Raw genomic sequence first — 113,331 nt, forward strand, 5'->3', positions numbered from 1 at the left:
GCCAGGGAGGTTCCGGCGTTCGTGCCGCCCGCCGGGGTCGGCGCGGGCGAGTACCGGATGACGCAGGAGGACGTGGACCGCTCGCAGGAGTTCCGCAAGTGCATCGAGTGCTTCCTGTGCCAGGACACGTGCCATGTCGTGCGTGACCACGAGGAGAACAAGACGGCGTTCGCGGGTCCCCGGTTCCTCATGCGGGTCGCGGAGCTGGACATGCACCCGCTGGACGCGGCCGAGGAGTCCGGCCTGGACCGCAAGCGGACGGCCCAGGACGAACACGGCCTCGGCTACTGCAACATCACCAAGTGCTGTACGGAGGTGTGCCCCGAGGGCATCCACATCACCGACAACGCGCTGATCCCGCTGAAGGAGCGGGCCGTGGACCGCAAGTACGACCCGCTGGTGTGGCTCGGGAACAGGATCCGGCGCAGGAGTTAGTCCTTCTTGGCCCGCAGGTACCCCGAGTGCGCCACGGAACCGAGGAATTCGAGCCTGGTCTCGCCGGCCATGTGCTTGTCGAACGCCTCCTTGATCCCGGGCCACTTGGGGTGCCCGAAGTCGTCGAGGACGACGACGCCGCCCGGCGCGATGATCTCCTCGACCCATTCCAGGTCCTGCGCGACGCCGTTCGCGGAGTGGTCGCCGTCGACGATGATCACGCCGTACTTCCGGTCGGAGACCAGCGCGCGGACCTCGGGGTCCTCGGAGAAGCCCTGCTGGATCCGGGCGGAGGTGCCCGCGTCGCCGGCGAGCGCGAGGTTGGTGCGGACGGCCGCGCCGCGCACCGGGGTGCCCGTCGCGTCGTCGCCCATCGTCGTGCCCGGCTGGAGCTGCGTGCCGGCCAGCGGGTCGACGATCGTGAGCTTCGGGTCGCGTCCGGCGCGCTCCATCATGCGGATCAGGGCGGCGCTGAACATGCCGTACAGCGTGCCGATCTCCAGGATCTCGTCGTTCGGCGGGTCCAGGAGGGGGACGGCCGAGAGCTTGCCGACGATGTTCATCGTGCCGCCCGCGATCCGGCCGACGCCGAGCGCTTCGACGGCGATCAGGAGGCGGAACGCCTGCGCGACGGCGCGTTCGGCGCCCTCGCGGTCCCCGGTGACGGCCGTCAGCTCCCTGACCGCCTTCTCGATGTGCTCCCCGCCGGGCATCCGGGAGACGCCGCGCCCGGTGCCGTCGAAGAACAGCTCCATGGGCCGCTGGCGATCGCGCAGCTGCTTCAGCTCCCGCTGGATGTCGGCCGGGGCCGCCGCCGGGGCCGCGTTCTTCACGGCCTTGCGGACCTGGCGCTCGATGCGCTGGTCGATGAGTTCCGCGGCCGGGCGCAGCGCGCGGCGGACGGCCTTGCTGGTGAGTAGCGATCGCATCAGTGGTGGATCCTCACAGAGTTAGGAGATGTGGACGCTAGGGCGTGCACAGGAGCCGCACAACCAACGGACGGAGCCCCGACGTCAAAGCCGGCATGAACTTCCGGTGAAGATTCCGTCCGACGGTTTCAGGAGGCGTCTCCCAGGAGACGTAGCACCTCCCCCAGATTGTGCTCCGCGATCCCCCTCATGAACTGCGAGTCGGGGAAATCTCCCTGAATGAGTGTCAACGGACCACTGACCAGCCCGAGATGCATGCACAGCCGGTAGAACCGGAGCCGGTCGCGGTCCAGTTCGGGACGCCACAGGCGGTCGTACCAGTCCCCGAAGCGGAGTTCGAGGAAGACGTGCTCCTGCTCCACGTCGAAGTACATCACCCCCTCGATGTCGATCAGCACCGGCTCGCCGTCCGGCGTCAACAGGACGTGGTCCGCGCCGAGTTCACCATGGATGAGCGCGTGCCGCCGCCGTGGCCGCACGGCCGCGTACAGCTCCTCGATCCGCTCGGCCAGGGGCTGCGCGACGGCCGCGAGCCGGGGCTCCAGCAGCGCCCCCTTCGCCAGCTCCCCCAACGCCCCCTCCCTGACGACCTGTTCACACGAATCGCCGTACGACACCTCACCGCCGTCGACGAGAGCGACCTTCCCGTAACGGGGGTTCTCCTGCGCGTGCATCGCCCGCAACGCCTCGGACAGCCGCCCCAACGCCGGGTGCCTCGGATCCCGCCGCAACGCATCCTCCAAGGTGCCCCCCGTGACATCCTCGGCGACCACAGCATCCGCCCCGGCATACAACACCCGCGGACACCGCACCCCGGCCGCCGTGAGCCGGTCGTGCGCGGCGACGAGCAGATCGACCCCGGTCGCGGGCGAGAACGGGCGCCGGCGATCCGGGAGTTGATCCTGCGCCCAGTAGTTCTCGTCCGGCGACCAGACATAGGCGACGGCGGTGGAGTCATCGTCCAGCCGCAGCCGGTAGACCCCCTTCTTGGAGCCACCACGAAGCCGCTCGGCCGCGAGAAGCCGCCGCTGCGGCCCGAAGGCTTGGCGGACAAGGGGAGCGAGGTCGGGGATGCGGAGGTGCTGCCGAGGCGAAGTCACCGCCGGAGTCTTCCGAAGAGACGCCGACGGCCCCAACCTGTTTTTGCTTTTAGGGGCGCGGGGAACTGCGCGAACACCCCCACCGGCCCGCAGCCGCCGAACACCCCCCGCCACCCCCTAGAACAGGCTCAACAACGCCTCCGCAGGATCAACCGGCGTCGAATCCCCATCGGGCAACGCCAGTTCGAACCACACCGTCTTCCCCCTGGGCGTCCGGCGGGAGCCCCACGCGGCGGAGAGGAGCCCGACGAGCTGAAGCCCCCGGCCCCCCTCGTCCGTGTCCCGCGCACGGCGCCGGCGGGGCTGGACGAGCCCGGAGTCCCAGACCTCACAGACGAGGGTCCGATCGAGCAGCAGGCGCAGCCGGATCTCACCCTCGCCGTAGCGCAACGCGTTGGTGACCAGCTCGCTGACCAGCAACTCCGTTGTGTCGACGAGGGGTTCGAGATCCCAGCTGAGCAACTGCCCGCGCGCGTACTCCCGCGCCCGCCCCACACTGCGGGGCTCACGGGGCAGCGTCCAGTCCCCGACGGACTCGGCCGGCAGCCCTTGGACGCGGGCCATGAGGAGGGCGATGTCGTCCTCCCCGTGGTGGGAGCCGAGGGTGTTGAGGACGTGGTCGCAGACGTCCTCCAGCGGCTGGGAGGGATCCGTGAGCGTACCGACGAACGCCTGCAGCCCCTCGTCCAGCGGATGGTCGCGGGACTCGACGAGGCCGTCCGTGTAGAGCGCGAGCAACGCCCCCTCGGGCAGCTCGACTTCAACTTCCTCGAACGGTTCGCCGCCGACGCCGAGCGGCATGCCGGGCGGCACGTCGAGCATGAGCGCGGGCTCGCCGGGTTCGACCAGCACGGGCGGCAGATGGCCCGCGTTGGCGAACGTGCAGCGCCGGGTGACGGAGTCGTACACGGCGTACACGCACGTCGCGAGGTACACCTCGGAGAGGTCCGCCTCGCGGGGCCGGCGCGCCGCGCGGGTCGCCTGCTGGACCCCGCCCGGCGTGCCGAGTCCGCGCGCGATCTCGTCCAACGCGGCGAGCACTTCCGCCGGTTCGAGGTCGAGGAGGGCCAGCGTCCGTACGGCGGTGCGGAGTTCACCCATGGCGACGGCGGCCCGCAGCCCGCGCCCCATGACGTCGCCGACGACCAACGCCGTGCGGTGGCCGGGGAGTTCGATGACGTCGAACCAGTCGCCGCCGACCTCGCTGGGCCGTCCGGTCGCCGCGTTGCCCGGCAGGTAGCGGCAGGCGATGTCGAGCCCGGAGGCGACGGGGTCGCCCGGCGGCAGCAGGGACCGTTGCAGTATCAGCGCGCGTTCCCGCTCGCGCCGGTACAGCCGCGCGTTGTCGATGGAGACGGCGGCGCGCGCGGCCAGTTCGACCGCGAGGTCCCGGTCCCGGTCCCCGAACGGCTCGCTGCCCTTCGTCCGGGAGAACTGCGCGAGGCCGACGACGGTGTCGTGGGCGACCATCGGCACGGCCAGCGTGGACTGCACGAGGCCGCCGTCCGCGCCGGGGATGTGCTGCGGGCGGGCGGTGCGCAGGGCGTCGGCGCGGGCGGAGGTGAACGGGAAGTGGTGGACGGCGCCGACGGGGACGGGGGTACCGCCGGTCGCGGTGAAGGGGACGTCGGAGACGGCCGAGGAGAAGGCGACGCGGCGCAGTTCCGCGCTGCCGTCCGCGAGGCCCGGCGGGGTCTCGTCGCCGGCCAGCAGGCCCTGGTAGAGGTCGACGGTCGCGAGGTCGCAGAAGCCGGGGACGACGACGTCGAGGAGTTCGCGGGCTGTCGTCTCCAGGTCGAGGGAGTTGCCGATGCGGGCGCCGGCTTCGTTGAGCAGGGCCAGGTTGCGGCGGGCCGCGGCGGCCTCGCGGGCCGCGGCGCGGCGGGCGGTGATGTCCGTGCCGAGCCAGGCGATGCCGATCGGGCGTCCGCTGCCGCTGTGCACGCGGTACAGGTTGATCGACCAGTGCCGGCGTTCGTCGGAGCCCGGGACGAACCCCGTGACGTGCATGTCCGTGATGGACTCGCCGGTCTTGAGCACCCGCCTCATGATCGCCGTGACCCGCTCGGCCTCCGACCTGACCAGGTAGTCCGCGACGGTCCTGCCCCGGTGGTCGTCCGGGGTGCCGCCGAACAGTGACGCGAACCGCGCGTTGGCGCGGCGTACGCGCAGCTCCGGGTCGATCAGCAGGAACCCGAACGGGGTTTGGCCGAAAATCGACTGCGACGCGGCGAGGTCGGTCTCGATGCTGCGCAGGGTTCGGACGTCGACGACGATGCAGACGGCGGCCCGGTCGCCGTCCGGGGTCGTCGTCGGCATCACGTACACCTCGGCCAGGCCCCGCTCGCCGTCCGGCGCCTTGAACGGGACGACGCCGGTCCACTCCCGGCCGTCCAGGATCTCCGCCATCTTCCGCTGACCGCGTTCCCGCAGGTCCGGGTCGATGAACGCCTGAATCGGGTCCAGCCCGACCGCCCGCTCCGCCGAGATCCCGAAAATCTGCTCCGCCCGCAGACTCCACTGATCCACCAGCCCATCCGGCCCGATGGAGAACGAGGCCACCCGGATGTAGTCATAGATCGACCCCGGCGGATTGCTCTGCCACACAGCATCGGCCGGGGGGATGTCGGAGAGGGCGGAGGGGGGGACGGCACCGGTGTTACGGGGGCCGACGGGGCGGGGGGAGGTGACGCGGGAAACGTCCGCACCGGGAGAGGCGGAATTGCCGACTGCACGGGGACGGGGCGGCCCGCCGGGGGTGTCGCCGCCGGAGGCGGGGGTGCCGGAGGCGGGGGTGCCGGAGGCGGGGGTGCCGGAGGCGGGGGTGCCGGAGGCACGGGGACGAGGACCGGCGGGGGTGTCGCCGCCGGGGGCGGGGGTGCCGCCAGCAGGAACGTTGCCGCTGGGCTCGTCACCGCCGGGGGCACGGCCACGCGGGGCACCGCCGCTCGGAGTGTCACCACTCGGGGCTCCATCGGTGGACCGGGGCCGGAGGACACCGCCGCCAGAAGTGTCACCGCCAGAAACGCCGCCACGCAGGGCACCGCCGCCCGGGGTGTCACCACTCGGGGCTCCATCCGCGGACCGGGGCCGGAGGACACCGCCGCCAGAGGCGTCACCACCAGGAGCACCGCTGCGCAGAGCACCGCCGCTCAGGGTGTCGCCGCCGGCGGAGGTGTCGTCGGCAGGAACGTTGCCGCTAGAGGTGTTGCCATCGAGGGCACCGCCACGTGGGGCGTATCCGCCGGGGCCTTCGGCGGGCCGGGGCCGGAGAGCGTCGCCACCAGAGGCGTTGCCGCCGGGCGCGCGACCGCGCTGGGCACCACCGCCGCTGCTGGCATCATCGCCGAGGCCGCCACCGACGGGAGCGCCGCCGCGAGCGGCACCGCCACGCGGGCCACCACCGCTCGGAGTTCCATCTGCGGGCCGGGGCCGGAGAGCGTCGCCACCAGAGGCGTCGCCGCCGGGCGCGCGACCGCGCTGGGCACCACCCCCGCTCGGGGCATCGTCACCGAGGCCGCCACCGACAGCAGCGCCGCCGCGAGAGGCACCGCCACGCGGGCCACCACCGCTCGGGGTGCCGCCGCTCGGAGTTCCATCTGCGGGCCGGGGCCGGAGGACACCGCCAGGGGTGTCGTCGCCGGGGGCGCGGCCATGGGAGGTGTGGTCACCCGGGGTGTCGTCGCTCGGGGCACTGCCGCTCGGGATGTCGCTGCGAGGCGCGCCCGGGCGGGAGGTTCCGGTCGGGGCGGGGTCGTCGTGGGCGTGGTCCGGGCGCGTGCCGCGTGCGGGCAGGGGGCCGGCGGTGTTCGGGCGGGCAGCCTCGGGGCGGGCGGCGCCCGCTGATGCGCCAGCGCTCGCCGGTTCGCCAACCCTCGCTGATGCGCCAGCCCTCGCTGAATCGCCAGCGTCCGCTGATTCACCGGCGTCCAGTGGTTCGCCGGTGCCTGCCGTTTTTCCGGCGCCTGCCGATTTCCCGGCGTCCGCGAGATTCCCGGTGGCTGCCGATTTCCCGACGCCTGTCGACTCCCCGGCACCCGCCGATTTCCCGGTGACTGTCGACTCCCCGGCGCCCGTCGGTTTCGCGGCCCCTGTCGACTCCCCGGCACCCGCCGGGTTCCCGGCCTCTGTCGGCTCGCCAGCCCCTGTCGGCTTGCCGGCGCCCGTCGGCTTGCCGGCGCCCGTCGGCTTGCCGGCGCCCGTCGGGTTCCCGGTCCCTGTCGGTTCGTCGGCGTGCGTCGGCCTCGCATCGGCCCCGCCGCCGGAGGCACCGGCGTTTGTCCTCGCGGCGTCCGACGGGTCGTGCGACTCCGTGGCCTTCGCTGGTATCTCGCTCACGCGAACCGTCCCCTCCAGCTCACCGCGCCCGGTACGGGTCACCAGGGGCGGCTGCCCGCAGTATCCAGCACTACGGGGCCGCACGGCACGGTGTTCACGATCACAGCACGGCCCAGGCTCTTTTTGGACCGTTCCGTTCCAACACTTCCACTCTTCTAACCAGCGGACACGCCGTCGAACCACTCGAAGCGGGCCGAGTCGGTGGCCGGAAATCGCCGCGCGCCCTCGATCACGTCGCCGTGCGCCCGTCCGCGCAGGTCACTCGGGTACCGCCAGCTCGAACCAGACGGTCTTGCCGACGGCGTCGGGACGGGTGCCCCAGCGGTTCGCGGCGGCGGCGAGGAGCAGCAGACCCCGGCCGTTCTCGTCGTCCGGGCGGGCCGTGCGTTCGCGGGGCGGGTCGGGGAGGGGGTCGGAGACCTCGACGAGCAGGACGTCACCGAGGACGGCGGGGCGGCTCAGCCGCAGGCCGATGGGGCCGTCCGCGTACCGCAGCGCGTTGGTGACCAGCTCGCTCACCAGCAGCACCGCCACATCGCTCACCCCCTCCAGCCGCCACCCCCGCAACTGCCCGCGCACCACAGCCCGCGCCGCCCGCGCCGCACCCGCCTCCGCGGGGAACGTCCACTCGGCGCAGTCGCCCTCGGTGTCGATCACGCCGATCACTTCCCAGCCCAGCGAGGTACACCCATGTCCGATTTCACAGATTTGATGACCACATACCCGATTTAACACCTCCGCTACCACCCCGAGAGGCGCACAGCAGCCCGACCGGCGCACACCGCACTACCGCGCTCCGGCACACGGGCCCCACGAGCCGCGCGCCGAGCAGCACCGAGCCACACCGAGCCGCGCCACCCCTCACCCCCTCAGCCCCGAACCCCTCCGTCCCGAACCCCCATCAGCTCCACCACCTCCCGCACGGCCGGCACGTCCTGGTCCAGCCAGTCGACGTCCCAGATCTCACCGGACGCGAGCCAGCGGAGGTCGTCGTGGTCCTCAAGGGGCGCGGGCGAGGAAGAGCCCTCGCGCAGGCGCGCGAAGTGGACGTGGAGGACGTACGGGGACCGCAGCGGCCACTCCCCCGGCACCCGGGACAACACCTCCGCGTCGACGCCCAACTCCTCCCGGAGTTCCCGCACCAGCGCGTCCTCGGTACGCTCCCCGGCCTCGACCTTGCCTCCGGGCAGCTCCCAGCACCCCGCCAGCGAGGGCGGCGCGCTGCGCCGGGCCGCGAGCAGCCGCCCGGAGTCGACCAGCGCGGCCCCGACCACCACGATCCGTTCCGTCATGCGCCGGAGAATACGGCAGCCCGGAACCGGCTCAGGACGGGGCTCAGCACCGGCTCAGAATCGACTCAGGACGGGGCTCAGTTCCGCGTCGGATCCCCCTGCTGCCCCGCCCTCTCGACCCAATACACCTGCCGGTGCCCGGTGTTGTCGAGACTGTCCGCGATCTTCTGCGCCTCCGCCTGCGTCGCATACCTCCCCACGCGATAGCGGTTGCCGCTGTCGTCCTGACGTATGACGAGCCAGGGCAGGGAGAAGATGCTGCCGTCGGTCATCGCGCCCCTCCACCTCTAGGGTCTGCCGTGGCGCCCACCCCGCCCGATGAGGAAACCGCACTACGCATATGCCCGAGCCTACGCCCAACCTTCACGCAGCGAACACGGCTTTTCACCAACAGACGGCCAACAAGCCACAACGGCCGGAAACGAGGGGAAACGGCCGAAGGAGGTTGAGGGAGCGTCAGCGCACCGGCAAGTGGTAGGCGACGCGGTAGCGGTCCGCGGGGATGACGACATCCGCCGTCTCGACGGCGCGGCCGGACGCGTAGTACGTGCGCTGGACGACGATCACGACGTGCCCCGGCACACCGCCGAGGGCGAGGAGTTCGTCGGCGAGGCCGGGCCGCGCGCCCACCTCTTCCGCGACGTTGTCGACGATGACGTCGATCGCGCGCATCCGCTCGACGACGCCCATCCCCCCGAGGGGCCCCTCCTCGGGCAGCATGACGGGTGTGCGCCCGGTGAGCGCGAGGGGTTCCCAGGACGTCGAGAGCATCATGGCGCGCCCGGACTCCCGGAAGACGTACCGCGTCCGCATGACCCGCTCACCCGGCTCGATCCCGAGCCGGGCGGCGACGGCGGCGTCCGCCTCGGCCTGTTCGCTGCTGGACTCCCACGTGCCCCGCATGTCCGACTCGGCCTGCTCCTGCCGGAACGGCGTCGCCCCGCCGACGGGGCGGAAGCCGGAGCGGGCGATGCGGCGCGGCACGGGGCGCTCCCGCACGTACGTGCCCGAACCGGAGCGGCCCTCGACCAGGCCCTCGGCCATGAGGACCTTGCGCGCCTCCAGCGCGACCGTGTCCGAGACGCCGTACTCCTCGCGGATGCGCGCCTGGGAGGGGAGGCGGGTGTGCGGTGGCAGCGAGCCGTCGACGATCTTCCTGCGCAGATCCCCCGCGACCCGCAGATACGCCGGCTGCTCACCGAAAGTCACTGGCCGCTCCCATCAGGTTTTACAGACAGCTACAGCCTGGCAACCGTGGGTTCCTCCATGCAAGCAAAGGCCAGAGAATCACTCGATGTGATGACAAAACCGGGGATGGGGCTTCACTCAGGAACTTTCTCCCGGTATAGCCGCGTTCACGCCTCAGCGCTCACACCTCAGACGTCCAGCTCGCCCTGACCGTCGCCCTCGGAGGAGCCCTCGCCCTCCTCGTACGAGGGCGGCGTCGTCGCGAGCCCCAGCGTGCGCCGCGCGTCGACCGTCGCGTCGCCGTCGACGAACTCGTACCCGGTGTTGTAGTCCAGGTAGTACGAGTCGACGTCGTCGGCGCCGGCCGCCTTGCGCCACGCCTCGCGCGCGTCGTGCAGGTCCTTGACGAGGCCGTCGACCGAGGGACGCGCGCCGGCGGACCAGGCGTGGTTCTCCAACGCCGTCGTCTGGCGCGCGAGTTCGTCGCGGACCAGCCCGGCCCACGCCTTGTTGATGTCCAGGTTCTCGTCCGGGTATTCCTCCGGCTCGGCGTACAGGACGTCGTCGACGGCGTTCATCGCCTTCAGGTAGGCGAACTGGTCGGCGTCGAGGACGGTCTCGTCGCGGCGCAGCGAGCCGGTGAGGGTGCCGAAGCCGGTGTGGGCGTAGACGCAGGTGATCTCGCGGTCGCCGTTCTCCCAGGCGGCGCGCAGGGGCAGCAGGGTGTACCAGTCGACGTCGGCGGGCAGGGCCCACGGGTCCATCGAGTAACGCGCCTTGAGGGCATAGCACTTGTCGTTGCCGATGTCCCGCAGCTCCGCCCGGCCCGGGAAGTCCTCGCCGCTCACGGGGACGACGCCGAAGATCTCGGCGTCGTGCGTGCCGAGGCAGTCGGCCTCGTCGACACGGGACACGTCGCTGCCGATCGTGTCGCCGTGGGGCAGGTCGAAGCAGTCGCCCTTGTCGAGGGCGGTGACGGACGTGGTGTCGGCGGCGTCCTTGATCGCCTGCCAGGTCTCGGAACCGGCGTTCGTACCGATCGCGAGGACCCACAGGGCCAGGCCCAGCGACGACAGCACGGTCCCGCCGATCGCCATCGCCCTCCCCCGCTCGCCGCGCCTCTTGATCTGGACCAGCGCGATGATCCCCAGGACCAGGCCGACGGCCGGCAGGAAGCACAGCAGGCCCAGCACCAGCGCCGCGATCGCCACCCCGTTGACCTGCGGAACCGGCCGGTACGGCGGCGCGTACCCCCGCCCCCACACCGGCGGCACCTGCCCCGGAAACACGCCCGGCCCCTGCCCCGGCTCCGGAGCGCGGAACGGGTTGTCCTGAGGCCCCTGGGGCGCGGGCGGGGGTGTCGACACGGGTACCGTGCTCCTGATCGGGTCCGTTTTCATACAGCTGTGCGAGCGCATCGTATGCGCGCGCCCGACGGGGGCGGAAACGGGTATGCGGACGCCGGAGCGCCCCGCGAGCAGGCTCACCGCACGGCGGGCCCGATGACGTCCCGCCAGTCGGCGCAGGGAATCAAGGCGTCGGAATCCGCGAGTCATCGGCATACTGGCGCGATTCAGGACCGCGTACGGCGCCGGGGCCCACGACGTGTCCTCCGCCCGGTGCACCGGAACCCGCCGGGCAAGGTCGACTACACCGCCTCGCGGCCGGAGCGGCGGCACCGCGCGGCGCGAGCCGACGTCAGCGGTCGGCGTCCGGGCCCGGCGAGGCATGGTCTCCCGCCGGGCGATGCGGGGGCCGTCGGCCACGGCGTGGGGCGCTCACCGGCGCCGGTACACCACCCGGCGGGACGTCATCCGGCACCCGAGTCCGGACGCCGTTCGGAGACGGCACCGAGGCGCGGGCGCCCGGCGACTTCCCCGGCGTCGGCTCCCGTCCCCTCGCGGCGGGTTCGGCCGGCTCGGGTGAGGGGGCCACCACCGCATCCGCTCGCGGAGGTGTGCTCTCGCCAACACCCCCCTCCGACGCCCCCACCTGCGGTCGGCAACACAGCCGAAACCCCCGCCGCCCTAAACTTCACAGAACCAGCACCCCGGAAAGGCGCCCATGGCATTTCACTCCCCGCCCGCCCCGAGACCGCTGCGGGGGCTGCCCGACAAGCGGAGGGCGATCATGGGGGCCGCGCGGAAGCTGTTCGGGAGGGACGGGTACACGCGCACGAGCGTGGACGGGATCGCGGGCGAGGCGGGGGTGTCCAAGAGGACGATCTACAACCACTTCGCGAACAAGGAGGAGTTGTTCCAGAGCGTCGTCCTGGAGGGCGCCGAGGACTTCACCCGGACCGTCGCGGCGATCGCCGACCGGCATCTGCGGAAGATCGTCGACATCGAGGACGACCTCGTCGAGTTCGGCGTGGACAGGGCCCGCGCGGCGATGGCCGCGGAGAAGCACTTCTCGCTGGTCCGCACGATCAAGGCGGAGGCGACGAGGATCCCGAGGCCGCTCCTTGAGGCGTGGCGGGAGGTGGGGCCGAGCGCGGCGCAGGGTCTGCTCGCGGGGTATCTGCGGCAGCTGACGGAGAAGGGGTTCCTGCACGTCACGGACGCCGCCAAGGCCGCGAACCACTTCACGCTGCTGACGTTCGCGAACGTGGCGGACAGTTCGTTCAACGGCGCGGTCCCGCTGCCGGACGCGGAGATCGAGGAGATCGTGACGTCCGGTGTGCGGACGTTCCTGCGGCTGTACGGCGCACCCCCGCGCGGCTGACAAGACCCGCCCCCGACGGGTGTGACCCGAGAACACTTACACCGCTCGTTGCAGGCTCGGTGCAAGCGCTTTGTTGACGGTGTTGTCACCACGGCTTCGCACATGGGGCCGGGACAACCACCGACGGCACCAAAGTCGATTGCGGGCCCACCTGGTTGCACGGTGATGGTCAAGAGACGGTTGGGACTGCGACCGACAGTAGCTGTCCCCCCACACACCGCTGAGGAGACCGTCGTGCCTGTGTCCACCTGTGCCGGCTCCGCGCCCGCCGGGGCCGTGACCACACGTCACCAGTACACCAGCCGCCCCCCGGCCCCGGCGGTCGACGCCGTGGCCGCCGACCTGAGCCGGGCGCTGTTCGCCCCGTTCCGAAGGAGAGACCAGCGCCGAAAGGCGGAGATGTACTTCCAGGGCCTGCTCACCACGAGCGGCCGCAAGTCGGTGCGCAACATCGCCGCGCACCTGGGGGACCCGAACGCCGAGCAGGGCCTGCACCACTTCATCTCCTGCTCGACCTGGGACTGGCGCCCGATGCGGGCCGCGCTCGCGGCGTACGCGGAACGGGCGGCGCCCGCGCAGGCGTGGGTGGTGCGGTCGATGCACATACCGAAGGCCGGCGAGCACTCGGTGGGCGTGGACCGCCTGTTCGCCCCGCAACTCGGCCACCTGTTCAGCGGCCAGCAGGCGATCGGCGTGTGGTACGCGTCGGAGCGGCTGAGCGTGCCGGTGCACTGGCGACTGCTCCTCACCGACCCGTGGGTGAGCGACAGCCGCCGCCGCGACCGCGCCGAGGTCCCCGCGAAGGCGTCCGCGGAGAGCCTGGAGCAGTGCACGGCGGAAGCGGTGCTCGAAGTCGTCCAGAACAACGGCGGCGCCGCCCGCAGACCCGTCGTCCTGGACGTCAGGGGCGGGACGACGGCGACGACGCTGACGCGGCTGACGGAGGCCGGGGTGCCGGTGCTGGCGCGGGTGACGGCGGCGACGCGGCTCGCGGTCGCCGACCGGGCCCTGCCTGGGTTCCGGGCCGGCCCGCTGTGCGCGCAGCAGATCCTGGAGGCGACCAAGGGGCTGCGCCGGCCGGTGACGTGGCCGGACCCGGCGCGCGCGGGCGCGGTGCGCTCGGCGCTGGCGTCGGTGGTGCGGGTGACCGTGCCGGACGCGCAGGGGCGCCGGCATCCGATGCTGCTGCTGGGCGAGTGGTCCGACCCCCATCAGCCGCCGTCCGCCGCGTGGCTGACCAACCTGGGCCAGTCCCCGGTGGGCCGGCTCGTCCGGCTGACCCGGCTGCCGCGCCGGGTGGACGCCGACTTCGCCGAGATCGGCGAGGCGTGCGGCCTGCGGGACTTCATGGGCCGCTCCTTCCCGGGCTGGCACCGCCACGTGACGCTCGCCTCGGCGGCCCACACGGCGATGGTCCTGGCCCGCGCGGAACACCTCACGACGGTGCCGCGCCCCTAATTCCCGTACGACCAACTCCCGTACAGAGCCACCCGGTTCACGATCCGAGCCCCCGCCGACAGGGCCCGGTCGACAGACGCCCCGAGCCCGCCGCGCCCCACGCAGCGCGGCCGGCTCGGGGTCAGCCGTGTGTGAGGCCGCACGGGGGCCTCACCCTCGCAGTACGTCCCGCACCCGGTGCAGCCGCAGCGCCAGCTGGATCTCCAGGAGCGGTCCCGGGTTCTGCCAGTCCGGGCCGAGCAGGGCCGTGATGCGTTCGAGGCGGCGGGAGACGGTGTTGGGGTGGACGTGGAGCGCGCCGGCCGCCCCGGTGGGGCTGGACTTGGCCGCGAAGTACGCCTCCAGGGTGACCGCGAACTCCGTGAAGTGCTCCTCGTCGTGACGCAGGATCGGCCCGATCGTCGCGTCGACGAACCCGCGCACGTCACGGTCGTCCGAGAGCAGCACGCCGAGGAAGCCGAGGTCCTGGGGCGCGGCCGTGGCGCCGGGCGCGTCGAGCGCCGTCACCGCGTCGAGGCAGCGCACCGCCTCCTGGAAGACGCGCCGCACCTCCATGACGCCCCGGCCGGGCCCGGCGGCGCCGCAGGAGACCGGGCGGCCGAGCAGCGGAGAGAGTTCGCCGGAGACCGCGCGGGCGGCGGCGGAGGCGTCCGTGCCGGGGAACAGCAGGGCCATGCAGCCGTCGTGCTCGGTCTTGAGGCCGGTCATGCGGTGGACGTAGGAGAGGGACCAGACGGTGGCGCGCCCGTGGTCGCCGCCCTCGGGCCGCATCACGACGACGACGTACGGCTCGTCGAGGTCGATGCCGATCTGCCGGGCGCGCTGGGCGATGCGGCGGGGCGCGCGCAGCGGCGCGGTGAGGAGTTCGTCGAGGAGTTCGTCGCGCAGGGGCGACTCGGTGACGCCCGCGCTGCCCTGGATGAGCAGTTGGACGGCGCAGACCTGCGCGGCGAGCTGGAGGAGGCGTTCGTCGGCGCCGACGAGCCGGGTCTCGGGGGCGAGGACGAGGTGGCCCAGGTTCTCGGCGCCGGCGATGACGGGCGCGACCCAGACGCCGTCGGGGGTGCGGACGGTGGTGCGGCGGGCGTGCGCGTCGAGGATCGCCTCGTCGATGTCGGCCTTGGCGCAGCCGTCGCCGCTGCCCGCCAGCAGCCGTCCGGCGGGGTCGTAGAGCTGGGCGGTGCCGTCGAGGGCGGAGCCGGTCGCGGCGACGATGGTGGCGAGGTTGGCGCCGACGAGCGGGAGGCTCATGATGCGGCCGTAGGCGTCGGTCAGCTCCTGGAGGCGCACCAGGCCCGCGCGCACGCGGTAGTTGTCCTGTTCGAGTTCGGTGGACTGGTGGCGGGCGCGTTCCAGGAGTCGGGCGTTGTCGACGGCGAGCGCGGCGAGGTCGGCGAACTGGATGAGGGCGCCGATCTCGTCGGGCGTGAAGTGGCGCACGGCGCGCTGGGCGCCGTAGAGGATGCCGACGGTGGTGTGCCCGACCCGTAAGGGGACGGCGAGCAGGGCGCGCAGGCCCTCCGCCTGGGTGGCCTCGTCGAGCCCCTTGGAGGTGGCGAAGGTCTGGTCGAGGATGCAGTCGGCGGTCCAGGCGGGCGCCCCGGTGCGCAGGACGCGGGCGCCGACGCTGCCCTCGGAGACGAGGTCGAGTTTGGTGCTGAGGTCGGTGACGGAGCCCTCGGCGGCGTGGCCCTGGACCTCGCCGGTGAGGTCGATGAGGGCGACGAAGGTGATGTCGAGGCTCAGCAGCCGGCGGGCGCGGCGGGCGACCGTGCGCAGCAGCGCGTCGACGTCGGGGGCGTCCATGAGGTCGCGGGCGGTGTCGACGAGGGCGGTGAGGTCGTCCTCCCACTGCCGTCGTCTGCCGGGCCGCTCCGGCAGGGCGCGGGCCAGTTGCACGGCCCGGCTGAGGCGGCCCAGCTCCGCGTCGGGCAGCCCTTCGCGGCGGGCCCGCACCAGCAGTGAGTCGAAACGGCTCGGCGGGCTGTCCTCCGCGAGGAGTTCCAGCACGGCGAGTATGTGACTGTCCGAGTTCGGCGGCTCCATCACCCAACCCATCCCCCGTAGTCCGAACGATCTCCCCGGAAGGTAAAGGCTCGCCGACCCCGGGTCAACGCTCCGCGACAGATGAGCGACCGACTGTCAACCAGGCTCGCGGAAAAGGCCGACACAACAGCCTACTTGATGGGGGTTCAGCCCTACGGAAACCCGATTCAGCCCTGCGGAAAACCGAGGAGGACCGAGGAGAACCGGGGGCGCCCGGGGGCGCCCGGATCAGCGGCGGCTCACAGGGTCTCCAGGTAGCCGAGGACGTTGCGCCGGGTCTCCGCCACGCTGTCGCCGCCGAACTTCTCCCCCACCGCGTCCGCGAGGACCAGCGCGACCATCGCCTCGGCGACGATCCCGGCGGCCGGCACCGCGCACACGTCGGAGCGCTGGTGGTGCGCGCGGGCGGGCTCGCCGGTCGCCAGGTCGACGGTGCGCAGGGCGCGCGGCACGGTCGCGATCGGCTTCATCGCGGCCCGGACGCGCAGGAGTTCACCGGTCGTCAGACCGCCCTCGGTGCCGCCGGCGCGCCCGCTGGTCCGGCGGAGCCCGTCGGCGGTGGGGACGATCTCGTCGTGGGCCATCGAGCCCGGGACGCGGGCCAGTGCGAAGCCGTCGCCGACCTCGACGCCCTTGATCGCCTGGATGCCCATCAGCGCGGCGGCCAGGCGCGCGTCCAGGCGCCGGTCCCAGTGGACGTGCGAGCCGAGGCCGACGGGCACGCCGTAGGCCAGGACCTCGACGACGCCGCCGAGGGTGTCGCCGTCCTTGTGGGCCTGGTCGATCTCGGCGACCATCGCCTTCGACGCGTCGGCGTCCAGGCAGCGCACCGGGTCCGCATCCAGCCTCCCGACGTCCGCCGGGGTCGGGTACACCCCGTACGGGGCCTGGGCGGCGGCGAGTCGGACGACGTGGCTGACGATCTGGACGCCGCACGTCTCGCGCAGGTAGGAGCGGGCGACGGCGCCGAGCGCGACGCGGGCGGCGGTCTCGCGGGCGGAGGCGCGCTCCAGCACCGGGCGGGCCTCGGCGAAGCCGTACTTCTGCATGCCGGCGAGGTCGGCGTGGCCGGGGCGGGGGCGGGTCAGCGGGGCGTTGCGCTTGAGGGCGCCGAGGTCGGCCGGGTCCACGGGGTCGGCGGCCATCACCTTCTCCCACTTCGGCCACTCCGTGTTGCCGACCATCACCGAGACCGGCGAGCCGATCGTCAGGCCGTGCCGGACGCCGCCGAGGAACGTCACCTCGTCGCGCTCGAACGTCATCCGGGCGCCCCGGCCGTACCCGAGACGCCGGCGGGCGAGGTGGCCCGCGACGTCGTCGGTGGTGATCGGCACACCGGCGGGCAGGCCCTCCAGCGTGGCGACGAGAGCGGGGCCGTGGGACTCGCCCGCGGTGAGCCAGCGCAGCCTGGTCAACTCGTGCTCCTTGGAAGGTCGGTGGACGTAGTAGGCGGGAGACCGGCGGTCATACGGTCGTCAACTCCAGGGCCGCCAGGGCGGATTCGGTGACCTCGGCAGGGGTGCGCCGGTCGGTGGCGACGATCGCTGTGGCGACCTCCTCGTACAGAGGGCGGCGGGCGGCCGTCAACTCCCGCCAGCGGCCCAGGGGATCAGGGGCGGCGAGCAGGGGGCGACCGCCGGCGAGGTTCAGGCGCCGGGCGGCCTCGGCGGCGCCCATCGTGAGGTACAGGACCCGGTGCCCGGCGAGGAGGGCGCGGGTGCCGGGGTCGAGGACCGCGCCGCCGCCGAGGGCGAGGACGCCGCCGTGTCCGACGAGCGCGCGCACGACCGCCCGCTTCTCGGCCGTCCGGAAGGCGGGCTCGCCCCCGGCCGCGAAGATCTCGGTGATCGCCCGGCCCTCGGCGGTGACGACGTCGTCGTCCGTGTCCCGGAACCCCACGCCGAGGCGGGCGGCCAGCAGGCGGCCGACAGTGGACTTGCCGACGCCCATGGGGCCGACGAGGACCGCCGCCGGGTCGGTGCGGGTCACGAGGCGAGCGCCGGGAGTCCCGCGACGAGGGCGTCGAGGAGGGCGGCGGTGATGCGGGGGCCGTCGACGGTGAGCAGGGACTCGGCGTGGAACTGCATGGACGCGAAGCGGGCGGAGCGCAGGGCGTGCACCTCGCCGGTCCTGGGGTCGCGGCTGACCTCGACCTCGGTGCCGTCGGGGAGCGTGAGGCGGTCGTCGGCGGCGCGGGCGGAGAAGGTGTTGTAGAAGCCGACGCGCTCCGGGGTGCCGAAGAGGTCGATCTCCTTCTGCACACCCTGGTTGGGGACGTCACGCCGGACGACGTCCAACCCGAGCCGCCTGGCGAGGACTTGGTGGCTGAGGCACACCGCGAGGAACGGTCTGCGCTCGCGCAGCAGGCAGCTGACGGCCGCGTCGAGGTGGGCGATCTTCACGTGTCCGGTGTCCTGGGGGTCGCCGGGGCCGGGGCCCATGACGACGAGGTCGAAGTCGTCGAAGACGTACGGCTCGTCGAACCGACGGACCGTCACCTCCAGCTCCAGCGCCTTGAGTTGCTTCTCGATCATCGAGGTGAAGGTGTCCTCGGCGTCGACGACGAGGACGCGCTGCCCGGCGAGGCGGGGGTGCGGCCGGGAGGGCTGCGGGGCCTCCGCGAGCCAGAACTCCGCGACGGACACGTTCCGTTGCTCCAGCGCGGCGCGCACCTGCGGATGCGAGGTGAACCGCGCGGGCCCGCCCGACTCCAGCGCGGCGACCAGCCCGGCCGCCTTCGCGCGGGTCTCGGCGACCTCGGCGAGGGGGTCGGAGTGGCGCACCAGGGTCGCGCCGACGCCGATGCCGACCCGGCCCGCCGCGTCGATCTCCGCCGTCCGGATCAGGATCGCGGAGTCCAGGGTGCGCCCGCCGTGCTCGTCGCGGCCGATGAGGGCGGCGATGCCGCTGTAGTAGCCCCGGCCCCGGGGTTCGTGCCGGGCGATGACCCGGCAGGCGCTCTCCAGGGGGCTGCCGGTGACGGTCGGCGCGAACAGGGTCTCGCGCAGGATCTCGCGCGGGTCGCGGTCGCAGCGGCCCTCGATGAAGTACTCGGTGTGCGCGAGCCGCGCCATCTCCTTGAGGTACGGGCCCACCACCCGGCCGCCGTCGGCGCAGATCCGGGCCATCATCTTCAGTTCCTCGTCGACGACCATGTAGAGCTCGTCGGCCTCCTTGCGGTCGGCGAGGAAGTCGAGGACGCCGGGGAGCGTCGGCCCCGAGTCCGGGTAGCGGTAGGTGCCGCTGATCGGGTTCATGACGGCGGTGCCGTCGTGCAGGCTGACGTGCCGCTCGGGGGTCGCGCCGACGAACGTCCGCTCACCGGTGTGCACGACGAACGTCCAGTAGGCGCCGGTCTCCCGTTCGACGAGGCGCCGGAAGAACGTCAGCGCCGAGTGGACTCCGTAGCCGGTGATCTCGGCCGTGAACGACCGTTTGATGACGAAGTTGGCGCCCTCGCCGGTGCCGATCTCGTCGGCGACGACGCGGCGCACGATCTCGGCGTACTCCTCGTCGCCGACGTCGAAGCCGCCGCCGCGCAGCTCGATCCCGGTGTCCGGGATCCGCGCCAGGGCCTCGGTGAGCGGCAGGGTCTCCTGCTCGGTGACGGTCAGCGCGACCAGGGGGGCGCCGTCGTCGTGACTCTCGAAGCCCCGCTCGCGGACCTGGCGGTAGGGGACGAGGACGAGGACTTCGGCGCCGGGGCCGTCTTGTCCGCCGTCGCCGCACAGGGGTATCTCGCCGAGGGTGTCCGGGAGTTGGACGTCCCCGAGGAGGACGTCCAGCGAGCGCGGGCCGGCCGTCTCCGGGCGGAACAGCAGGGCGAACGGGCCCGCCTCGCCCTCCAGAATGCGGTGCAGCGCGTCCTGCTTCACGCCAGGACCTCCTTCGTCGGCAGCACGACCGCGCACGTGCGGGCCGCGTACTCCAGGGCCATCCGGTGGTCGCGCTCACCGAAGTCCGCGACGGCGTCGGCGACCAGGAACGTCTCGATGTCGTGCGTGTACGACTCCACGCAGGTCGCCAGCACACCGACGTGCGCGTAGATCCCGCACACGACCAGCTGATCCCGGCCGGCGTCCCGCATCCGCTTCAGCAGATCGCTGTTGAAGAACGCGCTGTACCGCCACTTGGTGAGCAGCCAGTCACCGTCCCGGGGCGCGACCGGCTCCACGACTTCCCGATCCGCCGGGTCGACCCTCATCCCCGGCCCCCAGAAGTCCTTGAGCAGACCGCGCTGTTGGGGCGTCATACCGCCGGGCTGAGCGGTGTAGGCGACGGGAACGGCTTTTCCACGGGCCCAGTTGACCAACTCGGCGGCATTGGCGATGAGTTGCCCGCGCAGGGGCTCGGGGATGGGGCGGAGGAAGTACCGCTGGAGGTCGTGCAGGAGCAGCACGGCCCGAGCGGGATCGACGGCCCACGGGGGCACACGGGCGGGGAGGGAGTCGGCGGTGGGGAGGGGGTAAGGCTCGATGGCGGGCAGGCCGGACATACAGAACTCCTTTCAAGTCGCTTGCTCAGAAGGGCACTTCACGCCCCCAACGTCGCCCCACCATCCACCGTCAGGTCATGCAGCGTGATGTGCCCGGCATCGTCCGACAGCAGGAACGCCACCGCCGCCGCCACATCCTCGGGGCGGGCGATCTTCCCCAGCGGGATGCCCAGCTTGAACGCGCTCGGTGAGCCGTCGATCGTGGCCTGCCGCCCGCTCTCGTCCCGCCACATGGAGCTGAGCATCGGCGTGTCCGTGGACCCCGGCGCGACGACGTTGCACCGGATCCCGTACCGCGCGACCTCCACCCCGAGGGATTTGGTGAACTGCGCGGCGGCGGCCTTGGACGCGGCGTACGCGGCCATCTCGCTGCGCGGCGTACGCGCGGCGTTGGACGCGACGGTGACGATCGCGCCGGAGCGCCGGGCGATCATGCGGTCGACGACCGCGCGGGTCACGTGGAACACCCCGGTCGTGTTGACGGCGAACGTGTCGGCCCAGTCCTGCGTCCGATAGCCCCGCACGGGGCCGAGCCGCAGGATGCCGGCCGCGTTGACGAGGTGGTCGAGGGGCCCGAGCCGGTGCTCGGCCTCGTCGACGACCCGGCGCACGGCGTCCTCGTCGGTGATGTCGGCCGGCAGCGGCGCGATGTCGAGGCCCCCGGCGGAGAGCTTGGCGGTGACGTCGAGGAGTTCCCGGGCGTCCCGGTCGACGGCCGCGACGCGCACGCCGGCGGTGGCCAGGGTGCGGACGATCGCGGTGCCGATGCCGCCGGCGGCGCCGGTGACGAGGGCGGTCCTGCCGTCCATGCTTGCGATGCTGCTCATGGGTTTCCTCACTTCGCAGAGGTCCAGGCCGAGGTGACGGCCACGGCCTGGCCGGGGTTGAGGCGCGGATCGCAGTGGGAGGTGTAACGGCCGGTGCGGCAGCCGGAGTTGGCGACGCACTCGACGACGTCGTCCGGCGTGGTCTCCAGGTGGAGCCCGCCCGCGACACCGCCGGCCGCGCGGACGGCGGCCTGGAACTCGGCGATCTCGCGTTCGACGGTCTCGGTGTGCCGGGTCTTGACGCCGGCCGGGGTGGTGACGGTGTTGCCGTGCATGGGGTCGGTCAGCCAGACCACCGGGTGCCCGGCCTCGCGGACGGCGGTGACGAGCGGGGGCAGCGCGGCGGCGACCGTGCCGGCGCCCATGCGGGCGATCAGCGTGAGCCGGCCGGGCTCCCGTTCGGGGTCCAACTTCTCGCACAGGGCGAGGAGTTCGTCCCGTTCCATCTTGGGGCCGACCTTGCAGCCGACGGGGTTGACGACCTCGGCGAGGAGCGCGACGTGGGCGCCGTCGACCTGGCGGGTGCGTTCGCCGATCCACGGCATGTGGGTCGAGGCGAGCAGGAGCCGGCCGTCGCGGTCGCGGCGCAGCATGGGGATCTCGTAGTCGACGAGCAGCGCCTCGTGGCTGGTCCACACGGGCGGCTCGACACGGTTCCTGGGCCCGTGCCAGCCGAGGTGTTCCATGATCTCGGCGGCGGCCATGTAGCCGGTGAGCAGGCGCAACGGGTCGGGCCGGCGGCTGTCCCCGTCGGGCTCCGGGGAGTTGACCATGTGCCCCCGGAACACGGGGAGTTCGACGCCGTCGACGCGTTCGGTGTCGCTGGAGCGGGGTTTGGCGAACTGCCCGGCGATGCGCCCGATGCGGACGACGGGCTGGTGCGCGGTCATCTTGAGGGCGCCGGCGAGTAAGTCGAGGACGGCGGTCTTGCGGGCGACGTGGGCGACCGTGCACTCGGCGGGGTCCTCGGCGCAGTCGCCGGACTGCACGACCAGGGCCTTCCCGGCGGCGACCTGGGCGAGGGCGGCGCGCAGTTCACGGACGTCCTCGGTGGCGACGAGGGCGGGACGCCGGACGAGTTCGTCGCGGACGCGTTCGAGCTGTGCCGGGTCGTCCCACGCGGGCTGCTGCTTCGCGGGTTTCAGCCGTATGTCGAGCAGGGTGTTGTCCACTGGGGTCTCCGTAGAGCTGAGGGGTCACGGCCTGCGGTGCGGTGCGAGCCGTGGCGCGCTCGGAGGAAACCGGCGGCGCGGGGCGCGGCACGGATGCGGGTGACGGCTCGCCAGGATTCTTGGCCTGCGGCTCGACGGCGGCCAATGGACGTTTGCGCAGTCCGTCAAGTGCGCCGGAGTCCATCAGGTCCGGGACTTGACATTCTCGAACCGGCTTACTTGCCGGGAAGATCGCCGTCCGTAGAGTGAGGCGCGGCCGACGGCGCCGCGGGGTGAACGAGGGACGGATCCCCGCCGCGCGGGTCGGCTTCCCGGGCGGCGGCCCGGCCGGAATGCGTGGCGGCCCCCGTCGCCCGGCTCTCTTTTGTATACGGCATTCCGGGCGCTGTATACAGGGCCGAGCCCTTGTTCAGGCCCACACCGGGGCCGGCGTGGGGTGTTCGCGGCGTAGTTGCCAGTACGCGGTGAGGGCGTTCTGGGAGGTGTTGCCGGGGTGGAGCTTTTCGAGCAGGCGCTCGTACAGGGGCTCGCGCAGCCTCAACCGGGCGATGACGGCGACGAGTTCGGTGATGAGCTGGCGGTCGCGGCCGGCCCGCAGCTCGGCCTCGATCCACTGGTCGACGGCGCGCCGGCGCGAGCGTTCGAGGTCGTCGATCCGCAACTGGAGGCGGGGGCCCGCCTGGACGCCGGAGAACGCCTCGCCGGACCACAGGGCGAGGGCCTGCCGCAGCCGGCGCGCCGCGCGCTCCGCGTCGCCGGCCTCCATCGCCCGGTAGCCGGCGCCCGCGTACCGTTCGAAGTCCGAGGTGTCGAGAGTGCCCGTACCCGTCTCCAGCCGGTAGCCGCCGGGGAGTTCGGACAGCAGCTCGTCCCGGCGCCGGCCGCCGCGCAGCGCTTCCGCGAAGAGTTCGCGCAGTTCTCGGACGGCGGTCTGGACGACCAACCTGCCGGTGCCCGGGGCTTCTTGGGGGGCGACCTCCTCCGCGAGCACGTCGGTGGGCACGAGTTGGCCGGGGTACGCGGCGAGCAGGGCCAGCGTCTGCCTCGTCAGCCGGGCGGCCGGCAGGACGGGCATACCGTCCACTTTGACCGAGAAGGTTCCGAGTACCTTGATGTCCACGCTGCCCCCAAGCGATTCGCGACAAGTCTCGGCCGGAGACTAGATCTCGACCGCTCGGAAGAATAATCGTTTTTTTGTTTCCGGGACAGCGTGCCTGGCGTCACCTCGGACCTGACACCTCGTTGGAACGGTACGCTCGTCGGCCCTTAAAATAGTGTGGGTTTTCTTTCGTTCGCTGGTTGTTCTCCTGGTGGTGTGCGTTCAGAGAGGGGCGGCATGAGGAGAGGGGCGGCATGAGGCAGGAGAGGGCCGCTCGGACGCGGCGGACTCTGGTGGACGCGGCGGCCGGGGTCTTCGACCGGCACGGATACGAGGGCACCTCGCTGACCCGCATCGCCCAGGCCGCGGACACCTCGCTCGGCGCGCTCACCTTCCACTTCGCCTCCAAGGAGAGCCTGGCCCGCACGGTCGGGGAACAGGGGCTCGTCACGACCCGGGACGCCGTCGCCGCGCTCCCCGCGCACCCCGGGGCCTCGGTGGAATGGCTCGCGTCCCTCACGCTCGCCCTCACCGGACTCCTCGACCGCGAGCCGGTCGTCCGCGCCGCCGCCCGCCTCACCCGTGAACTCCTCTGGACGCCGCCCAACTGGTACTCCGTCTGGCAGCCGGCCCTCCGCGCCCGCCTCGACACCGCCCGCCCCGACGAACTCCCGCCCGGCGCCGACCCCGCCACGCTCACCGCCCTCGCCTCCCACCTCATCACCGGCTCCGAATCCTGCGCCCGCCACCGCGCCTACCACCCCGACGCCTCCGAACAGGAATGCCCCGGCACCTCCGAGGACGTCCCCCGAATCCTCCGCCTGGTCCTGGACCCCACCCCCCTCCCCGAGACCGCGCACCCCACGGGGTTGGTACCCCGGCAGCCGCGCCGCTGAGCCGGCGAGGCGGGTGGTGGGGGCTGGGTTCGGGCGGGGACGCGGGTGTCTTGAGGCCTTGGTGGCGGCCGGGGGTTCGCGGTCGTGGCGGGGGCACCGGGGGCCTGGGTGGGGGTGGTGGGGTTCACGCTCGTGGGGGGTGTGCGGGAACGCGAGCCCGTCCGTGGCCGTGCCGTCGCCACCCTTGACGACGACCGCCGGGCCCTCAACTCCCTTGGATGCCAGGTCTGGTGACGGCGTGGACGCCGGAACTGACGCGGACGCCGGAGACTGAGGGCGGCGGGGACACGAACACCGGCATCGGCGCGGCCGCCGGGCCAGATTCCAGCGGGGTGCTCCTGCCGACGCCGGGTGCCGGGTCTGATGCCGGCGTTGGCGACTGAGCTGGCGCGAACTCAGTCCGAGTGCAGCGCAGTTACCCACGCCGACACGAACACCGGGCCCGATGCGGGCTCTTGGGTGGGTGCCCGTGCAACCTCCGGAGCTGGTGCCGGGGTTGAGGCCGGCACGGGCACCAGGGCTGACGCGGATGCCGGCGCGAGTGTGTGAGTTGGTGCGGGCGCCTGGGGTGGTGTGGGCGTTGGTTCAGGTGTCGGCGGGCGTGGTCAGGGCCGTTCCGGTGCCGGTCCCGGTGCGGAGGCTTGCGTCGGCTTGGTCGTCAGCCTCGGCGTCGGTAGCACGCCGGTCCCCGGTACCGGCCCAGTCCCCGGGGCCGAGCCGATCCCCGTCCCCGTCCCCGTCCCCGTCCCCGTCCCCGTCCCCGTCCCCGTCCCCGTCCCCGTCCCCGTCCCCGTCCCCGTCCCCGTCCCCGTCCCCGTCCCCGTCCCCGGTGATGATCCCTGTTCGGATATCGGCGTCTGTCCTGATACCGACCCCGGTCCCGGGCTCGCGGTCCCGCCGGTCCCCCCGTTGCCCCCGGTCCCCCCGTTCGTTTCGAAGTTCACCCGGGCCGCGGCGTCCGGTTGGGCCACGCCGGGGAGGAGGCAGCGCCAGATCGCGGTTACTCGGTCGGGGAGGTCTTGGTAGTCGGATTCGATGCGGGAGTGGATCTGGGCGCCGGTGCAGGCGTTGACGAGGACGCGGGCGAGTTCGGAGGGGTCGACGTCGGGGCGGAGTTCGTGGCGGAGGCGGGCCGCGTGGAGGTGTTGGAGGAGGACGTCGGCCCACTGACGGTGGGAGCTCTGTTCGGGGACGACGAAGTTCTCCTGGTCCATGACGAGGCGCGCGCCCGCTCGGAGGAGCGGGTCGGAGAGCATGCGGCGGGCCCAGGAGAGGGTGAGGTCGACGGCGTGCTGCAACCCCTCGGAGGACTGGGCCGCCCCCACGAACTGCGGCTGGGAGACGACGATCTCGCGCGCCAGATGCTCCTTGTCCCGGAAGTGGAAGTACACGGCCCCCAGCGTCAGCCCGGCCCGCTCGGCGATCGCCTTGACCGTGGCCCGCTCGAACCCGACCTGCCCGAACATCTCCGCCGCCGCACGTATCAGCGCGGAGCGCGTCAGCTCGGCCCGCCGCTGCTTCAGCGTCCGTGTCGTCATCACGCCCTCCACGGGCTCAGCCAGAGATCCGACGGTCACTCAAAACCCGGGCCAAAAAGAATCTTCTTCTTTTATCTCCGCCCCGCGGGTGATCGTATCCCCGAACAGTCTCGGCCAACATCCGTTCACAGAAGCCGAGTTGCCTCTGTGAGGACGGGCCACGCGATCACGGCTGCTCCTCGGGCGGGAGGGCCACAGCCCGGTGCCACCCACGCCGGAAGTGGACCAGCGCCGGCGCGTCGGAGAGGGCGACGGCTTCGATCCGCCCCGTGAGGATGCTGTGATCCCCACCGGGCAGCACCTGCCGACTGACGCACGCGAACCGGGCCGCCGCCCCGGGCAGACCGGGCAGCCCCCGCTCCAACGGAACGAGGGACGCCTCGGCCGCAGCCCTGTCCCGCCCCGCGAACTCCCGTGCCACAGCAGCCTGTTCATCACCGAGGACGTTGACGAGGAACCGGTCCGCCCGCGTGAACACCTCATGCGCACGCGAGGACCTGTCCACACACACCAGCAGCAACGGCGGCTCGGCGGACAGACTGCACACCGCGCTCGCCGTGAACGCCCGCGCCCGCCCCTCCCCGTCCCACGCGGTCACCACCGTCACCGGCGCCGCGAGCCGCGCCATCGCCTCCCGGAACAACTCCGGCGTCACCGGTTCGGCCTCCGGGACGTCGAACAGGGCGCCCCTGACCCGCTCGGCGACGGCGTCCGCGTGACTCTCCATGACGTCCCCTTCGAGTTCGACCTGCGACACCGGGCCGGTGGTCAACTCCGCCCACAGATCCACGTCCCGGACCGACACCGCCACCTCCTCACCGCCCGTCACGACGGTCACGGGACAGGCCAACCGGGGCTCAGACTCACCGGCGTCCCGCTGCGGCGGCCGACTCTCCGCCACGAACAGATGCCGGGGCCCCGGGCCCCCGTCCCGCACCAGCCGCCGCGCCACCTCGTACGCCGGCAGCCCACCGCCCCCGTGCCCGAACAAGGCGTACGCCCCCTCCCCGACCCGCTCCGCGATCCACCCGGCGACGTCACCCACGCTCTCCTCAAAACTCCGCCCCGCCCCCTTCCCCCGCCCGACCACGACAGCGTCGATCTCCAACGGCAGCGCGGCGAGAAGAGGCCGGAAGACCAGAGGGGAGCCGCCGACAGGGGGAAGACAGAACAGGGTGACGGGGGTGAGGTCAGGGTTCGCGGCAAGCTCGGCCGCGGTCGAAGCAGACGCCGGAGCCGGGCCCTCGGCCGACACCGGCAGATCCCCCACCGTCTCCGCCCACTCATCCGCGACAGCCGTCAACACCCGCACCAGCACCTCCACCAACCCCCGAGCCGTCGCCTCGTCATACAGCCCGGTGTCGTACTGGAGCCGCAGGGCAAGCCCCGTACGACTCCTCGTGGCGGTCAGCATCAGTTCGAGGGGGACGCAGGCGCCGGTGTCCTCGACGGCCTCGGTCCGCAGCCCCGGCAGGGTGAGGCCGAGGAGGGGTTCGTCGCCGAAGTCGACGGAGACCGGCGTGAGGGATCGCGGCTCGCCCGGATGCGGGGTGAGCCCGGCGAGGAGGGCGTCGAGGGGCGCGGCGGCGCGCTCACCGGCGTCCAGGAGGGCGTCCCGCGTCGCGCGGACGGCCTCGTCGAGCGGAGTCGCGTCCGTGAGGGAGACCCGCAGCGGCAGCACGGCCGCGAGGGAGCCGACGACGTCCTGCGCCTGCGGCTCGCGCTGCCCGAACGTCGTCGCCAGCAGGAACTCGTCCTGCCCGCACACCCCGCGCAGCACCGCCTGCCAGCCGGTGCACAGCGTCGCGAAGAGGGTGACCCGGTGCCGGCCGCTCCAGGACTGGAGCCGCGCGGTGTCGGCCGCGTCGAGCCGGACGGTGACGGCGGCCCCCGGCCCCCGGAACTGCCCGCCGCGCGGCCGGTCGGTGGGCAGCCGCAGCACCGGCGGCACCTCCCCCAGGTGCTCACGCCACCACGCGACGTCCCCGTCGCGCCCGGCGGTCACCGTGAGCGACAGATTCGTCCCGGCGGGCCCGGAAAACTCCGGCACCCGCCCCTCGCGCACCGCCCGGTACGCCTCCCCCAGATCCCGCGTCACCAGCCGCACCGCGTGCCCGTCGAGCGCGATGCGGTGCGTGCCGAGGACGAGCAGGTGATCGTCGTCCCCGAGCCGGACGACGGTGACGGTGAACAGGGGGCCGTGCGCGAGGTCGTGCGCGTCCTCCCGTACTGCGCGGATGATGTCGGACGGGTCGACCTGGACCGTGTCGGACGGGTCCTGTCCGCGCGCGTCGGTGACGGTCACGCCCACCGGCGCGGGCGGCAGCACGACCTGCCGCAGCGTCTCCCCGTCCGCGTCGCCCTCCTCCGCCCGGAAGACGGTCCGCAGCCCGTCGTGCCGGTGGACGACCGCCTCGACGGCCGTCCGCAACGCCGTCAGGTCCAGCGGGCCTCGGAGGCGGACCGCGCGGGCCTCGTTGTGGGCGGCGGCACCGAGACGCCGGGCGGCGAGCCAGAGGCGGCGTTGGACGGGGGTGGCGGGGGCGGAGTGCTCGGTGTACTGGGCCGGTGCCGCTCGCTGCGGCGCTCGCTGTGTCGTCCGCTGCGGGACGTCCTCGTGGTACCGCCGCCTGAGGACGTCCAACTCCCCCAACACCGCCCGCAGTTGCTCCGGCGTCACCCCGAGGTCCACCAGCGCGGCCAACTCATCGGCACCGGCCTCCGCGAGGGCGTCGATCAGGGCGAGGCCGGTGCCGGGGCAGGCGCTCAGCACGACGACGACCCGTCCGGCGTCCGGATCGAACCCGTACCGCTCGCGCGTCGCACGGTAATGCGCGACGTCCTCGGCGAACCGCTCCACCGACTGGTCCGTCATCTCCGTCACCACGCCCAGGCCGGCGCGGGCCGCCTCCTCGTACCCCGCCCTGTCGTCGCCGACGGCCAGGAACACCGGCGGGTCCGGCTGGACCGGGCGCGGGACGCGACTGACGTCGCCCGCGCGTCTGCCTCCCCGCCACAACGCCCTTATCTGCTCCAGCCGTTCACCGCACGCGCCGTCGACGCCGATGCCGATGCCGATCCGTCCGCCGGAGAGGCTGTCCGCCATCGACCACTCCCCGGCGATGCGGACGGGGTCGTGCGGCGGAAGCACCACGGTGTTGATCCGAACGCGGTGCGTCTCGCGGGCCAACGCCGCCGCGAGGACAAGGGGGTTGGGGAAGAGGCCGCCGGAGGAGTGGAGGTGTCTCTCCGGGAGCCAGAGGCCGTGGAAGCCGTGGGTGTCGGCGTAGCGGGCGGCTTCGACGAGGAGACCGTAACCGGGGTCTTGGTGATGGCCGCCGGAGAAGGAGAGGCTGAAGTCAGGGGCGGGACGGCGACGGTGCGCGGGACGAAGGCCGGGACGCGGGGCGGGCGCTTGGATGTGACGTGGAATCTCGACCTCGTCCTCAGCGTGCTGTCCGGGCACGGCGAGGCGTTCGACAGCGGAGCCGGGCTCGGCCGGACGGTCGTCCGGCGTGCGGTCGTTCATGCCACCACTCCCGTCCGGACGATCTGCCGTTCAAGGCAGGCAAGTTGTTCAAGGATCCGAAGCTGCGCCTCGGAAATGACCCCGATTTCCCGGACCGAGATGCGCACCCCCACCATCCGAAACGAGTCCGCACCCAACTCCACGTACTCCCACTCCGGCATTACCGCGCCCCTATTCGACATAACTCACCCTCACGCCCGTCACCGCCGATACCGATCACCTATATCGACCCTAGGCGCCCGAAATTCCCCCACCAACACCGATTCCACACCACGAAACACGAACCGGCGACGTTCCCCACGCGCGGAAGGCTGGTTCGCGGAGGACCTGGACCGCCTCCCCGAGGCGCCTCGCCACACCGAGTTGATCGACGGAGCGCTCGTCGTCGAGGCCCCCCCCCGAGTCCGCCCACAGGGACCGCACGGTAAAACTCCGCAAATACGCGGAGGCCGGAATTCCGCACCACTGGTGCATCGAAGACGAATCCAGCACCCCAGCCGTCCACGTCTACGAACTCGACAAACCAACCGGCGCCTACGCCCCCGCCGGCATCTTCCGAAACACCCTGACCCGCCCGGTCCCCTTCGAGATCAACCTGAACCTCGACAAACTAATGCCGCCGCGAAGCAGCTGAGAGCGGACACGAAAAGGGCCGGATTCAGGGGAACCCGGCCCTTTTTGGGAAGTGCTCAGACGTTGAAGCGGAATGTCTGAGGGCTGATCCTGACCTGCGGCCGAGCCCCATCCAGGGCTCTGACCTGGGATTTCCCGGTTGGCACGCGTTGGCTCCCGACGGCCGTTTACGGGTGTCCTGCGGACTGGCTGCGGACCGGAGGACACCCTCACTCGGCCGACATGAGCCTCTCGTCCGTCATACCCAGACGTGCCTGTTCCTCCTCGACGATCCGACGTGCCAGCTCGGTGTCCGACACGTCGACCGCGTCCGGGGTGGCTTCGGCCACGGCGCTGCGGCGGGCATAGGCATCGAACAGGCGCGTCTTGGCTTCCAGCATCTTCACCATGCGTTCGTCCACGCCTCCGGTGGCGAGGAGGCGGTGCACACGAACCGGCCTGACCTGGCCCATACGGTGGGCCCGGGCCACCGCCTGATGTTCGATTGTCGGCTTGATCTGGGGTTCGCAGATGACGACGACGGAGGCGGCCTGCATGTTGAGGCCGACGCCCGCTGCCTGGATCTGCCCTAGGAGCACCGCCGGGCCCTGGACATCGGCGAAGTCGTCGACGATCTCCTGGCGACGCTGGGCCGGGACGCCGCCGGTCAGCGGACCGAACACCGGAGTGGTCCTGGCGGTTCCGGCCGCGAGGGCCTCCTTCACCACGCCCAGTACGTCCTTGAAGTTGGAGAAGACCACCGTCTTCTGCCCGTTCTCGCCGGCCTCCCGAACGATCTCCCGGAGCCGGTCCAGTTTGGCCGACTTCTCGGGGCGCATGTACGCGGCCCTGCGCATGGCCATGAAGTTGCCCGCGCGCACGGCTTCGCGGTACGCCTCCTCGTCCGAAGCGCTCAGCTCCTCCCACTCGTCGGTCTGCTGAAGGCTCGGGAGTTCCGTCAGCACGTCCTCCTGGTTGCGCCGCAGGTAGACCGGGGCCACCACCTTGCGGAAGGCGACCGATCCGGCCAGCGCGTCCCGTTCACCGAGGGAGTCCGCGACGTCGCCATCGAGCATCCGGACCAAGTTGCGGAACTCCACCACACGGTTCTCCATCGGGGTTCCGGTCATGAAGAGGCTGCGCTCACAACGCTCCGTCCACAGGGCGACCGACTGAGACCGTTTGGTCTTCGGGTTCTTCACGGAGTGCGCTTCGTCGACGACCAGCAGCCCGACCTCCCCGCCGCCCGGTGCCGGAAAGCCGCGCAGCGCGTCGAACGTGGTCACCCCAACGCCGCCCCGCCCTTTCCAGTCGGCAAACGCGTAGTGCCGGTCGGGACCATGGAGCACCATGACGCGCAGGGCGCTGCGGGCCTCGATCTCCCGTGTCCAGTTCACGAGGACGCTCGCCGGGCAGACGACCATGAAGTGACTCTGCCCCTCGGCTGCCAGGTGCGCGAGGACGGCGATCGCCTGGATGGTCTTCCCGAGGCCCATCTCGTCGCCGAGTATCACCTTGCGCTGCGCAAGCGCGAACCGTGCGCCGAACGACTGGTAACCGCGCAGGGAGACCCGCCGGTGCGTGTCGTCGAGGTGCTGGGTCCGTACCCGCTCCGCAATCTCGTCCGGCAGAAAGCCCTCTGCGGCAGCCGCGTCCGGCAGCCGCCCGGAAATCTCGGCGAGCAGGCTGTAGTACTCGGCGGAGCGGAGTTCGAAGTCCACCCAGGCCGCGACGTCGGACGAGAGCCCCCGGAGCAGGTCCACCGACGCCTGGGCGAGCAGCTCTGGCAGGCCGGCCTGCTCCGCCTCGTCCACCAGCGACCGGACCTCGGCGACCGCCGCCCACGCGCGAGCCTTCTTCTCCCGGCCGGCCAGCAGCATCCGGACCCTTCCGGCGGCGGGCCTAGCGTCGGCCAGCAGCGGACCTAGCCGTTCCGCCAGGACGGTGGCCTTGTCGACCGCACGCCGGGCGTCCGGGCCGGCCTCCACCAGGACATGCAGGGCCATGACGAGCGCGGTGGTGCTCGGTTCCGGCCGGTCCACGTCGATGTGGACGGCCACGGTCTCGTGCACGGCCTCGGAGAGCCGGCGGGCGGCGGCGAGCATCTGGTCGACGGTGCGCTGCCCGACACCGGGAATCTGCCGCAGCCGGTAGGGGCCCGCTTCGAGAACACTGCCCAGGGTGCGCAGTCCGCTCTTCTCGACGCTCCCCAGCCGCAGCCGCCCTTCGGTGACGTCCTGCAGCCGGGCGACGGGAATGGCGTCGAGCTCCCGCTTCACCGCCGCATCATGGATCGGCTTCAGTGCCGCCCGTACCGCCTCCACTGCCCTTCCATGGTCACCGACCACTGCCTGCGCCGCCTCGTACAGTCGCGTTCCCCTCGCGACTGTGTCCCGCTCGCCACGCCCCACGCTTCCCGCCCCTCTCTGGCCCTCCCCGCATCTTTCCACCGCCCACACCGGGCCTCGACGGGCATTCGCAGCTCCCTGCTGATCAACCGAACCTCGGGGCAGCCATTCACACCCTCATACTTACGACCACCGGTAGGATCGGCACCATGAGCGGTAGTAGGAAGTATTCGATCAGCCTGCCCGAGGATCTCGCCGAGGCCGTACGCGCCCATGTCGGGCCCGGCGGTTTCTCCGCCTACGTCGCCGAGGCTCTCGAACAGAGGGTCGCCATGGACAAGCTGCGGGAGATCGTCGCCGACTTCGAGACCGACAACGAAGCTCTCACCCGCGAGGAGGTCGAGGCCGCCCGGGCGCTGCTGCGCCACGACCACCGGCAGGCCGGCGGGGCCGCCGCCTGATGCCCGGCACCCTCCTGCTCGACAGCGAAGGACTCTCGAAGCTCTACAGCAAGGACCGCACCGTGGTGGCCCTGGTCCAGGCGGCGTCGGAGGAGGGCGTCCGAGTCGCCACCAGCGCCATGACCACGCTTGAGGCCGACTACGAGCGCATTCACCCGGCCCGCATCAAGTGGGTCCTCTCCCGCGTCGACGTCCACGACGTCACCAAGGAGATCACCGACCGGGCCGCAGTCCTCCTTCGCACCCATCGCCTTCACGGCCACAAGTACGCCATCGATGCCGTTCTCGCCGCCATCGCCCGCAACACGCCCCAACCAGTCACCGTCCTCACCTCCGACCCCGAGGATCTGACACTCCTGTGCGGCCCTTCCGTGGAGGTCGTCAAGGTCTGAGGCCGCGTCGCTGCCACGCCGCCCGGCCAAACGCTGTCACCGCATCGCGGGATCGGGGACTCACCGCGGACACACAGCTGTGCCCGACCCACCAACAGGAGGGTCGGGCACAGGTATTGACATAGCGTCAGACGTTGAAGCGGAACTCCACCACATCCCCGTCCTGCATGACGTACTCCTTGCCCTCCATCCGCGCCTTGCCCTTGGCGCGCGCCTCCGCGACCGACCCCGTCTCGACGAGGTCGGCGAAGGAGATGACCTCGGCTTTGATGAAGCCCTTCTGGAAGTCGGTGTGGATGACGCCGGCGGCTTCGGGGGCGGTGGCGCCCTGCTTGATGGTCCAGGCGCGGGATTCCTTGGGACCGGCGGTGAGGTAGGTCTGGAGGCCGAGGGTGTTGAAGCCGACGCGGGCGAGGGTCGCGAGGCCGGGCTCCTCCGCGCCCACCGATTCGAGGAGTTCGAGCGCGTCGGCCTCGTCCAGCTCCGCGAGGTCCGCTTCGAGCTTCGCGTTGAGGAAGATCGCCTCGGCGGGGGCGACGAGCGCACGCTGCTCGTCCTTGAACGCGTCGTCGGTCAGCTCGTCCTCGTCGACGTTGAAGACGTAGAGGAACGGCTTGGTGGTGAGGAGGTGCAGGTCGTGGAGGAGTTCGGCCCGCTCGCTGCCCTGGACGACGCCCTCGGAGAACAGCGTGTCCCCGCGCTCCAGGATCTCCTTGGCGGCCTCGACGGCGGCGACCTTCGGCGCGACGTCCTTCTTGATCCGGGACTCCTTCTGGAGGCGCGGCAGGACCTTCTCGATGGTCTGGAGGTCGGCGAGGATCAGCTCGGTGTTGATGGTCTCGATGTCGTCCTTGGGCGACACCTTGCCGTCGACGTGGACGACGTTCTCGTCCTTGAAGGCCCGGATGACCTGGCAGATCGCGTCGGACTCACGGATGTTCGCGAGGAACTTGTTGCCCAGCCCCTCGCCCTCCGAGGCCCCCCGGACGATCCCCGCGATGTCGACGAAGTCGACGGTCGCCGGGAGGATCTTCTGCGAGCCGAAGATCTCCGCGAGCTTGTCGAGACGGGGGTCGGGGACGCCCACGACACCGACGTTCGGCTCGATCGTGGCGAACGGGTAGTTGGCCGCGAGCACGTCGTTCTTGGTCAGGGCGTTGAACAGGGTCGACTTGCCGACATTCGGCAGACCGACGATTCCGATCGTGAGCGACACGTTGCGACTTCCCGTGAGTGGTGAGGGCCAGGGGCCGGTACGCGTACGAACCCCACCGGCCGATCCCTCAGTCTAAGCCGTGCGGGTCCCCGTCCCGCCGTCCCTCTCGAACGCATGCCCAAGCCCGCCCCCACGGCGTGTCCCACGCCCGATTCGGCACATAAGCAGACCTAAGTTGGACGAGTGCACCGACCCGAACCCGGCCGTCCCGGACGAACCTCCCCGGAACCCGCGCGGGCCCGGCCCTCGGGCACCGCGGGCAAAGCAGCGCAGGCGAGAGGCGACGGCGTGAGCGGTGTACGGGACGACTCGGCGGGACGCGCCGGGACACAGGCGAACGCCCCCGACGGCGACGACTTCACCAGGGCGACCTTCGACGCCCTCCGCCTGACCCGCGCCCCGGAGGAACCACCCCGCCGGCAAGCATCGGGCGGCGACGTACGGGACGTACGGGACGTACGGAGCGAAGCCGCCAACGACCAGCCCCCGGCCCGCATGGCCCCCCGCCAGAAAACCCCCCGCAGGCAGCCGCCCCTCCGCACCCCGGACGACCGCCGTAACCCGGACATCCCCCGCACCCTGGACGCTCGCCCCGCCCCGGACGCCCGCCGCGCCCCGGACGCCCGCCGCGCCCCGCGCCCGACCCCCCCGCGGCACGACCCGAACCCCCCGTACGACCGCGAGCCCTCCAGCCGCACCCCCGCCCAAAACCCCGCCAACTCCCCCCACCCCTCCCCGCCTCCCCACCTGAACCGCCCCCGCCGCCCTACTCCCCCCACCGCCACACCCCCGAAAGCACCCCCCACGCACCCCCCACGCCAACGCCGCACCCCACCCCGCCCAACCCCCCCGCGCCCGACCGACCGCTACCCCACCCCCCGCCTCACCGGCCTGGGCTGCGCCCTCCTCAGCACCGCCCTGATGACGACCTTCGGCCTGCTGATCGACCTCGTCCTGGGCGACTCGACCACCGCGTACGCGGTCCTCTACCTGCCCGTCTGCGTGCTGACGGCGTCCTGGACCCGCAAGGGCGACCTGCTCTCCGCCCCGGTCGTCCTCCCGATCGCCTTCGCCATCGGCATCCTGTCCGTCGCGGACGGCGGAGGCGGCGCGGGCGGCACCCTGATGGGGCTGGTGACGGCGCTGGCGACGCAGGCGGGCTGGCTGTACGGCGGGACGCTCGCCGCGCTGCTGGTGGCCGCCGCCCGCCGCTGGTGGCCGGCCTCGCTCAGCCGCGGGCGCGCATAGCCGCTCCCACGATCCCCGCGTTGTTCTGGAGCTGCGCGGGCACGATCTCGGCCTTGATGCCCTGGACGTACGGCAGGAACTTCTGCGCCTTGCGGCTGACCCCGCCGCCGATGATGAACAGCTCCGGCGAGAACAGCATCTCGACGTGCGCGAGGTACTTGGTGACCCGGTGGGCCCAGTGCTCCCAGGAGAGCTCGCCGTCCTCCCTGGCCTTGCTGGAGGCGCGCGTCTCCGCGTCGTGGCCGTGCAGTTCGAGGTGGCCCAGCTCGGTGTTGGGCACGAGCACGCCGTCGCTGAACAGGGCGCTGCCGATGCCGGTGCCGAACGTCAGCAGGATGACCGTCCCCTTGCGCCCGCGCCCGGCGCCGAAGGCGACCTCGGCGACGCCCGCCGCGTCCGCGTCGTTGACGACCGTCACGGGGAGCCCGCCGAGGCGTTCGGTGAACAGCGCACGCGCGTCGGTGTCGATCCAGCTCTTGTCGACGTTGGCCGCCGTGCGCACGGTGGAGCCGCCGGTGACCACGCCCGGGAACGTGAGCCCCACGGGGCCGGTCCAGCCGAAGTGGTCGACGACCTGTTTCACGCCGTCGGCCACCGCGTCGGGTGTCGCCGGGTGCGGTGTGAGCACTTTGTGCCGCTGCGCCGCCAGGTCGCCCATGTCCAGGTCCACCGGGGCGCCCTTGATCCCGGATCCGCCGATGTCCACGCCGAAGATCTGCATGGCCCCACGGTACGACGGCCCACTGACAGTCACCTGCCCGAGGCCGCCCTGAAGCGCCCCGGGGCCGCCTCAGACCCGCCCCGGGCCCGTCAAGACGGGTTCAGGCCGCTTCCGGCCCGCTCCCGCCGCGCTGCGCGACCAGCGTCGCCGCCTCCTCGCGCAGATCCCGCCGCAGCTCCTTCGGCAGCGAGAACGTGATCGACTCCTCGGCGGCCTTGACCAGTTCGACGTCGCCGTACCCGCGCGCGGAGAGCCATTCCAGGACCTCCTCGACCAGGACCTCCGGCACGGACGCGCCGGACGTCACGCCGACCGTCGTCACGCCCTCCAGCCACGCCTCGTCGATCTCGCTCGCGAAGTCCACGAGGTGCGCCGCACGCGCGCCCGCGAGCTTGGCGACCTCGACGAGCCGGACGGAGTTGGAGGAGTTGCGCGAGCCGACGACGACCACCAGCTCGGCCTCGGCGCCCATCTGCTTGACCGCGAGCTGACGGTTCTGCGTGGCGTAGCAGATGTCGTCGCTGGGCGGCGAGATGAGCTGCGGGAACTTCTCCTTGAGCGCGTCGACGGTCTCCATCGTCTCGTCGACGGACAGCGTCGTCTGGGACAGCCAGACGATCTTCGACTCGTCGCGGACGGTGATCTTCTCGACGTCCTTGGGGCCGTCGACGAGCTGGATGTGGTCCGGGGCCTCGCCGGAGGTGCCGATGACCTCCTCGTGGCCCTCGTGCCCGATGAGGAGGATGTCGTAGTCCTCGTTCGCGAACCGGACGGCCTCCTTGTGGACCTTCGTCACCAGGGGGCAGGTCGCGTCGATCGTGGCCAGGCGCCCGCGCGCGGCTTCCTCGTGGACGACGGGGGCGACGCCGTGCGCCGAGAACATCACGATGTTCCCGGGCGGCACCTCCTCCGTCCGCTCGACGAAGATCGCGCCCTTCTTCTCCAGGGTCTGGACGACGTACTTGTTGTGGACGATCTCGTGCCGGACGTAGATCGGGGCCCCGTACTGCTCCAGGGCCTTCTCGACGGCGATCACGGCGCGGTCCACACCCGCGCAGTAGCCCCGGGGGGCGGCGAGCAGGACACGGCGGCGCGGCGAAGCGGTCATGTGTCCCATCGTACGGGTGCGCGCGGGGCCGAAGACGCGCCCGCGCGCGTGGGTGGAGGTCGTGCGTGGAGGTTTCGTGACGGCCGCCTCCGGGACGTCGAGCCGCCTCCGGACCGTCGGTACGGCACCGTCGCGGCGCCCCTCGTTGTCAGTGGCGGCCGATACTCTCGACGGCATGGCTGTGAACACGTCCGCAGAGGCTCCCCTGCCCGTCGGGGAGGTGTCGCGGCTCATCGGGGGCTGGATCGACCGGCTGGGCGCGGTGTGGGTCGAGGGGCAGATCACGCAGTTGTCGCGGCGGCCCGGCGCGGGGGTCGTCTTCCTGACGCTGCGGGACGCCTCGCACGACATCTCCGTGGGTGTCACGTGCTACCGGCAGGTGTTCGACGCCGTCGCCGATGTCGTCGGGGAGGGTGCCCGGGTCGTCGTCCACGCGAAGCCGGAGTGGTACGCGCCCCGGGGCCAGCTGTCGTTGCGGGCCGTGGAGATCCGTCCGGTGGGCGTGGGGGAACTCCTCGTCCGGCTGGAGCGGCTGAAGAAGGCGCTGGCGGGCGAGGGCCTGTTCGCGCCGGAGCGCAAGAAGCGGCTGCCGTTCCTGCCGCAGCTGATCGGGCTGGTGTGCGGGCGCGCGTCGGCGGCGGAGCGGGACGTCCTGGAGAACGCCCGGCACCGGTGGCCGGCCGTCCGGTTCGAGGTGCGCAACGTCGCGGTGCAGGGCGTGCACGCGGTGACGCAGGTCGTGCAGGCCGTCAAGGAGCTGGACGCGATGGACGAGGTGGACGTCATCGTCGTGGCCCGGGGCGGCGGCAGCGTGGAGGACCTGCTCCCGTTCTCGGACGAACAGCTCGTGCGTACGGTCGCGGCCTGCCGCACCCCGGTCGTCTCGGCGATCGGCCACGAGCCGGACAACCCTCTCCTGGACCACGTCGCGGACCTGCGCGCCTCGACGCCGACGGACGCCGCGAAGAAGGTCGTGCCGGACGTCGGTGAGGAGCTGGAGCGCGTGCGGATGCTGCGCGGCCGGGCCCGGCGCTGTGTGGAGGGCTTCGTGGACCGGGAGGAGCGGGGGCTGGCGCACGCGCTCGCGCGGCCGGCGATACAGGATCCGCACCGGATGGTGGACGAGCGCGAGGACCATGTGGCCGCGCTCCTGGAGCGTTCCCGGCGCACGCTGGGCCACCTCCTGGACCGCGCCGACTCGGAGCTGTCCCACACGCACGCGCGCGTGGTGGCCCTCTCCCCCGCCGCGACCCTCCAGCGCGGGTACGCGGTCCTCCAGCGGGCGGACGGCCATGTGGTGCGCGGTCCGGGCGAGGCGACGGCGGGTGAGACCCTGCGCGCGCGGGTCGCGAAGGGCGAGCTGACGGTACGGGTCGAGGAACGGGGAGCACAGGAATGACGGACATGACCGGCACGAAGGACGAGACGCTCGGCTACGAGCAGGCGAGGGACGAGCTGATCGACGTGGTGCGCCGCCTGGAGGCGGGCGGGACGACGCTGGAGGAGTCCCTGGCGCTGTGGGAGCGCGGCGAGGAGCTGGCGAAGGTGTGCCGGCGCTGGCTGGAGGGCGCGCGGGCGCGCCTGGACGCGGCGCTGGCGGAGGAGGACGGGGAGGACGCCGAGTGATCTACCGAGCGATCTGCCGTGTGATCCGCCGGGTGATCTGAGGCACCTCACAGGCGATTGGTTGAACGTTGAACATGTATGGCGTACCGTCGTACCCGTCAACCGGTCCGGCGTCCCGGATCCGGACGTGCACGTAAGGAAAACCACGCATGTCTCTCGTTCTCGACCCCACCGCCCAGGACCTGCTGTTCCGTGAGGCCCACACCGCGAACGCCTTCACGGACGAGCAGGTGACCGACGAGCAGGTCCAGGCGATCTACGACCTGGTCAAGTTCGGCCCGACGGCGTTCAACCAGACGCCGCTGCGCATCACCCTGGTCCGCTCGGCGGAGGCGCGGGAGCGTCTGGTGAAGCACCTGTCCGAGGGCAACCAGGCCAAGACGGCCGCCGCCCCGCTGGTCGCGATCCTCTCCGCGGACAACGAGTTCCACGAGGAACTGCCCGCCCTGTTCCCGGCGTTCCCCCAGGCCAAGGACCTCTTCTTCGCCGAGCGCCCGGCCCGCGAGGGCTCCGCCAAGGTCAACGCCGCCCTCCAGGCCGCCTACTTCATCATCGGCATCCGCGCGGCCGGCCTCGCCGCCGGCCCGATGACCGGCGTCGACTTCGAGGGCGTCCGCAAGGAGTTCCTCGACGACGACCACACCCCCCTGATGGTCGTCAACATCGGCAAGCCCGCCGAGAACGCCTCCTACCCGCGTTCCCCGCGCCTGGCCTACGAGGACGTCGTCACGACGGTCTGAGCGACACCCCCGCCTCACCGGCACGCGGAAGAGCCCCGGAACCGTCCGGGGCTCTTTCGTGTCCGGTCAGCCGAGGCCGGGGCCCCGGACCGGGATCGTCGTGAACGTGGGGGCGGGCGCCGGGTCCTGGAAGAAGTCGTTGCCCTTGTCGTCGACGACGATGAAGGCGGGGAAGTCCTCGACCTCGATCTTCCAGACGGCTTCCATGCCGAGTTCTTCGTACTCGACGACCTCGACCTTCTTGATGCAGTCCTGGGCGAGGCGGGCGGCGGGGCCGCCGATGGAGCCGAGGTAGAAGCCGCCGTGGGTGTCGCAGGCGTCGGTGACCTGCTTGCTGCGGTTGCCCTTGGCGAGCATGACCTTGGAGCCGCCGGCGGCCTGGAACTGTTCGACGTAGGAGTCCATACGCCCGGCCGTGGTGGGGCCGAAGGAGCCGGAGGCGTAGCCCTCGGGGGTCTTCGCGGGGCCCGCGTAGTAGACCGGGTGGTCCTTGAGGTACTGCGGCATCTCCTCGCCCGCGTCGAGCCGTTCCTTGATCTTCGCGTGGGCGATGTCGCGCGCGACGACCAGCGGGCCGGTGAGGGACAGGCGCGTCTTGACCGGGTACTTGGTCAGCTCCGCGAGGATCGTCTCCATCGGCTGGTTCAGGTCGATCCGCACGACGTCCGACGACTCGTCCAGGTGCTCGTCCGTCGTCTCCGGCAGGAACCGCGCCGGGTCGGTCTCCAGTTGCTCCAGGTACACGCCCTCCGCGGTGATCTTCGCGACGGCCTGGCGGTCGGCGGAGCAGGAGACGGCGATGGCGACGGGGCAGGAGGCGCCGTGCCGGGGCAGGCGGATGACGCGGACGTCGTGGCAGAAGTACTTGCCGCCGAACTGGGCGCCGATGCCGATCTTCTGGGTCAGCTCGAAGACCTTCTCCTCCAGCTCCTTGTCCCGGAAGCCGTGCCCGAGCGCGGAGCCCTCGGTGGGGGCCTCGTCGAGGTAGTGCGCGGACGCGTACTTCGCGGTCTTCAGGGCGTACTCGGCGGACGTCCCGCCGACGACGATCGCGAGGTGGTACGGCGGGCAGGCGGCCGTCCCCAGCGAACGGATCTTCTCCTCCAGGAACTTCATCATGGAGGCCTCGTTCAGGACGGCCTTCGTCTCCTGGTAGAGGAACGACTTGTTGGCGGAGCCGCCGCCCTTGGCCATGAAGAGGAACTTGTAGGCGCCGCCGTCGGTCGCGTACAGCTCGATCTGCGCGGGGAGGTTGGAGCCGGTGTTCTTCTCCTCCCACATGGTCAGCGGGGCCATCTGGGAGTAGCGCAGGTTGAGGTTGAGGTAGGCGTCGTAGATGCCGCGGCTCAGCGCCTCCTCGTCGCGCCCGCGCGTGAGGACGTTCTGTCCGCGCTTGCCCATGACGATCGCCGTGCCCGTGTCCTGGCACATCGGCAGCACGCCCGCGGCCGCGATGTTCGCGTTCTTCAGCAGGTCCAGGGCGACGAACTTGTCGTTGGAGGACGCCTCCGGGTCGTCGACGATCCGGCGCAGCTGCGCGAGGTGCGCGGGGCGCAGGTAGTGCTGGATGTCGTGGATCGCCTCTTCGGCGAGCTTGCGCAGGGCCTCCGGCTCGACCTGGAGGAACGTCCGCCCGTCCGGCCCCTCGACGGTGGAGACGCCTTCGGAGGTCACCAGCCGGTAGGGCGTGGTGTCCTCTCCCAGGGGCAGCAGATCGGTGTACGCGAACTCAGGCATCGAGCCCATTCCTCACTTGACGGGTCAGCGGCCGGCCTCCATTGGCAAGCGTTGTCCAGCGTAGAACCTGCCGCTGACAACACCCTGGTGAGGCAAGGCTTAGTTCGATGATATTGAAAATCCCGGAGGGGTATCGCGATCTATCGTGTTTGGGTACGCTGCCGGTGTGGACCTTCAGAAACAGACCGACCTGCGCGCCTCGGACGCCGACCGGGACCGCGTCGCCGACATCCTCAGGGACGCCCTGGCCGAGGGCCGCCTCACGGCCGAGGAGCACGCCGAGCGCGTCGAGGGCGTCCTCGCCGCGAAGACGGTCGGCGAGCTGGAGGTGTTCGTCAAGGACCTCCCCGTCGCCCACACGCCGCGCGCGACGACGGCCCCGCTCCGCCCGGCGGACGCCGCGCTCCCGGCCGACCCGGACGAGAACATCGTCGCCGTCTTCAGCAGCGCGACGCGGCGCGGGCGCTGGCGGGCGGGGCGGCGGATCCACGCGTACGCGATCTTCGGGAGCGTCGAGATCGACCTCAGCGAGGCCCTGTTCGAGTACCAGCAGGTCGTCGTCAAGACGTACGCGATCCTCGGCAGCGTCGAGGTCCGCGTCCCGGAGAACATCTCGCTGCGGGGCACCGGCGGCGGCATCCTGGGCAGCTTCGAGGTCGACACGATGGACTCGGGCGACCCGAACGCGCCCGTGGTGTACCTCGACGGCTGGGCGGTGCTGGGGAGCGTCGAGGGGCGGCCCCGGCGCGGGCGCGTCGTCGCGGACATTCTCGATCGCGTTCAGCGCAAGGTCGACCGGAGTTCGCGCAAGCATCTGGACCGTTGACGCTCGTGAAGGGGCCTGAGAGCCACTGTCGGGAACTCAGTGCATAGGTGCGCGTACAGCGGGTAGGGCTTGCTGCATCGTCTCTCGCAATCGTCTCTCGCTCGCGTAGCCGTCGTCAGGAGTAGACCGTGCTGCAACCGCCGCATTCGTCCCTGGTAGCTGCCGTTCCGGCCCAGCGGGTGCCAGTGCGGGACAGGGATCAAGACGCCCCGTGGCACACCGAGGCGGTGTGCCGTCGCGACGAGGCCGGACTGTTCTTCGCCCCCTCCAAGGAGCCCACCGCGGCCCGCCTCTCCCGCGAGGAGGCCGCCAAACGCGTCTGCGCCCGCTGTCCGGTCATGGTCCAGTGCCGTGAGCACGCCCTGCTCCAGCCGGAGCCGTACGGCGTCTGGGGCGGCCTCACGGCGGCCGAGCGCCGCGTCGTGCTGGCGCGCAGGCGCCGCAGGGAGCTGGAGCTGAAGAAGGCGGCGAGGGCGACGAACACCCGGGTCGCCCAGGCGGGCTGAGGCGACCCCGGCACACAGAGAGGGCGTTCCCGAGGGGGAACGCCCTCTGTCTCGCGAACGCGACCGGGCCGCGGACGCCGCCTGCCCTGCGGACGCGCCGGCTACCCCCGGACGCCGACTGCCCCACGCACGCGCCGGCCACCCCCGGACGCCGACTGCCCCACGCACGCGCCGGCCACCCCCGGACGCCGACTGCCCCACGCACGCGCCGGCCACCCCCGGACGCCGTCTGCCCCGCGGGCGTCGGTTGCCTCGCGGGCGCCAGCCGCCCCGCACGCTGCCCGCAACGGACGCGCGCGTACATCACGCGGCCGCCGGCTGACCGCTGGGCGCCGCCCGCACATCTCGCAGACGCCGGCTGACCGGTGAGCACCGCCCGCGCCGCCCGTACCTCACGCGGACGCGTTGCCCACGCCGCCCGCACACCTCACGGGCGCTGCCCCTCAACCCCGTCCGCCGCCCCGTCCCGCTCTACTTCGCCCGGTCGAAGTCGACCGCGCTGTACGCCCGCAGCTTGCTCAGGCGGTGTTCGGAGTCGATCCGGCGGACGGTGCCCGACTTGGAGCGCATGACGATGGAGTCGGTCGTCGCGGTCTCCGAGCGGTAGCGCACGCCCCGCAGCAGCTCGCCGTCGGTGATGCCGGTCGCGACGAAGAAGACGTTCTCGCCGGTGACCAGGTCCTCGGTGGTCAGCACCCGGTCGAGGTCGTGTCCGGCGTCGATCGCGCGCTGCCGCTCCTCGTCGTCCTTGGGCCACAGCTTGCCCTGGATGACACCCCCGAGGCATTTCACGGCGCACGCCGAGATGATCCCCTCGGGCGTCCCGCCGACCCCGAGCAGCAGGTCGATCCCGGTGCCCTCGCGCAGCGCGAGGATCGACCCGGCGACGTCCCCGTCGGAGATCAGCTTGATGCGCGCGCCCGCCTGCCGGACCTCCTTGATGATCCCGGCGTGCCGGGGCCGGTCGAGGATGACGACGGTGACGTCCTCCGGCGTGCCCCGCTTCGCCTTGGCGACCCGCCGGATGTTGACGTCCACGGGCGCGTTGATGTCGACGAACTCGGCCGCCTCGGGCCCGGTGACGAGCTTGTCCATGTAGAACACGGCGGACGGGTCGAACATCGCCCCCCGCTCGGTCGCGGCCAGCACGGCGATCGCGTTGGGCATGCCCTTCGCGGTGAGCGTCGTCCCGTCGATCGGGTCGACGGCGATGTCGACCTCGGGCCCCGTCCCGTCGCCGACGCGCTCCCCGTTGAACAGCATCGGCGCCTCGTCCTTCTCACCCTCGCCGATGACGACGACGCCGTTCATCGAGACGGTCGACACGAGCGTCCGCATCGCGCGCACGGCCGCGCCGTCGGCGCCGTTCTTGTCGCCGCGCCCGACCCAGCGTCCGGCGGCCATCGCGGCGGCCTCGGTCACCCGGACGAGTTCGAGGGCGAGGTTGCGGTCGGGGGCCTCGGAGGGGACATCGAGTTCGGACGGCAAGTGATGGTGCTCGGACACGGGATGCACCTTTCTGACCGATACGACGACGGCCGGGGCGGGGTTCTGACTCCCGACTTTAACTCCAGTACGAAAAAATGAGCAGGGGACCCCACGGATGAGCGGCCGGGGCACCTGCGACGATAGGGGGCGTGGCAGGTTCGAACGGCAAGCAGAAGTCGGCCCGGGACATGATCCTCTCCCTGGGCCTCATCGTGTTGGCGGCGCTGGTCATCTACGTCTTCGTCCCGCACGACGACAAGGAGCCCGACATCAAGCGCGTCGACTACACGGTCGAACTGGCGACGGCCCGCCGCGCGGCGTCGTACCCGATCTCCGCGCCGGTGGGGCTCCCGGACACCTGGAAGGCGACGTCCGTGCGCTACCGGGGCGACGACTTCGACGCCTGGCACCTCGGCTTCCGCACGCCCGACGGGCAGTACGTCCAGGTCGAGCAGTCCGCCGCGAAGGAGCGCGCCAAGTTCGTGGACGACGCGAGCCAGGGGTCGAGCGCGACGGACGTCACCGACGAGATCGCCGGCGCCAAGTGGACCCGCTGGACCGGCGGCCGCTACAACGCCCTCGTCCTCAACGGCGCCGACGGCTCCACCACGGTCGTCGCCGGCACCGCCTCCTTCGACCGTCTCGCGGAGATGGCGCGGGCGCTGAAGACGGCCTGACCGCGTCCGGGGCCGCGCGGCTCGTCGAACGCCAGTTCACCGGATCGGGTGAACCCGGCCCGTCCGAGGAACAAGTGAGCGATCCCGTTCGCTGTACCGGGCATGAGCGACTACCGCATCGAGCACGATTCCATGGGCGAGGTAAAGGTCCCGGCGCACGCGAAGTGGCGGGCCCAGACGCAGCGCGCGGTCGAGAACTTCCCGGTGTCCGGGCAGCGCATCGAGCGCGCGCACATCGAGGCGCTGGCCCGGATCAAGGGCGCGGCGGCGAAGGTGAACGCCGAGCTGAAGGTGCTGGACGCGGAGATCGCGGAGGCGATCCAGGCGGCGGCGGAGGAGGTCGCGGAGGGCAAGTGGGACGACCACTTCCCGGTGGACGTGTTCCAGACGGGCTCGGGCACATCGTCCAACATGAACGCGAACGAGGTCATCGCGACGCTGGCGAGCGAGCGCCTGGGCCGGGCCGTCCACCCCAACGACCATGTGAACGCGTCCCAGTCGTCGAACGACGTCTTCCCGTCGTCGATCCACATCGCCGCCACCGCCGCCGTCACGCGTGACCTGATCCCGGCCCTGGAACACCTCGCGGCGTCGCTGGCCCGCAAGTCCGAGGAGTTCGCGGACGTCGTGAAGTCGGGGCGCACGCACCTGATGGACGCGACCCCCGTCACGCTGGGACAGGAGTTCGGTGGGTACGCCGCACAGGTGAGGTACGGCGTGGAACGGCTCACCGCCTCGCTCCCCCGGCTCGCCGAACTCCCCCTCGGCGGCACGGCGGTGGGCACCGGCATCAACACCCCGCCCGGCTTCTCGGCGGCGGTGATCGAGGAGGTCGCCCGCGCCACCGGCCTCCCGCTGACGGAGGCCCGCGACCACTTCGAGGCGCAGGGCGCGCGGGACGGCGTCGTCGAGACGAGCGGTCAGTTGCGCACGATCGCGGTGGGCCTCACGAAGATCGCCAACGATCTGCGCTGGATGTCGTCAGGCCCGCGCACGGGTCTCGCGGAGATCTCCCTGCCCGACCTCCAGCCGGGCTCCTCGATCATGCCGGGCAAGGTCAACCCGGTGATCCCGGAGGCGGTGCTGATGGTCGCGGCGCAGGTCACGGGCAATGACGCGACGGTCGCGGCGGCCGGCGCGGCGGGCAACTTCGAGCTGAACGTGATGCTCCCGGTGATCGCGAAGAACGTCCTGGAGTCGATCCGCCTCCTCGCGAACGTCTCCCGGCTGCTCGCCGACCGCACGGTGGACGGCGTCGTCGCGCACCGCGAACGCGCCCGTGAGTACGCCGAGTCGTCGCCGTCGGTGGTGACGCCGCTCAACCAGTACATCGGGTACGAGGAGGCCGCGAAGGTCGCCAAGAAGGCCCTCGCCGAGCGGAAGACGATCCGGCAGGTCGTCGTCGAGGACGGGTACGTGGAGCGGGGCGATCTGACGGTGCAGCAGCTCGACGAGGCGCTGGATGTCCTGCGGATGACACGTCCGTAACCAGCGCCGACGCGACTTTAAGATCGCGAGAACCCTGACGGAAGCCCCAGCGCTCGATGGCCTGGGCACCTAATATCTGGTCATGACAGACGATGGAGCGGTGAGCGGCGTGGACGGTTCGGCGGCGGACGGCTCCCCGGTCGCCCGCTGGGCGCCGGGCAGCCGGATCCTGTGGCGTTACCGGGAGAACGGCGGCTCCGGCATCCACATCGCCCGCCCCGTCACCGTCGTCCGCGACGACGCCGACCTCCTCGCCGTGTGGCTCGCGCCGGGCACGGAGTGCGTGAAGCCGGTCATGGCGGACGGCACGCCGGTCCACCAGGAGCCGCTGGAGACGCGGTACACGAAACCGCGCGCCGTCCAGCGGGGCCACTGGTTCGGGACGGGCGTGCTGAAACTGGCGCGGCCCGGTCTGCCGTGGTCGGTGTGGCTGTTCTGGGAACCGGGCTGGCAGTTCAACAACTGGTACGTCAATCTGGAGGAGCCGCTGGCCCGCTGGGCGGGCGGGGTGGACTCCGAGGATCATTTCCTGGACATCTGCGTGTATCCGGACCGGAGTTGGGACTGGCGTGATGAGGACGAGTTCGCACAGGCACAGCGGGCCGGGCTGATGGACGCCGAGGCGGCCGAGCGGGTGCGCGCGGCGGGGCGGGCGGCGGTGGAGGTGATCCGTGCCTGGGGCCCGCCGTTCCCGGACGGCTGGGAGGCGTGGCGTCCGGATCCGTCCTGGAAAGTCCCGGTCCTGCCGCAGGACTGGGACCGTACCCCTGTGCACGCTTCGCCATGAGACCCTTGATGCGCCCCTGGACGGCAACCGTAGGATCGTCGTCCGCAAGGGCAGTGCGGTAGTAACTCCCGGAGCAGACACCAGGTCTGACCGAACGTCACCGAGGGGCGGCAGGACGTGAGCGAGGGGTACGAGGGCAACACCGGTACGGGCGGCGGCCAGTCGTCCCCCGGGGAGTCGGAAACAGCCTCCGGTCACGCCGGATTCCCGTTCCGGGGACTCGGATTCCGGGTATCGGGTTTTCGGCGGGACCGACTGCGCGTACGGCGCGCAGCCCCGGACGGACGGATTCGACACGCGTGACGGAGCACCCGACCTCCTTCGAACGCCCGCAGGGCGCCGACCCCTCGGACCCCCGCGGGGCGCTCCTGCGTTCCCCGGCGCACACCCCGGGCACCGCGGCCCTGGACACGCCCCCGTTCGACGAGAACACGGGCGGCGAACAGGGCGCCGACAAGGGCAAGGACCCGGAGCACTCGCAGCCGGTGTCCGCCGAGCCGGACGCCCACCGGCCCCGCCCCGCGCCGGAGGGCATCCCCGCACAGCCGGGCGGTGACGTGCCGCAGGAGCGGCGCCGCGGCCAGGGCCTGCCGCCGGGCCAGCCGACGCCGATGCGGCGCGACGGCGACCGGCTCAGGTTCGTCGGCGCGGCGACCCGGCGCATCGCGCGCGGCATCGACCTCGACGAGATCGTGATGGGGCTGTGCCGGGCGACCGTGCCGACGTTCTCCGACGCGATCCTCGTCTACCTGCGCGACCCGCTGCCGGTCGGCGACGAGCGGCCCACCGGGCCGCTGGTGCTGCGGCTGCGCCGCACGGACCGGATCCCCGAGGAGCAGGACTCCGAGGCCGGTTTCATCATCCCGGCGCCGCTGCCCGAGCCGTCCGAGATCTCCGAACTGTCGTCCGCGATCGCCGAGTTGTGCGAGGTGCGGCAGGGCGGGGCGCTCGCTGAGGTGCTGCGCGGGGTGCGCCCGGTCTTCGCGGACGCGCCCGCCGCCCGCGCGGCGCTGCCCGAACTCCTCGGCGAGGAGAGCCAGTTGATCGTACCGGGCGGGCAGCGCGCGATCCTCGCGCCGTTGCGCGGCCGGCGCCGGGTGATCGGGGCGACGGTGTTCATCCGCCGCGCCGACCGCTTCCCCTTCGAGCCGGACGACCTCCTCGTCGCCGCCCAGCTCGCCACGCACAGCGCGCTCGGCATCGACAAGGCCGTCCTGTACGGCCGCGAGGCGTACATCGCCGACGAGTTGCAGCGCACGATGCTGCCCGACCACCTCCCCCGCCCGACCGGTGTCCGCCTCGCCTCCCGCTACCTGCCGGCGGCCGAGACGGCACGGGTCGGCGGCGACTGGTACGACGCGATCCCGCTGCCCGGCAGCCGCGTCGCCCTCGTCGTCGGCGATGTCATGGGCCACTCCATGACCTCCGCCGCGATCATGGGCCAGCTGCGGACGACGGCCCAGACGCTGGCCGGGCTCGACCTCCCGCCCCAGGAGGTCCTGCACCACCTCGACGAGCAGGCCCAGCGGCTCGGCCAGGACCGCATGGCGACCTGCCTCTACGCGGTGTACGACCCGGTCTCGCACCGCATCACCGTCGCCAACGCCGGTCACCCGCCGCCCGTGCTGCTGCACCTCGGCGGGCGGGCCGAGGTCCTGAAGGTGCCGCCGAACGCGCCCATCGGAGTCGGGGGAGTCGACTTCGAGGCCGTCGAGCTGGACGCCCCGGCCGGCGGCACCCTGCTGCTCTACACGGACGGGCTCGTCGAGTCCCGGCTGCGTGACGTGTGGACGGGCATAGAGGCGCTGCGCGAAAAGCTCGCCGCGACCGCGCAGTTGACCGGCCCGGACCACCCGCCGCCGCTGGAGGCGCTGTGCGACGAGGTGCTGGACATGCTCGGTCCGGGCGACCGGGACGACGACATCGCGCTGCTCGCCGCCCGCTTCGACGGGATCGCGCCGAGCGACGTCGCGTACTGGTTCCTGGAGCCCGAGGACGCGGCGCCCGGCCGCGCCCGCCGGCTCGCCCGAAGGGCCCTGGCCCGCTGGGGACTTGAGGAACTGAGCGATTCCGTCGAGCTGTTGGTGAGCGAGGTCGTCACCAACGCCGTGCGCTACGCCTCCCGGCCGGTGACCCTGCGGCTGCTGCGCACGGACGTGCTGCGCTGCGAAGTCGGGGACGACGTACCGCAGTTGCCCCGGCTGCGGCAGGCGCGGGCGACGGACGAGGGCGGGCGGGGCCTGTACCTCGTCAACAAGCTGGCGCGGCGCTGGGGGGCGACCCGGCTCAGCACCGGGAAGGTCGTGTGGTTCGAGCTGAACCGGGGCTGAGGCCCCGCGACCGGCCGCACCAAGGCTGAGAAAAGGCGCCCGGTACTTGTCGGTACCGGGCGCCTCCTCATGTCCGCGCTACTGATCCTCTCTCGGATCGAACGGGTTCCCCCCGGACGTCCCCAGCGTGTCCCCGCCGCTCGGCGTCGGCGTCGGTGAACTGCTGGGCGACGGCGAGTTGCTGGGCGACGAGGACCTGCTCGGGGTCGGCGACGGCGACGGGCTCGGCGAGTTGCTGGGCGACGGCGACGGACTCGGGGAGCTGCTGGGCGTCGGCGTCGGGCTCGGCGAGGGGGTGGCCGTCACCGTCGGCTGCACGGCGGCGCCCTGCGTCGTCTGCAGGTCGAACTTGGAGACCTTGCTGGACACTCCGAAGGTGTAGTCGGCCCAGATCTGCGCCGGGTAACCACCGCCGTTGATACGGCCCTTGCCGGGGATGAGGCCGGTCGCGCCGGTCAGGGTGACCTGGTTGTGGTTCTTCGCGGACTCGCCGAAGAGGCCGACGGACGTCACCAGGTCGGGCGTGTAGGCCGTGAACCAGGCCGACTTGTTGTCGTCCGAGGTGCCCGTCTTGCCCGCGACCTTCTGTCCGTTGCGGTTCGGGTTGTCGCGCACCGACGTCTTGGCCGTACCGTCGTCGACCACGCCGGTGAGGACGGAGGTGACGGTGTCGGCGGCCTCGCGGGAGATGACCTCGCCGCCGATCGGGTTCGGCTTGATCGTCATCGTGGACGACTCGGCCTCCTCGATGATCGCCGGGGTGACCTTCTTGCCGTGGTTGTCGAGGGTGGCGTACACCCCCGCCATCTGCAGCGGGCTCGCGCCCATGGTGCCGAGGGTCTGGGCGGGGACGGCCTTCAGGTCGGAGGTGTCCATGCCGAGGGCCTTGGCGGTGTCCATCACCTTGTCCATGCCGACGTCCACACCGAGCTGCGCGAACACCGAGTTGATGGACTTGTTCATCGCCGTCTGGATGGTGACGGGGCCGTAGTCGGCGTCGTCCTCGTTCTCCGGGGCGAAGCCGATCGCGCTGCCGACGACCGGGCGTTTGCTGGTGCCGTCGTAGATCGAGTTGACGCTGATCGTGTCGCCGTCCTGCGTCTTGGCGTCGTGGTCGAGCGCGGCGGCGAGGATGACCGGCTTGAAGGTGGAGGCCGGCTGGTAGTCGGTGCGGGTGGCGTTGTTCATGTAGTGCTGGAGGTAGTCGACGCCGCCGTACATCGCGACGACCTTGCCGGTCTTCGGGTCGACGGAGACGGCGCCGGCCTGGACGTCGCCGTCCACCGAGCGTTTCTTCGGGTCGAGCTTGCTGGTGAGCTGTTCCTTGACGGACTTCTCCAGCGCCGCCTGCTTCTTCCGGTCGATGTTGAGGGTGATGGTCCAGCCGCCGCGCTCCACCATGGCGGCGGCCTCGGACAGGGTGGCGGCCTTGCCCCCGCTGACCAGCTGGCGTTCGAGTTCCTTCGTCGCGGCGTCGACCAGGTAGCCGACCTGGCCCTTCTTGCCGGCCGACGGTTTGGGGTCGAGCGGGACGGGGAACTTCAGCGCGTCCCGCTTCGTCTTGTCGAGCCACTTCTGGCCGACCATGTTGTCCAGGACGTAGTTCCAGCGGGCCTGGACCAGTTTCTTGCCGGTCGGCGTGGCGGTCGCCCAGTCGTACTGGCTGGGGGCCTGGAGGAGGGCGGCGAGGTAGGCGCCCTGCTCGACGGTGAGGCGGTCGGCGTCGACGCGGTAGTACGCCTGGGCGGCGGCCTGGAGGCCGTAGGCGCCGCGGCCGTAGTAGCTGGTGTTGATGTACCCGGCCAGGATGTCGTCCTTGGACTTCTGGCGGTCCAGCTTCAGGGAGATCACGATCTCCTGGAGCTTGCGGGTGACCGTCTGCTCCTGGGTGAGGTAGTAGTTCTTGACGTACTGCTGGGTGATCGTGGACCCGCCCTGCGCGCCGCGTCCGGCGAGGGTGTTGAGGATGCCTCGGGCGGTGCCCTTCAGGTCGACGCCGGCGTCCTGGTAGAAGGTCTTGTTCTCGGCGGCGACGAAGGTGCGCTGCACCTCTTTGGGGATCTTCGCGAGGGAGACGTTCTCGCGGTTCAGCTCGCCGTCGCGGGCGAGGACGGTGCCGTCGCTGTAGCGGATGACGTTGCTCTGCTTCAGGGCGTCCGGGTTGCCGTCGGGGATGTCGATGATCATGTAGAGGGCGATGAAGGTGCCGATGCCGAGGAGGCAGACACCGAGGAACGCGCCCAGGATCTTCTTCCAGGTGAACATCCGGCGCAGGAAGCTCCGGTCGTCCTTCTTACCTTTTTTCTTACCGCGCGCTTGCGCTTGGGCCGCCTTGCGCGCGGCGGCGCGGCCGCCGGGTATCGGGGGGCTGTCGGAGGCCGGGGGCGGGCCACCGGGGGCCTGGGGGCCGCCGGGTATCGGCTCGGCCGTCGACATGCCCGCCGGTTCCGGTGCCGAACGGTCCCTGGGCGCGGCGCGGCGGCCGCCGCGCTGTCGCGCACGTCTGTCGTCCGCTCGTCCCATGAGTCCGTCCGCTCCGCTTCCTACTCGGCAGTCACTCCAGTGCCCGTGGGCAGGTCAGCTCAGAAAACTAACATCGCTCTCTATGACAAACGTCCGCCGATGCGGACTCTTACGGGCGTGAGAATCGGCACCCGGGCACAACGGGCCCCAGGAGCACACCCGTTCCTCCCCAACGTTTTCGACGCGTACGAACGTTCCAGGGTTGCCGTACGCCGAAAAAGTGATATCACTTAGCTAGATCAACGCTAGTGACCCACGGGGGACAACCCATGACAGAACAGAACATGACGGACAATTCGATCCAGGAGTTTCCGGCGCACAGCGTCGGGGGCGGGCTCGCGCTGCTGCTCGGCCTCGCCGGCACGCTCGGCGGCGTCGGGGCGGCGGTCTCCGCGGGCGCCGTCGCGTCCGTCGCCACCAAGGCCGTCCTCATCGCGGGCGGGATCGTCGTCGCCGTCACCGCGCTCTTCTTCCTCTGCGGGCTCAACATGATCGCGCCGGGTGAGGCGCGGGTCGTGCAGCTCTTCGGGCGGTACCGGGGGACGCTGCGGGAGGACGGGCTGCGGTGGGTCAACCCCTTCATGTCCCGCGCGAAGATCTCCACGCGGGTGCGCAACCACGAGACTCCCGTCCTCAAGGTCAACGACGCGTACGGCAACCCCATCGAGCTGGCGGCCGTCGTCGTGTGGCGGGTGGAGGACACCGCGCAGGCGAGCTTCGAGGTCGACAACTACCAGAAGTTCGTCGCGACCCAGACCGAGGCGGCCGTCCGGCACATCGCCATCGAGTACCCCTACGACGCCCACGACGAGGCCGGCCTCTCGCTGCGCGGCAACGCCGAGGAGATCACCGAGAAGCTGGCCGTCGAACTGAGCGAGCGGGTCCGTACCGCCGGTGTGCAGATCATCGAGTCCCGCTTCACACATCTCGCGTACGCTCCTGAGATCGCCTCCGCGATGCTCCAGCGGCAGCAGGCGGGCGCGGTCGTGGCGGCCCGGCGCGAGATCGTCGACGGGGCGGTGGGCATGGTCGAGGCGGCGCTCGCCCGGATCACGGAACAGGACATCGTGGAACTCGACGACGAACGCAAGGCGGCGATGGTCTCCAACCTGATGGTCGTCCTGTGCGGCGACCGCGCACCCCAGCCCGTCCTCAACACCGGGACCCTCTACCAGTGACGTCCCCCCAGGACCGCCGGCCGCAGCAGCGCAAGCAAGTCCTGCTGCGGCTCGATCCGTCCGTCTACGACGCCCTCGCCCGCTGGGCCGGCGACGAGCTGCGCTCCGCCAACGCGCAGATCGAGTTCCTGCTGCGGAAGGCGTTGCAGGAGGCGGGGAGGTTGCCGGGGGGCGCGGGGCCGCTGCCGCGGAGGGGGCGTCCGCCTCGGGGGCCGGAGGGGTGAAGGGGTCGGAGGGGCGAGGGGCCGGAGGGGCGAGGGGGTCACCCTGGCAGCCGCCACGCTTCCCCGTCCTGCGGGGACTGAAACCACAGCGTGTGTCCCTCGTCCGTCACCGTGAGCCCGAAGCGGTCCCAGGACGGGCGGTCGTGAGCGAGGTACCAGGACCACCAGCGCTCGACGGCGTCCCAGGCGCCCTCGCCGTCGCCCGCCCTGATGTACGGCTCGGCGCCGGGGGCGTACACGCTCTCGGCCCACGTTCCGTCGGGCAGCGTCAGCCGGCGCATGACGGTGGACGGTGAGTCGTCGTCCGTGCCGTACTGGAGGTGTACGCCCGGGAGGTGCGCGGCGATGAGGAACGTGAAGTGGTGGTCGTCGAACGCGTCCATCGGGACGTCGGTCGGGTGCCCTTCCGTGGAGACCTCGGCCGGTGAGGCTGTTGCCTCGGGTGCCTGTTCCCTGGCCGCCATGTACGAACCGCCGTCCGTGTGGAAACGGCCCTCCAGGCTGCCGTCCTCCTTGGCGTCGAGGACGGCCAGGGCGCCGCTCATGGACGGGAACAGGTTGGCGATCAGCCGTCCGCCGGGGGCTACGGCTTCCCTGAGCGTTTCGGTGACCCCGGGCAGTCCGCAGGTGACGATGACCTTGCTGAACTTCCGTTCCCAGTCCCGCGTCCGGATGTCCGCCGTCACGATCTCCGGCGTGTGCCCGAGAGTTGCGAGCGCCCGGCGCGCGGGGTCAGCCAACTCCGGGTCTACGTCCGCCGACACGAGCCGTTCGCTGCCGGCCAGGTGGTGCAGGATGAGGCCCGCCTGGTAGCCGGTTCCTGTGCCCGCGTCCAACACCTCGTCGTCCGGGGTGAGTTCGGCCGTCTCCAGCATGCGGGCGACCAGGCTCGGTTGGGTGCTGGACGAGATGGGCACGCCGGTGAAGAGGCCGTCCGCCTCCTGCGTCGTCGGCTCCAGCCGGGTGACGAGCGTGGTGTTCGTGTAGACCGGCACGAGCCATTCGTGTCCGTCCTCGGCCGTCAGCCTCTGCCAGCGGGTCGGGGCGCCGCCCCGTGAGAGGTAGTACTCGGGGACGAAGACGTGCCTGGGTGTCTCGGCGAACGCCCGGTGCAGCCGGTCGGACGTCACCGCGCCCATCGCTCTGAGCTGATCCGCCAGTTTCCGGGTTCGGAAGTTCTCCGTCACAGGTGGCACCACCTTTCAAGGATGTGGCTGATGGAATCGGCGAGGGGGGTATCTTCCGAGTCGAGCCAGGCCCATTGGCCGGATGGGTTGGCCTCCAGGAACACCCATTCATGGTCGGGGCGGACCACGAAGTCGAAGGCCGCGTATTCAAGTCCCATGCGGGCGGTGTAGGCGGCCACACCGAGGGCGACGTGGGGCGGTGTCTCGACCGTGCCGTACTTGAGCGCGTCGTAGTCCGCCCGCCAGTCGATACGGGCTTCCTCGCTGCCCGCGTCGATCCTGACGCCGTGGCAGACACCGCCGACGTACGTCAGCCGCACCTCATAGTCCTTGGGGACACGTTCCTGGAACAGGTGCGCGGTGATCTCCACGCCGTCCAGGGCGTCCGGGTCGACCTCGCGCGTATACATCGACTCGACGCCGGAGGAGTGCGTGACATACGGACTCCCGAGAGGCTTGGTGATCAAGGGGGTTCCGGTGTCGTCGGCGAAGGCGTGGACTGCCGTGCGGTCGCAGGTGATCAGTGTGCGGGGGGTGCTGAGCCCGGACAGGTGCGCCGTACGTAACTGCGCGGGCTTGAACTCGGCGGCGGAAGCCCTGGCCGGATGGTTCAGGTAGGGGACCGGAAGGCTCGTGAGGATTCCGCCGAGTCCGATCCGGGCGGCTCCCCGGGCCCAGTGGGCGTCGGCTTCGGACAGGTCCGGGAACTCGAACAGCCGGGGGCGGTTCCAGTAGACGGCGCCGATGTCGGACAACTCGACGCGGCGGTGGGCCGTTTCGAGGGACCCCGTCCACTCCCCGTTCTTGAGGGAGGCCCGGATCGAGAGCCCGCCGGGGAAATCGCGGGTGTCGAAGCGGAACACCGGGACACCGGCCGTGGACAGCCTCTCCACGACGAGGTCGGTGCCCGCCTCGAAGGGGCTGTCCACGACCAGGACGGTCTTCGTCACTCGAAGGCTCCGGGGTCGGCGCCCTCGTCACTCGGCGGAGGGTTCTTGACGTCGCCGTCGGGATTGGTCTTCTGCGAGGTCGCCATCGACGTCAGTGGCACGCCGTCCGCGAGGCGGGCGGTCTGGGTCCTCGGGTCGTAGACCGGCGCGGAGAGAACCGGGTTCTCGGACGCGGGGCGGAACCGGGCGCCGCTCAGTGCGTACGGTCGCTGTCCCTTCAGTGCTTCAGCCACCGGGGGCGCTGTTCGGAGTGGGAGCGAGGCGATGAGTTGCACGGCTGTTTCCTTTCACCAGACGTTCGGGACCGGGCCCGGGAATTCACGCGGCTACCGTCACCAAGGACGGTCAAGCCCCCAACTGCCCCCGCCGCTTGGTCTGTTCGTTCACGACGGCGACCTTCGTATGCAGTCGCTGCTCCGGGCTCACCGGCTCGGCGGAACCGGGCTCCACCGTCCACTCGAGCCCGCCTGCCACCGGCCGCAGCCACCAGGACCCGTACTCGACGGCACGGAACTCGCCGATACGACCCTGCCGGTCGATCAGGATCGTGCCGACTTCCGGAACGGGTGGGGGGTGCTGCGCCGAGGGCAAGTGCTTGTCGGACACGGCCGCTCCTCTCTGTAGCGGTTCCACTACCGGGGAGGTTCAGCGTGGCCCCATGTCGGGCAGTCTTCAACTTGCGGAAGTTGTTTAGGGAGTTGAGTGAGGGCCGTTGAACCGGAAAGAGCTGGACCCCGAGGAATCGCAGCGAGCGGCGTTCGGTGTGGAACTGCGCAGGTTGAGGGACGAACGCGGGTGGACTCAGGACGAGTTGGGTATGCGCATGGGATGTTCGGGGACGCATATTTCTGCAGTGGAAACTGGTAGACGGTCCCCAACTCCCCGTTTCGCGCGCAGTGCTGACAGGGCGCTCGGCACCGGCGACCGGCTTCAGCGCATGGTGCGGTCCGTGCGGGAGAGTTCGCTGTTGGAAGGCTTCCCGGAGTACCTGGTGCACGAGGCGCGCGCCGTGGAGATCAGGCTCTTCGAGCTGGGCATCGTTCCGGGCCTGCTCCAGACCCCGGAGTATGCGGCGGCCACCGCGGCCGGTGAGGTACGGCGTGGAGCGATCACGGAGTCACAGGCACAGGAGCGGCTGGCCTTGCTCGCGGGGCGACAGGCTTCCTTGAGACGCACCCCTGCGCCGCTCATCCACGTGGTCATGGACGAGAGCTGCGTCAGGCGGATCGTGGGCGGCAAGGACGTCATGGCCGCGCAGTTGGACCAGCTCCTGGCGTTCGCCGAACTGCCGTCCACCGTCTTGCAGATCGCCCCCTACGACCTCGGTGAACGACGGGCGTTCGACCTGCCGATCAACTTGCTGACGCTGCCCGATCGCTCGGACCTCGCCTACGCCGAGTCTTCCCTGCAAGGGCGAATGGAGCGTGAGGCAAGGTTTGTTCGGCTCAAGATGACGGCCTACCATCAACTTCAGGTCGAAGCGATGTCTCAGACAGCGTCGGTGGCCATGATCGAAGAGTTGCGAAAGGGCACCCCGTGAGTACCGAACCCGATGTCCTTCACTGGTTCAAGTCTTCCTACAGCAGCAACGGCGGCAACTGCCTGGAGGTCGCGGACGTCGCTGCTCGCGGTGCGGTCCTGGTCCGTGACTCCAAGGACCTGAACGGTCCTGTGCTCGGCGTCTCCGCCTCCGCGTTCGCGTTCTTCGCGGCGGGCGTCAAGGGCGGAAGGCTCGCCGTCTGACAGCGGTACGCACTGCCGAGGGAAGCCCCATCGTGTGAGCGGTGGGGCTTCTTCGTGTGCCAGCGTCAACCCCTGTTCCAAACCCACGGCCATCGGTCACGACCGTGTGGACGAGGTGGGGAGCAAGGACGGCCCCGCCCAGAAAGCCTGGACGCTGTTGGTTTATTCGGGGTGTGGGGCTACTTTGCCCCGTCGGGGATGAGCTCGGCGGGGCGAAGTGCTGCGAAGTGGCTGGTGCGGTTGCGAGCCCGGGGTGTCTGAGTGATGTGGGCGTCGATGCGGGCGGTTGCGCGCACCCAAATCGATTTGTCTGGTTACCGTGATCAGACCCCGCGTTCAGCGGGTACACCTGCTGTGGAAGGGGTTGATCCTGTGGACCGTCGGGTGTTTGTCGGCGCCAGCGCCCTACTGGGGCTGTCCGTCGCCACGCCGCTCGCGTCGGCGAGTGGACGCCAGCTCGGGCAGTCGGACATCGACCGCTTTGCGGAACGTCTCGTCGATCTCCGGCGTCTGGATAACTACAACGGCAGCGCGGCCGTCTATCCACTGGTGGGTGCGGAGGTCCGCGATCTCTCCAACCTGGCCAACACAGGGACCTACAACGAGGCGACCGCACGCGGATTGCTCAGCCTTCTCGGCGAGTTGTACCAGTTCGCTTCCTGGATCTCGTTCGACAGCGGTCGTCCAGAGCAGGCCCGGAAGCTCGCGCAGGCCGCCGCCGCTGCGGCGAACCAGGCCGGGAACCGGACCCTCGCGTCGACCGCGCTCTCGGAGTTGTCCTACATCACAGCCTCCTCGGACCAACCTCGCGAGAGCGTGGCGATGGCCCGAGCTTCCCTGGCCAACGCTCCTCGTGACGTACTGCCGGCGGTGGAAGTGGTGCTGGCGGACCGGCTCGCCTGGGCGTGCGCTCGTACTGAAGACTCCGCAGGAGTTCAGCGTGCCATCGGGATCTCCACCGAGGCGCATGACCGCCGCAACCAAAAGGCGGTTGAGGAGCCCGACACGGTTTACTGGATCAACCGCGATGAGTCGTCGATCATGGCCGGTAGATGCTGGGCAGAGGTGAAGAAGCCTCGGAAGGCCGTGTCGGTCCTCGAGGGCCTGAAGGCGCCGTACGACGAGTCACATGCCCGTGAAGTCGCGCTGTACCAGAGTTGGTTGGCGAGTTCGTATGCGGGCACTGGAGACCTTGACCGAGGCGTCTCCTCGGCGAACAAGGCCCTTGAGCTCTCTCATGGCACCGCGTCACCTCGGCTCAACACCATGCTTGAAGGGATGTTGGAGAGCTTCAGCCCTCACGCGAAGGCGCCCCAAGTGCGAGAGCTTCTGGACAACTGGTCGTATTCGCCGGGGAGTTGAGTGTGCGGACAGGGCCGTCAGCCTGATGGAAATCCGCCATGACGCCTGAGGAGGCGTCGGAAGCGGCGAAGTCCCGCCCGGCGCTTGGCCGGGCGGGACTTCGAGTGTCCGTCACGTGGTGTGTCGGCGCAGGGGCTGAGTGCTGCGGATCACGTCATACGCCGCGGGGCCCGCGCCGACGAGCAGCACACAGTCCTGGCAAGCATAGAGGGTGACTCCGGGGACGGGAGGCGCCGAGGTCAAGGCATCGCGGTTCATGCGCTTGCCTCCGTCGCGGCGAACGCGTCGGCGCCGAAGGGGGCGCCGTCGTAGGTGTAGGGGTAGTCGATGCCCAGGGTGGCGAGGGCGGCGGCGGTGCGGCGTTCCTGTTTGAGGCGGAGTTCCAGCGTGGCGTCGCTCTGGCGCCGGAAGAGCGCTGTGGCTTCCTCTTTCGTCGGACTGGTCCACGGACGGGACCATGGGGAGGACGGAGCGGTTTCGGCGCTCTGCGGTTGCGCCGCGAGGAACTTGGCGCTGCTGTTCGGCAAGCCCCGACAGGCCGATTAGGCCCGGCCTGTCGGGGCGTCTCGACGCGCTCATGGCGGAGATTCGGAACGGGACATATGGACCTGGCGAGCGCATCCCGAGCGATGCCGAGTTGTGTGAGCGTTTCGGGGTGGCGCGGATGACCGCGCGGCGGGCCGTGGGGGTGCTCCGGGAGCGTGGGCTCGTCCGCACCGAATGGGGCAAGGGCACGTTCGTGATCACCCCTTCCGAATCCGGCGGGGACGAGCAGCAAGCCGACTAGCTCTGGTTCACGGATCCGAAGATCCGCTTCCGTGACGTGGGGGCCTCTCCGTGGGAACGGTGAGGTCCCCGTTTGTATTCGGTGGCCCCAAGCACCCCGGATGGCCCCAACCCCTGTTCCAAACCCGTGACATTGGGCTGCGACCTGCGGTGATGGTCGTCGGAGGGCACCTCTACACACCCCGCGTATACACGCGACGTATACACCCCACGTATAGTCCTCCCCATGTCCATCGGTCACACCCTCCTGGGACTCCTGGAGTCCGGACCCCGTCATGGTTACGACCTCAAGCGGGCGTTCGACGAGAAGTTCGGTCACGACCGGCCGCTGCACTACGGCCAGGTCTACTCGACGATGTCGCGGCTGTTGAAGAACGGCCTCGTGGTGGTCGACGGCGTCGAGGCCGGCGACGGCCCGGAGCGGAAGCGGTACGCGATCACCGGGGCCGGCGTCACGGACGTCGAGCGGTGGCTGGCGTCGCCGGAGAAGCCGGAGCCGTACCTCCAGTCGACGCTCTACACGAAGATCGTGCTGGCCCTGCTGACGGGGCGCGACGCGGGCGACATCCTCGACACGCAGCGCTCCGAACACCTGCGCAGCATGCGCATCCTGACCGACCGCAAGCGCAAGGGCGATCTCGCGGACCAACTCATCTGCGACCACGCCCTGTTCCACCTGGAGGCCGACCTGCGCTGGCTCGAACTCACCGCCGCCCGCCTGGAGAAGCTGCGCGAGGTGGTGGCCCGATGACCGCCCCCGCCGGCTCCCTGCTGACCGCCGACAACCTCCGCAAGGCGTACGGCCCGACCATGGCGCTCGACGGCGCCGAGTTCTCCATCCACCCCGGCGAGGTCGTCGCGGTGATGGGCCCCTCGGGCTCGGGCAAGTCGACCCTGTTGCACTGCCTCGCGGGGATCGTCACCCCCGACGAGGGCTCGATCATGTACGACGGCCGCGAGATGGCCACGATGAACGACGCCCAGCGCAGCGCCCTGCGCCGCTCGGAGTTCGGATTCGTGTTCCAGTTCGGCCAGTTGGTGCCGGAACTGACCTGCGTCGAGAACGTCGCCCTGCCGCTGCGCCTGAACGGCACCTCCCGCAAGGCCGCCGAGAAGACCGCGCTGGGCTGGATGGAACGTCTGGAGGTCGACGACCTCGGCCGCAAGCGCCCCGGCGAGATCTCCGGCGGCCAGGGCCAACGCGTCGCCGTGGCCCGCTCGTTGGTGACCAGCCCGCGCGTCGTCTTCGCCGACGAGCCGACCGGCGCCCTCGACTCCCTCAACGGCGAGCGCGTGATGGAGCTGCTGACGGAGGCCGCCCGCACGACCGGCGCCGCCGTCGTCCTCGTCACCCACGAGGCCCGCGTCGCCGCCTACTCCGACCGCGAGATCGTCGTGCGCGACGGCAAGTCACGGGACATGGAGCGCGTCGTATGAGAGGCACGAGGCCGTGGCTGCGGGACCTCGGCATGGGGCTGCGGTTCGCGTTCGCCGGGGGCCGCGAGGGCTGGTCGCGGGCGCTGCTGACGGCCGTCGGCGTGGGCCTCGGGGTGTCGCTGCTGCTGCTCACGGCGGCCGTGCCGAGCGCGCTGAGCGCCCGGGACGCCCGCGAGGAAGCCCGCTCGGACTGGTCGTACGACTCGCGGACCGAGCCGAAGAAGGGCGACGACACCGTCCTCGTCGTCCGCGCCGACTCGCAGTTCCGCGAGCAGTCGGTGCGCGGACGGCTGGTCGAGCCGGAGGGGGCGCGCGCTCCGCTGCCGCCCGGCGTGAAGGAGTACCCGAGGGCCGGCGGCATGGTCGTCTCGCCGCACCTGAAGGAACTCCTCTCCTCCGACGCCGGGAAGCTGCTGCGCGAGCGGCTGCCGTACGACGTCGTCGGCACCATCGGGCGCCAAGGCATCGTCGGCTCCCAGGAGTTGTCGTACTACGCGACCGTGCCGGACATGAAGGCCAAGTACCCGGACAGCAACGTGATGCGGCTGGCGAAGTTCGGCAACCCGCAGACGAAGCAGGCGACCGAGGCACCCGACCCGATCCTCGTGCTGCTCACGCTCATCGTGATCGTCGTCCTCCTCATGCCCGTCGGGGTGTTCATCTCGGCGGCCGTGCGCATGGGCGGCGAACGGCGCGACAAGCGGCTCGCGGCGCTCAGGCTGGTCGGGTCCGACGGGCAGATGACGCGGCGGATCGCGGCCGGTGAAGCGCTCGCGGGGGCGCTTCTCGGGCTCGTGTTCGGCGCCGTGTTCTTCCTGATCGGGCGTCAACTCGCGGGCAGCGCCGAGCTGATGGAGGTCAGCGTCCAGTCCGAGGACCTGACGCCGTCGCCGCTGCTGACCCTGCTGGTGATCGTCGCGGTGCCCGCCGCGGCCATCGGCGTCACGCTGTTCACGCTGCGCGGCGTCGTCATCGAACCGCTCGGCGTGGTGCGCACGGCGCGTCCCTCGCGGCGCCGGCTGTGGTGGCGGCTGCTGCTGCCGGTCGCCGGGGCCGGGCTGCTGTACCCGATGCTCGGACAGGGCCGCACGGGCGGGGACTTCAACCAGTACCTCGTCGTCGGGGGCGTCATCCTGCTGCTCATCGGCGTCACCGCGCTGCTGCCGTGGCTCGTCGAGACGACCGTCGCCCGGCTCGGCTCCGGCCCGGTCGCCTGGCAACTCGCCGTGCGGCGCCTCCAGTTGAGCAGCGGGAACGCCGCCCGGATGGTCAACGGCGTCGCCGTCGCGGTGGCCGGGGCGATCGCGCTGCAGATGCTGTTCGCCGGCGTCGGGGGCGCCTACACCTCGGACACCGGGAAGGACCCGACGCGCGCGGAGATGGAGGTCCAGGTCCCCTCGTACACCCAGATCACCGCCTACACGGCCGCGTTGGACAAGACCGACGGGGTCGGGCGCGCCGTCGGACTCGCCAGCACCTACATGGGCGACGAGAAGTACTTCAAGTCCGAGGACGGCAGCGGCGGTTACATACGGGTGACCCTCGGCGACTGCGCGAGCCTGAAGGAGGTCGCCGTGCTCGCCTCCTGCAAGGACGGGGACGTGTTCCGGGTGCCCGGCGGCGCCGACGGCTACGAGTCGGACTCGGTCTCGGTCGCGCCGGACGCGAGCGGCACCGGCGGTGACGACGTGGGCATGCTGAAGGCGGGCAACACGATCTACTACAGCACGGACGACGAGGGGAAGACCCTGTCGCGGTGGACCGTGCCAGCCGGTGTCAGGACCGTCCGCGCCGTCGACGACCCCACGGGAGACCGGCGGTTCGGGATCCTGATGACGCCGAAGGCCATGCCGAAGGGCATCGCCGACACCTCCTTCGGCAGCGTCTTCGTCACCCTCGACGACTCCGTCCCCGACGCGGTCGAGCGCGCCCGCAACACGGCGGCGGCCCTCAACCCGACGCACGAGCCGATGATGTGGCACGAGACGGAGACCTCCGACGAGTACGCGAAGATCCGCACCGGGCTGCTGGTCGGCGCGACCTGCGTCCTCGGGCTGATCGGCGCGAGCCTCCTCGTCTCCCAGCTCGAACAGCTGCGTGAGCGGCGCAAGTTGCTCTCCTCGCTGGTCGCCTTCGGCACCCGGCGCCGGACGCTGTCCCTGTCCGTCCTGTGGCAGACGGCCGTCCCGATCGGCCTCGGTCTGATCCTCGCCACCGGCATCGGTGTCGCCCTCGGCTGCCTCCTGCTGGGCATGACCGGTTCGCGCATCGGCTTCGACTGGGCCGGGATCCTCACGATGACCGGGATCGCGGCGGGAGTCGTCCTCGCGGTGACGCTGCTGAGCCTGCCGCCCCTGCTGAGGCTGCTGCGGCCGGACGGGTTGCGGACGGAGTGACGGCGGGGTGAGCGCGGTGAGTTGACGGTGGTTCTGCGCAACACCGGGTGATTCTCACCGAGTTGACGCCGGGCCCTCGTGACGCGACGGAGGTGTCGCGGGGGCCCGGATGCGGGGCGGCGTGGGGAAACGGGCCGCTCCGGGTGGGGGAAGCGGGCGGTGGGGTACGTGGCCGGGGGGCCGCGTACCCCACCGCTTCCGCGCGTTGATGGGCCACGCGATCCGCCGCGTCCGCGCGTCGGTGGGCCACGACCCCTACCGCGTCCGCGTATTGGCGGGCCACGACCCCTGCCACGTCCGCGTGTTGGCGGCCCACGCCCCCTGTCGCTTCCATGCGATGGCGCCGCGCTCCCGCCTGTTGGGGCCGCGCTCTTCGCCGCCCCCGCGTACGTCCGGCCAACTCCCCTCCCCCGAGCCTCAGTTCACCGTCCGCACCGGCAGCGGCGCCAGCGATTTTCTTAGCGCGCACGCCAGTTCCCCGTACTCGTCGGCCCGTGCCGCGCCCGTCCGGGTCGCGAGGGCGATGCGGCGGGTGGGGGCCGGGGCGGTGAACGTCGAGACGCGCAGGTGGGGATTGCGGGCGGTCTCGACGGTGACGGCGGTGCGCGGCAGGAGCGTGCAGCCGAGGCCGCCGGCGACGAGCTGGACCAGGGTGGAGAGGCCGGCGGCGGTCGTGGTGACGGGGGCGTCCTCGCGGCCCGCCTCACGGCAGATGTCGAGGGCCTGGTCCCGCAGACAGTGGCCCTCGTCGAGGAGGAGGAGCGTCACCTCCTTCAACTGCTCGCGGGGGACGTCCCGTTGGCCGCCGAGTGGGTGGCCGAGCGGTGTCACCAGGACGAAGTCCTCGTCGAACAGCGGGAGTTCGAGCACGCCGGGGACGCCGAGGGGGACCGCGAGCAGGAGCAGGTCGAGCCGGCCCGCCGCGAGGCCGTCGAGGAGGCTCGCCGTCTGCTCCTCGTGGACCTGGAGGTCGAGCGCGGGGTAACGGTCGTGGACGAGTTCGATGACCGTCGGCAGCAGGTACGGCGCGACCGTCGGGATGACGCCGAGCCGCAGTGCGCCGGTGAAGGGCGCGCGCACCGCCTCCGCCTCCTCCAGCAGCGACCCGACCTCCGCGAGGACGGCGCGGGCGCGCACGGCGATGCGCTCGCCGGCCGGGGAGAGGAGCACCTTGCGCGTCGTCCGCTCCAGCAGCGTCACCCCCAGCGCCTCCTCCAGCGCGGCCACCGCCCCGGACAGCGCGGGCTGGCTCATGCCGATCGCGGCGGCGGCGTCCCGGAAGTGCAGGTGCTCGGCCACTGCCGCGAAGGCGCGCAGCTGGGCCAGACTGGGTGGGCGCCTCTTGGCCCCGGCATTACTCACGGTCACTGATAGCTACCTCCGATCAACACACCCGAGTGTAGCTATTTCCGTAATCAATGCACCTTGTGCAAGTATCCGCATCGTCCAACCCCTGGGAAGCGTCCGCGATTCGGACGCTTTCTCGCTGCAACCTCGATGCAAGGAGCGCTCGTGCTCACTGTCGGTGACAAGTTCCCCGAGTTCGAACTGACCGCCTGTGTCTCGCTGGAGAAGGGCAAGGAGTTCGAGACGATCAACCACAAGACGTACGAGGGTCAGTGGAAGGTCGTCTTCGCGTGGCCGAAGGACTTCACCTTCGTCTGCCCGACGGAGATCGCCGCGTTCGGCAAGCTGAACGACGAGTTCGCCGACCGTGACGCGCAGATCCTCGGCTTCTCCGGCGACTCCGAGTTCGTCCACCACGCCTGGCGCAAGGACCACGACGACCTGCGCGACCTGCCGTTCCCGATGCTGGCGGACTCCAAGCACGAGCTGATGCGCGACCTCGGCATCGAGGGCGAGGACGGCTTCGCGCAGCGCGCGGTGTTCATCGTCGACCAGAACAACGAGATCCAGTTCTCCATGGTGACCGCCGGCTCCGTCGGCCGTAACCCCAAGGAGGTGCTGCGCGTGCTCGACGCCCTCCAGACCGACGAGCTGTGCCCCTGCAACTGGACCAAGGGCGACGACACCCTCGACCCGGTCAAGCTCCTGGCGGGTGAGTGACCTTGTCCCTCGACGCCCTCAAGTCCGCGATACCCGACTACGCCAAGGACCTGCGGCTCAACCTGGGTTCGGTCATCGGCAACTCCGAACTCCCCGCGCAGCAGCTGTGGGGCACGGTCCTGGCGACGGCCATCGCCTCGCGCTCCCCGCTCGTGCTGCGCGAACTCGCCCCTGAAGCCCGGGAGTTCCTGTCCCCCGAGGCGTACCGGGCGGCCAAGTCGGCGGCTGCGGTCATGGCGATGAACAACGTCTTCTACCGCACCCGCCACCTGCTGTCCGACCACGAGTACGGCAACCTCCGCGCCGGCCTGCGCATGAACGTCATCGGCAACCCCGGCGTCGACAAGGTCGACTTCGAACTCTGGTCCTTCGCCGTCTCCGCCATCAACGGCTGCGGCCTCTGCCTCGACTCCCACGAACAGGTCCTCCGCAAGGCAGGCGTCTCCCGCGAGACCGTCCAGGAAGCCTTCAAGATCGCCTCGGTGATCCAGGCGGTGGGCGTGACCCTGGACGCGGAAGCGATCCTCGCGGACTAGGTCCCCGTACGACGGCCCTGCTCAGCCCCGCTGAGCGGGGCCGTCGGCGTCCTCGGCCTCGCTGTGTGCCGGCACAGCGTCCTCAAGGTCCTCGGCAGCGGAATCACCCTCCTCGTCGTCCCCCTCGTTCGCATAAGCCCGCAAATACCCCACCACCGTATTCGTCACCGCGACCAGCGGCACCGCCACCACCGCTCCCCCGATCCCCGCGACCATCCCGCCGGCGGCGACGGAGAGGACGACGGCGAGGGGGTGTACGCGGACGGCGCGGCCGAGGATGAAGGGCTGGAGGATGTGGCCCTCGATCTGCTGGACGGCGAGGACGACGGCGAGGGTCATGACGGCGGTGAAGGGGCCCTGGGTGACGAGGGCGACGAGGACGGCGAGGGCGCCGGAGGCGACGGCGCCGACGAGGGGGATGAAGGAGAAGAGGAAGATGAAGACGGCGAGGGGGACGGCCATGGGGACGTCGAGGAAGTAGATGCCGAGGCCGATGAAGATGGCGTCGATCAGGGCGACGACGACCGTGCCGCGGACGTAGGCCGTGAGCGTGGCCCAGGCGCGCGGACCGGCGCCGGCGACGCCCTCACGCGCGGCGGCGGGGACGAGCTTGAGGGTCCACTCCCAGATCCGGCGGCCGTCGTAGAGCAGGAAGAGCGTGGAGAACGCGGCGAGGAGCAGCCCGGTCAGCGCCTCGACGATGACCGTGACGCCTTCGAGGCCGGCCGAGGTGATCTCGTCCGCGTTCGCGCCCACCGCCTCGCGGAGGTTCTTGGCGATCGCGTTGATCTGTTTGTCGGTGACGTGGAAGGGGCTGTCGAGGAGCCAGCGGCGCAGGTCGTCGATGCCGGACTGGATCTGGTTGGAGAGGTCGTCGATGTTCTCCATGACCTGCCAGGTGACGAACCACCCGAGCAGCCCGATGACGACGAAGCCGAGGACGGCGGTGAGGGCGGTCGCGAGCCCGCGCGGCACCCCCCGCCGCTTGAGCGCGGCGACGGCCGGTTCGAGGAGGGCCGTGAGGAGGAGCCCGATGACGAAGGCGAGGACGACGAGCTGGACCGCGCTGATGACCCGCATCAGGATCCACACGGTCCCGGCGAGCACGAGGAGCCGCCAGCCGGCCTCGGCGGCGACCCGCACGCCCCAGGGGACGGCCTGCGCGGGGTCGGTGCGGGGAACCGGGGGTCGGGCGGGGCGGGCGGCGGGCCTCGGCTCCGGTTTGCGCGCGGCATCCGGCTTCGGCTTGGGCTTCACCGGCGGTTCGTCCAGCACCCCGCCGTCCCGCTCGACCTCCGCGCGCCGCTCGTCGAGCCGCTCACCCATCTCGGTCAGGCCCGCGCCGAGCCTGCCGAGCCACCCTGGTACCCGCGACATGATCCGACCTCTTGCCCTGTCTCTTCGCACCACTCCCTCCCTGGGAGTCGTCCGCACCCGACCGTACAGGGCGACAGCCCCTCCCTGAGGACGGGGAGGGGCTGTCGAAGGTTGAGAAACCGGTGGGTCTAGTACCAGTTGTTCGCCTGCCAGAACGACCAGGCGTCGCACGGGCTGCCGTAGCGCTCGTTCATGTAGTTCAGGCCCCACTTGATCTGCGTGGCCGGGTTGGTCTGCCAGTCGGAGGCGACCGAGGACATCTTGGAGCCGGGCAGCGCCTGGAAGAGGCCGTAGGCGCCGGAGGAGGCGTTGACGGCGCGGTAGTTCCAGCTCGACTCGTGGTCGACGATGTTCGAGAAGCACTGCCACTGGCCGCCGGCAACCATCTGACGGGCCATCGACTGGATCTCGGAGATCGAGTAGGAGCTCTGGACCGGGAAGTCGCCCTTGGCGGCCTTCGCCTTGGCCTCGGCCTCCGCCTTGGCCTTCGCGGCCTCCTCGGCGGCTTCCTTCTTGGCGATGGCGATCTCGGCGGCCGCCTTGCGGGCGGCCTCCTCGGCGTCCTTCTTCGCGCTCTCGTCCGCGGCCATGGCCTGGTAGGCGGCCTGCTGCGTCAGGGAGGCGGTCTGGACCTCCGCCTGCTGCCCCACGGGGATGTCCGCGAGGAGAGTGGCGTCGTCCGCCTTCGTCAGCGCGTCGTTCGGCTGCGCGACACTGCCCGAGGCGACACCCACGACACTTCCGACGGCGGTGACCGCGGTGGCCGAAGCCACTGCGAACCCCCGGACCGAGACCCGGCTCACACAGTTTCCTTCCAGCATCGCCCGCTTCGGTGACCCTGGCGGACGCGATCGTGCCCCTGGCGCTGGCCTCCGACTACGGGGTCACGGGAAGCGCTGGCCCACCGGCGACTCCTGGCAGAACCAGGGGCGCCTTCTGGTGCTCGGGCGGCATACGACGTCGAAGCTATGAAGTTGGTGCGCCGTACCCCTCGGGGTACAGGTGTGTCGTATGCGGGGCCTGACAGAACCGAGACTCTGCCGTAACCAGGCGCCGATGACAATTCCGGACCGGGTGTGAAAGCTCACATCGCCTGTGGGGCAAGGGATTTCGGCGAACGCTCCCACACGACGGCGCCGCCCCGCTAGGCTCTCGCCCTTTGCGGGACGGCGCCGAACGGCCGTCCAATACGGGTCAGATGCCGCCGTCCTCCAGCATTTCGGTCACGAGCGCGGCGATCTGGGAGCGCTCGGAGCGGGTCAGGGTGACGTGCGCGAAGAGCGGATGCCCCTTCAGCTTCTCGACGACGGCGACGACCCCGTCGTACCGCCCGACCCTCAGGTTGTCGCGCTGGGCGACGTCGTGGGTGAGGACGACCCGGGAGTTGGCGCCGATCCGGGACAGGACCGTCAGCAGGACGTTCCGCTCCAGGGACTGGGCCTCGTCGACGATGACGAACGCGTCGTGCAGGGAGCGGCCCCGGATGTGGGTCAGGGGGAGCACTTCGAGCATCCCGCGCGCGGTCACCTCCTCGATGACCTCCCGGCTGGTGACGGCCGACAGCGTGTCGAAGACGGCCTGGGCCCAAGGGCTCATCTTCTCGGACTCGGAGCCCGGCAGGTAGCCGAGTTCCTGCCCGCCGACCGCGTACAGCGGCCGGAAGACCATCACCTTCTGGTGCTGGCGGCGCTCCAGGACCGCCTCCAGGCCCGCGCACAGGGCGAGCGCGGACTTGCCGGTGCCGGCCCGGCCGCCCAGCGACAGGATGCCGACGTCCGGGTCGAGCAGCAGGTCGAGCGCGATGCGCTGTTCGGCGCTGCGGCCCTTGATGCCGAACGCCTCCCGGTCGCCGCGCACGAGCCGGATGTTGCCCTCGGGGCTGACCCGGCCGAGCGCCTTGCCGCGTTCGGACTGGATGGTGAGGCCGGTGTGCACGGGGAGGTCGGCGGCCTCCGGCACGTACACGTGTCCTTCCTCGAAGAGGATGTCCACCTGCTCGCCCGGCAGCGTCAGTTCGGACATGCCGGTCCAGCCGGAGGAGTCCGTGATGGCGAGTTCGGCGCGGTACTCCTCGGCGAGGAGGCCGACCGAGGACGCCTTGATGCGCAGGGGCAGGTCCTTCGATACGACGGTGACGTCGTACCCCTCGGCCTGGAGGTTGCGGGCGACCGCGAGGATGCGGGAGTCGTTGTCTCCCAGGCGGTAGCCGCTGGGCAGGATGCTGGGGTCCGAGTGGTTGAGCTCGACACGGACGGTGCCGCCCAGTTCCCCGATCGGGATGGGCGCGTCCAGGCGGCCGAACTTCACCCGGTAGTCGTCCAGCAGGCGCAGGGCCTGGCGGGCGAAGTAGCCGAGTTCAGGATGGTGCCGCTTGGCCTCCAGTTCGGTGACGACGACGATCGGGAGCACGACCTCGTGCTCCTCGAAGCGGGTCATCGCGGACGGGTCGGCCAGCAGGACGCTGGTGTCGAGAACATAGGTGCGCCGGTCGGACTTGTGGCGCTTTGTGCTGGTCACCACGGAAGGACGTACCCCCTCGGATGAGGTCGGGGAGCGACGGAGTGGAGCTGGACCGGTCCAGGACCCGTTTGCACGGGCCGAAAACCGGCCCTCCACTGCTTCGTCCGTGCCGTGACCGCACGGTCGGGCTGGTGCAAAGGGCCTCCCGGGCGGACGGCCCCGTGCCGCCCGCTGAGATCCGACACCCGTGGGTCGGGTGTCGACCTGCTTGCCTTATGCCCTCTAATTTGCGCCGTCATGCCACGGCGCGGGACGGCGCCTTGGTGAACTCCTTGTTACGCCTGTGGTGGGAGGCCCGGAAAGCGGTTGCCCGTGGTCGCCCGTCAGCCGCCGAAGCGGCGGTGGCGGGCCGCGTAGTCGCGTAGGGCGCGCAGGAAGTCGACCTTGCGGAAGGCGGGCCAGAACACGTCGCAGAAGTAGTACTCGGAGTGCGCGGTCTGCCAGAGCATGAACCCGGACAGCCGCTGCTCGCCGCTGGTGCGGATGACGAGGTCGGGGTCGGGCTGGTCGCTGGTGTAGAGGTGGCGGCCGATCATGTCGATGTCGACGGACTCGGCGAGGTCGTCCATGGAGACGCCCCGGTCCTGGGCGTCCAGCAGCATCGAGCGGACGGCGTCGGCAATCTCCTGCCGGCCGCCGTAGCCGATGGCGACGTTCACCAGTATCCCGTCGACGTCCGCGGTCGCCTGCTCCGCCTCTTTCAGCGTGAGCTGCATCTGGTCGGGGAGGAGGTCCTTGGTGCCGACGTGGTGGACCCGCCAGCGGCCGTCCGAGGCGAGCGTGCGGACGACGTCCTCGATGATCCCGAGGAGCGGGATCAGCTCGTCCTTCGGGCGGTCGAAGTTGTCGGTCGACAGGAGCCAGAACGTGACGACTTTCACGTCCGTCTCCGCGCACCAGCCCAGGAACTCCGACATGTTGTCCGCGCCGGCGCGGTGGCCGTGGACCGTCGACGACCCCGCGGCCTTCGCCCAGCGGCGGTTGCCGTCCATGATGACGCCGATGTGCCGCGGCACCTGGCTGTGGTCGAGGTGGCCTTCAACCCGGCGTGCGTACAGCCTGACCAGCAGGCCGCGCAGTTTGTCGCGCAGGATCACGTGATGTTCAGCCCCTCCTCGACGGCGGTCCCCGCAGGCGGGGAGCTTACCCCCAGCGGGAGTTGGGGCGCCTATTGAGGGGTAGAGACGTCTGAATGGGCACTTCGGTTCCACGGGGCGCATGGGTCGCGTGGAACACAGCGGGTGGGGCGGGGGGGGATCGGGGGCCGGTGCGGCGCGCTGCGGCGGCGCCGGACGGGCAAAAAAACGGGCCGGTCCGTGGGGGGGATACGGACCGGCCCGAGGGGGGGCTTCCACCATAACCCTTTGTGAGGGATGCCGCGTACATCGGCGCGAAATTATTACTCTCCGAAGTCGCGCGGCGACGCCCGCAGGGGTCCTGAAGCCCTGTTCACGGGGGTTTCGTGGCCAGAAAACGCGGGCCGTTCCAGGTCCCTCGCACGGGGGAACGCGGCGGGAGGCGTCAGTTTGACGCGGGCGCCACCGCACGGTCCCCTCCACTGCGCGATGACGCCCACGCAGCTTTGCCAGCGCGAATTGCCGTGGCCGAATTTACGTGACGCCCGGGGGTCGGGGCACCCGTTCGCGATAACGATGTGGAAACCCTGTGGAGATCGAGCGGCCGGGCGGCGGTTCCCGGCCATTTATCCCGCGAGGGGCCTGCGGGCCTCGATCAGGTGCCGCGCGCTGTACGCGACGAACGGCCCCTCGGCGCCGATCCGCTCGTGCAGCGCCCTCAGCTCCGCCTCGTACCGCGCCACCGTGAACCCGGGGACCATCCACACGACCTTCCGCAGGAAGTGGACGACGGCCCCGACGTCGTGGAACTCCATTCGCAGCCGCTCCACCCGGACGTCGACGACGTCGAGCCCCGCCTCCTTCGCCGCCGCGCTCTCCGCGTCCGGGTGCCGGGCTCGGCTCACGTCGTCCGGGAGGGGGCCCAGGAACTCCTCGACGAGTTCGAACGCGCTGCGGTGGCCGACGTGCTGGGCGAAGTAGGTGCCGCCGGGGGTGAGGACGCGGGCGATCTCCCGCCAGTGCGGGGTCACCGGGTGGCGGCTCGACACGAGGTCGAACGCGGCGTCCGGGAACGGGAGCCGGCCGTCGCCGGCCGGCGTGACGACCACCACGCCCCGGGGGCGCAGGAGCCGGGTCGCCCTGGCCGCGTTCGGGGGCCATGCCTCGGTGGCGGCGAGGACGCGCGGCGGGGTCGCCGTCCTCGCCAGGGCGAAGTCCATGACCTCCCCTCCCCCGGTGTCCAGGTCCAGCGCGGCGTCCGCCCGCGCGAGGCGGCCGGCGAGGGAGACCGCGTAGCCCCAGGAGGGCCGCGCCTCGGTCGCGCGGCCCTCGAACCAGGAGAAGTCCCAGCCGTCGGTGGGGGCGGACTCGGCTTCGGCGACGAGGGATTCGTAGGAGGGGGGTTCGGTGGGCATGTGGAGATGGTCGCAAAGGGGCACTGGGGGCGCCGCCGAGTTTCCGGGCTCCGGGCTTTGGGCGCCGCCCCCGGCCGTTACTTCACCAGCGGTCGCACCTGTTCCGCCGTGAACCTCAGGAAGCCCTCCGGGTCGGGGTCGTCGGGGGTCGGGAGGAGGACGACCGTGTCGGCGCCGGCGTCGGCGTAGCGGCGGACCTCGGCGGCGACCGTCTCGGCGTCACCGGCGACGCCGACGCCCGTCAGGCCGAGCCTGTCCAGCTCGCGGGCCAGGCGGGCTCCGGCGCCCTCTCCGGTCGCGGCGAAGACGTACACGACGATCCGGTGCGGGGCCGGTGCGGCGGCGCGGATCTCGCGGACGCGGCCTGGGGTCGCGGACTCGTTCAGGACGGTGCCGTCGGCGATGCGGCCCGCGAGGGCGAGCGTGCGGGGGCCGATGCCGCCCACCAGGATCTCGGCGGGGGTCTGCGGGGGCCAGTCCAGGGCGACGTCGTCCAGGGTGACGTACGTGCCGCTCGTCGTGACGCGCTCGCCGTTCAGGAGGGCGCGCAGGGCGTTCGTGTATTCGGACAGCAGGGTCAGCGGGGAGTCGGGGCGGGCACCGACCTGGGCCATCCAGTCCTGGACGCCGTGGCCGACCGCCAGCGAGAGGCGGCCGGGGAACATGCGGTGCAGGGCCGCCGTCTCCATCGCCGTCAGGGCGACGTTCCTGAGGGGGACGGGGAGCAGGCCGACGCCGATGCGCAGGCGGTCCGTCCAGGCGAGGGCCGCCGAGGCCGCGGTGAGGCCGCCCTGGAGGAAGCAGTCCTCCCAGAGCCAGAGTTCGTCCAGGCCCGCCTCATCCGCCGTCCGTACGGCCGAACGCAGGCGTTCCGGGGGGAGTTGGGGGCGGAGGATCGCGCCGAGGGTGATCGTCATGGGGATCTACTATCCAGGGGCGGGGCGGTTTCGACTCCTTCTTTTCGCCTACTTCTCGGAGGTCGGTGTGGGGCGCTGGCGGGACGGGCGGGGCGTGCTGGTCGTGGACGGCGCGGCCCAGGTGCCGTTGGAGATCGCCACGTCGTACCGGGCCCGTACGAAGGGGCTGTTGGGGCGGGACTCCCTGGACGGGGCGCTGCTGCTGTCACCGGCTTCCGGGATCCATACCTTCCGGATGCGGATGCCCATCGATGTCGCTTATCTGTCACGGGACTTGAGGGTGCTGGCCGTGCGGACGATGGTCCCCGGCCGACTGGGGCTGCCCCGGCTGCGGGCCCGGCATGTGCTGGAGGCGGAGGCGGGGGCGATGGCGGGCTGGGGGGTGCGGGCGGGGGTTCGGGTGGAGGTGGTGACGGGAGGCGTGACCTGAGGGGGGCCGGGTCGTTGTCCGGCGCATGAAGAAGATCATGCTCGCAGCCCTGCCGCTCGCCGCCCTCGCCCTGACCGCCTCGCCGGCTCACGCCGACAACGACTCCAACTTCGGTGGCGGGGTGAACGCCGCCGACAACTGGAACTTCACAGCCGGCGCCGTCTGCATGCAGGAGGTCGCCGTCGTGCCCGTCCTCGGGGACTGGGTGGGCGACCACGTCAACAACTGCTCCAACGGGAACGTGATCGACCACTCCAAGTAGGCCCCGGCCCCGCTACCCCTCCCTCGGGAACGTGATCTCCACGCGGCGGTTCTTCTTGCGGCCGGCCTCCGTGGAGTTGTCGGCGATGGGGTACTGCTCGCCGTAGCCGCGGACGTCGAACGTGAGGTTCGGGTCGTTCAACTCGCCGTCCAGGACCGCCTGGACGGCGTTCGCGCGCCGGCGGGAGAGGACGTCGCCGTGGGCCGAGGAGCCCAGGTCGTCGGTGAAGCCGAAGACTCTGATGCGGGTGGCGTTCTGCTTCCTGATCTCGTCCGCGATCGCGGCGATGCGGGAGCGGGAGGTCGGGGTGATCCTCGAGCTGTCCTTGCCGAACAGGACCTCCGCCTGGAGCGCGAACTTCACGTCCGCGTTCGTGTCCTCCCTGCGTTCGTCGCCCGTCTGGTCCTCCACCACCTGCTTGATGTCCAGCACCTTCGACGCCGCCAGCGTCCCGCCCTGCGGGAGCTTCAGGTCCGGGTCGTTCGGATCCACCTGCACCGGCGCCGTCGCCGTCGGCTCCGTCCCCGGCGGGAGGCTGGGGTCGTCCACCGCCCGCGCGGTGGGGGTCGTGAGGGCCAGGATGAGGGTGGTCGTGAGGGTGAGGGTGTGTTTCATCGGTGGCCTCACCCGGAGATGCCGATCGTGGCGGTGGGGAACATGGGGAGCTGGAAGGAGACTTCGGTGGTGGTGGGTGGGGGGGCGGGGAACTGCATGAAGACGGGGAAGGACTCGCCGGAGCTGAGCGCCGGGAGGTTGGTCGTGGTGAGAGGGCGGCCGTCGGTGTCGCGCAGGACGTAGTACCGCTTCTTGCCCTTCGCGTCGATCAGGGTGGCGCCGCCGAGCGAGCTGCCGTTGCGGATGATCTCGGTCTCGTTGCCGCTCACCTGGGCGGGTACGTTGACCGCCTCGCCGCCTTCGTTCTTCATCGACCCGTTCACCGTGACGAAGCCGCCGGAGTCCCGTACGGCGCCGGTGATCTGGAGCAACAGACCGTCCGGGCCCTTGAGTTCGGCCAGCGGCTGCTCCGACTTCCCTTCCTGCGTGCTCGGCTGGGACCCGCCGCTCGTCCGGGCGGTGGACGGTGTGCTCTCCGGCTTCCTGTCGTCACCACCACCGTCACCGCCGCCGCATCCGGCCACGCCGAGGGCCAGTCCGGCCGCGACGGTCAGGGCGACCATTCCCCTGCGGACCTTCGTCGTGCACCGAATGCTCATGCCTCTGCTTCCTTCAGTCGTGGTGCCTCAGTCGACCAGATGGACGTCGAAGAGGTCCTGGGGTTCGGGGAGCCCGGCGATGTCGTCCGGGTCCAGGGTCCAGCGGACGCCGTCGCAGGTGAGGACCGGCAGTTGGACGACCGGCGGGGGCTCCTCGCCGCTCCCCTCGGAAGGGGTGGGCTCGGGTTCGGGGAGCGTGCTGGGCGTGGGGCTGGGGAGCGGGTCGAAGGAGCACAGCGGCTCGATGACGGACGAGGCTTGAGCCGTCGAGTGGGTGTCCTCCGTGCCGGGCACGAGCGAGTCGCCGACGGCCTTGTCGGTCCGCACGTACACCGTGTAGCCCATACCGTCCCAGACGCATTCGGGGCCGACCAGGCGGGCGTCGTTCGCCGCCGCGAGCTGTCGGGCCCGTCCGCACTCGTCGGTCCAGGGCTTGCCCTCGAAGATGTCGTTCCACTTCGTGGGGTCGAGGATGTCGGCCACCCATGCGGCGGCGAGTTTGTCGCGGGTCTCCTGGGCGGCGGCCAGCGCGGCGGCGTCGGCCGCGGCCTGGGCGTCGCCCCGGTTCGCGCCGGCCTGGCCGACCGAGAGGTACGCGAACGCGAGAAAGAGCAGGCCCGCCACCACCGTGATGTAGATGGGGAAAGCCTGCCCCGCGTCGCCGCGCGTCCGGGGTGGCGTCAGCCGGTGACCCGGGTGATCTGGTTCTTGATGGCGGTGAGGATGGTCTGCCCGATGTCCGTGCCCGTGATCGCCAGCACGATCGCCACCACCACGGCGATGATCCCCAGGTACTCCACCGCGGTCTGGCCCATGTCGCCCCGCAGTTTCCGCAGTTTCTCCATAGCCCTGTCCTCCGGTCGCACGGCCGTTCTCCCCGCGTTCCGCCGGAGCGTAGCTGGCGGGGGAAGGGGAGGGGGAGGGTCCGGGGGCCCAAATGTGGGCCCAGGTGGGGGTGTGGGCGTTCATCTCAGCTCACCCCCCGCACCGGCGGCGGCGCGGTGCCGAGCCACTTGGCGGTGGCTTCGGCGCGGCTGGTGCTGTGGAGCTTCGCGAAGATCCGGTTGATGTGGTTCTTGACGGTCTTCTCGCTGATGAAACAGGCCGCGGCGATCTGGTGGTTGGACATGCCGGAGGCGATGAGGTCCATGATCTCCGCCTCCCTCGCGCTGAGCCGGAACCTCCCCCTACTTGCCGGAGACTGTCCCACAAGTGGTTGCACTTGCGAAAGCCCTTTGCTCAAACTGCCTGGGTAATGGGTATCTTGAGGGGAGAAAAGGTGTGCATTCGCATTCCCCTGGAACCCCTCCAGCACCGCGGTCGCCGCCGTAGGCGTCAAGTGCGCCCGCCCGACGGCGACATCCCGCACCGCCGCCACCAACTCCTCGGCACCGAACTCCCCGTGCACGAGATACCCGCGCGCCCCGAGCCGCAGCGCACCCCGCACGGTCCGGGACTCCCCGCTGTAGGTGAGCATGAGGACGGCGGCGAGCCGCACGAGCCGGGGCAGCGCGGCGAGCCCGTCGACCTCGGGCATGCGGACGTCGAGGAGGACGACGTCGGGCCGGTGCGACTCGGTGAGTTCGCACGCCTCGCGCCCGTTCACGGCCTGGGCGACGACGTCGATGCCGCCGGCGGCGGTGAGCAGCGCGGTGAGGCCCGCGCGGACCACGGGGTTGTCGTCGGCCACGATCACATTCACCCTCTGTACCCTTCCGGTCGGGATCGTCACGCCGCCCCCTGTCCGAACTCGTCCGCGTGGGGCGGGAGTTCGAGTTCCAGTCGCATTTCGGCGCCCTGGTGTCCCGGGCCGACGGCCAGCCGTGCGCCGAGCGCCGCCGCGCGCTCGGTCATGCCGAGCAGTCCGAAGCGGCCGGCTCCGCGCAGGGCGTCGAGGGTGGTGCCGGGCGGCAGGCCCTTGCCGTCGTCGTGGACGGTGACGCGCAGGACGCCCGCGTGGATGCCGGCGCTCACCTCGACGCGGGTCGCGTCCGCGTGGCGGTGGGCGTTGTCGAGGGCTTCGGCGGTGATGGTCAGCAACTCGCGGGCCACGGTGGGGGGCAGGGGGGCGGTGGTGTGGTCGCCGGTCACCCTGTATGTCGTCGGCAGGCCGGTGCGGGTTGTGAAGTCCCGTGCCCGCAGGGCCAGTTCGTCGAGCAGGTCCATGTCCTCGGCGTTCTCGTCGCGCAGGTCGGTGAGCAGGGTGCGGGATTCTTGCGCCGTGCGGCGGGCGGCCCTCGCGATCAACTCGGCCTGGTCTCTGACGTGTTGGTCGGCGCCGGAGGCGAGGGCTTCGGCGGCCAGGGCCACGCCGTACAGGGACTTGGCGACGGAGTCGTGCATCTCCCGTGCGAGGCGGGCGCGTTCGGCGGCGACGGCCTCGGTGGCGGCCAGGCGGGACCGGGTCTCCGCGAGGGCTTCGGTGGCCTCGGCGAACCTCAGCATCAGGCTGCGCAGGGCTGAGCCGAGGGCGCCGGTGATCACGCAGAAGCCGGGCAGCAGGAGGCGTTCCGCGACGCTCACGTCCGAGTGTGACGCCAGTGTCGTGTGCACCAGCAGCAGGATCAGGGCCTGCGCGGAGGCGAAGCAGGCCGCTCCGCGCCAGCCGTACAGGATCCCCGCGAGCAGGGGGGTGCACACGCTGACGTACGCGAGCGTGGTCTCCGGGCCCGCCGAGATCAGCAGGAGCGAGCCCAGGAGGGTGTCCAACGCCAGTACGGCGGGGTGGCGCAGCAGGAGGGGGCCGAAGCGTTCCCAGTCCCTCAGGAGGGCGTACGAGACCATGAACGTGACGACGACCGCCGTGCCGACGAGGCGGACCCCTACGCCGGGGGAGGCGTTCAGCAGCGCGGAGGGGGCGGCCAGGGCGATCATCGCCAGCCGGAAGCCGAAGACTTGGCGGGAGAGGGCTTGGAGGGCGTTGACCTGGAGGGCGAGGGGGGTTGGGCGGGGGTGGGGGGTGGTCGGGGGGTTCGGCCGGGTGCGGGTTCGTTGTGGCCGTTCGCGCCCACGCGGCGGTAGCCGCAGATCAGATACAGCCCCGCGCCCCTGAGGGGGGTGGTCGGGGTCGTGGAGTGGGTGCGGGTTCGCTTCTCCGCTGCCGCGTGCCGTAGGCAGACGTTCGTCGCTGCCCGGCGCCCCGGCCGCTCCCCCGGCCCCCCGGTCACAGCTCTTCCCCGGCATCTCCTTCACCCCCTTCCTGATCGGCGCTCCCATCCCCTCCCCCTACTCCCCCGTGATCGTGCCGAAGTCGGTGCCCGAGCCCAGGAGCAGGCCGGCGCCGAGCAGGAGCATCGTGGCCGGGACCATGAACGTGGTGATCATCAAGGTGGCTCGGGGGACCGCGCGGGCGGCCTTGCGGCGGGCGTTCTGGGCGTCGGTGCGGCGCATGTCCTTGGCGATGGCGACGAGCGTGTCGACGATGGGGGCGCCCAGTTCCTCGCCCTGCTGCAACGCCGTGACGAACATGGCGACTTGTTCGGAGTCGTTGCGGCGGCGGAGTTCGGCGAACGCCTGGCGGCGGCTCATGCCGAGGTCCATCTGCCGGAGGGTGATGCGGATCTCGTCGGCCCAGGGACCCTCGTAGCGGGTGGCGACGCGGTCGAGGGCCTGGCGGAAGCCGAGGCCGGCGCTGACGACGACCGCGAGGACGTCGAGGAAGTCGGGGAGGGTGCGTTCGATGACGTCCTTGCGGACGCGGATCGCGGACCAGATGCCGACCTCGGTCCACAGGGCGGCGAAGGCGAGCATGAACAGGGCGATGAGGGGGTTGCCGCGCAGGAGGAAGACCAGGGCCCCGACGACGCCGAGCGCGCCGTACACCGCGCGCCGGGCGGCGTAGCGGTCGATGGTGAGGCCGCCGGGGTTGCCCGCGAGGTCGATGCGGCGCCGGTACTTGGCGACGAGCCGGGGCCCCATGAGCCGCAGGACGGCGGGCGCGTACCGCATGCCGAGCCGGTCGACGACGGAGTCGACCGCGCCGGTGCGGGTGGCGCCGACTTCGAGGGCGAGGGCGAGGTCCGGGGGGAGTTTGACGTCCGCGCGGTACATGCGGATGCCGGTGAACGCGCCCCAGACGGCGAGCGCCATGATCAGCGCGAGCAGCAGTGCCATGTACGGACTCCCCCCGCTCAGACGTCGATCCGGGACATGCGCCGGATGAGGACGAAGCCGACGGCGTAGAGGCCGAAGGCGATGAGGACGGCGGCCTGTCCGGCGGTGGAGCCGGTCATGCGGTCGAGCGCCCCCTCCTTGACGCCGTCCATGAGGAACAACGACCCGACCCCGAGGAGGGGTACGGCGTAGGCGGTGAGGTTGACCTGCGACAGCTGGGTGCGGATCTCCCGTCGCGTCTCCTTGCGTTCCTCCAGCGTCTCGGTCAGGTTCCGCAGGGCGCCGACGACTTGGCCGCCCGCCTTGTTGGAGAGGACCAACGTGGTGACGAGGACGACGAGTTCGCGCGAGGGCAGCCGGTCGGCGAGTTCGCCGAGGGCGTCGTCCATGGACTGTCCGACCGCCAACTGGTTGGCGACCTTGGCCAGTTCCTCGCCGGCGGGGGCCTCCAGTTCCTCGGCGGCCATCCCTATGGCGGTGCGCAGGGCGAGGCCGGCCTGGGTGGCGTTGGCCAGGATGCGGGCCAGTTCGGGGAGTTGGTTGATGAACCGCTCGATGCGCTTCTGGCGCTGCCAGTTGAGGAACTGGAACGCGGACCCGACGGCGACGAGTGCGGCGATGGGCCCGAAGAAGGGCGCGAGGACGGCCTGGGTGACGAGCCAGAGCCCGCCGGCGGCGCCGAGGACGTAGACGGTGAACTCGCCCGGTGTGACGTCGAGTCCGGTCGTCGCGAGCCGGCGTTCGAGGGCGCGGCCGGGGTCGGTGCGGCGGATGCGGCGGTCGAGGTCGCGGAAGCGGCGCCGGCGTCCGGTGCCGGGGAGCTGCCCGGTGTAGGAGAGGCGGTCGACGAGGGCGGCGCGCTGGGCGCGGCCGGTGGCGTAGGCGTGCAGGCCCGCGACGGCGAGGGTGAGGCCGAGGACGGTGAGGCCGGTCGTCAGCGTGATGAGGTTGTCGAGGTCCATGGTCGTCCTGCCTAGCGTGCTTCTCGGGTCGCGAGTTCGGCCGGGGTCTGGGCCACGCCGAACGCCTGGGGGATGGGCTGGCTCGCCATGTAGAGGCGGTCGGCGGTGCGGCGCGGGAGGGGGAAGTAGCGGAAGCTGCCGTGGATGCGGCCGTCGGAGGACATGGGCAGCGCGTCGAAGCGGGCGACGGTCACGAGCCGGTACGGTTCGCCGCCGTGGCTGTCGAGGATGGCGATCTCGGTGATGCGGCGGGCGCCGTCGGCGAACCGGGTGAGCTGGACGAGGACGTCGACGGCGCTGTTGATCTGGTCGTGCAGCGCGACGAAGGGGACCTCGACGTCGGACATGGAGGCCAGCGTCTGGAGGCGGGTGAGGGCGTCCTCGGCGCTGTTGGCGTGGACGGTGGCGAGCGAGCCGTCGTGGCCGGTGGACATGGCCTGGAGCATGTCCAGGGACTCGCCGCCGCGGACCTCGCCGACGACGATCCGGTCGGGCCGCATGCGCAGCGAGTTGCGGACCAGGTCGCGGATGGTGATGTGGCCCTTGCCCTCGACGTTGGGTGGCCTGGACTCCAGCCGGACGACGTGCTGTTGCTGGAGTTGGAGTTCGGCGGAGTCCTCGATGGTGATGATGCGTTCGCCCTCGGGGATGAGTCCGGAGAGGGCGTTGAGGAGGGTCGTCTTGCCGGTGCCGGTGGCGCCGGAGACGATCACGTTGAACTTGGCCTGCACGAGCCCGGCGAGCAGGAACAGCATGCGTTCGTCGAGGGAGTTGAAGCCGACGAGTTCGTGGAGGGTGAAGGAGCGGGGGAAGCGGCGGATGGTGAGGATGGGGCCGGTGAGGGAGAGCGGCGGGATGATGACGTTGACGCGTTCGCCGGAGGGGAGGCGGGCGTCGACCATCGGATTCGACTCGTCCACGCGGCGGTTGACGGTGGAGACGATGCGTTCGATGGTCTGCATGAGCTGTTCGGCGGAGGCGAACCTGAGGGGCAACTGCTCGACCCTGCCGCCGCGTTCGACGAATATCGCGTCGGGTCCGTTGACCATGATCTCGGTGATCGACGCGTCTTCGAGGAGGGGTTCCAGGATGCCGAGCCCCAGGGCCTCGTCGACAACGCGCCTGATGAGTCTGGCGCGTTCGGAGGTGGAGAGGACCGGGCCCTCGCGGCTGATGATGTGGCCGAGGACGCGTTCGAGGCGGGCGCGGCGTTCGGCGGCCGCGAGCGTGGTCATCTCGGCGAGGTCGATCTCCTCCAGGAGTTTCGCGCGGTAGGTCGCGACCAGGTGCCCGTCCTCGCCCCGACTGCCGTTCTCCTCGGGGGTGTTGATGCGTGCCCTGAGGCTCATGGGGACTCCGTTCGCTGGTCGAGGGGCATGGTCGCGGTCCGCTGCGCGGGGCCGAAGTCGCCCCAGCCGAAGAAGACGGACGGGATGTCGACGGAGGAGGTGACCCGCACGTCGTCGCCCAGGTTCTCGGGGACGCAGCTCGTGCCGTCGGCGAGCCAGTCGCTGACGGCGGCGGCGCACGCCCGCTGCGCCGTCCCGGCCTCCCGTGCCTCGCTGCGGGCGCCCGCCCGTGCGGCCGTGCCGGCCTGCTGTCCGGCGTAGGCGATGATCCCCAACTGGACGCCGGCCAGGGCGACCAGGAGCAGGATGGGCAGGAACCCCAGGTATTCGATGGCCACTTGGCCGCGGTCACGGCGCCGGTTCATGGCAGCCACCGTCCGTCCTCCTCCTCGACGGCGCCCGCGTTCCCCTCGATGGTGAACGGCAGGGAGACGACTCCCGGGAAGAGCACGGGGACTTCGAGGCGGACGGTCGCGGTGACGAACCCGGAGCCGCCGCACTCCACGCTCGCTCCCCCGCGCCAGGCCCCCGGCAGGTCCTCGGTGGCGGCCTGTTCGCAGGCGCCCTGCCGGGATCCGGGGTCGGCGACCGCCCCGGCGCGGACGGCCGCGTCGGCGGCGTTCCCGGCGAGGGTGTAGGTGTAACCCACCAGGACGCACTGCCAGATGGCGATCAGCGTGACGAGGATGACGGGCAGCATGCCGGTGAACTCGACGGCGACCTGGCCCCGGTCGCCTCTGAGGCGGCGTCTCATCGCGGTCACTCTTTCCGTCGCCGCAGGCCCGCCGAGCCCCGGTCGCCGCCGCGCGCCCGGCGCCGCTGGCCGCCCTCGGCGGGGGCGGCGAGGCCGAGTTCCCCGGCGAGCGCCCACAGGGCCTGCCGTACCGGGCCCTTGGGGTCGAGGGCGTGCAGCCGGCCGGAGTCGACGGCGGCCTGGAGTTCCTTGAAGTGCGCCGGAACCGCCGTCGCCGCGAGGGCGGTTCCGGTGATCTTCTGGATGAGGGCGGGCTGGATCTCGGTGGCGCGGGAGTGCCGGTTGACTACGACGGTCGTCTCCTCGGCCTTGCGGATCTGGAGCCGGTCCCACATGCGGACGGTGCGTTTGGCGCCCCGGACGGCGACGACGTCCGGCGTGGTGACCAGCAGCGCGGTGTCGGCGGTCTCGACGGCCGCCGCGCCCGCCCCGCTGAGCTGGGCGCCGCAGTCGACGACGACGACCTCGTAGCGGGCGCGCAGGGCGCCGACGATGTGCCGGGCGGCCCGGTCGGTGACCTCCTCGCCGCGTTCGCCGTCGGCGGGGGCGAGGAGGAGGTCGACGCCGGTGTCGTGGCGGAAGACGGCCTCGGCGAGGATGCGGGGGGAGATGTCGGTGATGGCGGCGAGGTCGACGACGGAGCGCCGGAACTGGACGTCGAGGTAGGAGGCGACGTCGCCGGTCTGGAGGTCGAGGTCGCACAGGGCGGTCGTGCGGCCCGACGCCTGGGCGGCGAGGGCGAGTTGGATGGCGGTGAGGGTGGTGCCGACGCCGCCCTTGGCGCCGCTGACGGTGACGACGGTGCCGCCGGGTCCGGTGAACACGTCCGTGCTGCCGCCGAGATGGCGCCGCACGCCGGCCGACCACTGGGCGACGGCCTGGACGCGGGTCGCGAGGTCGTCGTAGGCGAGGGGGAAGGTGATCAGGCCGCGGGCGCCGGAGTCCATGGCGGCGGAGAACAGGCCGGGGGAGGCGTCGGTGGTGACGAGGATGACGCCCACCGCCGGGAAACGCAGGGCGACTTCACGCACCAGCTCCAACGCCGGTACGGGACCGATGCGTTCGTGGACGACGACGACCTCGGGGAGTTCGTCGACCGACTCGGCCGCCAACCGGGCCAGGGTGTCGACGAGTTGGGTCGAGTCGGTGACGGGGCTGACGGGTTCGGCGTCCGGGAGCTGGCTCAGCAGGGAGACGAGGGAGCGGACCGCGTCCGCGTCGCCGACGGCCGGGAGGATCCTCGTGGGCATGGCGTCCTCTCACTTGTCCGTGGCGAGCTGGTAGGTGCGGTCCTTCTCCGGGACCGTGGTGTCGGTGCCGGGGGCGACCAGCGCGAGGCGGACCCGCTTCGCGAACGACTCGGCGTAGGTGATGCGTTGGGCGTCCAGCGTGGAGAGGGCGAAGGTGATCGGGGCGGCCTGGGTGGGGCCGCTGGCGCGGGAGTCGCGGTCGGGTTCCAGGGCCTCGATCTTGCCGACGTTCAGGACGCGCGCGTTGGTGACGATGATCTTCGAGACGTCCGGGTCGGTGTCGCGGGCGCCCTCGAAGGTGGCGTAGACGTTGACCGAGGAGCCGGCGGTGATCTTGCCGGCGACGCCGGTGGCCGCGTCGATCATGATGGCGACCTCCTGTTCGCCGGGGCGCAGGGCGGGCTGGTCGACGACCATGTCCCGCTGCAGGAGGGAGCCGGCGCGCAGGGTGGTGACGGCGATCTTGCCGCGGATCGCGGCGAGGTCGGTGACGGCGTTGTCGGAGAGCCACCGCTTCGGCATCGAGATCTTCTCGAACTGGCCGGTGTTCAGGGCGGTGTAGGGCGGCACGTCGCTCTTCACCTGGTAGGCGGCGACCTCGGGGCCGACCTTGGAGTTCACGTCGTCGATGACGGACAGCACCCCGGCGAACGCGCCGAGGGCGCACAGGACCGACAGGAGCAGAAGGATCACGCCGCGGCGCTGACGGGAGTTCATGAGCCGTGCAACCTCGTTGGGGGTCGGGGCGAGCGGACGGGGTAAGTGGTGGGGCTCGGCTAGCCGGCCGGGAGTGCGTGGCGGGGGCCGCCCGGGGTGAGCGCGCGGGGCGGTTCGGGGACGGGGGGCGGGGTGGCCGAGCAGAAGACGCAGCGGTCGCCGATGACGTCGATACCGCACCAGTGGCACACCGACTGGCGTACGGAGGTGACGAGTTGGTACAGGACCGACAGGTCGGGGAGGTAGGCGCAGAACTCGACGACCTTGTTCGTGCCCCACCACCGCGCGGACTCGGCGGGCAGCGGGGTCTCGCGCAGGCCCTGGGTGCGCCAGGCCGGGGCCAGGGTCTCGGTCACCCACTCCGCCGGGAGCTGGCCCTTCGCGAGCAGCAGCCACGTCCCGAACTCCGGTCCCGGGACGGTGACTCCGGGGCCCGCCTTCACCAACTGGGGCTGCGGGTGGGCCAGTACGGCGAACTGGCTGCCGGGGACCCAGGAGCGGGCGTGCGAGGTCAGGGTCACGGGGACGTGGTCGAGGCGGGCGACCGTGCCGAGCAGGGCGCCGGCGTGGATGTAGTGCGTGAGGAGCCGGCCGGCCGACGCGACGACGCCGGGGCCCAGGTCGCAGGAGGCGAGCTGCCTCAACTGGCGGGCCAGTACGGCGAGTCCCAGCGGGGGGAGGTCGGGCTGGAAGAGGGCGATGCGGTCGCTCTCCAGCAACGCGCGGACGGTGTACAGCCGTTGGACGACGGCCGCGGGGGCGGCCTTGGCGCACACGACGACGAGGTGCCCGTACCCCTCGACGAGCTGCTGCACGGCGGCCACCGCCTCGTCCAGCGGCCGGCTCTCGATACCCTCCAGCACGACGGGCGGCACCGTCCGCTCGTCCTGCGCCGGCAGCGCAAGCCCTGCGCCGGTCACCGCGATGGCAGTTGGCACGCGCGCTCCCCGATTCCCGCGATCCGGTCCACCGCGCCCTTACCCCGGTGCACCGGAACGACTTCACTGCGTGACTACCTCAGCACTGTATCCACGCCTCACCACCGGGAGAACAGCTTTCGTGAGCCGGTAACGAACTCTTCTCCAACCATCCACCGGTCAAGTCAGGCCAAAACCGGCCAAGTTGCCTCCACACCTCATCCACAAGCGGAATGGTTGACACCTTGAGGGGTTCTGCGGGGCGGCGTTGCGGGAAGCCGCGGCCGGACTCTTCTCGCCGCCTCAGGGTCCCGCACCAGGGGTACCGTCCTAGTGGACGCTAGGAACGGAGACTGGTATGCCCCGATGGAGCGACTACTCGACCGGCGAGCGAATCAAGATCCTGCGCGGTCGGGACGTCCGGCAGTCGGATCTTGCCGAGATGACAGGGCTGTCCCTGCCCACCATCCAGACAGCGGAGCAGGACAAGCGACTCACTCTTCCGACCCTCATGAGGATCGCGGCGGCGCTCGGCGTCGACACCAGCGTGATCCTCGGCCAGCAGGAACCTCGCCGCGCCATGGCGCAGGACGACCGCGCCATGATGCGCGCCCTGTCCCGGGCCGTTCACGACACGTGGGCGGGCATCGTCCTCGACGACCTCGAACCAGCCCCCCTCGACGAACTCAAGGAGACCGCGCAGCGCTGCTGGGAGCTGTACTGGAAGGGCAGTTACACACAGGTCGGAAGCCTGGCGGGGCCGTTCGTCGTCGAGGCGGACGCACGACTGCGGCAACAGCCGGACGGGGAGCAGGCCGAAGCGTGGGGTGTCCTGTCGGACGCCTACCGGATCGCCGCGTACGTGGCGAACCTGATGGGCGCACGGGACCTGGCGTACGCGGCGATCGGGCATTCCCAGGAAGCGGCGCGGCGCAGCGCCGACGACCTTCGGCAGGCCCTCGTCGCCTCCGGCAGGGCGTGGGTGTACCTGCGGGACGCCCGGCTGGCGGAGGCGGTGCGGCTGGCGGAGAGGTCCGCGACGGACATCGAGCCGCGGTTCTCCACGGCGACGCGGGAGCAACTGACCGTGTACGGCAGCCACATCAACTTCGCCGCCGTGGTCGCCTCCCGCATGGGCGACAAGGACCGGGCGGCCGACTACCTGTCCCAGTCGCACGCGACCGGAGCACGTATGGGCCGCGAAGCGCGGGCTCACGGCACTCTGTTCGGACCGGTGACGGCCACGACACAGGCGATCGGCATCAAGACGTCACTCGGGGAGATCGGCAAGGCCCTGGAGCTGGTCAAGGGTGTCGGCGACACCGACCTGGAGTCGCTGACCGAAGCCGCACGCCACCGCTTCAAGATGGACAAGGCGATGGCACAGGCGGACGCGAAGATGTACGACGCGTCGCTGGACACCCTGGAGGAAGCGCTGCTCGACGCGCCGGAATGGGCACGCCATCAGGCGCTGCCGAGCGTGATCGTGCAGAAGGTGGGGAAGGCGTCCACCGCCCGATTGCGGCGCGTCTCCGAACTGATCGGGGTGGCGCCTGGCACCGCGTCGTTCCTGCCCGCGACTTCTCGGACAGTGCGGTAACTCGTACGTGACGTACGAGTTCTGAACGAAAGATCAGCACCACCCCTGCCAGACGTACGAGTTGATCTCACTCAGCAGCTCAAGGGCATGCACCCCGTACGACTTCGCCGTCCGTTCATCCGCGAAGTCGTACGGGGCGTTTCTTCATAACTGCGGGCAGTAGCGAGACCGTTACCTCATGCAGAGGACGTGTACGGACTTCAGTCGCCGCAGGGATCTCGCGGACGCCGCGAGCGGCCGTGTCGAGCGAGTCCGAGTCGTGCTGTACGCCTGCCGTCCCGACGGCGAGGCAGGTGTGCTCACCGAGTTGCGGGTCTACGCGACTGCTCGGGACTGGGTCGTCGTGGGCGAGCTGATCGACCGAACGCACCCGGACAGCGCTCTCGACGAGCGCCCGCGGTGGACGCGGCTCAAGGAACTCGTCGAGTCCGGGCAGGCTCAGGGCATCGTCACCCCGATGCGTCGCCTGTGCGGGAAGTGCGAGTCCGAGCGGTCCCTCCTCGACACGTGGCTCGCCGCACACCGGGCCTTCGTGGTCACCGCCTGATTCCCCACCCACCAGGCCGCGCGACAAACCCCGGCAACCGTTCGCGGCGGCCCCGGGGCGCGGCCGACGCTTTGAAGGAGCGCCGACATGACGGACGGTACCGCCCCGTCCGAAGAACTCCCACGAGGCTCCGGAATGACGATCCAGGTCTACACCGTGAACCGCCACGGCACGGTCACCAGTGACCGGGGCACCACCTTCGTACCAGCCAGGGCGCCGGAGGCGACGCCCGTCGAGGAGGAGGCCGTCACGGGTGTCGTGACGGTGTGTGCCGAGGCCCAATGGTTCCTCGCGCAGGAGACGCTGCCTCGCCACCAGACGGTGCAGGGCCTCGCGCGCGAGTTCAGCGCCTGTCTGTCCCGGCAGATCCCGTGCGTGGAGAAGCTGGCCGGTGAGCGTGGCCTTGACGACCCGCAGGCGATGACCGCGCTCGCGGGGGTCGCCACGGCACGGCGGCGCATGAATGTCCCCGTCCAACGCGGTCTGGTCGCCGAGGTGGAGCGGGTCGGTCAGCTGGCGCGTTCGGTGCTGGCGCTGCACACCCACGTCGGCACGCTCACGGACGCGCGGACGGGACGGTGAACGGCGGGGGCATGCGGGCGCGGCTCTGGAACGCCCTGCCTGTCCCGTGGATCGCACCTTGGAGTGGGGAACGGGGCCGTTCGGCCCACGTCACCAGGCAGAGCGACGAGCGTGGACGGGAACGGCTCGGCTTCACCGACGAGGAGCACTCCGACCGGCGGGACGGCATGCTGTGGGTGCGCATGGCGGCCACACCGGGGCGCGGGCGGCCGGACTTCGCGGGGCTGCATCCGTTGCGTCAGCGGCAGGCGATGACGCACCTGCTGTGCCAGGTGTGCGGCGGCCCGACTGTCGGCAGTCGCGAGGACGAACGCCATCTGTTCCTCGCCAGGAGCACCGGGACCCGGCTCTTCTCGGAGGGTGAGACGACCGCCGTACCGCCCGTACACGAGTCCTGCGCGCTCCAGTCCCTCCGGCACTGCCCTCACCTGCGCAAGGGATGGACGGCCGCGCTCGTGGGATGGGCCCCGGCCTGGGGTGCGGCCGGCACCTTGTATCACCCCGACAGCCTTGAGCCGGTGAGTCGCGATCTGTGCCAGGTCCCGTACGACAAGGACAGGCTCCTTCGCTGGCTCGTCGCGGCGCGGGAGGTCGTCTCGTTGCACGAGATCGAGCGGATCGACCTCGCCCGGCTGGAGGGCGAACAGAACCCGACGAGAGAAAGGAACAGCTGATGTTCGTCCACTCCGACCGGCTCCCGACCGGGACGCCGCTGCCGTCCGGAGCGTTCACTCCCGTTCCCTGGGGTGTCCGGCGCATGACTCCCTATCCCGCGTCCGCACCGGGGTACACGTACGCCGAGCTCGATCACGAGACGCAGACCGTCCGCTACTCGGACGCCGAAGGACGTGTCCTGGACATGGGAAAGCACGGCACCAGTTCCGGCACGAACCCGGCCACCAACACCGGAAACCCCTCCGACGGCGCCGGACCCGGTGGCAGTGGCGGGGGCGACCAGGACACCGGGAACGACACCGACCAGTGAGCGACCTCGGCCCGGTGCTGGTCGTCACCAACCTGGACGACCCCACGGCCGACGTAGTGATCGGCGAGCTGCACGGCCGGGGCGTCCCGGTCGTGCGGTTCGACTCGGGAGACTTCCCGCACGCCCTGTCGCTCGCGGCCACCATCACGCCGTACGGCGTGGAAGGCACGCTGTCCACACCGTCACGGGTCGCAGACCTGTCCCAGGTCCGGTCCCTGTACTACCGCAGGCCCTCCGGCTTCGTCTTCCCTCACCTGGACGAACAGAACGCCCGGTTCGCCGTCACCCAGGCTCGTTACGGGCTCGGTGGCGTGCTCGCCTCGTTGCCCGGTTGTCTGTACGTCAACCACCCGCACCGCATCGGGGACGCGGAGTTCAAACCGGCGGGCCTGGCAGCCGCGGTCGAGGCAGGCTTCCGTCTGCCTCCCACTCTGATCACCTCCGACCCGAAAGCCGCGAGGTCCTTCGTCGAGCGATACGCCCCCGCGATCTACAAGCCGCTGTCCACTCCGCTGTATCGCATCGACGGTGTCTCGTGCACCGTCGAGGTCGCCGAGGTGGCCTCCGACGACATCGACGAGGCGGTGTCCGGCACCGCTCACCTGTTCCAGCAACGGATCGAGAAGATCGCGGACGTGCGGGTCACCGTCATCGGGGACCATGTGTTCGCCGTACGGATCGATTCCGGCCTGCTCGACTGGCGGACCGACTACAGCCGCCTGCGCTACTCCGCCGTCCCGGCCCCGCCAGGCATCAGTGAGGCCCTGTACGCCTACCTGTCCCGTTTCGGGCTGGTCTTCGGCGCATTCGACTTCGCCGTCGACCGGCAGGGGCAATGGTGGTTCCTGGAGTGCAACCCCTCGGGCCAGTGGTACTGGCTGGAGCCGGAGACCGGTCTGCCGATGCTGTCGGCCATGGCGGATCTGCTGGAAAGGAAGGCCCGTTCATGACTCTCCTCGATCCGCCGCCTGAGACGACCGCCGCCGCCCTGCGCGGACAGTTGGTCCGCCACCTCACCGAAAGCGGCTCCCTGCGCACCGAGCCATGGCGTGCGGCCGTAGAGGCGGTCCCCCGGCACGAGTTCCTGCGCGAAGGTTTCTTCGAGCCCGTGCCGGGCTCCGCTCCGACCGCCTGGCGGCCGGTGTCCGCCGACGCGGACGGCTGGCTCGGGCGGTGTTACACGGATGAATCGCTGGTCACCCAGATCGCGGGCACGATCGTCCCCGGTGACATCCGGGGCGAGATTCTGCGGGCCCCCACCTCGTCGAGCACCATGCCGAGTCTCGTGGTGCGGATGCTGGAGGAACTGGAGGTCGAGGACGGTGACCAGGTGCTGGAGATCGGTACCGGCACCGGCTGGTCCACGGGTCTTCTCTGCCACCGACTGGGCGACGAACGCGTGACCTCGGTGGAGGTCGACCCGGACGTCTCCCGCCGGGCCGCGGCCGCGCTGGGGACCTGCGGCCGCTTTCCCGAACTGGTCGTGGGTGACGGCCTGGCGGGACACGAGGACGGTGCCCCGTACGACCGGCTGATCGCCACCTGCGGTGTGCTCGAACTGCCGCGGGCCTGGATCGGGCAGACGAGGCCGGGCGGAACCGTCCTGGCCACCCTGTGCGGCTGGCTGTACTCCTCCGAGCTGGCCCGGCTCACCGTCGAGGGCGACGGAGTGGCCCGGGGTCGTTTCCTGGGCGGCCGGATCAGCTTCATGCTCGCCCGCCCCCAACTGCCGCCACCACTCGGCATGTTGCCCGACATGGACACGGGGGACGAACGCGTGGCCCGGCTCGGGCCGGACGTCCTGGACGACTGGGACGCCAGGTTCGTCGCCCAGCTCGCGGCCCCGCGCGCCCAGCACGTCCGCCTCACCCGCGACGGTCGGACCGAACACGTCGTTCTCGACGTGGCGGCGGGCGACTGGGCCGCCCTCACCCAGGACGGCCCACACTGGACGGTCCGCCAGGGCGGGGCCAACCGGCTGTGGGACGCCGTCGAGGACCACGTTCTCCGCTGGCGCGCGGACGACGCTCCCACTGTGGAACACTTCGCGATCGCCGTCACGCCGGATGCGCAGACCATCACCTGGCCGACCGGCCGATAGAAGGCCGAGTTCCGCAAGCACCTCTCCTGGGCCGGCGTCCGGGCGGGGTGCGGTGGAGGAGATCGCCGCGCCGCTCAACTCCCGGACGCCTGAAGCCACTTCGGGCTGAGGGCGATCGCCCGCAGGTCCTTCATGCCGAGCGCCGGGGCGGTGCGCGTGGCCGGGGTCTGCTGGCTTGCCGCGTTGAAGGCGCTGACGACGACACGGAAGCCGTCCGTGCGCATCGTGTCGACCGTCCACATCACGACGCCCGAACCGCCCTTCTCGCCGGGGCCCTTGCGCAGGGCGACGAGTGTTCCGTCGGGCAGGGTCTCGGACTTGGCGTCGAAGAGGTCGCCCTTCACGTCGCTCATGTCCGGCTGGACGTTGATCTGGACGTAGCTCTCGCCCTTGCCGTCGTCGACGACGACATACGCGAACTCGCCATCGTCGGCAGGGCCCTTGGAGACGACCTTGAGGTGCTTGGGGAGGAGGCTCGTGAGGGTCCTGCCGACGTTGACGGTGCTCGCGGGCGGCGCGGCGTGGGACATCGTGGGGACCGGGACGGCGTCGACCATCTCCCGCAGCTCGGGCGCCGTCACCAGCTTCGTCAGCTGGTCGGCGGAGAGCGGGGGGGTGGGGCGGGTGGTCTTCTCGCCCTTCTCGGCCGGCGCGTTCCACTCCATCACGCTCACGGAGCCGCCGGCCGGGGTGGTCAGGTCGGCGTACCAGAGCTTGGTCTGCTCGCGGCGGTCCGGGTACTCGTGGCCCTGGAAGACGGTGACCTTGGAACCGTCGGGGAGGGTTTCCGTGGAGCAGTGGTCGTAGGGGTTCAGGGCCCGGTCCGGGCAGCCGCCGCCGCGCGTGGTGGTGCGGCCCAGGGAGACGCTGATCGCGGCCCTGCCCCTGCCGTCGTCGAAGACGCCGGTCACGTTCATGTCGCTGCCCTGGCTCGTCGTCGGGGTGAACTTCCCTTTCGGGAGCAGCTTGTTCAGGACGCTGGTGAGGTCCTGCCGTTCGACGGCGGACGGTGACGGCGGCGCGGTCGTCGACGTCGTCCCGGTGCCGACGTCGCGGGCCGGTTCGCCGGCGTGCAGCAGCGTCCCGCCGACGCCGATCACCGCGACGCCGGCCACGCCGCCGCCGATCACCGCGAGCCGTCGCCTCAGCCGCCGGGCCCGGCCGCGCCGTGCGCCGCCCTCGACGAGTTCCGTGCGGGCGGCGGGGAAGGAGTCGCCGGTGCGGTGGAGGGCCGCGGTGAGGTCCTGCTCGAAGGGGGTGTGCTCGGGCATGGTGAACCACCGTTTCTGGTCGGGAGGGGCGGAGGGGGGCGGCCTAGGGGTGTCGTCAGGGGCGGGCGTACTCGCCGATGCCCTCGCCGAGGAGTTCCCGGAGCTGGCGTAGCGCTCGGGTACTACGGGTACGGACCGCGGCGGACGTCGTCTGCATCGTCTGCGCGGTCTCCTCGACGGACCGGTCCTCCCAGTACCTGAGGACTACGACGGCCCGGTCCGTCGGGGAGAGCCGGGCGAGCGCCTGGAGCAGCGTCAGCCGCAGCGGGGCGTCCGCCTCCTCGACGGCCGGCAGGTCGGGGAACGCGTCGGTGGCCCGCTCACGGCTGCTGCGGCGGCGCCGATGCGCGAGGAACACCCGGGTGAGCACGGTCTGCGCGTACGCGGCGGGGTTGTCGGCCCGGGAGACCCGCCCCCACCGCACGTAGATCCGCCCCAGCGCCTCCTGCACCAGGTCCTCCGCGAGGTGCGTGTCCCCCGCCGTCATCAGACACGCCGACCGGTACAGCTGCCCGGCCCGCACCGCGGCGAACTCCGCGTACCCGTCCGCCCGCGTCTGCCTCATGCACTCCCCCTGCCGCGAAACCGCCTTCTGTGGATGTCGATGCGGTGGCCCGGGGAAAATGTTTCAGGGAATCAGAAGAAATCCGACCACGGCTGGTCCCACACCTGCTTCGCGCACAGCACCACGAACAGCACTCCCGCCACTCCCAGCATGCCGTTGCTGAGCCATCCGTTGCGCCAAGGGGCCGGGATGCGGGGGGAGTTGAGGAGCCAGATCAGGGTCATGGCGAGGAAGGGGAGGAAGGCGGCGCCCAGGACTCCGTAGAGGATGATCAGGCGGAAGGGCTGGCCCTGGAAGAGGAGGACGATCGGGGGGAACGTCAGCCAGAGGAGGTAGGCGCGGAAGGGCCAGGAGCGTTCGCGGACGCCGGAGGCGATGGCCTCGCCACCGCTCGCGCCGACCCCGCCCGCGCCGACCCCGCCTGCGCCGCCGTCCGCTCTCAGCCGGGTCACGAAGTCCGCGAACATGAGGCTGACGCCGTGCCAGACGCCGATCAGGGAGGTGTAGGAGGTCGCGAAGAAGCCGATGAGGAAGAACTTGGCGGTGGCGGTGCCGTACTCGGCTTCGAGGATGTCCCCGAGCTGGATGAGCCCCTTGTCGCCGCTCGCGATGGCGACGTTCGCGGAGTGCAGGAGTTCGGCGCCGACGAAGAGCATCGCGACGACGAAGACGCCGGTGGTGGCGTAGGCGACGCGGTTGTCGAGGCGCATGACCTTCATCCAGCCGGTGTCGGTCCAGCCCTTCGCGTTGACCCAGTACCCGTAGGCCGCGAGGGTGATGGTGCCCCCTACCCCGCCGATCAGCCCGAGGGTGTTGAGGACGGAGTCCTTCTCGTCGGGGAGGACGGGGAGGAGCCCGGCGAGGGCGTCGGGGAGGTTGGGGGTGACCCGGATCGCCAGGTAGACGGTGACGACGAACATCACGCCGACCAGCAGCGTCATGACCTTCTCGAAAACGGCGTACTTGTTGAACCAGACGAAGACGAGTCCGGCGAGCCCGCAGGCGACGGCCCACCACTTGAGGTCCATGACGTCCGGGAACAGCGCCTGCAACGGCAGCGCGCTGGACGACATGGCGGCGGCCCCGTAGACGAACCCCCAGATCACGGCGTACACGCCGAAGAACCAGAGGGTCCAGCGCCCGAGGCTCGCCCAGCCGTCGAAGAGGGTGCGCCCGGTGGCGAGGTGCCAGCGTCCGGCGGCCTCGGCGAGGGAGATCTTGACGAGGCAGCCGACGACGGCCGCCCAGAGCAGGGTGTAGCCGAAGTTGCTGCCCGCGATCAGCGTGGCGACCAGGTCACCGGCGCCGACACCGGTCGCGGCGACGACGACGCCGGGTCCGATGTGGCGCCAACTCGCCTTGCGGGGCGGGGGGTCGGTGGCCTCGGTCGTGGGGTGGTCCGTGATGTCCGCCATAGAGGTCAAGGATGCGCAAAGTTGCGGGTGTGACAAGAGGGCGTACGCCGACCGGCCGCTCACGCCCCCACGCCGCCCCGCACTCCACGCCCCGCGCCCCCTGAACGCCGCCCGCCCTGAACGCCGTCCCACTGAGCACCGCCCCCGACCGCCGCCCCCACCAAGCGCCGCCCACCGAGCACCGCCGCCCCCCTGACCCCCGTCCACCCCCATGCGCTATTGACCTGCACATGCCACACCCCCGACCATGAGCGACACGCCGCACAGCCCGTACACAGCAAAGCTCCCCCGCTCCACCCCCACCCCTCCGGACAATCCGGACGGACCTGGAGACTCAAGGAGACCTCATGCGCCTTCGTATCCGCGGCTCACGCTCCCCCGGCGGCAGACGCACCGCAGCCCTCGCCGCCCTCCTCGCCCTCGCCCTGGCCGCCCCGGTCTCGGCGTCGGTGACGAACGCGACGGCCGACAGCGCGAGCAAGGCCGCGCCCGCGGCGGACGACATCCGCCAGTACGAGATCCACGTGCACAACAACACCTCGCCCGTCCGCACCGCGATCATGCGGGCCGGCGTCAGCATCGACGAGGTCGACTCCGAGACGGTCGTCGTCTCGGGCCGCGCCGACCAGATCAAGCAGCTCAGGGCGGCCGGCTACGAGGTGGCCCCGCTCGGCGCCGCGCCGGACCGGCTCGCGGCGAACGAGGTGCGGCTGTTCGACTTCCCGACGGCGGACTCCCGCTACCACAACTACGCCGAGATGAACGCGGAGATCGACCAGCGGCTCGCGGCGTACCCGAACATCATGAGCAAGCGCGTGATCGGGAAGTCGTACGCGGGCCGTGACATCTACGCCGTGAAGATCAGCGACAACGTCGCCACCGACGAGGCCGAGCCCGAGGTGCTGTTCACGCACCACCAGCACGCCCGCGAGCACCTGACCGTCGAGATGGCGCTGTACCTGATCCGCGAACTCGGCGCCGGGTACGGCAGCGACTCCCGGGTCACGAACATGGTCAACGGGCGCGAGATCTGGATCGTCCCGGACCTCAACCCGGACGGCGGCGAGTACGACATCGCGACCGGCTCCTACCGTTCGTGGCGCAAGAACCGACAGCCCAACTCCGGTTCCTCGTACGTCGGTACGGACCTGAACCGGAACTGGAACTACCGCTGGGGCTGCTGCGGCGGCTCCTCCGGGTCGACGTCCTCGGAGACCTACCGGGGTCCGGCGGCCGAGTCGGCGCCCGAGGTGAAGGTCGTCGCCGACTTCGTGCGCGGCCGGGTCGTGGGCGGCACCCAGCAGATCAAGGCCGCGATCGACTTCCACACGTACAGCGAGCTGGTGCTGTGGCCGTTCGGCTACACGAACGCCGACACCACGACCGGCATGACGGCCGACGACAACGCCGCCTTCAAGGCCGTCGGACAGAAGATGGCGGCCAGCAACGGGTACACGCCCGAGCAGTCCAGCGACCTCTACATCACCGACGGGTCGATCGACGACTACCTCTGGGGGGCGCACAAGATCTTCGGGTACACCTTCGAGATGTACCCGTCGTCGGCCGGCGGCGGCGGTTTCTACCCGCCCGACGAGGTGATCGAGCGGGAGACGTCACGCAACCGCGACGCGGTGCTGCAGTTCCTGGAGAACTCGGACTGCATGTACCGGTCGATCGGGAAGCAGGCGCAGTACTGCTAAGCCTCTTCTTCGGTCTCGGCCGGTTCCGCTGACTCCACCGCTTCCGCGCCGTCCTCGAAGTACGCGTCGAGGACGGCGTCCAGCTCCTTCTCCCACTCGGGGAAGACGGAGCGGGACTTCGCCTCGATCTCTATCGGGTACCAGCGGCGGTCGGGCGTGTGGACGGTGACGGTGAACAGCTTGCCGAAGCGGGTCGTCTCCGTCTCGACGGCACCGATCTCGTCCCACCGGAACTCGCAGTTCTGGTCGTCGAGGGCGAGGCGGACGCCCTTGTGGTCGGCGACGATCGAGGCGCGCCGGTCGGCCGCCTCGAAGACGGGGCCGTCGACGGGCGCCTCTTCCTCGGTCTGCGCTTCCCCGGTCTCCGGTTCCGCTTCCTGCCGGTCGTCGGCCGCTTCGACCGCCTCACCCTCCTCGGGCACGGCGTCCTCAGGCTCCTTCGCGGGCTCCGCCGGAACGGGCGCGGTGAGTCCGGGGATGAAGGCCGGGTCGAATCCGGCGCCCTCCAGGGGCTTGCTGCTCGATCCTATGCGCTGGTCCACAGCGGGCAGTATGGTCGACGATCCTGTGCCGTACACAGCCGACCCTCACTTCGTTATACGACAGAGCTACGACCGGGAGTGCCCGTGCCCCGCCCCTCCACCCTGGCCGACCTCGCCGCAGAACGCCTCGACCACCGCTTCAAGGGCCTCCCGCCGGACGCCGACGGCCGCACGGTCGCCGAGTTGACGGCCGAACACCGCAACCTGTTCGACGGCGGTTTCCCCACTCCGGTTCTCACCCTCTCCGCCGAGCGCCTGGCCCACAACCTGACGCTCCTGGAGACCTACACGGACCGCCACGGCCTCGCCTTCGCCCCGCACGGCAAGACGACGATGGCCCCGGCCCTCTTCCACCGCCAACTCGCCCACGGCGCCTGGGGCATCACCCTCGCGATGCCCCACCAGGTGCGGGTGGCCCGGGAGTTCGGGATCTCCCGGATCTTCCTCGCCAACCAGCTCGTCGACCCGGCGGCCCTGCGCTGGCTCGCCGCCGAACAGGACGCCGACCCCGGTTTCCGGCACCTCTGCTACGTCGACTCCGTGCGCGGCGTCGAGTTGATGGACGCGGCGCTCCAAGAGGCGGGCGCGGTACGCCCGTTGGAGGTCGTCGTCGAGCTGGCGGCGGGCCCCGAGGGGCGGACGGGGGTGCGGACGGCGGCACAGGCGCACCAGGTCGCCGACGCGGTCGCGGGGACGCGGACGCTCCGACTGGTGGGCGTGGCGGGGTACGAGGCGCAGGTGCCGGACGCGACGGCGGACGCGGTGCGGGCGTGGACGCGTGAACTCGTGGCGCTGGCCGGGGAGTTCGACCGGGGCGGCCGGTTCGCGGGGCTGGACGAGATCGTCGTCAGCGCGGGTGGCAGCGAGTGGTTCGACGCGGTCGCCGACGTCCTCGCGGAGGTGCCCGAACTGTCGGCGCCGGTACTGAAGTTGCTGCGTTCGGGTGCGTACGTCACGCACGACCATCTGCACTACCGCGACCGCACGCCGTTCAACCGCGTGCCTGAAGAAGGCGCGCTGGAACCGGCGTTCCGCCTGTGGGCGCAGGTCGTCTCGCGGCCGACCCCGCAGCAGGCGTTCATCAACGCGGGCAAGCGGGACGTCGCGTACGACCTCGGGCTGCCGGTCGTCGAGGTGGTCCGGCGGGATGGTGACGAGCGGGCGGGGGACGGGATCTCGGTGACCGCGCTCTCCGATCAGCACGCGTGGCTGGGCACCGGGCCCGGCGTCGATCTGGAGGTCGGCGACTGGGTGGGGTTGGGGCTGTCGCATCCGTGCACGACGTTCGAGAAGTGGCCGCTGATTCCGGTGGTGGCGGCGGACGGCACGGTGACCGAATACGTGCGGACGTTCTTCTGAAGCCCCCTCTCGAAAACACGCGGCGGGGCGGTCCGTCTCAGTCCCGTGGGACGGAACACCCCCGCGTGCGCGGTGCGTTACGGCTTCGGCAGGATGCAGCCGGAGGCGTTCAGGTTGAGCTGGTTGCCGGTCGGGAAGCAGGCCGCCATGTGGTACGTCTGCTGGCCGTAGTTGATGCCCTGACGGACCGTCACAGCACCGGTCGAGGAGACCTCGCACGGGTTGTTGACGGTGCAGCGGGCGCCGTCCTCGTTGCCCGTGTTGTTGACGGCGACGACGTTGCCGGTGGCCTGGTCGACGACCGGGGAGCCGGAGGTGCCGCCGATGGTCTGGCAGGCGGAGGTGTAGCGGACCGAGTCCTTCCAGGTCCAGTCGCCCTCCTTCAGCTGGTACACGAAGCCGTCGATGTTGCAGCTGTAGAGGCGCTTCCAGTACCCGGAGGCCACCGTGATCGCGGTGCCGGCGGCCGGACGGGTGCTCTGGACGGTGAGCGGCGCGATCCCGTAGTTGTTGCGGATCGTCGCGTAGGTCGAGGTGAGCTGGTAGATCGAGACGTCCGTGTCGGTCATCGTCGCGTACGCCAGCTTGCTCGCCCTGAGGGTGGCGACCTGGGTGCCGGAGGCGTTGAGCAGGCCGAAGGTGCGGCTGGACGCCTGGTTGACGATGACCTGGCCGGGGGCCGGGAAACCGGAGGTCAGGCAGTGGCCGTTGGACATGACCAGCGCGGGGTCGGTGTCCAGGGAGTTCGGGAAGCGGATCACCGAGCCGGAACAGTTGCTGAGCGCGACGGTTCCGGCGAGGGTGACGGCCTTCAGCGTCGGCGTCTCGGCCTTGGGCGTCGCGGTCGCCGGGGTGGTGGCGATCTTGCCGACGGTGGCCGCGGGGGCGGCGTCCGGGGCGGCGACGGCGGGCGCGGCGCCCGCGCCGGCCAGGGTCAGGGCGAAGAGCGCGGCGACGAGAGGCTTTCTCATGTGGGGGGTCCCCTCTGGCTAGATGTTTGTCATGCACATAATCAACATCCACCCCTCCGGGAACAAGGAGTCATTTTCAGCCGGACGCTTTCCACCCCCGCGTGGCGCAAAACACGCCCCGGGCCGGGCGGGCGGGCCGTAAGCTCCCAGACATGCAGGTGATCCAGTCCACAAAGCTCGCCAATGTCTGTTACGAGATCCGGGGCCCGGTTCTTGAGGAGGCGATGCGGCTGGAGGCGGCAGGTCACCGCATCCTCAAGCTCAACACCGGCAACCCGGCCGCGTTCGGCTTCGAGTGCCCGCCGGAGATCCTGGAGGACATCCTCCGCAACGTCTCGACGGCCCACGGCTACGGCGACGCGAAGGGTCTGCTGGCCGCCCGGCGCGCGGTCGTCATGCACAACCAGACGCTGGGCATCGAGACGGACGTCGAGCACGTCTTCGTCGGCAACGGGGTCTCCGAGCTGATCGTCATGGCGATGCAGGGGCTGCTGGACGACGGCGACGAAGTGCTCGTGCCCGCGCCGGACTACCCCCTGTGGACGGCCGCCGTGTCGCTGTCCGGCGGGACCGCCGTCCACTACCGCTGCGACGAGCAGTCCGACTGGATGCCCGACCTCGCCGACATCGAGCGCAAGGTCACGGACCGGACCAAGGCGCTCGTCATCATCAACCCCAACAATCCGACGGGGGCGGTGTACGACGAGGAGATGCTGCGGGGGCTGACCGACATCGCCCGGCGGCACAATCTGCTGGTCTGCTCCGACGAGATCTACGACAAGATCCTCTACGACGGGGCGACGCACACGGCGACGGCCGCCGTCGCGCCCGATCTGCTGACGTTGACGTTCAACGGGATGTCCAAGGCGTACCGGGTCGCCGGGTACCGGGTCGGGTGGATGTCGATCTCCGGGCCCCGCGCACACGCGGACTCCTACATCGAGGGTCTGACGATCCTCGCGAACATGCGGCTGTGCGCGAACATGCCGGGGCAGCACGGGGTGGTCGCCGCGCTCAGCGGGCGGCAGTCCATCAACGACCTCGTCCTGCCCGGCGGGCGGCTCAAGGAGCAGATGGACACGGCGTACGAACTGCTCACGCAGATCCCCGGCGTGACCTGCGTCCGCCCCAAGGGGGCCCTCTACCTCTTCCCCCGGCTCGATCCGCAGGTCTACCGGATCAAGGACGACCGGCGGATGGTCCTCGACCTGCTGCGGCAGGAGAAGATCATGGTCGTCCAGGGAAGCGGGTTCAACTGGCCCGAACCCGATCACTTCCGGGTGGTGACGCTGCCGACGGCGACGGACCTCAAGGACGCGGTCACCCGGATCGGGCGGTTCCTCGACGGGTACGGACAGCACTGACCGTCGGTGACCGAACGGGGCCAATTCTGTAACCTCGACAACTTTAGACAAGTTCTAAGCTAGGATGGTCTCCTGTCAGAGCACAGGAGGCCCCCCACATGTACGAGCCGATCCGCACGAAGTCGGTCCACAGCACCCCGGTGCGCGCCTCCGACGTCCCCCACCGCACGCGGGAGGAGGAGCTGGACATCCAGCTCGCCGGGCACCTGTCCGCGCTGCTCGCGGTGACCGACGAGCTGCGCGCCTGCGGCTCCTCGGCGGACCTCGACTCGGCCGCCGACAAGCTGGCCCGCCAGGTCACCCGCCTCCGCGCCGGCCGCGCCCCCATGCGCGTCCACGCCGACGGCACCGGCCACTCCCCCACCTCGCTCCACCGCCGCGCCCACGCCCTCGCCGGCCGCGCCCTCCTCGTCGCCGCGTCCCGCGCGGACACCGCGTCCGCCATCCTCGCCGCCCAGCGCATGGACGCCCACACGGCCGCCCTCTCAGGCGCCGCCCACTAATCCCCCCCACGGGGTCCACCCCCCAATCGGCCCCGGTCCGCGCGCACCCGCAGCGACGCGCGGACCGGGTGCCACGTTTTGGACGCCGGGTGCGGGGTGATCGAGCTTGAGTTTCGGGTGCGGGTGCGTTGTGGCTGGTCGCGCCCACGCGGCGGAGCCGCACATCGACACAGCCCCGCGCCCCTAGGCGCAGAACGCCGACCCGGCGGAACCAACGTCTTCACCATCTGGAACCGCAAACGGTGAAAAAGGACCCCTCTCCCGATGACCCCCGACCTGACCCGCCTCACCGAACTACTCCCCCTCCCCTCCACCGGCGGCCAGAGCCTCGGCTGGGACGCCGCCGAAACCGCCCTGCGCACCACGCTGCCCGCGGACTGCAAAGAACTCATCGCCGCCTACGGCGGAGGGCTCATCGACAACTACCTGCTCCTCCTCGAACCCGGCTGCCCCAACGACGTCTACGACCAGCTCAAGATCTCCGCGGAGCGGGAGGAGGCCAACGACTCCCTGTGGCAGTACGACGACAAGCCCGCCGAGATGGAAAGCGACGGCAACCGTCTCGTCTGCTGGGCGACCACCGACAACGGGGAGTACCTGTACTGGCTGGTCCAGCCCGGCGACGACCCCGACAGCCGTCCCATCCTCGTCAACGGTGACTCCGACTGGGAGCGCTACGACATGACCGTCACCCGCTTCCTCACCTCCGTCCTCGCCGGAGACATCACCTCCGAAGTCCTCTGGAGCCAGTTCCCCCAGCCCCAGCACGAGTTCCGCCCGGCCCGGGAGATGTAGGCGCCCGGCGCGATGGCGTCACGAGGGCAGCGCGTCGGCGTCGACGCGGGAGAACACCAGGTCGGTCATCTCCGTGACCGGCTCTCGCCAGCGCGCTGCCGATGCGGGGCGGCGCAGGGCTGGTGGGTAGCTGGCCGCGTCGTAGTCGTTGGTCACGCGGTAGGGGTGGAATCCGTGGTCCCGCAAGGGGGTGAAGACCTCGTCGACCGTCTGGCCCTGCTTGGCCAGCAGCCTCGGCGTCACCTCGACGAGCAGCTCGGCGTCGTCCCGGAGTTGGTCCAGCACGGGCAGGAGTCCGCGTACGGCACCGGCTTCGCCTCCTTCGACGTCGATCTTGATCAGGCGTGCGGCGGTGACTTCGTCAGTTGTGAGGAGCCGGGAGAGCGGCGCGGTGTCGGCGGTGAACGATGATGCGACGGTGCGTGGTCGTACGGCGGTGGTGCCGCCGAGGTTGGTGGGGTCCTCTAGGTAGAAGGTCAGCCGTCCGGGGGCGTCGGAGACGGCGGTGTTGATGGTGCGGACGTTGGCGCATCCGTTGAGGCGGGCGTTCTCGGTCAGGGCCTGGTGGAAGTCGGGAGAGGGTTCGACGGCCACCACTCGCCCTGTGGGGCCGACGAGTTGGGCGGCGAGGACGGTGTAGTAGCCGATGTTCGCGCCGATGTCGACGAAGGTGTCGCCGGGCCGGAGTCGGCGGGAGACGAAGGAGGTGAGGTGTGGTTCCCATACGCCGAAGAGGTAGAGGTAGCGCTGGATGACGTCGCTGGTCGTCACGGGGAAGAGGGCGCCGGAGCGGGTGCGGGTGACCGTGGTGACGGGGTGGTTCTTCAGGTGTTCGTTCAGGTGACCGGCGAGCCGGGGAACTCCTGGTCCGGCGGGGAGGTGGCGAACGTATCTCCGCAAGGCGCGAAGAAGAGGGTTCATGGACGTCTCCGGGAGTCGAACCGCGCACGTGGGCGGGACCTGGCAGGCTGGTCGCGGCAGTAGTGCGTGGTGGAGGAGAGAAGCACATGGCGATGGAGGCCGCTCCGGTCGTGTACCTGCTCGTCGGGCTGACGGGGTCGGGCAAGACGACGTACGCGCGGCGGGAGTTGGAGCCGTCCGGGGTGGTGCGGCTGTCCGTGGACGAGCGGGTCTTTGAACGGCACGGTCGTTACGGCGTGGACTACCCGGAGTACGAGTACTTCGCCCGGGAGGCGCCTGTCGTCGCGGAAGTACGCCAGGAGCTGGTGGAGTTGGTGAGGGCTGGGCGTTCCGTCGTGGTCGATCACGGGTTGTGGCGGCGCAAGGAGCGGGAGGACTGGAAGAACCTCGTCCGCGATGCCGGAGGGGCCGTGCGTCTGCTGTACTTTCCGGTCCCGCGTGAGGAACTGCTCCGGCGCCTGAACGAGCGCAACCGGCGTGCCGACGCGAACGCCTTGACGGTCACCGAGTCGGCGCTGGGCGACTTCTTCGCCCGGTTCGACGCCCCGCACGGCGAGGGCGAGGAGATCATCGAGCCGGACTCCTTCTAGCGGGACGCCAGGTGGCGGCCAGCCTTGTGGCTTCCTCCGGCCACCACAGCGGGGTCTCCTGGAGAGAGACTGGCCGGAAGGGGACGTCGGGGGCGGTGACGTCGATCCGGCCGTCATGCAGCGACAGGTGACTCAGCAGACGCCGGGCCTCCGACAGCAGTGCAGGGGATCTGGTCTGCCAACTGCCGTCCGCCGTACGGGCCGCGCGCCTTTCAAGGTCCTCTCGTACGCCGCATCGCCATTTGAAGTGGTGGACCACAACCGGTGGCCGGTTCGCCGGCCGGTGTCCTTCGGCGCGGTGGTTCCCGGAGTCGACGGTGACACTGGAGTGTGCGAGCACGATCTTGCGCGGGTCGCCGCGCAGCAGCAGGTGGGTGAGGAATCCGCCCAGGGGATACGCCACGTCCAATCCTGACCCCGGCGATGGTGACCAGGCGGTCAGGCGGCCGTCGGCGGAGACCCGGTCGAGCATCAGTCCGCCGACCGTCCCGGTCCCGGACACCTCCGCTTCGGCCAGGACCTCGGCCAGCGGGGCGGGGTAGGTATGGAATTCGTCGGCGTCGGCCAGCAGATGCCAGCCGGTCCCGGCCCGGTCGCGGAGCATGTCGCGCAGTTCGGTGTTGGTGTGCTCGTGCCACGGCCCCCTGGCCACCGCCGCCGGGGCGATCCCCAGGGCTTCGCAGGTTGCCTTCAACTCGTCGCGCCGACGGTCCGGTACGTGGTCGGCGAAGTGGAAGGCGAGGAGGAACCGCTCGGCTCCCAGACGCCGGTAGTGATCCACCCACGTGGCCAGCAACTCCGGCTCCACCGGGCCGATCACGGCGATCACAGGCGGTGTGTCCATCAGGAGGTCCCCTTCAGGCTGGAGGCGATGCGCAGGAGGAAGGCGGCCTGCCCGGCTGCCGAAGGCACACCGAGGTGCCTGGCCGTGTCCGGTGCGGGCCTCGGGAGTGGTGTCCGAGCCAGATCGCTGAGCAGCGCGGCGAGGCGTCCGCCGTCGCCTACGGGAAAGGTCCTCGTCCAGCCCTGGCCGGACAGCCGGTCGGTGAGCGCCGGGTCGTGGTCGGACAGCAGCAGCGGGACACCGAACCGGACGGCGTCCACCACGAGCCCCGACTCCTTGCCCACCCCGGGGCGACGTGCGACCACGGCGGCGTCGACCGCCGCGTACACGGACCGCACCGACTCCGGCACGCCTACGGTGTGCAGACGCACGTGCGGCAGGCTGCTCCAGCGCCAGAGGATCCCGGAGTCGAGCGGATCTCCCGCCACGATCACGTGAAGAGGGCAGTCGAGCCGTACAAGCGCAGCGTCGACGACGCTGATGTCCTTGTACGGCCACCAGCCGCCCACGAGGCAGACGGCCGGCTCGGCGTCCCGGATCCCGAAGGCGTTCCGCGCCCGCTGCCGCTCGGCGTCGGTAAGTTGCTCCTCGGGGTCCACAAGGGCGAAGGGCCGCGTCCGTATCCTCAACCGCGGGAAACAGGCGGCCAGTTCGTCCCGGACCGCGTTGGTCGGCGCCAGGAGAAGAACTCGACGCCCGCCGGACGCGGTGAGAGCACCGACAGTCCGGACGAGAATCCCCTCGGTGGTGACGACCTCGTGGACGAACCTCAGATGGGGTCCGCCGAGCAGTCCGACGGCCGAGTGCAGGGCCTCGCTCGCGCTGAGCACCACCACTACGGCCCCGTCGGCGGCGGAGTGCGCGGTACGGACGCATGCCGCCTCGGCCAGGCAGCGCGCCAGCAAGGTCACCTGGTGCGGGAGACGGCGTAGCCAGGTGGGCCAACGCCGCGAGGTGAAGAGCCACTTACCGGCTTCGGCGAGGCGCCGGACAGCGCGCGCCATCGCCATCAGCAGAGAGGGGAATCGCCCCGTGGGCGTCACAGCAGCGGACCTCGAACCATAGGGGGCGACGACGAGCACGTTGTCGTACGCCGACGCGAGGGCAGTCAGGGCGTGTTGGTGGTGTCCGCCGATCCGGTGGGCGTGCGGCTCGACGAGCACCAGGAGAGGGCCGCTCATCCGGTGAGCGCCTGGTCGTCGAACCGGGCGCGCAGCCAGGCCGGGTCATTGAGCCGGTCGAACAGCGCCGGGTCACCGGCGGCCTCGTGCGCGAACTCCACGCCTTGCCGCGCCCCTGCCACCGCGTACGACGCGAACTCGCCCTCGGCGACCTCCGTCCAGGTGGCGATCCGTGCGGCCGTCTCCTGGTCGCTCATGCCGTACTCACTGCCGCGCGTGAGCATCGCGCACTCCCTGAACCCCGCCTTCCATGCGTGATACGCGGACTGGTCGATCCGCGTGGTCCCGGCGATCTCGGCGGCGAACTCGGTCCGGCCGGGAAGCGCGGCGAGGACGTCGACGGCTTCCCCGAGCTGCCGCAAGGCACTGCGCCGGATCAGCTTGAGTCCGCCGTAGCCGTAGACCAGTCCGTTGAGCGGGTTGCGGGCTCGCCACACCCGCATCGACACCCCGTCCGCCAACGGCGTCACCGTGCGCAGGTCGAAGGCGGCGTCGATGACGAAGTCGCCGTCCGCCAGCAGGAGTTCGTCCGTGTCGACGACCTCGGCGGCCAGGCAGTAGGCACGCCGCATCCCCACCACGCCGTGCAGGCGTTTCACCTTGACGCCGAGGACGCGCTCAAGCCGCGTGTGCAGGAGACCGGCGCGCGGTTCGTCGTACGACAGCATCACCGCGTCGGCCCTCACCGCAGTGCCTCCAGGTAACGCGCCGCCACAAGTGCCGGGCTGAGCAAGGCCGTTGAGTCGTGGGCCTGTTTCGCCTGGGCGAGGTAGAAGGCGGGGTCTGTCGCAAGGCGGGTCACGATCCGGACGGCGTCGTCCGGGGTGTCGAAGAGGAGGTCGTCGGCGATGTGCTCGGCCGGCCATCCCGTACGCGGGCCGACGACCGGCAGCCCCATACCCTGGCAGTCGATCACGGACATCGACCACGGACAGCCCGGCCGCAGCGGCGCGAGACCGAAGTGCGCACCCGCCAGCAGCTCGCGGTAGCGCAGGCGGTCACCTCGGTCCGAGTCGACCATGACCCCGTCGAGGGAGGCGAGTTCGGCCCGGAAGCGTTCCGGACTCGAGTCCAGCCTGATGCGCTCAGGGCTGCGGTCGCCGAGCAGGTCCAGCACCGTCAGCCGCACCGGGGAGCCAGCCGTCAGACGGCGGGCCAGATCTGTGAACTCGCGGGTTCCGTAGTGCGCGTAGAGGCGGTGGTTGTAGACACCCGTCGCGATTCCGTCCGGCACGAGGGCATCGGACGGATCTCGCACCAGGCGCTCGTCCCTGGGCGCTGGGACGACGTGCAGCTTCTCCCCCAGGTCCACTCCCATGCGGGCCGCGACAGTCGACGTCCACGACGCGGCGGTCGCCGAATGCACCAACACCCGGTCGCACGCGGCCAGTCCGCCGACGAAGGCCAGCAGGATCGAGCGGCCCAGGCCGCCATCGTCCAACGACGGGTCCAGGCACAGTCGTTCGCCGTTGTCGAAGGAGAACGGCAGGTAGTGGCAGTACCCGGCGACCAGCGCATCGACCCCGGCCTCCACCAGCGCGGCCCGCACCGCCGGTGCCGCCTCGATCTGGTTGACCACCACGGCCTGCGGCCTCACCTCACGGACCACCGAGGCCAGACCGTCCAGGTCCGGGGCCAAGCGCGCGCGGTACTTCGTCGCCGGGGACGCGGTCGCCACGAACCGGACCCGCTCGTCCCCTACAGGAACCGGCGCGCCCACCGTGACCTCCACCCCGGCATCCGCCCACGCCGACGTGAGCAGTTCGGCGAAGGTGAATCCCGAATCGGCGGACAGGTGGCCGGGGTTGGAGACGTTGAGCAGGTACAACAGTCGCTCGGGCAGCGTGCCGCCGTCCGGTCGTAAAGCGTTGGGCACAGCTCTGACCTCCCTGTTCTTGTGGATTGAGCGGTTTCGGGAAAAGCCTCGCCGAGAGCTGACGGCGGCGATACGCCGTTCGCCCGCCGTCCGGCAGCCCGTGAAACGGCGGCAGGACGGCGTGACGGGGCACCTGTACGGCGTCACTGGTTGAATCTGGCCGGCTGCGCCGAACCCTCGGGCCTCGCACGCAGACACGCACGCCAGGCCCTCGCCGGGTGCGCCTCACCGGAACGCGTCGAGGACGCCGTACCGGTCGTCTCAGAGCTCGTGGGCAACACCGTCAGGCACACGGTCGGTGGACCGGACTGCATGTGCGTGGAGGTGTATGGGAACGCGGCGGCGCTGTGGGTTCACGACTCGGGACGGGACGTGTCGGCAGTGCAGACCTGGTCGGCAACGACAACGTCGGATGAACTTGCGGACAGCGGGCTCGGGCTGTTCCTCATCGAGGAGTTGACCGCCGGATGGCTGGTCCGGCCGACCGCGATCGGCAAGGAGGTCGTCGTGGTGCTCCCTCTGGACGCCGACGGGCTACCCGAGCGGGACGTTCTTCCCTACCTCCCAGCGGTACGTCCGTCCCTCGCGGCGCAGTTCGACCAACTGGACGGCTGGTACGGAGAGTTCAACCGCAGGGAGCGCACGAAGCCGTGAAACCGCCTGGATGACGGGGGCAGCGGGTCGGCGGCGGTTGTTGTAGGCGAGGCTCAGGTGGGGGCGGAAAGCGGCGGTCGGTTTCTGGAAGGCCATACCGACAGCTCTCCCCGCTTCGACGAGCGCGTGATGGAGACGGAGCAAGGGCTCCCAGGGCCCGAGGGACAGCCGGACGGCGCCCCGCGAGCCGGCCAGCGGCATGGCGTGCACGGAGAACGCGGCGGGCAGGAGTCCTCCGACGTCTCGGGCCAGGCTGTCCAACTGGCCGGGGGTGACGTCGTCCGGTGCTCCCACACGGGCGAGCGTGATGTGCAGGCCGTCCGGCGGAACGGGGTCGAGACCGAGCGGCGCCAGTTCTTCCTGGCAGTGTCCGGCGAGAGCTGCGAGGCGCCGGTCGTCGGGAAAGGTGAGCATCCAGTAGTACGCGCGGCTGCCGTCCGTCCAGCCGGGGCGTGACCAGTGGTCGGTCAGCTCCTCGAGCTCGCTGAACGCCGCCCAGTCATGAGCCGCGATGACGGCCGGATCGAGCGGGTCAGCAGGCGGTTCGGCTGGGAAGGAGGCGGGATCGGTGCCGAGCAGGAACACCCGTCGTACTCCTTCGGTTCGCACCGGCCATGTGACGCCGCCTACGACGCGGTGGACGCCATGGCCAAAGTCGCCGGCTGCGAGCTCCAGATCCGGAACTCCTCGCCATAATCGCGTACCTGCGGGCGATCACGCCACGGCGTCGCCTGCGCGTGCAGGTCGCGGGACCGCTGGTAGACGGAGCTGATCGGGGTGTCCGCGCAGAGCCGCAAAGCTTCACGGCCCAGTGTCATCGCGTGATCGACCTCGGGAACGCGCTGCTGCAACAACGCGGTGGCGACGTCGAGACGTACGAGGGAACGGCTCCAGGCGGAGGCCGAGTGCTCCACCAGATCGTCGATGTGCTCGGCGTCCCGCAGTACCTGGGCGGTGTTGCGCAGCGCCACGTGCGACGTGACGGCGTTGGCCAGCGTCCGGGCGCGGCCGTACGGTCCGAAGGAGATACAGGGAGTCAGTCCGGCGGGGACCTCGTGGAGGTCCGAGAGGTGCAGGGCCTGCCCGATGGCCTTCTCGACAGCCCGGCGGTCACCGGTCTTGCCCAGCGCCCGAGCCCTGCCATTGACGAGCAGACGGATCGACTGAACGTGACGCGGAGCGCGCTCGACGGCCGCGGCGGCGCAGGCGTCCGCCTCGCCGTACCGGCCGGCGTAGTACAGGACGAAGGAGAGCGTGCCGCGCACCCACAGTTCCGTGTCCAGGTCGCCGATCTCGCGGCTGAGGTCCCGGGCTTCGGTACCGTACGCCTCCGCGAGCGCGAAGTCCCCCATGTTCACGGCCATGTAGCCGAGCAGGCCGGACGCTCGGGCGGCGAGGCGGAAGAGTTCACGGCGGACGTCTGGCGGCTGGTGACCGTCGAGGAGGGTGTGGGTGAGCCGCCGTACCTGGCGGACTTGAGGGCGAAGGACGTACGGGCCATCCTGTTCGTACCGTCCGGTGACGTCCTCCAGGGAGCGGCCGAGGAAGGCGAGCGTCGCGCCGTCGGCATTGCCCGTCGTGAGCTGCCGGGTCCTGGCGGCAATGACCAACGGGTTCTCGTCGGCTTCGCGTTGGGGAGCCGCGCTCGATGTCCGCCGGTATGTGGTCGGGTCCTCCGTCCGGCCGTCGCCCGTCACAGCGAACAGTTCGGAGACAGGTCTGCCCAGCATGTGCTCCAGCACGCGGCAGGCATCAGGACGGGGCAGGGTCAGTAACTCCCCGCCGTACCAACGGTCGAACTGACGCGGGGAGACCTCAAGAGACGCCAGGCGAGGGTCACGGTCGAGCTCCGCCAGCCGGACAGCGGAACGCCTGTACTGGGTGGCGAACGCCTCGTGCGTCGTCAGGTGCCGCTGCTGAAGCAGGTACCGAAACATCGTCGTCCGTGGCATGACCGCCCCTCCCCCTTACGACTTCCGGCAGCATGCCGACGCGCCGGTCAACTCGGCAACAAGTCCGGGGAAGTTGACTCGAACGGGTCGAAGACGTGAGGAGGGCGGGCAAAGGCCCACCACCTCACCCGTCGGGGCTGACGGAGTCGGTGGTGGGCCCGGCCCCGTACGCCGTTGTACAGGGCCTGCCGGTGTACCGCGGCCGGTTCGTGACGATGCGTCTGGTCAGGGACTGATCGGTGAACCGGCCGCGGAGTAAGGGGGGTTACGAGAGGCGGGAGACCAACGCCTCGTACTCGTCCCAGAGTTCCTTCGGGGTGTGGTCGCCGAAGGTGTTCAAGTGGTCGGGGACCAGGGACGCCTCCTCGCGCCAGATCTCCTTGTCCACCGTCAGGAGGAACTCCAGGTCATCCTGGGCCAGTTCCAGCCCCTTCGTGTCGAGCGCGTCCGGCGTCGGGAGGATGCCGATGGGGGTCTCCACGCCCTCCGCCGTGCCGTCGAGGCGTTCCACGATCCACTTCAGGACGCGGGAGTTCTCGCCGAAGCCGGGCCAGACGAAGCGGCCGGTGTCGTCCTTGCGGAACCAGTTGACGTAGTAGATCTTGGGGAGCTTGCCGGGGTCCTTGTCCTTGGCGACGTCGATCCAGTGGGCCATGTAGTCGCCCATGTTGTAGCCGCAGAAGGGCAGCATGGCGAAGGGGTCGCGGCGGAGTTCGCCGACCTTGCCCTCGGCGGCGGCGGTCTTCTCGGAGGCGACGTTGGCGCCGAGGAAGACGCCGTGGTTCCAGTCGAAGGACTCGGTGACCAGGGGGACGGCCGAGGCGCGCCGGCCGCCGAAGAGGATCGCGGAGATGGGGACGCCCCGGGGGTCCTCCCACTCGGGCGCGATGATGGGGCACTGGGACGCCGGGACGGTGAAGCGGGCGTTGGGGTGGGCGGCGGGCGCGTCGGCACCAGGCGTCCAGTCGTTGCCCTTCCAGTCGGTGAGGTGCGCCGGGGTCTCCTCGGTCATCCCCTCCCACCAGATGTCGCCGTCGTCCGTCAGAGCGACGTTCGTGAAGACGGAGTTGCCCCACAGCGTCTTCATCGCGTTGGCGTTGGTGTGCTCGCCGGTGCCGGGTGCGACGCCGAAGAACCCGGCCTCGGGGTTGATGGCGTAGAGGCGGCCGTCGTCCCCGAAGCGCATCCAGGCGATGTCGTCGCCGATGGTCTCGACGGTCCACCCGGAGACGGTGGGCTCCAGCATCGCGAGGTTCGTCTTCCCGCAGGCGGAGGGGAACGCGGCGGCGACGTACTTGGCCTCGCCCTGCGGCGGGGTCAGTTTGAGGATGAGCATGTGCTCGGCGAGCCAGCCCTCGTCGCGGGCCATGACGGAGGCGATGCGCAGGGCGTAGCACTTCTTGCCGAGCAGCGCGTTGCCGCCGTACCCGGAGCCGTAGGACCAGATCTCGCGGGTCTCGGGGAAGTGGGAGATGTACTTGGTGGAGTTGCAGGGCCACGGCACGTCGGCCTGGCCGGGCTCCAGCGGCGCCCCGAGTGTGTGCACGGCACGCACGTACTGGCCGTCGGAACCCAGCTCGTCGAGGACGGCCTGGCCCATGCGCGTCATCGTCCGCATGGAGACGGCGACGTACGCGGAGTCGGTGATCTCGACGCCGATGGCGGAGAGCTTCGAGCCGAGGGGGCCCATGCAGAAGGGGACGACGTACATGGTGCGCCCGCGCATGGAGCCCCGGAAGACGCCCTGGTCGCCGGTGAAGATCTCCCGCATCTCGGCGGGGGCCTTCCAGTGGTTGGTCGGCCCGGCGTCCTCCTCCTTCTCGGAGCAGATGAACGTACGGTCCTCGACCCGCGCGACATCGGTCGGGTCGGAGGCGGCGTAGTAGGAGTTCGGCCGCTTGACGGGGTCGAGCCTCTTGAAGGTGCCCTTGTCGACCAGCTCCGCACAGAGCCGGTCGTACTCGGCCTCGGACCCGTCGCACCAGACCACGCTGTCCGGCTGGGTCAGTTCGGCGATCTCGTTCACCCAGGAGACGAGTTCCTGGTGGTGGGTGGGGGGAGCCGCGATGTCGCGCGCCACGATTGCTCCTACTTGACGAGGGTTTCTTGTCTTCTGCCCCGTGGGGGCGTCGACCCGGAAACGTCGTAGCCGCTCATCCGGTGCCGACTGCACTCATTTGATCATCCGCTGGGTGAGCCCATCTGTCCAGAGGGCGTCACATATGAGCAACGTGAGGATCGCCACGTGTTCACCCGACCACGGAAGGGAGCCGTCGGCCATCTGGAGGCCGCCCGAGGGGGTGTGAGACGATGGCCACTCGTCAGCGGCCATCTCGCCATACTGACGCGTAACTTACGGTTCCGTAGGTACGATTTCGCGCATGACTGCGCCCTCCCTGCCTCACCAGCTCAAGCAGCAGGCCCAGCAGCTCGCCGAGCCGATCAAACCGAAGCTGCGCGGCTGGCTGCACCTGGGGATGTTCCCGGCGGCGCTGATCGCCGGCCTGGCCCTGACCGCCCTCGCGGACTCACCGAAGGCCCGGATCGCCTGCGGCATCTACGTCCTGACCGCCTGCCTGCTGTTCGGCGTGAGCGCGCTGTACCACCGGGGCACCTGGACCCCGCGCATGGACGGCGTCCTGCGACGGCTGGATCACGCCAACATCTTCCTCATCATCGCGGGCACCTACACCCCGCTGACGATGCTGCTGCTGCCGGCCTCGAAGGGGCAGTGGCTGCTGTGGGGCATCTGGGCCGCGGCGGCGGCCGGGATCGTCTTCCGGGTCTTCTGGGTGGGCGCCCCCCGCTGGCTCTACACCCCCTGCTACCTGGCCATGGGCTGGGCGGCCGTCTTCTTCCTGCCGGACTTCATGCGGGCGGGCGGCATCGCCGTCCTCGTCCTGGTGATCGTCGGCGGCCTCCTCTACAGCGCGGGCGGGGTCATCTACGGGATCAAGAAGCCGAACCCCTCGCCGCGCTGGTTCGGCTTCCACGAGGTGTTCCACTCGTTCACGCTGGCGGCGTTCATCACCCACTACGTGGCGATCTCGCTGGTCGCGTACCAGTCGTAGCGGGTCGCGCGACCGCTTTCAGGGCCACGGCGAAGTGCCGTGGCCCTTTTTCGTGCGCCCATTGGATTAACAGCGGATAGCTTTTGAGAGCTACTGTCATTTCATGGACACTGTCGCTCCGGACCCCCGCCGCTGGTGGGCCCTCGCCGCCCTGGTCGCGGGCATGCTCACGATCGGCTTCGACATCACGATCCTCAACGTCGCCCTGCCCACGATGGCCGCCGACCTCGGCGCGTCCACGGGCCAGCAGCAGTGGATGGCCGACGCGTACATCGTCGTCTTCGCCGCGCTGATGCTCCCCGCCGGGCTCCTCGGCGACCGGTTCGGACGGCGCCGGATGCTCGTCGTCGGCCTGACGCTGTTCCTCGCCGGCTCGGTGCTCGGCGCGCTCGCGAGCGACGTGAACTGGGTGATCGCCGCCCGCGCGTTCATGGGCGTCGGGGGCGCGCTGGTCACCCCGCTCGCCCTGTCCGTGCTGCCTTCGCTGTTCGGTCCCGACGAGCGGACCAAGGCCGTCGGGATCATCTCCGCCGCGGGTTCGCTGGGGCTGCCGCTCGGGCCGATCATCGGGGGCTGGCTGCTGAACCACTTCTGGTGGGGCTCGGTCTTCCTCGTCAACGTCCCCATGGCCGCGCTCGGCATCACCGCCTGCGTCTTCCTCCTCCCCGAGACCAGCGACCCGGCCTCCCCGAAGGTCGACACCCTGTCCACCGCGCTCACCGCGACCGGCCTCGGCGCGCTGATCTACGCGATCATCGAGGCGCCGGTGCGCGGCTGGGGCGACCCGCTGGTCGTGGGGATGTTCGCCGCCGCCGTCGTCCTCGTCGCCGTCCTCGTGCTGCGCGAGCGCGGGGTCGCGCGGCCGATGCTGGACATCGCGCTGCTGGCGCGGCGGGGGTTCCT

Annotated in this window: 109 protein-coding genes and 1 pseudogene (2 of these 110 only partly in view); 45 read left to right on the plus strand and 65 right to left on the minus strand. The window is 70.9% G+C overall.

Translation table 11 applies throughout. The features are described from left to right. A protein-coding gene (locus IAG44_RS13865) for a succinate dehydrogenase/fumarate reductase iron-sulfur subunit (RefSeq protein ID WP_187747438.1) crosses the window boundary here: on the plus strand, window positions 1-435 show its 3' portion. It extends 333 nt beyond the left edge of the window; the window shows 435 of its 768 coding nt (coding positions 334-768); its start codon lies beyond the left edge, outside the window; the stop codon is at window positions 433-435. Here the strand turns inward: IAG44_RS13865 and IAG44_RS13870 are convergent. From IAG44_RS13870 to IAG44_RS13910, 9 genes are all read right to left on the minus strand, one after another. Next, a complete protein-coding gene (locus IAG44_RS13870; RefSeq protein ID WP_187747439.1) occupies window positions 432-1,364 on the minus strand; it encodes a class I SAM-dependent methyltransferase in 933 nt (310 codons plus the stop codon). The genes IAG44_RS13865 and IAG44_RS13870 overlap by 4 nt on opposite strands. A 128-nt stretch (window positions 1,365-1,492) precedes the next feature. Beyond that, on the minus strand, window positions 1,493-2,464 hold the full coding sequence (locus tag IAG44_RS13875; protein WP_187747440.1) for an aminoglycoside phosphotransferase family protein: 972 nt from the start codon (window positions 2,462-2,464) through the stop codon (window positions 1,493-1,495). 117 nt (window positions 2,465-2,581) lie between these two features. Beyond that, window positions 2,582-5,089, minus strand: a complete 2,508-nt coding sequence (locus IAG44_RS13880; RefSeq protein ID WP_246563993.1) for a SpoIIE family protein phosphatase — start codon at window positions 5,087-5,089, stop codon at window positions 2,582-2,584. A 527-nt stretch (window positions 5,090-5,616) separates the two neighbouring features. After that, window positions 5,617-6,135, minus strand: coding sequence for a hypothetical protein (locus IAG44_RS13885; protein ID WP_187753141.1), 519 nt, complete (start codon window positions 6,133-6,135; stop codon window positions 5,617-5,619). Between the two features lie 925 nt (window positions 6,136-7,060). Then, window positions 7,061-7,468 carry an ATP-binding protein gene (locus IAG44_RS13890; protein WP_246561690.1) on the minus strand — a complete coding sequence of 136 codons (408 nt, stop codon included), beginning with the start codon at window positions 7,466-7,468 and terminating at the stop codon, window positions 7,061-7,063. A 203-nt stretch (window positions 7,469-7,671) separates the two neighbouring features. Next, window positions 7,672-8,094: a (deoxy)nucleoside triphosphate pyrophosphohydrolase gene (locus IAG44_RS13895; protein ID WP_187747441.1), complete on the minus strand. Its 423-nt coding sequence runs from the start codon at window positions 8,092-8,094 to the stop codon at window positions 7,672-7,674. Between the two features lie 77 nt (window positions 8,095-8,171). Further along, entirely contained in the window at window positions 8,172-8,366 is a 195-nt protein-coding gene (locus IAG44_RS13900) for an SPOR domain-containing protein (protein ID WP_187747442.1), read from the minus strand. 184 nt (window positions 8,367-8,550) lie between these two features. Continuing rightward, on the minus strand, window positions 8,551-9,303 hold the full coding sequence (locus tag IAG44_RS13905; protein WP_187747443.1) for a GntR family transcriptional regulator: 753 nt from the start codon (window positions 9,301-9,303) through the stop codon (window positions 8,551-8,553). A gap of 167 nt (window positions 9,304-9,470) precedes the next feature. Further along, window positions 9,471-10,649: a DUF4190 domain-containing protein gene (locus IAG44_RS13910; protein WP_246561691.1), complete on the minus strand. Its 1,179-nt coding sequence runs from the start codon at window positions 10,647-10,649 to the stop codon at window positions 9,471-9,473. 697 nt (window positions 10,650-11,346) lie between these two features. On the opposite strand from IAG44_RS13910, the gene IAG44_RS13915 reads away from it, so the two are divergent. Next, window positions 11,347-12,006: a TetR/AcrR family transcriptional regulator gene (locus tag IAG44_RS13915; protein ID WP_187747445.1), complete on the plus strand. Its 660-nt coding sequence runs from the start codon at window positions 11,347-11,349 to the stop codon at window positions 12,004-12,006. Between the two features lie 186 nt (window positions 12,007-12,192). After that, window positions 12,193-13,464: an IS701 family transposase gene (locus tag IAG44_RS13920; RefSeq protein ID WP_425508521.1), complete on the plus strand. Its 1,272-nt coding sequence runs from the start codon at window positions 12,193-12,195 to the stop codon at window positions 13,462-13,464. A 150-nt stretch (window positions 13,465-13,614) separates the two neighbouring features. Here IAG44_RS13920 and IAG44_RS13925 read toward each other — a convergent pair whose 3' ends face one another. The 8 genes from IAG44_RS13925 to IAG44_RS13960 form a co-directional block, all read right to left on the minus strand. Continuing rightward, window positions 13,615-15,510 carry a helix-turn-helix domain-containing protein gene (locus IAG44_RS13925; RefSeq protein ID WP_187747446.1) on the minus strand — a complete coding sequence of 632 codons (1,896 nt, stop codon included), beginning with the start codon at window positions 15,508-15,510 and terminating at the stop codon, window positions 13,615-13,617. A 239-nt stretch (window positions 15,511-15,749) separates the two neighbouring features. Continuing rightward, window positions 15,750-16,925: a chorismate synthase gene (gene aroC, locus IAG44_RS13930; RefSeq protein ID WP_187747447.1), complete on the minus strand. Its 1,176-nt coding sequence runs from the start codon at window positions 16,923-16,925 to the stop codon at window positions 15,750-15,752. Window positions 16,926-16,974: 49 nt separating this feature from the next. Then, window positions 16,975-17,460, minus strand: a complete 486-nt coding sequence (locus tag IAG44_RS13935; protein WP_187752667.1) for a shikimate kinase — start codon at window positions 17,458-17,460, stop codon at window positions 16,975-16,977. Window positions 17,461-17,495: 35 nt separating this feature from the next. Continuing rightward, complete coding sequence (locus tag IAG44_RS13940; RefSeq protein WP_187747448.1) at window positions 17,496-19,385, minus strand: anthranilate synthase family protein; 1,890 nt, start codon at window positions 19,383-19,385, stop codon at window positions 17,496-17,498. Beyond that, window positions 19,382-20,005, minus strand: coding sequence for an isochorismatase family protein (locus tag IAG44_RS13945; protein ID WP_187747449.1), 624 nt, complete (start codon window positions 20,003-20,005; stop codon window positions 19,382-19,384). The genes IAG44_RS13940 and IAG44_RS13945 overlap by 4 nt, the downstream gene beginning before the upstream one ends. 38 nt (window positions 20,006-20,043) lie before the next feature. Beyond that, window positions 20,044-20,814, minus strand: a complete 771-nt coding sequence (locus tag IAG44_RS13950) for a 2,3-dihydro-2,3-dihydroxybenzoate dehydrogenase (RefSeq protein ID WP_187752668.1) — start codon at window positions 20,812-20,814, stop codon at window positions 20,044-20,046. A gap of 26 nt (window positions 20,815-20,840) precedes the next feature. Beyond that, complete coding sequence (locus tag IAG44_RS13955; protein WP_187747450.1) at window positions 20,841-22,004, minus strand: 3-deoxy-7-phosphoheptulonate synthase; 1,164 nt, start codon at window positions 22,002-22,004, stop codon at window positions 20,841-20,843. 409 nt (window positions 22,005-22,413) lie between these two features. Further along, window positions 22,414-23,079 carry an AfsR/SARP family transcriptional regulator gene (locus tag IAG44_RS13960; RefSeq protein ID WP_187747451.1) on the minus strand — a complete coding sequence of 222 codons (666 nt, stop codon included), beginning with the start codon at window positions 23,077-23,079 and terminating at the stop codon, window positions 22,414-22,416. 278 nt (window positions 23,080-23,357) lie between these two features. On the opposite strand from IAG44_RS13960, the gene IAG44_RS13965 reads away from it, so the two are divergent. Continuing rightward, the gene (locus IAG44_RS13965) at window positions 23,358-23,999 is read left to right on the plus strand and encodes a TetR/AcrR family transcriptional regulator (protein ID WP_187747452.1); all 642 of its coding nucleotides are present in this window, start codon (window positions 23,358-23,360) and stop codon (window positions 23,997-23,999) included. 605 nt (window positions 24,000-24,604) lie between these two features. Here IAG44_RS13965 and IAG44_RS44530 read toward each other — a convergent pair. Next, complete coding sequence (locus tag IAG44_RS44530; protein ID WP_343075732.1) at window positions 24,605-25,537, minus strand: ScbR family autoregulator-binding transcription factor; 933 nt, start codon at window positions 25,535-25,537, stop codon at window positions 24,605-24,607. Between the two features lie 166 nt (window positions 25,538-25,703). Continuing rightward, window positions 25,704-29,066 carry an LLM class flavin-dependent oxidoreductase gene (locus tag IAG44_RS13975; RefSeq protein ID WP_187747453.1) on the minus strand — a complete coding sequence of 1,121 codons (3,363 nt, stop codon included), beginning with the start codon at window positions 29,064-29,066 and terminating at the stop codon, window positions 25,704-25,706. Window positions 29,067-29,393: 327 nt separating this feature from the next. Here IAG44_RS13975 and IAG44_RS13980 point away from each other — a divergent pair. Then, a pseudogene (locus tag IAG44_RS13980) lies at window positions 29,394-29,700 on the plus strand (Uma2 family endonuclease). Window positions 29,701-29,908: 208 nt separating this feature from the next. Here the strand turns inward: IAG44_RS13980 and IAG44_RS13985 are convergent. Continuing rightward, on the minus strand, window positions 29,909-32,089 hold the full coding sequence (locus IAG44_RS13985; protein WP_187747454.1) for a DEAD/DEAH box helicase: 2,181 nt from the start codon (window positions 32,087-32,089) through the stop codon (window positions 29,909-29,911). A gap of 146 nt (window positions 32,090-32,235) precedes the next feature. On the opposite strand from IAG44_RS13985, the gene IAG44_RS13990 reads away from it, so the two are divergent. Next, complete coding sequence (locus IAG44_RS13990; RefSeq protein WP_018845686.1) at window positions 32,236-32,487, plus strand: hypothetical protein; 252 nt, start codon at window positions 32,236-32,238, stop codon at window positions 32,485-32,487. Continuing rightward, the gene (locus IAG44_RS13995; RefSeq protein ID WP_187747455.1) at window positions 32,487-32,879 is read left to right on the plus strand and encodes a DNA-binding protein; all 393 of its coding nucleotides are present in this window, start codon (window positions 32,487-32,489) and stop codon (window positions 32,877-32,879) included. The genes IAG44_RS13990 and IAG44_RS13995 overlap by 1 nt, the downstream gene beginning before the upstream one ends. A 127-nt stretch (window positions 32,880-33,006) precedes the next feature. Here IAG44_RS13995 and ychF read toward each other — a convergent pair whose 3' ends face one another. Then, the gene (gene ychF / locus IAG44_RS14000; protein ID WP_187747456.1) at window positions 33,007-34,095 is read right to left on the minus strand and encodes a redox-regulated ATPase YchF; all 1,089 of its coding nucleotides are present in this window, start codon (window positions 34,093-34,095) and stop codon (window positions 33,007-33,009) included. Between the two features lie 288 nt (window positions 34,096-34,383). Here ychF and IAG44_RS44535 point away from each other — a divergent pair, with 288 nt between their 5' ends. Continuing rightward, window positions 34,384-35,343 (plus strand): DUF6542 domain-containing protein, encoded by a 960-nt coding sequence (locus IAG44_RS44535; protein ID WP_343075733.1) that lies wholly within the window; start codon window positions 34,384-34,386, stop codon window positions 35,341-35,343. Here the strand turns inward: IAG44_RS44535 and ppgK are convergent. Further along, on the minus strand, window positions 35,324-36,064 hold the full coding sequence (gene ppgK, locus IAG44_RS14010) for a polyphosphate--glucose phosphotransferase (RefSeq protein ID WP_187747457.1): 741 nt from the start codon (window positions 36,062-36,064) through the stop codon (window positions 35,324-35,326). The two genes, IAG44_RS44535 and ppgK, sit on opposite strands and share 20 nt — an antisense overlap. 100 nt (window positions 36,065-36,164) lie before the next feature. After that, window positions 36,165-37,181, minus strand: a complete 1,017-nt coding sequence (locus tag IAG44_RS14015) for a 4-hydroxy-3-methylbut-2-enyl diphosphate reductase (protein WP_187752670.1) — start codon at window positions 37,179-37,181, stop codon at window positions 36,165-36,167. Window positions 37,182-37,347: 166 nt separating this feature from the next. On the opposite strand from IAG44_RS14015, the gene xseA reads away from it, so the two are divergent. The 3 genes from xseA to IAG44_RS14030 all read left to right on the plus strand — a co-directional run bounded on the left by xseA (window position 37,348) and on the right by IAG44_RS14030 (window position 39,538). Next, entirely contained in the window at window positions 37,348-38,571 is a 1,224-nt protein-coding gene (gene xseA / locus IAG44_RS14020) for an exodeoxyribonuclease VII large subunit (RefSeq protein ID WP_187747458.1), read from the plus strand. 5 nt (window positions 38,572-38,576) lie between these two features. Further along, a complete protein-coding gene (locus IAG44_RS14025; protein ID WP_187747459.1) occupies window positions 38,577-38,798 on the plus strand; it encodes an exodeoxyribonuclease VII small subunit in 222 nt (73 codons plus the stop codon). A 149-nt stretch (window positions 38,799-38,947) separates the two neighbouring features. Beyond that, window positions 38,948-39,538 (plus strand): malonic semialdehyde reductase, encoded by a 591-nt coding sequence (locus IAG44_RS14030; protein WP_187747460.1) that lies wholly within the window; start codon window positions 38,948-38,950, stop codon window positions 39,536-39,538. 66 nt (window positions 39,539-39,604) lie between these two features. Here the strand turns inward: IAG44_RS14030 and IAG44_RS14035 are convergent, their stop codons facing one another. After that, window positions 39,605-41,275, minus strand: coding sequence for a fumarate hydratase (locus IAG44_RS14035; protein WP_187747461.1), 1,671 nt, complete (start codon window positions 41,273-41,275; stop codon window positions 39,605-39,607). Between the two features lie 166 nt (window positions 41,276-41,441). Between IAG44_RS14035 and IAG44_RS14040 the strand changes: the two genes are divergently transcribed. Together IAG44_RS14040 and IAG44_RS14045 are read left to right on the plus strand one after the other, a co-directional pair. Next, window positions 41,442-42,101 (plus strand): DUF1707 SHOCT-like domain-containing protein, encoded by a 660-nt coding sequence (locus IAG44_RS14040; protein ID WP_187747462.1) that lies wholly within the window; start codon window positions 41,442-41,444, stop codon window positions 42,099-42,101. A gap of 128 nt (window positions 42,102-42,229) precedes the next feature. Next, window positions 42,230-42,607, plus strand: a complete 378-nt coding sequence (locus IAG44_RS14045) for a WhiB family transcriptional regulator (RefSeq protein ID WP_187747463.1) — start codon at window positions 42,230-42,232, stop codon at window positions 42,605-42,607. 471 nt (window positions 42,608-43,078) lie between these two features. Here the strand turns inward: IAG44_RS14045 and glpX are convergent, their stop codons facing one another. Then, the gene (gene glpX, locus IAG44_RS14050; RefSeq protein WP_187747464.1) at window positions 43,079-44,113 is read right to left on the minus strand and encodes a class II fructose-bisphosphatase; all 1,035 of its coding nucleotides are present in this window, start codon (window positions 44,111-44,113) and stop codon (window positions 43,079-43,081) included. A gap of 131 nt (window positions 44,114-44,244) precedes the next feature. Between glpX and IAG44_RS14055 the strand changes: the two genes are divergently transcribed. From IAG44_RS14055 to IAG44_RS14070, 4 genes are all read left to right on the plus strand, one after another. After that, complete coding sequence (locus IAG44_RS14055; protein ID WP_187747465.1) at window positions 44,245-44,772, plus strand: DUF4245 domain-containing protein; 528 nt, start codon at window positions 44,245-44,247, stop codon at window positions 44,770-44,772. Between the two features lie 102 nt (window positions 44,773-44,874). Further along, the gene (locus tag IAG44_RS14060; protein ID WP_187747466.1) at window positions 44,875-46,260 is read left to right on the plus strand and encodes a class II fumarate hydratase; all 1,386 of its coding nucleotides are present in this window, start codon (window positions 44,875-44,877) and stop codon (window positions 46,258-46,260) included. A gap of 82 nt (window positions 46,261-46,342) precedes the next feature. Beyond that, complete coding sequence (fomD, locus tag IAG44_RS14065; RefSeq protein WP_187747467.1) at window positions 46,343-47,047, plus strand: cytidylyl-2-hydroxypropylphosphonate hydrolase; 705 nt, start codon at window positions 46,343-46,345, stop codon at window positions 47,045-47,047. A gap of 299 nt (window positions 47,048-47,346) precedes the next feature. Further along, a complete protein-coding gene (locus tag IAG44_RS14070; RefSeq protein WP_187747468.1) occupies window positions 47,347-49,377 on the plus strand; it encodes an ATP-binding SpoIIE family protein phosphatase in 2,031 nt (676 codons plus the stop codon). 78 nt (window positions 49,378-49,455) lie between these two features. Here the strand turns inward: IAG44_RS14070 and IAG44_RS14075 are convergent, their stop codons facing one another. Then, window positions 49,456-51,900, minus strand: a complete 2,445-nt coding sequence (locus IAG44_RS14075; RefSeq protein ID WP_187747469.1) for a transglycosylase domain-containing protein — start codon at window positions 51,898-51,900, stop codon at window positions 49,456-49,458. Between the two features lie 269 nt (window positions 51,901-52,169). Here IAG44_RS14075 and IAG44_RS14080 point away from each other — a divergent pair, with 269 nt between their 5' ends. Together IAG44_RS14080 and IAG44_RS14085 are read left to right on the plus strand one after the other, a co-directional pair. Continuing rightward, window positions 52,170-53,078 (plus strand): SPFH domain-containing protein, encoded by a 909-nt coding sequence (locus tag IAG44_RS14080; protein WP_187747470.1) that lies wholly within the window; start codon window positions 52,170-52,172, stop codon window positions 53,076-53,078. Continuing rightward, a complete protein-coding gene (locus IAG44_RS14085) occupies window positions 53,075-53,302 on the plus strand; it encodes a type II toxin-antitoxin system antitoxin (RefSeq protein WP_187747471.1) in 228 nt (75 codons plus the stop codon). Before IAG44_RS14080 ends, IAG44_RS14085 begins: the two co-directional genes overlap by 4 nt. Before the next feature lie 38 nt (window positions 53,303-53,340). Here IAG44_RS14085 and IAG44_RS14090 read toward each other — a convergent pair whose 3' ends face one another. The 4 genes from IAG44_RS14090 to IAG44_RS14105 all read right to left on the minus strand — a co-directional run bounded on the left by IAG44_RS14090 (window position 53,341) and on the right by IAG44_RS14105 (window position 56,045). Next, window positions 53,341-54,489, minus strand: coding sequence for a methyltransferase domain-containing protein (locus IAG44_RS14090; RefSeq protein WP_187747472.1), 1,149 nt, complete (start codon window positions 54,487-54,489; stop codon window positions 53,341-53,343). After that, window positions 54,486-55,439 carry an MvdC/MvdD family ATP grasp protein gene (locus tag IAG44_RS14095; protein WP_187747473.1) on the minus strand — a complete coding sequence of 318 codons (954 nt, stop codon included), beginning with the start codon at window positions 55,437-55,439 and terminating at the stop codon, window positions 54,486-54,488. Before IAG44_RS14095 ends, IAG44_RS14090 begins: the two co-directional genes overlap by 4 nt. Further along, on the minus strand, window positions 55,436-55,672 hold the full coding sequence (gene tgmA / locus IAG44_RS14100) for a putative ATP-grasp-modified RiPP (protein WP_187747474.1): 237 nt from the start codon (window positions 55,670-55,672) through the stop codon (window positions 55,436-55,438). Before tgmA (IAG44_RS14100) ends, IAG44_RS14095 begins: the two co-directional genes overlap by 4 nt. Window positions 55,673-55,784: 112 nt before the next feature. Next, window positions 55,785-56,045, minus strand: a complete 261-nt coding sequence (locus IAG44_RS14105) for a hypothetical protein (protein WP_187747475.1) — start codon at window positions 56,043-56,045, stop codon at window positions 55,785-55,787. Between the two features lie 106 nt (window positions 56,046-56,151). On the opposite strand from IAG44_RS14105, the gene IAG44_RS14110 reads away from it, so the two are divergent. The 3 genes from IAG44_RS14110 (at window position 56,152) to IAG44_RS14120 (ending at window position 58,544) form a co-directional block, all read left to right on the plus strand. Further along, complete coding sequence (locus tag IAG44_RS14110) at window positions 56,152-56,979, plus strand: helix-turn-helix domain-containing protein (RefSeq protein ID WP_187747476.1); 828 nt, start codon at window positions 56,152-56,154, stop codon at window positions 56,977-56,979. Then, window positions 56,976-57,182 carry a DUF397 domain-containing protein gene (locus tag IAG44_RS14115; protein ID WP_187747477.1) on the plus strand — a complete coding sequence of 69 codons (207 nt, stop codon included), beginning with the start codon at window positions 56,976-56,978 and terminating at the stop codon, window positions 57,180-57,182. The genes IAG44_RS14110 and IAG44_RS14115 overlap by 4 nt, the downstream gene beginning before the upstream one ends. Window positions 57,183-57,458: 276 nt before the next feature. Continuing rightward, window positions 57,459-58,544: an NsdA family TPR-like regulatory protein gene (locus tag IAG44_RS14120; protein WP_484602685.1), complete on the plus strand. Its 1,086-nt coding sequence runs from the start codon at window positions 57,459-57,461 to the stop codon at window positions 58,542-58,544. Between the two features lie 254 nt (window positions 58,545-58,798). Here the strand turns inward: IAG44_RS14120 and IAG44_RS14125 are convergent, their stop codons facing one another. Further along, complete coding sequence (locus tag IAG44_RS14125) at window positions 58,799-59,071, minus strand: hypothetical protein (protein ID WP_187753142.1); 273 nt, start codon at window positions 59,069-59,071, stop codon at window positions 58,799-58,801. 50 nt (window positions 59,072-59,121) lie between these two features. On the opposite strand from IAG44_RS14125, the gene IAG44_RS43530 reads away from it, so the two are divergent. The 4 genes from IAG44_RS43530 (at window position 59,122) to IAG44_RS14145 (ending at window position 63,163) form a co-directional block, all read left to right on the plus strand. Then, complete coding sequence (locus tag IAG44_RS43530) at window positions 59,122-59,331, plus strand: GntR family transcriptional regulator (RefSeq protein WP_246561693.1); 210 nt, start codon at window positions 59,122-59,124, stop codon at window positions 59,329-59,331. Between the two features lie 225 nt (window positions 59,332-59,556). Further along, window positions 59,557-60,081 (plus strand): PadR family transcriptional regulator, encoded by a 525-nt coding sequence (locus tag IAG44_RS14135; protein WP_187747480.1) that lies wholly within the window; start codon window positions 59,557-59,559, stop codon window positions 60,079-60,081. Then, a complete protein-coding gene (locus tag IAG44_RS14140; RefSeq protein WP_187747481.1) occupies window positions 60,078-60,767 on the plus strand; it encodes an ABC transporter ATP-binding protein in 690 nt (229 codons plus the stop codon). The genes IAG44_RS14135 and IAG44_RS14140 overlap by 4 nt, the downstream gene beginning before the upstream one ends. Beyond that, window positions 60,764-63,163: an ABC transporter permease gene (locus IAG44_RS14145; protein ID WP_246561695.1), complete on the plus strand. Its 2,400-nt coding sequence runs from the start codon at window positions 60,764-60,766 to the stop codon at window positions 63,161-63,163. Before IAG44_RS14140 ends, IAG44_RS14145 begins: the two co-directional genes overlap by 4 nt. Window positions 63,164-63,580: 417 nt before the next feature. Here the strand turns inward: IAG44_RS14145 and IAG44_RS14150 are convergent, their stop codons facing one another. Beyond that, window positions 63,581-64,531 (minus strand): hydrogen peroxide-inducible genes activator, encoded by a 951-nt coding sequence (locus IAG44_RS14150; RefSeq protein ID WP_187747482.1) that lies wholly within the window; start codon window positions 64,529-64,531, stop codon window positions 63,581-63,583. A gap of 144 nt (window positions 64,532-64,675) precedes the next feature. Here IAG44_RS14150 and IAG44_RS14155 point away from each other — a divergent pair, with 144 nt between their 5' ends. Together IAG44_RS14155 and IAG44_RS14160 are read left to right on the plus strand one after the other, a co-directional pair. Then, entirely contained in the window at window positions 64,676-65,230 is a 555-nt protein-coding gene (locus IAG44_RS14155) for a peroxiredoxin (protein ID WP_187747483.1), read from the plus strand. Window positions 65,231-65,232: 2 nt separating this feature from the next. Beyond that, window positions 65,233-65,766 carry an alkyl hydroperoxide reductase gene (locus IAG44_RS14160; RefSeq protein WP_187747484.1) on the plus strand — a complete coding sequence of 178 codons (534 nt, stop codon included), beginning with the start codon at window positions 65,233-65,235 and terminating at the stop codon, window positions 65,764-65,766. A gap of 21 nt (window positions 65,767-65,787) precedes the next feature. On the opposite strand, the gene IAG44_RS14165 is transcribed toward IAG44_RS14160, so the two are convergent. The 6 genes from IAG44_RS14165 to IAG44_RS14190 all read right to left on the minus strand — a co-directional run bounded on the left by IAG44_RS14165 (window position 65,788) and on the right by IAG44_RS14190 (window position 73,071). Further along, window positions 65,788-67,143, minus strand: a complete 1,356-nt coding sequence (locus tag IAG44_RS14165; protein ID WP_187747485.1) for an AI-2E family transporter — start codon at window positions 67,141-67,143, stop codon at window positions 65,788-65,790. Window positions 67,144-67,271: 128 nt separating this feature from the next. Beyond that, window positions 67,272-67,946 carry an aggregation-promoting factor C-terminal-like domain-containing protein gene (locus IAG44_RS14170; RefSeq protein ID WP_187747486.1) on the minus strand — a complete coding sequence of 225 codons (675 nt, stop codon included), beginning with the start codon at window positions 67,944-67,946 and terminating at the stop codon, window positions 67,272-67,274. A 391-nt stretch (window positions 67,947-68,337) separates the two neighbouring features. Then, a complete protein-coding gene (gene phoH2, locus IAG44_RS14175) occupies window positions 68,338-69,663 on the minus strand; it encodes an RNA 5'-3' helicase PhoH2 (RefSeq protein WP_187747487.1) in 1,326 nt (441 codons plus the stop codon). 323 nt (window positions 69,664-69,986) lie between these two features. After that, a complete protein-coding gene (locus tag IAG44_RS14180) occupies window positions 69,987-70,760 on the minus strand; it encodes an isoprenyl transferase (protein WP_187747488.1) in 774 nt (257 codons plus the stop codon). A 605-nt stretch (window positions 70,761-71,365) separates the two neighbouring features. After that, window positions 71,366-72,154 (minus strand): methyltransferase domain-containing protein, encoded by a 789-nt coding sequence (locus IAG44_RS14185; RefSeq protein ID WP_187747489.1) that lies wholly within the window; start codon window positions 72,152-72,154, stop codon window positions 71,366-71,368. A gap of 77 nt (window positions 72,155-72,231) precedes the next feature. After that, window positions 72,232-73,071 carry an LLM class flavin-dependent oxidoreductase gene (locus IAG44_RS14190; protein ID WP_187747490.1) on the minus strand — a complete coding sequence of 280 codons (840 nt, stop codon included), beginning with the start codon at window positions 73,069-73,071 and terminating at the stop codon, window positions 72,232-72,234. Between the two features lie 67 nt (window positions 73,072-73,138). On the opposite strand from IAG44_RS14190, the gene IAG44_RS14195 reads away from it, so the two are divergent. Both IAG44_RS14195 and IAG44_RS14200 read left to right on the plus strand, forming a co-directional pair. Next, complete coding sequence (locus IAG44_RS14195) at window positions 73,139-73,501, plus strand: DUF192 domain-containing protein (RefSeq protein ID WP_187752672.1); 363 nt, start codon at window positions 73,139-73,141, stop codon at window positions 73,499-73,501. 25 nt (window positions 73,502-73,526) lie between these two features. After that, the gene (locus tag IAG44_RS14200) at window positions 73,527-73,763 is read left to right on the plus strand and encodes a hypothetical protein (protein WP_187747491.1); all 237 of its coding nucleotides are present in this window, start codon (window positions 73,527-73,529) and stop codon (window positions 73,761-73,763) included. A 12-nt stretch (window positions 73,764-73,775) separates the two neighbouring features. Here IAG44_RS14200 and IAG44_RS14205 read toward each other — a convergent pair whose 3' ends face one another. The 14 genes from IAG44_RS14205 to IAG44_RS14270 form a co-directional block, all read right to left on the minus strand. Next, on the minus strand, window positions 73,776-74,378 hold the full coding sequence (locus IAG44_RS14205) for an OmpA family protein (protein ID WP_187747492.1): 603 nt from the start codon (window positions 74,376-74,378) through the stop codon (window positions 73,776-73,778). A gap of 8 nt (window positions 74,379-74,386) precedes the next feature. Beyond that, window positions 74,387-74,977 carry a hypothetical protein gene (locus IAG44_RS14210; protein WP_187747493.1) on the minus strand — a complete coding sequence of 197 codons (591 nt, stop codon included), beginning with the start codon at window positions 74,975-74,977 and terminating at the stop codon, window positions 74,387-74,389. Between the two features lie 27 nt (window positions 74,978-75,004). Beyond that, window positions 75,005-75,601 carry a pilus assembly protein TadG-related protein gene (locus IAG44_RS14215; RefSeq protein ID WP_246561696.1) on the minus strand — a complete coding sequence of 199 codons (597 nt, stop codon included), beginning with the start codon at window positions 75,599-75,601 and terminating at the stop codon, window positions 75,005-75,007. Window positions 75,602-75,657: 56 nt separating this feature from the next. Then, window positions 75,658-75,822, minus strand: a complete 165-nt coding sequence (locus tag IAG44_RS14220; protein ID WP_187752674.1) for a hypothetical protein — start codon at window positions 75,820-75,822, stop codon at window positions 75,658-75,660. A 125-nt stretch (window positions 75,823-75,947) separates the two neighbouring features. Then, complete coding sequence (locus IAG44_RS14225) at window positions 75,948-76,679, minus strand: response regulator (protein ID WP_187747494.1); 732 nt, start codon at window positions 76,677-76,679, stop codon at window positions 75,948-75,950. A gap of 26 nt (window positions 76,680-76,705) precedes the next feature. Further along, complete coding sequence (locus tag IAG44_RS14230) at window positions 76,706-78,160, minus strand: sensor histidine kinase (protein WP_425508522.1); 1,455 nt, start codon at window positions 78,158-78,160, stop codon at window positions 76,706-76,708. Window positions 78,161-78,202: 42 nt separating this feature from the next. Next, complete coding sequence (locus IAG44_RS14235) at window positions 78,203-79,090, minus strand: DUF5936 domain-containing protein (RefSeq protein WP_187747495.1); 888 nt, start codon at window positions 79,088-79,090, stop codon at window positions 78,203-78,205. Window positions 79,091-79,107: 17 nt separating this feature from the next. After that, window positions 79,108-80,052, minus strand: coding sequence for a type II secretion system F family protein (locus tag IAG44_RS14240; protein ID WP_187747496.1), 945 nt, complete (start codon window positions 80,050-80,052; stop codon window positions 79,108-79,110). An 11-nt stretch (window positions 80,053-80,063) separates the two neighbouring features. Next, window positions 80,064-81,401 carry a TadA family conjugal transfer-associated ATPase gene (locus IAG44_RS14245; protein ID WP_187747497.1) on the minus strand — a complete coding sequence of 446 codons (1,338 nt, stop codon included), beginning with the start codon at window positions 81,399-81,401 and terminating at the stop codon, window positions 80,064-80,066. After that, a complete protein-coding gene (locus IAG44_RS14250; RefSeq protein WP_187747498.1) occupies window positions 81,398-81,766 on the minus strand; it encodes a TadE/TadG family type IV pilus assembly protein in 369 nt (122 codons plus the stop codon). The genes IAG44_RS14245 and IAG44_RS14250 overlap by 4 nt, the downstream gene beginning before the upstream one ends. Beyond that, window positions 81,763-82,155 carry a TadE/TadG family type IV pilus assembly protein gene (locus IAG44_RS14255; protein ID WP_187747499.1) on the minus strand — a complete coding sequence of 131 codons (393 nt, stop codon included), beginning with the start codon at window positions 82,153-82,155 and terminating at the stop codon, window positions 81,763-81,765. Before IAG44_RS14255 ends, IAG44_RS14250 begins: the two co-directional genes overlap by 4 nt. Window positions 82,156-82,160: 5 nt before the next feature. Then, window positions 82,161-83,405 carry a CpaE/TadZ family protein gene (locus IAG44_RS14260; RefSeq protein ID WP_187747500.1) on the minus strand — a complete coding sequence of 415 codons (1,245 nt, stop codon included), beginning with the start codon at window positions 83,403-83,405 and terminating at the stop codon, window positions 82,161-82,163. A gap of 9 nt (window positions 83,406-83,414) precedes the next feature. After that, the gene (gene cpaB, locus IAG44_RS14265) at window positions 83,415-84,122 is read right to left on the minus strand and encodes a Flp pilus assembly protein CpaB (RefSeq protein WP_187747501.1); all 708 of its coding nucleotides are present in this window, start codon (window positions 84,120-84,122) and stop codon (window positions 83,415-83,417) included. Between the two features lie 59 nt (window positions 84,123-84,181). Continuing rightward, window positions 84,182-85,060 (minus strand): hypothetical protein, encoded by an 879-nt coding sequence (locus IAG44_RS14270; RefSeq protein ID WP_246561700.1) that lies wholly within the window; start codon window positions 85,058-85,060, stop codon window positions 84,182-84,184. Between the two features lie 337 nt (window positions 85,061-85,397). On the opposite strand from IAG44_RS14270, the gene IAG44_RS14275 reads away from it, so the two are divergent. From IAG44_RS14275 to tgmC, 7 genes are all read left to right on the plus strand, one after another. Then, window positions 85,398-86,639, plus strand: coding sequence for a helix-turn-helix domain-containing protein (locus IAG44_RS14275; protein ID WP_187747502.1), 1,242 nt, complete (start codon window positions 85,398-85,400; stop codon window positions 86,637-86,639). Window positions 86,640-86,817: 178 nt separating this feature from the next. After that, window positions 86,818-87,186 (plus strand): hypothetical protein, encoded by a 369-nt coding sequence (locus tag IAG44_RS14280; protein WP_187747503.1) that lies wholly within the window; start codon window positions 86,818-86,820, stop codon window positions 87,184-87,186. 87 nt (window positions 87,187-87,273) lie between these two features. After that, window positions 87,274-87,768, plus strand: coding sequence for a DUF6415 family natural product biosynthesis protein (locus IAG44_RS14285; RefSeq protein ID WP_187747504.1), 495 nt, complete (start codon window positions 87,274-87,276; stop codon window positions 87,766-87,768). An 11-nt stretch (window positions 87,769-87,779) separates the two neighbouring features. Further along, a complete protein-coding gene (locus IAG44_RS14290) occupies window positions 87,780-88,442 on the plus strand; it encodes a hypothetical protein (RefSeq protein WP_187747505.1) in 663 nt (220 codons plus the stop codon). After that, window positions 88,442-88,753, plus strand: coding sequence for a putative ATP-grasp-modified RiPP (gene tgmA / locus IAG44_RS14295; protein ID WP_187747506.1), 312 nt, complete (start codon window positions 88,442-88,444; stop codon window positions 88,751-88,753). Before IAG44_RS14290 ends, tgmA (IAG44_RS14295) begins: the two co-directional genes overlap by 1 nt. Next, window positions 88,750-89,703 (plus strand): ATP-grasp ribosomal peptide maturase, encoded by a 954-nt coding sequence (tgmB, locus tag IAG44_RS14300; protein WP_187747507.1) that lies wholly within the window; start codon window positions 88,750-88,752, stop codon window positions 89,701-89,703. The genes tgmA (IAG44_RS14295) and tgmB overlap by 4 nt, the downstream gene beginning before the upstream one ends. Further along, the gene (gene tgmC, locus IAG44_RS14305; protein WP_187747508.1) at window positions 89,700-90,854 is read left to right on the plus strand and encodes an ATP-grasp peptide maturase system methyltransferase; all 1,155 of its coding nucleotides are present in this window, start codon (window positions 89,700-89,702) and stop codon (window positions 90,852-90,854) included. The genes tgmB and tgmC overlap by 4 nt, the downstream gene beginning before the upstream one ends. A 74-nt stretch (window positions 90,855-90,928) precedes the next feature. On the opposite strand, the gene IAG44_RS14310 is transcribed toward tgmC, so the two are convergent. From IAG44_RS14310 to IAG44_RS14320, 3 genes are all read right to left on the minus strand, one after another. Continuing rightward, a complete protein-coding gene (locus IAG44_RS14310) occupies window positions 90,929-92,125 on the minus strand; it encodes a hypothetical protein (RefSeq protein WP_187747509.1) in 1,197 nt (398 codons plus the stop codon). 55 nt (window positions 92,126-92,180) lie between these two features. Then, window positions 92,181-92,690, minus strand: a complete 510-nt coding sequence (locus tag IAG44_RS14315; RefSeq protein ID WP_187747510.1) for a SigE family RNA polymerase sigma factor — start codon at window positions 92,688-92,690, stop codon at window positions 92,181-92,183. A 71-nt stretch (window positions 92,691-92,761) separates the two neighbouring features. Further along, a complete protein-coding gene (locus IAG44_RS14320; RefSeq protein WP_187747511.1) occupies window positions 92,762-94,105 on the minus strand; it encodes an Nramp family divalent metal transporter in 1,344 nt (447 codons plus the stop codon). Window positions 94,106-94,452: 347 nt separating this feature from the next. Here IAG44_RS14320 and IAG44_RS14325 point away from each other — a divergent pair, with 347 nt between their 5' ends. Continuing rightward, complete coding sequence (locus tag IAG44_RS14325) at window positions 94,453-95,805, plus strand: M14 family metallopeptidase (protein WP_187747512.1); 1,353 nt, start codon at window positions 94,453-94,455, stop codon at window positions 95,803-95,805. Here the strand turns inward: IAG44_RS14325 and IAG44_RS14330 are convergent. Further along, window positions 95,802-96,347: a hypothetical protein gene (locus IAG44_RS14330; RefSeq protein WP_187747513.1), complete on the minus strand. Its 546-nt coding sequence runs from the start codon at window positions 96,345-96,347 to the stop codon at window positions 95,802-95,804. The genes IAG44_RS14325 and IAG44_RS14330 overlap by 4 nt on opposite strands. Before the next feature lie 84 nt (window positions 96,348-96,431). Between IAG44_RS14330 and IAG44_RS14335 the strand changes: the two genes are divergently transcribed. Further along, window positions 96,432-97,706: an amino acid deaminase gene (locus IAG44_RS14335; RefSeq protein ID WP_246561702.1), complete on the plus strand. Its 1,275-nt coding sequence runs from the start codon at window positions 96,432-96,434 to the stop codon at window positions 97,704-97,706. Window positions 97,707-97,783: 77 nt separating this feature from the next. Here the strand turns inward: IAG44_RS14335 and IAG44_RS14340 are convergent, their stop codons facing one another. Next, window positions 97,784-98,677 (minus strand): S1 family peptidase, encoded by an 894-nt coding sequence (locus IAG44_RS14340; protein ID WP_187747515.1) that lies wholly within the window; start codon window positions 98,675-98,677, stop codon window positions 97,784-97,786. 152 nt (window positions 98,678-98,829) lie between these two features. On the opposite strand from IAG44_RS14340, the gene IAG44_RS14345 reads away from it, so the two are divergent. The 3 genes from IAG44_RS14345 (at window position 98,830) to IAG44_RS14355 (ending at window position 101,339) form a co-directional block, all read left to right on the plus strand. Beyond that, on the plus strand, window positions 98,830-100,041 hold the full coding sequence (locus tag IAG44_RS14345; protein ID WP_187747516.1) for a pyridoxal phosphate-dependent aminotransferase: 1,212 nt from the start codon (window positions 98,830-98,832) through the stop codon (window positions 100,039-100,041). A 98-nt stretch (window positions 100,042-100,139) separates the two neighbouring features. Beyond that, entirely contained in the window at window positions 100,140-100,544 is a 405-nt protein-coding gene (locus IAG44_RS14350; RefSeq protein WP_187747517.1) for an SCO4983 family protein, read from the plus strand. 264 nt (window positions 100,545-100,808) lie between these two features. After that, window positions 100,809-101,339 (plus strand): SMI1/KNR4 family protein, encoded by a 531-nt coding sequence (locus tag IAG44_RS14355; protein ID WP_187747518.1) that lies wholly within the window; start codon window positions 100,809-100,811, stop codon window positions 101,337-101,339. A gap of 18 nt (window positions 101,340-101,357) precedes the next feature. On the opposite strand, the gene IAG44_RS14360 is transcribed toward IAG44_RS14355, so the two are convergent. Next, window positions 101,358-102,239, minus strand: coding sequence for an FkbM family methyltransferase (locus IAG44_RS14360; protein WP_246561704.1), 882 nt, complete (start codon window positions 102,237-102,239; stop codon window positions 101,358-101,360). A 107-nt stretch (window positions 102,240-102,346) separates the two neighbouring features. Between IAG44_RS14360 and IAG44_RS14365 the strand changes: the two genes are divergently transcribed. Then, window positions 102,347-102,850 (plus strand): P-loop nucleotide/nucleoside kinase family protein, encoded by a 504-nt coding sequence (locus IAG44_RS14365; RefSeq protein ID WP_246561707.1) that lies wholly within the window; start codon window positions 102,347-102,349, stop codon window positions 102,848-102,850. On the opposite strand, the gene IAG44_RS14370 is transcribed toward IAG44_RS14365, so the two are convergent. From IAG44_RS14370 to IAG44_RS14400, 7 genes are all read right to left on the minus strand, one after another. Next, window positions 102,828-103,694 (minus strand): glycosyltransferase family 2 protein, encoded by an 867-nt coding sequence (locus tag IAG44_RS14370; RefSeq protein ID WP_187747520.1) that lies wholly within the window; start codon window positions 103,692-103,694, stop codon window positions 102,828-102,830. The genes IAG44_RS14365 and IAG44_RS14370 overlap by 23 nt on opposite strands. Continuing rightward, window positions 103,694-104,875, minus strand: a complete 1,182-nt coding sequence (locus tag IAG44_RS14375; RefSeq protein ID WP_187747521.1) for a hypothetical protein — start codon at window positions 104,873-104,875, stop codon at window positions 103,694-103,696. The genes IAG44_RS14370 and IAG44_RS14375 overlap by 1 nt, the downstream gene beginning before the upstream one ends. Beyond that, window positions 104,872-105,561, minus strand: a complete 690-nt coding sequence (locus tag IAG44_RS14380; RefSeq protein WP_246561709.1) for a hypothetical protein — start codon at window positions 105,559-105,561, stop codon at window positions 104,872-104,874. The genes IAG44_RS14375 and IAG44_RS14380 overlap by 4 nt, the downstream gene beginning before the upstream one ends. Further along, a complete protein-coding gene (locus IAG44_RS14385; protein ID WP_246561712.1) occupies window positions 105,558-106,751 on the minus strand; it encodes a glycosyltransferase family protein in 1,194 nt (397 codons plus the stop codon). The genes IAG44_RS14380 and IAG44_RS14385 overlap by 4 nt, the downstream gene beginning before the upstream one ends. A gap of 534 nt (window positions 106,752-107,285) precedes the next feature. Next, the gene (locus IAG44_RS14390; protein ID WP_187747522.1) at window positions 107,286-107,990 is read right to left on the minus strand and encodes a 2'-5' RNA ligase family protein; all 705 of its coding nucleotides are present in this window, start codon (window positions 107,988-107,990) and stop codon (window positions 107,286-107,288) included. A 41-nt stretch (window positions 107,991-108,031) separates the two neighbouring features. Then, on the minus strand, window positions 108,032-109,357 hold the full coding sequence (locus IAG44_RS14395) for a tetratricopeptide repeat protein (RefSeq protein WP_187747523.1): 1,326 nt from the start codon (window positions 109,355-109,357) through the stop codon (window positions 108,032-108,034). A 265-nt stretch (window positions 109,358-109,622) separates the two neighbouring features. Beyond that, a complete protein-coding gene (locus IAG44_RS14400; protein ID WP_187747524.1) occupies window positions 109,623-111,437 on the minus strand; it encodes a phosphoenolpyruvate carboxykinase (GTP) in 1,815 nt (604 codons plus the stop codon). 301 nt (window positions 111,438-111,738) lie between these two features. Here IAG44_RS14400 and trhA point away from each other — a divergent pair, with 301 nt between their 5' ends. Both trhA and IAG44_RS14410 read left to right on the plus strand, forming a co-directional pair. Next, window positions 111,739-112,428 (plus strand): PAQR family membrane homeostasis protein TrhA, encoded by a 690-nt coding sequence (trhA, locus tag IAG44_RS14405; RefSeq protein WP_187747525.1) that lies wholly within the window; start codon window positions 111,739-111,741, stop codon window positions 112,426-112,428. Between the two features lie 103 nt (window positions 112,429-112,531). Continuing rightward, on the plus strand, window positions 112,532-113,331 hold the 5' portion of the coding sequence (locus IAG44_RS14410) for an MFS transporter (protein ID WP_187747526.1). The gene runs 736 nt beyond the window's last position; only the first 800 of its 1,536 coding nucleotides appear in the window; the start codon lies at window positions 112,532-112,534; its stop codon lies beyond the right edge, outside the window.

The sequence above is a fragment of the Streptomyces roseirectus genome (assembly GCF_014489635.1).
GTDB classification, from domain to species: domain Bacteria; phylum Actinomycetota; class Actinomycetes; order Streptomycetales; family Streptomycetaceae; genus Streptomyces; species Streptomyces roseirectus.

Excerpts from the sequence above, each read along its gene's own strand:
- tgmC (WP_187747508.1), top strand. The coding sequence starts at position 89,700 with ATGACTCTCCTCGATCCGCCGCCTGAGACGACCGCCGCCGCCCTGCGC.
- IAG44_RS14190 (WP_187747490.1), bottom strand. The coding sequence starts at position 73,071 with ATGACGATCACCCTCGGCGCGATCCTCCGCCCCCAACTCCCCCCGGAA.
- IAG44_RS14245 (WP_187747497.1), bottom strand. The coding sequence starts at position 81,401 with ATGAGCCTCAGGGCACGCATCAACACCCCCGAGGAGAACGGCAGTCGG.
- IAG44_RS14015 (WP_187752670.1), bottom strand. The coding sequence starts at position 37,181 with ATGGGACACATGACCGCTTCGCCGCGCCGCCGTGTCCTGCTCGCCGCC.
- IAG44_RS14255 (WP_187747499.1), bottom strand. The coding sequence starts at position 82,155 with ATGAGACGCCGCCTCAGAGGCGACCGGGGCCAGGTCGCCGTCGAGTTC.
- IAG44_RS14120 (WP_484602685.1), top strand. The coding sequence starts at position 57,459 with ATGCGGGCGGTTGCGCGCACCCAAATCGATTTGTCTGGTTACCGTGAT.
- IAG44_RS14275 (WP_187747502.1), top strand. The coding sequence starts at position 85,398 with ATGCCCCGATGGAGCGACTACTCGACCGGCGAGCGAATCAAGATCCTG.
- fomD (WP_187747467.1), top strand. The coding sequence starts at position 46,343 with ATGACAGACGATGGAGCGGTGAGCGGCGTGGACGGTTCGGCGGCGGAC.
- ppgK (WP_187747457.1), bottom strand. The coding sequence starts at position 36,064 with ATGCAGATCTTCGGCGTGGACATCGGCGGATCCGGGATCAAGGGCGCC.
- IAG44_RS14365 (WP_246561707.1), top strand. The coding sequence starts at position 102,347 with ATGGCGATGGAGGCCGCTCCGGTCGTGTACCTGCTCGTCGGGCTGACG.
- IAG44_RS13915 (WP_187747445.1), top strand. The coding sequence starts at position 11,347 with ATGGCATTTCACTCCCCGCCCGCCCCGAGACCGCTGCGGGGGCTGCCC.
- IAG44_RS14035 (WP_187747461.1), bottom strand. The coding sequence starts at position 41,275 with ATGCCTGAGTTCGCGTACACCGATCTGCTGCCCCTGGGAGAGGACACC.
- IAG44_RS14325 (WP_187747512.1), top strand. The coding sequence starts at position 94,453 with ATGCGCCTTCGTATCCGCGGCTCACGCTCCCCCGGCGGCAGACGCACC.
- IAG44_RS14220 (WP_187752674.1), bottom strand. The coding sequence starts at position 75,822 with ATGGAGAAACTGCGGAAACTGCGGGGCGACATGGGCCAGACCGCGGTG.
- IAG44_RS13965 (WP_187747452.1), top strand. The coding sequence starts at position 23,358 with ATGAGGCAGGAGAGGGCCGCTCGGACGCGGCGGACTCTGGTGGACGCG.
- IAG44_RS13975 (WP_187747453.1), bottom strand. The coding sequence starts at position 29,066 with ATGAACGACCGCACGCCGGACGACCGTCCGGCCGAGCCCGGCTCCGCT.
- IAG44_RS14135 (WP_187747480.1), top strand. The coding sequence starts at position 59,557 with ATGTCCATCGGTCACACCCTCCTGGGACTCCTGGAGTCCGGACCCCGT.
- IAG44_RS14080 (WP_187747470.1), top strand. The coding sequence starts at position 52,170 with ATGACAGAACAGAACATGACGGACAATTCGATCCAGGAGTTTCCGGCG.
- IAG44_RS14165 (WP_187747485.1), bottom strand. The coding sequence starts at position 67,143 with ATGTCGCGGGTACCAGGGTGGCTCGGCAGGCTCGGCGCGGGCCTGACC.
- IAG44_RS14140 (WP_187747481.1), top strand. The coding sequence starts at position 60,078 with ATGACCGCCCCCGCCGGCTCCCTGCTGACCGCCGACAACCTCCGCAAG.
- IAG44_RS14075 (WP_187747469.1), bottom strand. The coding sequence starts at position 51,900 with ATGGGACGAGCGGACGACAGACGTGCGCGACAGCGCGGCGGCCGCCGC.
- IAG44_RS14395 (WP_187747523.1), bottom strand. The coding sequence starts at position 109,357 with ATGCCACGGACGACGATGTTTCGGTACCTGCTTCAGCAGCGGCACCTG.
- IAG44_RS14235 (WP_187747495.1), bottom strand. The coding sequence starts at position 79,090 with ATGGCACTGCTGCTCGCGCTGATCATGGCGCTCGCCGTCTGGGGCGCG.
- IAG44_RS13870 (WP_187747439.1), bottom strand. The coding sequence starts at position 1,364 with ATGCGATCGCTACTCACCAGCAAGGCCGTCCGCCGCGCGCTGCGCCCG.
- IAG44_RS13935 (WP_187752667.1), bottom strand. The coding sequence starts at position 17,460 with ATGGGCGTCGGCAAGTCCACTGTCGGCCGCCTGCTGGCCGCCCGCCTC.
- IAG44_RS44530 (WP_343075732.1), bottom strand. The coding sequence starts at position 25,537 with ATGACGACACGGACGCTGAAGCAGCGGCGGGCCGAGCTGACGCGCTCC.
- IAG44_RS14210 (WP_187747493.1), bottom strand. The coding sequence starts at position 74,977 with ATGAGCATTCGGTGCACGACGAAGGTCCGCAGGGGAATGGTCGCCCTG.
- IAG44_RS14280 (WP_187747503.1), top strand. The coding sequence starts at position 86,818 with ATGCAGAGGACGTGTACGGACTTCAGTCGCCGCAGGGATCTCGCGGAC.
- IAG44_RS14375 (WP_187747521.1), bottom strand. The coding sequence starts at position 104,875 with ATGAGCGGCCCTCTCCTGGTGCTCGTCGAGCCGCACGCCCACCGGATC.
- trhA (WP_187747525.1), top strand. The coding sequence starts at position 111,739 with ATGACTGCGCCCTCCCTGCCTCACCAGCTCAAGCAGCAGGCCCAGCAG.
- IAG44_RS14320 (WP_187747511.1), bottom strand. The coding sequence starts at position 94,105 with ATGGCGGACATCACGGACCACCCCACGACCGAGGCCACCGACCCCCCG.
- IAG44_RS13900 (WP_187747442.1), bottom strand. The coding sequence starts at position 8,366 with ATGACCGACGGCAGCATCTTCTCCCTGCCCTGGCTCGTCATACGTCAG.
- IAG44_RS14205 (WP_187747492.1), bottom strand. The coding sequence starts at position 74,378 with ATGAAACACACCCTCACCCTCACGACCACCCTCATCCTGGCCCTCACG.
- IAG44_RS14315 (WP_187747510.1), bottom strand. The coding sequence starts at position 92,690 with ATGAGGCAGACGCGGGCGGACGGGTACGCGGAGTTCGCCGCGGTGCGG.
- IAG44_RS13995 (WP_187747455.1), top strand. The coding sequence starts at position 32,487 with ATGCCCGGCACCCTCCTGCTCGACAGCGAAGGACTCTCGAAGCTCTAC.
- IAG44_RS13950 (WP_187752668.1), bottom strand. The coding sequence starts at position 20,814 with ATGGACGGCAGGACCGCCCTCGTCACCGGCGCCGCCGGCGGCATCGGC.
- IAG44_RS14260 (WP_187747500.1), bottom strand. The coding sequence starts at position 83,405 with ATGCCCACGAGGATCCTCCCGGCCGTCGGCGACGCGGACGCGGTCCGC.
- IAG44_RS14025 (WP_187747459.1), top strand. The coding sequence starts at position 38,577 with ATGACCGGCACGAAGGACGAGACGCTCGGCTACGAGCAGGCGAGGGAC.
- IAG44_RS14370 (WP_187747520.1), bottom strand. The coding sequence starts at position 103,694 with ATGGACACACCGCCTGTGATCGCCGTGATCGGCCCGGTGGAGCCGGAG.
- IAG44_RS14340 (WP_187747515.1), bottom strand. The coding sequence starts at position 98,677 with ATGAGAAAGCCTCTCGTCGCCGCGCTCTTCGCCCTGACCCTGGCCGGC.
- IAG44_RS14145 (WP_246561695.1), top strand. The coding sequence starts at position 60,764 with ATGAGAGGCACGAGGCCGTGGCTGCGGGACCTCGGCATGGGGCTGCGG.
- IAG44_RS13990 (WP_018845686.1), top strand. The coding sequence starts at position 32,236 with ATGAGCGGTAGTAGGAAGTATTCGATCAGCCTGCCCGAGGATCTCGCC.
- IAG44_RS13925 (WP_187747446.1), bottom strand. The coding sequence starts at position 15,510 with ATGGAGCCGCCGAACTCGGACAGTCACATACTCGCCGTGCTGGAACTC.
- cpaB (WP_187747501.1), bottom strand. The coding sequence starts at position 84,122 with ATGAACTCCCGTCAGCGCCGCGGCGTGATCCTTCTGCTCCTGTCGGTC.
- IAG44_RS13960 (WP_187747451.1), bottom strand. The coding sequence starts at position 23,079 with ATGCCCGTCCTGCCGGCCGCCCGGCTGACGAGGCAGACGCTGGCCCTG.
- xseA (WP_187747458.1), top strand. The coding sequence starts at position 37,348 with ATGGCTGTGAACACGTCCGCAGAGGCTCCCCTGCCCGTCGGGGAGGTG.
- IAG44_RS14310 (WP_187747509.1), bottom strand. The coding sequence starts at position 92,125 with ATGCCCGAGCACACCCCCTTCGAGCAGGACCTCACCGCGGCCCTCCAC.
- IAG44_RS14030 (WP_187747460.1), top strand. The coding sequence starts at position 38,948 with ATGTCTCTCGTTCTCGACCCCACCGCCCAGGACCTGCTGTTCCGTGAG.
- IAG44_RS14240 (WP_187747496.1), bottom strand. The coding sequence starts at position 80,052 with ATGGACCTCGACAACCTCATCACGCTGACGACCGGCCTCACCGTCCTC.
- IAG44_RS14290 (WP_187747505.1), top strand. The coding sequence starts at position 87,780 with ATGCGGGCGCGGCTCTGGAACGCCCTGCCTGTCCCGTGGATCGCACCT.
- IAG44_RS14250 (WP_187747498.1), bottom strand. The coding sequence starts at position 81,766 with ATGAACCGGCGCCGTGACCGCGGCCAAGTGGCCATCGAATACCTGGGG.
- IAG44_RS14285 (WP_187747504.1), top strand. The coding sequence starts at position 87,274 with ATGACGGACGGTACCGCCCCGTCCGAAGAACTCCCACGAGGCTCCGGA.
- IAG44_RS13945 (WP_187747449.1), bottom strand. The coding sequence starts at position 20,005 with ATGTCCGGCCTGCCCGCCATCGAGCCTTACCCCCTCCCCACCGCCGAC.
- tgmA (WP_187747506.1), top strand. The coding sequence starts at position 88,442 with ATGTTCGTCCACTCCGACCGGCTCCCGACCGGGACGCCGCTGCCGTCC.
- IAG44_RS14350 (WP_187747517.1), top strand. The coding sequence starts at position 100,140 with ATGTACGAGCCGATCCGCACGAAGTCGGTCCACAGCACCCCGGTGCGC.
- IAG44_RS43530 (WP_246561693.1), top strand. The coding sequence starts at position 59,122 with ATGGCGGAGATTCGGAACGGGACATATGGACCTGGCGAGCGCATCCCG.
- IAG44_RS14060 (WP_187747466.1), top strand. The coding sequence starts at position 44,875 with ATGAGCGACTACCGCATCGAGCACGATTCCATGGGCGAGGTAAAGGTC.
- IAG44_RS13895 (WP_187747441.1), bottom strand. The coding sequence starts at position 8,094 with ATGACGGAACGGATCGTGGTGGTCGGGGCCGCGCTGGTCGACTCCGGG.
- IAG44_RS14185 (WP_187747489.1), bottom strand. The coding sequence starts at position 72,154 with ATGCCCACCGAACCCCCCTCCTACGAATCCCTCGTCGCCGAAGCCGAG.
- IAG44_RS14230 (WP_425508522.1), bottom strand. The coding sequence starts at position 78,160 with ATGCCGGGGAAGAGCTGTGACCGGGGGGCCGGGGGAGCGGCCGGGGCG.
- IAG44_RS14200 (WP_187747491.1), top strand. The coding sequence starts at position 73,527 with ATGAAGAAGATCATGCTCGCAGCCCTGCCGCTCGCCGCCCTCGCCCTG.
- IAG44_RS14355 (WP_187747518.1), top strand. The coding sequence starts at position 100,809 with ATGACCCCCGACCTGACCCGCCTCACCGAACTACTCCCCCTCCCCTCC.
- IAG44_RS14345 (WP_187747516.1), top strand. The coding sequence starts at position 98,830 with ATGCAGGTGATCCAGTCCACAAAGCTCGCCAATGTCTGTTACGAGATC.